This is a genomic window from Bacillus nitratireducens (assembly GCF_036320425.1).
GTDB classification, from domain to species: Bacteria; Bacillota; Bacilli; order Bacillales; family Bacillaceae_G; genus Bacillus_A; species Bacillus_A nitratireducens.
The window spans coordinates 937,598-1,052,940 of sequence record NZ_JAUMJO010000001.1; the positions used below are offsets into that span (position 1 = coordinate 937,598).

Consider the following 115,343-nt stretch of genomic DNA (forward strand, 5'->3'; position numbering starts at 1 on the left):
TCACACCTATTACAGCATTTGAAACATTCGAGGTATAGCCTTCAAATTCCGCACATTTAGGACGAACTCTTTCATCTTCTAATGTATTTACCGTAAATGACATTAGGATACCTGCTGAATTTCCTTTTAATGCTTTATCAAGTTTGTCCTTTGCCATTTTGTACTTATCGTATGCCATTACAAATCCCCCACTTCTTCAATTTTTTATGTTCTTAAACTATTATAAACTCAATTTTGGTGATACACAGTTTTTTTATGGAAATTATCACTAGTGAACATTTATGAGAGAGGCTGTTTTGTAACGCAATAACAAGGGGTAGCCCTCAATCAAAAGTCACCTATCAAAAGTAAAGATTGAAAACCAACCTTTACTAAGACTCATGTAATAGGCTGGTATATATACTACTATTCATCACCATTACACCGCTACATACACCAGTAGGATAGTGATAGTAGTAAGGTGCGATGCTGGGTGCATGGCACTGGACTGGCAATAGTAACCGCAACTACAATCGCAATGACAGTCGCGAGGATACGGACGGAATGAACAGATCAGAACAAGAATGACAAAAATGAAATCGAATGAAGTAGAAAAGAAAGAATGAAAAGAAGGAACTATGGCGAGGCGGTGGGAGACGCGACGATGATTGGCGACACTCATTATATTTTTTTATATAGATATACTAGTGGGGTATACCACGGGAAGGCACCCTTTCCTTATAGTGTATCTGGTACTTACCTTGTACACCTGATTTTTCAAGACCTTTTTGTAACATGAGTCACCGAGATTCGCATTCTGAGGCAATTAAGGTAGTGTTTAACGTACTAATTCTTTGCTGTACAGCGTTATATGTAAGAGGGGTGGTTATGTTTTTTTCTTTAGCGGTTCATGTTGAACCTTGTAAAAAAATTCACCAGTTTTTTCAAGAACTTTTCGGGGACTGATTATTCGTCTCTCTAAAAATAACGGATGGTAAAAATAGTATTTGTTTTTTAAAAGGTCTCTTTCACGATTAGAAAAAGACCTTAGAAGGTTTATGTTATCCAATTACTTTTAGTTCTTTTAATAAGGAACTAGCCGCTTCCCTATTATTCACAACTTTGTTTACTTGTTCTGCTTGTTGCAGAAACTCTTTGACTAAAACAAGTAGTTCCTCAGGTGTATCCTCATCTTCAAGTAATTCTAAAGAATAAGTAATTGCTGAATTGTACGTGTTCATTAACATTTGCTGAGGGGATTCTAATGTCATTTTTTCACCACCTTTCTAAAATATAGATTTCGATAATACAAGAAAAAATCCTTTTATTACATTGTTTTTTGATTTTCCACTGGGTATATTTCAAATGTTGCTAAGAAGTAACTTTTAACTAGAAAAGTAATTATATTACTCGATTCGCTGTACAGCTTTATAGAAAATGAATGTCTTTAAATTTTTTGCTATAATCAAATAACCCATTCTAAAAAAATAATTTTGCGACGGGTTCTAAAAAAATTTTAGGAGGCTAACTGCAATGACAGAAAATGAGAAGGAACTAGCTAAACAGATACTAGAAAAGCTAAAAGAAATGGATACTAAGTTAGCTAGTATAGAGGATAGTTTAGATAGGTCAGACAGTAAAATGGATAATTTAAATGGGGAAACCTCAAAATCAGTAGAAAGTAAATTGGACGATTTAAAGAGTGTAAATAAAGGGATACAAGCTACATTCGAACAAGGGTTTGCGGATATTCACAAGGGATTGGCTGAAATTAAAGAAGTAAAACAGATAAAGAAAAACGGAAAGCAAGTTCATTAGATTAGAACTCGGCTTTCCTCCATTTGTTTTAGATATTTTGATACAGTTGATTTTGAAATCCCTAATGTTGTGGCGATCTTTGGTTGACTCATGCCTTTTTCAGCCATGTCATACATTTTAATCTTGTCCATTTCTGTTAATGTTCTATTTTTCTTCCTTGTACCTTCACTCATTCGAACAGGGTCTAATCCACAAACATGCTTTTGATTCTCTTTTGTAAGTAACCACATAGGACGTACATACCATTCTTTATGACATTCACTACAATGATGAATAAGGGAAGCACGAGGGTTAATGAACTTCTCTTTTACTGTGACAGCACCGCCATACTTCTTATTTAATGCTTCCTGATATAGGGCTATCCTTTTTTTCTTTGTGTTCGGATTCTCCTGTCTTTGCTTGTTGCTTAGTTAATATTATTTGCAATAAGGTATCAATTGCTACAAAAGTAACGAATACTTCCTTGATAACATTTAACATTTCGGAGGGAATAAAATTCAGGTTGATTTTTGAAAAAGTAAGGAAGTTATATGAAATATAAATAATTATCATCATGATGTATGTGAATATTCTTGTGAAAGCTGTGTTTGTATATCTATTAAGATAATTCCTAAACAGTTTAGTTTTGAAAGTATCAATAATAAATCTCATCACTAAATTACTCTGATACGCAAAGAAGAGAACTGATAACAAACTTAAAATGTATATAATCCCTTGACTATATTGTTCAATAATAGCATGTGTTTCTCCTAGCTTCAGAATCCACATGGAGGGTAAAAAATAGATACCTAAAAAGATAATTACTGTTATTATAGGTGTAATTATATATTGAAAATAAATAAAACCAATGGCAGGTAAAACTAAAACCTTTTTATAAATAAATGAAAGTACTTTACTTTTTTCAAGTATTCCAAAGAACAACAAACCCACACCAATGTAGGCTATAAAGTACCCTAACCATCCTTGTAAAATAATATTGAAGATATTATCAACTGAAAATGATAACTCTTTTACAAGAAAGTATCCCATAGCTATAAAAATAATGCCGACAAATTTCCCTATAACCTTTTTAACCATCAAAAAATCACTTCCTAAAAGATAAAAAATTTCCTGATTAAGACTAGTTAATTTATTGTCAAAAAGCCTTTTAATTCTTCAATTGAGTAAGCAGGCTTTCTTTTGTGTAACATTGCATGGCAATTTGGGCATACCGGTCTTAAATCAACAATAGGATCAACTTCATATTCTTCACCGATAGTATGTAATTCTTTAAGGTGGTGAACATGTATAAAGTCCTTCCCTAACTCACCATATGTCTTTTCAAAAATAAAACCACAAATTACACAGCTACACCCATAGTGTTCTATACATTTCCTTCTAGCTACAGGATTACGTTCATATACATTTACAGAAATTTGCTTGGTAGCCCCTTCTTTTAATATTGTTGAATTTGTTATCTCTTGCGTTGTATACATATTGTCAAGAATGTTTATTATATCATCATATGTTGCTTTATTTAATGGAATGGTTGACCCTTCAAATCCACCAATTAAATATTTATCATATGTAACATTTAATTCGTTCAGTTTATCTAAAAGAATGGGTTCCTCATGAAGGTTATGTATATATTTTATTGGGACTCTATATCTAGTTTTCTGCCTATCACTTTCTTCATACCAATACCCTTTTTTATCAGCAGCCATTAGCTTTGGTTTACCTATCACTTCAACAATTGCATAAATACCAGAATCAAGTTTTTGTTTACCGTTAAGCTGTTTTATAGTCCTATTATCTTTCCCCACTCTAACTATACCTAAATCACCTATTGCAAAAGAATCTCTATCACTATCCCTAACAGAGAATGTATCGAAGGTTTCACCTGACATTAAGAAGTCATCAATAGCCCATCTCCTTGGATTACAAATAAATGTCCAAAAACCTGTAGGTTCAATTTTATTTTTATTTTTATTTTTGTTTTCTGTTTCAATATCCAACTCTTCTAATTTAGCTAATCTAACATTTTCATCAGTAGTAAAAACATAAGTATCTCCATTATATGACCAAGTTTCACCAAAGAATATTCCACTTTCTACTTGTTTATATGGTATGTATTTATAACCTGAATACTCTTTCAACCATTTTGAGGCTGTTTGAATCGAAGGGAACTCTTTTAATTCTGATCCGTTTTTAAATATAATTACTGGTTTTTCTATCCTATTAACCGCAATAGGTTGTCTTAGTACCATTATGTTTCCCCCTTAAGTCTTCTTACTTAAGCATTTATTTTTACTATCCTTAAAATACTATGTAAAACTATAGTACCATAAATTACTAAAATGCTTTTACAAGTTGAATTTCATATGTGATTTTTGTTTTAAGTCTCGCTGGTGTTTAGATATGAAGTAAAGTCGAATACGTTTAATTACGTAGTTATCGCTTAATAGTCTCACATAATAATTAAAACATATAAAAAAATATATATAACAAATGACATTGAAGGTTTAGCCACTTTACAACAGTAAATGACCCTTTTATAATGAAATTAGTAAATAATTCATGTGAAGTGGTTTTTCGTTAAAAACGTAATAAACATAATTGATATACATAAGACCCTAACTTCCAAACCTTGACAGGGTGGAGGTCGTGAGTTCGAGCCTCTCCGGGGTCATACAGTCAAAAACCGTATTAAATTAACGTTTGATGCGGTTTTTTATTTATTTAAACTTATCCTCAAAAACATCAGTGGTCACGTTCCCTACAAAATCTCTTCTATTTTGTTTACCGCATCTTCTTGCATCATTGGCAACACATGTGAGTAAATATCCAATGTGATTTTGATTTTACTATATCCTAATCGTTCAGAAATCACCTTCACATTTACGCCTTTCGCCAATGGCAAAGTTGCATGTGTGTGACGTAAATCATGAAACCGAATCTTTGGCACAACCGCTTTCTTAATCAAAGCGTTTAGACTTCGTCTCACATTAGCAGGATTAATTGGCGTTCCAGAAGGAGTACACATCACCAAGTCATTGTCTTGGTATTTCTCACCAATGAACACTACTTTATACTTTTCTACTTCCAACTGACTTTTTGCTTCACCAAGCGTTTCCACCATGTTTTTCAACTCATTAATAACATAAGACTCTTCCACTATATTCACTTGTTCTTGGATTTCTAATTGGAGTTGTTCTATGCTTTTTATCAATCCACGTTTATTCTCCAAATTAAACACCTTCACTTCTAACGTATCTACGGTTAGCTAACTACTTTACTTAAAATGATATACAATTTCAATAATCTTATGAACCTCAAGGTGTGATATTTAACTTATATAATTAAACTCAGATATACTATTTTAGTTCCTCTAATTAACACAAAATAAGACCCCGCATCCCAGCAAGGCCTTCCAAACAAAATATAACACTACTCATATCACTTGGTTTTCAAAATGGCATTTCAAACTTTTACTGTATTCCGGAACATCTAACGTAATATTTAAATCAGCTGTACTCAAGTATTTTAAAGCTAAATACATTGCATATAGTTTTGCATCTGATTTTGTTTCAGTAACGATAATATGTAAATCAAAAGTCCTATATGTCTTCTTCAATTCTACAACTTCATCTATAACATCTGCAGGGTCAGCACCGATCTCAGATACAAAAAGATATTCATCTTCATGTGTTATGACAAATAAACCTGGTAGATGAGAATTTTCATCTATAAAAGAAAAGATATCCCCATTTATAACAAATAACTCGAATTTTGAAGAAGATTGGACATGTTTGTGTAAAACTAATAAACTCGGTCTTAAATCAGCAGGATCAATTCGTACATATTCATCAACTAGGTCGCTTGCATATTCTAAGAAAGCTTCAACATCAAAGTTTTCCTCCTTAGAATTAGCTTCTCTAAGCTTCCAAGTAAATGTTTCTGAGGGAAACCTAATTCCACTGTGAAAAAGAACATCATCATACTTCGAAGTGGCGACATGAATAAGATTAGCAAAATACAAAACTTTAACTATGTAAAAATCACTAAGACCTAAAGAACGACATAACTTACGACAATATCCCGAGTACAAATCAGGATTACCCTTGAAATTATCATACCAATATTGACTCATTACTCTCCCTCCTTCACTTATTATATTTTAATATAAAGATTTTATGTTGTAAATGTATAATTACTATAGAGTTTAAGTTCAATCAAACCATTTTTCTCCTTTCATGATAAGTACTAAATGTTTTATATTTTCTCCAACAAGCCCTCTACTTGATTGACTCCTTTTATTAAAGTACTTGTTTTAACATCGGCCTTGCTACTCTATATTCTTCACTATTAGGTTCTTTTACGAGTATGGGACGCCTTTCATCCTCTTCTTCTAAAATCATTTCAAATACTTCTGTTTTTTCTTGTAATATGTTGGATTCGCTATTTTTAGTAGGTTGTTTGCTTGTTTCAATTTTCTTTGTCACTTCGCCAAGCTTTTGCCCGACTTCTTCTGCTTTGACAGGTTCATTCGTAACGTAGTATTCCTGGCCCTCTCATACTAACATAGGTGGCACTTGTTCTCGTTTGTTACATATTATGTAAGTAATACTAGCTATAAGTAGTAGACATACTGCTATAAAGAAGATAGCTTTTTTATTCATACACTATTCTCCTTACCTATCATTTTATTGGATTATATAATATACAGAATAGATAGTAAATGGATTTTATGGTAATTTTTAGTTTTATCCCCAAAAAGAAAAACCTTACAAAAGTAAGGTTCCATTTTTAAATTCTAAAGTGACTGATTTATTAAAACGATCATTACGATAATCGCTATAAACATAACAACTAGACAGCCGATCATTTTATAAAATCCTCTTTTCGTTAACGTCCCGCCTTGAACGTCTTTACGAATAAATAAGAATACGGCTAAAAATAATACCAGCCCAATGCCAAAAGCATACATCATTTGCATATGTTAATCTTCCTTTCTCTCTTCCATCTTAATATCTTTTCGATAAAACAACAAATGAGATAAAAACAGTACTCATCGTGAGTGCCATAAGTATATTCAATAATTCAACCGCAGATAGTGTAATTACTTTGAAGTTCAAACCAATAGAGAAAAGAAGATAATATGCTGTTAGCGCAAAAAAGCTGAAGAACATCCCTTTATAACGAATGAGTTTCATTCGCTCATCTTTTTCTTTAAATTGCGGGTGCAAGTAGCTTAAGCAGAAACACATAATCATCATTGCAAGCACGGTATAAGTTGGAATTGGCGGTGCTGAATGGGTCATTATACCTGCTAGTATCATAAATCCACTCATAATTAAAAAGATAATTCCCATAATAACAAAGTACTTTTGTGAATAATTCATCCTTTCTCCCCCTCTTCTTTTGCTTCATAAATAAATACATGTTCTATCGTTGTTTGAAATGTTTTCGCTATTTCAAATGCTAATGGAAGTGATGGATCATATTTCCCTTTTTCAATTGAAATGATGGTTTGTCTGGAAACCCCAAGTTTCTCAGCCAATTTTTCTTGAGATAGTCCAAATTTTTTTCGGTATTCGACCATTTTATTTTCCAAGGAAATTTCTCCCTCCTCCCTTATATCGAGTATATATGTAAAGGAAGCTTTACGTCAAGGTCCCTTTACATTCACTTAGATTATTTTGCATTCTATTTATATAGAAGAAACTTTTTCAATTGAATCATGTCTATTTTGAAATGAAACATGGAACAATGTATATATCCGTTACTATATCTCCTCCCCATTTTTGTGAAAATTTAATATCTCCATATTTGTTTTATCCTTTTAAACTATTTCATTCTTCTCCTTATTAGATGAAATGCGCTATTGTTTTTACGTTGTTTTTCGCCATATTTATAGAAACTAACGGTTTATGAAGCATTTTTTATGTTTAGCCACTTTTTTTGTAGAAATCCTTCATTTTCCTTTCGATATTTAACACTATCGAAATAAAGTTTACGCTAAATTCATAATTTTTTATTTTTTATACTATATTCCGTTATATTGTTGTATAATATCAATGAAAGCGCTTATTATTTCAATATACATAATTCAAACTAATCTTTATCGAAACATTCTAACAATTTTACTTATATTTAAATGCAACAATTATAGTCATTAATGTAGGTATACCAAATATATCCACCCCATTTTTCTGTAAAATTACTTTATAACATGAAAGATTAACTTGGGTGATAAGTTATTGTGAATGTTTTTTTACAAAACAGATAAGTAATAGTGTTTGGTATTATGTAAATTATTGTAATAACATAAGAGTAAAGATAACATTTACATTAATTATTAGTTCATCAATTATTGAAAAAGAGCAAAATGCACCTTTTGTATAGGAAAAGGATTATATGCATTGGGAGGTTTAAACAAATGACGAGGAAGAATACAACGACAAACCCTTGGGCCAAGTTCCATGGTCCGAACCTTGGTTATGTTATTGAACAGTATGATCTTTACGTAACTGGAGCAGGTTCTGTTGATCCGGAATTACAAGAGCTTTTTGAAATTTTTGGAGCTCCTTCGTTTCAAGATGATGTCGTAACAGGGGACAACACAGCAACACATTTTTCTCCTCAAAACACAGGGAACATTGAAAAAATTCTTAAAGTCGTTCAACTTGTTGAACAGATTCGTTCTTTCGGGCATACGTTAGCTCACATCAATCCGATGGAAGATGCTGCAAATGGACAATCTCTTCTTGAAAAAGCAATGAACGAACTGAGCGATGCTGATTTGAAAGCGATTCCAGCTAAAACAGTATGGCAAGATGCACCAGAGGGTATTCACACTGCATTTGATGTAATTCATAGATTAAAAGACGTTTATACAAAATCTTTAGCTTATGAATTCTCACATATACAAGATAGTGAAGAACGCGCGTGGTTGCATCAAATGGTGGAATCAAATTCATTGCGTCAACCATTATCAAATAAAAAACGAACTGCTCTTTTAAAACGTTTAACAGCTGTTGAAGGTTTCGAGCAATTCTTGCATAAAACATTCGTTGGTCAAAAACGTTTCTCTATCGAGGGCGTTGATATGCTTGTACCTGTACTAGATGAGATTGTTTCAGAAGGTGCTAAAGGCGGCGTTGAAGATGTCATGATTGGTATGGCTCACCGTGGTCGTCTAAGCGTACTCGCTCACGTACTAGAAAAACCATATGCTCACATGTTTGCTGAGTTCAAACATGCAAAAATAGAAGGCGCAGTTGCAAATGCTGGCTGGACTGGCGACGTGAAATACCATTTAGGTAGAGAGCAAGTCGTTGGTAATGAAGAAGTTAGCACTCGCGTTACATTAGCAAATAACCCGAGTCATCTTGAGTTCGTTAACCCTGTTGTTGAAGGTTTCGCACGTGCAGCTCAAGAGAATCGTAAAAAATCTGGTCTTCCAGAACAAGATACTTCAAAATCATTCGTAATTTTAGTTCATGGTGATGCTGCATTCCCTGGTCAAGGTGTTGTGTCTGAAACACTCAACTTAAGCAGATTAAATGCATACCAAACTGGCGGAACGATTCATGTTATCGCTAATAATGCAGTCGGCTTTACGACTGATAGCTATGATTCTCGTTCTACTAAATATTCAAGCGACCTTGCAAAAGGTTTCGATATTCCGATTGTTCACGTAAACGCTGATGATCCGGAAGCTTGTCTTGCTGCTGCTAACCTTGCGATCCAATATCGTACGTTGTTCAAAAAAGACTTCTTAATCGATTTAATCGGTTACCGCCGATATGGTCATAACGAAATGGATGATCCAGCAGTTACGCAACCACAAGTGTACAAAAAAATTAAAAATCACCCAACTGTAAGAGCAATTTATGCAGATCAATTACAATCTGCTGGCGTTCTGAATGCAGATGAGGTTGAAACAATTACTCAGTTTATACAAGAGGAATTAAAGGCTGAATACGCACAAGTGCCACCAGCTGATACGAGCGCTGCAACAATTCACGTTAAAGTTCCAGAGGTTGTTGCAAAAGGAATTCAACCGATTGACACTGGTATTTCAATTGACTCACTTCGTGCAATTAATGAAGGACTATTATCTTGGCCTGAAGGCTTTAACGTATATCCAAAAGTGAAGAAAATTCTTGAGCGCCGTAAAGATGCTCTTGAAGAGAACGGTAAAATTGAATGGGCACTTGCTGAATCGTTAGCATTCGCTTCTATTTTGCAAGAAGGTACGCCAATTCGTTTAACTGGTCAAGATTCACAGCGTGGTACATTCGCGCACCGTCATATCGTATTACACGATACTGATACAAACGAAACATATTCACCATTACACCGTTTACCGAACATTAACGCATCATTCTCTGTTCATAACAGTCCATTATCAGAGGCTGCTGTTGTTGGTTATGAATATGGTTATAACGTATTTGCTCCAGAAACTCTTGTTATGTGGGAAGCTCAATATGGTGACTTCTCAAATACTGCGCAGGCATTATTTGATCAATATGTTTCAGCAGGAAGAGCAAAATGGGGTCAAAAATCTGGTTTAGTTCTTCTATTACCACACGGTTATGAAGGTCAAGGGCCAGAACACTCTAGTGCACGTCCAGAGCGTTTCTTACAATTAGCTGCTGAGAACAACTGGACAGTTGCAAACTTAACGAGCGCGGCACAATACTTCCATATTTTACGTCGTCAAGCATCTATCTTAGGAACAGAAGCTGTTCGACCGTTAGTGCTTATGACGCCAAAGAGTTTATTACGTCATCCACTTACGCTTTCAACTGCTAGTCAGTTAAGCGAAGGACGTTTCCAACCTGCTTTAGAACAAGAAAACCTTGGTACAAAACCAAATAAAGTAAAACGTCTTGTTTTAAGTACAGGTAAAATGGCGATTGACTTAGCTGCAGAAATTGAGTCTGGAAAACATGAGTACAACTTAGATGAAGTTCATGTTGTTCGTATTGAACAGTTGTATCCATTCCCTGCTGAAAAAGTTCAATCTATTATTAAACGCTTTAAAAACTTAGAAGAAATTATTTGGGTTCAAGAAGAACCTCGTAATATGGGCGCATGGCATTACATGGCTCCAATTCTGTTCGAACTAGCTGGAGATAAAGTGAAAACAGGTTACATTGGACGCCCGGATCGTTCTAGCCCATCTGGTGGCGATCCATTCGCTCACAAAGCTGAGCAAGAACTAATTGTTGCACACGCTTTAGATGTGAAGTACAACTTCCGTCAAGATAAACAAGAAATTGAAGTTTTCAGCAACTGAAAATAACAATGAGTTTTTCCGGCTCGACTTGGGCAGAGTATCTGCCCAAGTCGAGCTAACAAATGGAGATTACCGAAGATTAAAGAAGACAAAACACACCGTTAGGCAAATAAGGGGAGGACATTTAAAATGATCGAAATTAAAGTACCTGAGCTTGCAGAATCTATTACCGAAGGAACTATCTCACAATGGCTTATCAACGTAGGCGACAAAGTTGAGAAAGGTGGCAGCGTTGTTGAGCTTGAGACTGACAAAGTCAATGTAGAAATCATTGCAGAAGATTCAGGTATTGTATCGAAGTTACTAGGCGAACCTGGGGATACAGTTGAAGTTGGCGCAACTATCGCAATTTTAGATGCAAACGGAGCACCAGTTGCAGTAAGTACACCTGCACCATTGGCTGAGCAACCAAAACAAGAAACTACTGAAGCACCGAAAGCAGAAGCTCCAAGTGCTGAACAAAATAAAGCGTTGCAAGGTTTACCAAATACAAATCGTCCTATCGCATCACCAGCTGCTCGCAAAATGGCTCGTGAATTAGGAATCGACTTAAACGATGTACGCAGCACAGATCCACTTGGACGTGTGAGACCACATGATGTACAAGCTCATGCTGCAGCACCAACAGAAGCACCAGCTGCTCCAAAAAGTCCAGCTCCTGCTCCAGTTGCAAAAACTGAATTCGAAAAACCAGTTGAGCGTGTGAAAATGTCCCGCCGCCGTCAAACAATTGCAAAACGTCTTGTAGAAGTTCAACAAACTTCTGCAATGTTAACAACATTTAACGAAGTTGATATGAGTGCGATCATGGAATTACGTAAAGAACGCAAAGATGCTTTCGAGAAAAAACATGATGTGCGTCTTGGCTTCATGTCATTCTTCACAAAAGCAGTTGTTGCAGCATTAAAACAATTCCCATTATTAAATGCTGAAATTCAAGGCGATGAGCTTATCATTAAAAAATTCTATGATATCGGTATTGCAGTAGCAGCTCCAGATGGATTAGTTGTTCCAGTTGTACGTGATGCTAACCAATTGAACTTCGCTGAAATTGAAAGCGAGATTCGTAATTTAGGTCTAAAAGCACGTGATAACAAACTTTCATTAAAAGAGCTACAAGGTGGTACATTTACAATTACAAACGGTGGTGTATTCGGTTCTCTAATGTCTACACCAATCCTAAATAGCCCACAAGTAGGTATTCTAGGAATGCATAAAATCCAAGTACGCCCAGTTGCGATTGATAACGAGCGTATGGAAAACCGTCCGATGATGTACCTTGCACTATCTTACGATCACCGTATTGTTGATGGTAAAGAAGCAGTTAGCTTCCTTGTTGCTGTTAAAGATATGCTTGAAGATCCAAAATCATTATTATTAGAAGGTTGATAGATTATTAATCTATTAAAGGCTGTAGAATGAATCATTCTACAGCCTTTTCTTATTGTGTTCATACGGGACAAATTACATGACATAAGCTAATAATGTATGCCTAAAGCGTAAGGGGGATAAACATGAATAACCTTCCAGTTCATGCAAAACTTAAAGCAAATAAGGATACTTTCTTCCTCCCCGATTCAAACGGGGGTGTTTACTTTCGAAATAACTCCAGTTCATTCCGTATGGATGGTGATGGAATTTATGACTGGATTGAGAAATTAATGCCTATGTTTAACGGTAATCATTCTTTGACAGAAATAACCGATGGTCTCCCTCTCCCCTATCAAAATCGTGTATTTGAAATTGGAGAGATTTTATATGAAAATGGTTTCGTCCGTGATGTAAGTCAAGATGCTCCTCATGAATTAAACAGTGCGTTACTCGACAGGTACGCTTCTCAAATTGAATTTTTAGAAGCCGATTCTCATTCAGGTGCTTTAAAATTCGAGACGTACCGTGCGGCAAATGTCCTTATAATTGGTTCTGGGGATATGCTTACTTCCTTAGTTTCTTCTTTACTAGAATCCGGATTACCTAAATTTCATTATCTTGTCACAGATTATGCGGAAACAAATTACGCTCGAATTCATGAGCTAGTAGAACGTGCACATGAACTTGATGACAATGTATTTATTCAAGAAATAGATACGACAACGGATCGTCCTTTACATGAAGTATTCGAGCCTTTCGACTGGATTTTATACGTTTCTCAAAATGGAGATATTGAAAGTTTAAGAGCAATACATGCTATTTGTAGAGATGAGGGAAAAAATTTCATACCAGCTGTTTGCTTATCAAGAGTCGGTTTAGCTGGTCCTGTCGTAATAGCAGATCGTGAAGAATGCTGGGAATCCGCATGGCATCGTCTACACGAAACTACTTTACAAAATGAAAATCCGCCAGAGCCTTTCTCACCAATCCCATCTGCAATGTTAGCAAATGTTATCGTTTTTGAATTGTTTAAACATGTCGCTGACGATTTACACCGGCAGCATAATCCTCAATTCTTTTTATTAAACTTTGAAACACTTGAAGGAAAGTGGCACCCTTTTATAAAGCATCTTCTCGCAACCGATGAAACCTTTACAATTGATACAGTGCAAAATCTTCAAGAAAACCTTGCCCATCGTTCTGGACAATATACTTCAACTGAACTTTTTCGTTTTTTTGATACATTAACTTCTAAAGAAGCTGGCATATTCCACATGTGGGATGAACAAGATTTGCACCAATTACCTTTATCACAATGCTATATTCAAGTTGCAAATCCATTATCAGACGGACCTACCTCTCCCCTTCCTACTATAACTTGTGGTGGTTTAACTCATAATGAAGCACGCCGCGAAGCTGGTTTAACAGGAGTTGAAACGTATGTAGCTGAAATGATTCATCGTCTTATCCCCGAACATACTGATATCGGTATTGGTGCTGGGGAAACGATGACAGAAGGTGTATACCGTGCACTGCAAAAACATTTAAATAATAAGTTGTGTGAACGCCAATCACATATGCTAGAAGAAGTTACAGAGCTTGATTTAACCGAAATTCATGATAAACATTGTAGGTTTTACTATGATGCTCTCTCTACAATTCATGAGATACCTAAAGTGGGAATGAGTGAGGAGTTACTCGGTTTTCCTGTCATTTGGATCGGCATAAATGATAGATGGTACGGTGCGGCAAATATTAATATAACATTGGCGTTAAGAAACGCTCTGCAACAAGCACTCCTTCATATTCAAAATGAAGAGATTCCTTATAAAGCTAATATTTTGCCGGAATCATCCGTTGTTTTATATAGTACGGATTCTGTTAGAGTAGCAATACAAGAAGAGGAAGAGATTCCAGGCGTACAGTCTTTACAAGTTGCCTTACAAAATTTAGCAGAAAATAATTTTTATCCATTCGTTTTTGATTTAGCTATTGAATCATTTTTAAGAGACAACTTAGACGGTGTATACGGGGTATTAATTGCAAAGGAGGACGGTCTATGATTCAAAATATATTACTTACAGGAGATGGCCTACTTGCAGACTATGTACATGATCAATTATGCAAACAATATTCCATCATTCGCCAACATACAATTACAGACGAAATGCCTGAAAATATTCACCTCGCTCTCGTATTACATGACGGCTCTCCTTCTACTATTCATCATGATGCTGAGCTGACATTTCGTTCGAACCATATTCCGTGGCTTCGTGCATTTACTTCATTTGGTGAAGGCGTTATCGGTCCTTACATTGACCCTCTTGCAACGGGATGTACCCATTGTGCCGATGGACGACGCTTTATCGCTGGATTTGATCAAAAAGAAATGTGGGAACTACAGCGGAAATATGCGTTAAAAGCGGATAACGAGACGAGGCGTGATGTACGCGCTACTCAAAATGGTATGTTACAAATGTGCCAGCTCATTCATGCTGAAACGGAGAAAATATTAGCTCACGGACATTCTTCTTTAGAAAATGAACTCATTTTACTAAACTTACAAACTCTGCAATGTATGCGGCATTCGTTCCTTCCAGATCCTCTCTGTCCGGTATGTAGTAATTTACCTGATGATACTGCGGATGCGGCAGAGATTTCTTTACAACCGAGCTTAAAAACAAGTAATGAAGCGTATCGCTGTCGTTCTATTCATGAGCTAAACACATTTTTAACGAGAGACTATTTAGATTACCGGACTGGTATTTTGAATGGAAAAATGCAGCATTCTTTATTGCCATTTGCTGACGTCATTATAAACATGCCGTTACTGTTCGGAAATGAAGGTGTTGCAGGCCGAACTCATTCATTTGCACTGAGTGAGGCAACTGCTATTTTAGAAGGTTTAGAACGATATTGCGGTATGTCACCTCGCGGGAAAAAGACAAATGTGCATGGTAATTTTCATGATTTAGAGGATCATGCACTGAATCCCCTCACACTCGGTGTACATACAAATGAACATTACAACCGTGATAGTTTTCCGTTTAAACCATTTGATCCTGATTATGAGCAAAACTGGGTATGGGGATATTCTTTATCACAAAACAGGCCCCTTTTAGTTCCAGAATCAATCGCTTATTATAGCCTCGGTCATCGAGATGCTTTCGTATATGAAACATCAAATGGATGTGCAATTGGTGGTAGTTTAGAAGAAGCAATTTTTCACGGCATTTTAGAAATTGTAGAGCGTGACGCCTTTTTACTCACTTGGTATACAGAATTACCTCTTCCCCGTCTTGATCTTAATTCAGCAAATGATACAGAATTACAATTAATGATTCAACGGTTACACACGATTACGGGGTATGAATTATACGCTTTTAACGCGACGATGGAGCATGGTATCCCGAGCTTATGGGTCATTGCAAAAAATACGCGTGACACTGGAATGAACGTTGTTTGTGCGGGAGGCGCTCATTTAGACCCCATCCGAGCTCTAAAAAGTGCGATTCACGAAATTGCTGGCATGTTACTTATAACAGATGAAGAGCTTGAACAAAAAAGAGAGAAATATGAAAACTGTTTACAAGATCCATATCTTGTTTCGCAAATGGAAGATCATAGTATGCTGTACGGATTGAAAGAAGCAGAAGAACGTCTTCACTTCCTTTTACGTGAAGATTCTCCGGTGCAAACGTTTCAAGAAATGAGGGCATTACAATCATTTGATATGGATTTAACATCTGATCTTCATCAACTTTTAAACAGGTTACATCAATCCGGACTTGAAGTAATCGTTGTAGATCAAACCGTTCCCCTTATAGAAAAGAACGGCTTACATTGTGTAAAAGTAATAATTCCAGGCATGTTACCGATGACGTTCGGTCACCATCTCACTCGGGTTACAGGATTAGATAGAGTGTATACCGTACCGATGACACTTGGATATTGTGCTGAGCCTTTAACGAATGAAAGTTTAAATCCACATCCGCATCCTTTTCCATAATTCATAGCGAGGGGGAAATTTGATGCAACCTGATACTTTTTTACATCATCTCCATTTTTCTATTAATGAAATTATGTCGTCCGATAAAGAGATTGACTGGGAAGACGCACCACTTCCTTATAAATTATATCGAAATTTACCAGTAATCCCTCTCTCTTTAGAAATCCCATTAACTTTGCGGAATTCTTCTACTAAACCTAACTTAGAGGAAATCGGTCATTATCTTTGGTACTCATTTGGTTTAACACAATTATGTCAGCCTACTACTAACCTAGAAAATAATAAAACAACGACTCTATTTCGAAGATTCATCCCTTCTGGGGGTGCTTTATATCCAAATGAATTATATATATATTTAAAAATTGATCATTATCCAGACGGCATTTATCATTATGACGCCGCGCATCACCGTCTTATCTTACTTCGTGAAGGAAATTTTGATTCTTATCTTACAGAAGCACTCGGCAATCGTTGTAACATACATTCTTGTTTTGGAGCAGTATTCGTATCCACTATGTTTTGGAAAAACTTCTTTAAATACAATAACTTTTCATACCGGCTTCAAGGGTTAGATAGTGGTGTTCTAATCGGGCAATTACTTGAATGCGCAAAACAATTCGGTTATACCAATGGTGTATATTTTCAATTTCTAGACCGGGCAATGAATCATTTACTTGGACTGTCAGAAGGTGAAGAAAGTGTGTATGCTGTTATTCCTTTAAGTACAGAACCGAATACAGATTGGTTTCACGATAATCATCACGAAAATAAAACTATTACTTCTCATGACTTGTTGCAGCAAATCCCGCCTTTAACACATGAGCATTTCGTTCGCTCAAAGCATGTAGATGAATATCCGATGATAACAAAAGTTAACGCAGCTTCTATGATTGAATCGACAGAACACTTCCAAACATTAACTCAAGAAAATCGACAGCAATACAGTGCACACGCTGTACAGCTACCTAAAGTGGAACGTTTATCCTATGATTTCTTACATCTTTGTAAAAAACGATATTCACCTGATTCTGACTTCATTTTAACGAAATGGGATGCAGCCGAGCTCGCTACTTTACTACAAGAAGCGAGCCTCTCCTTCCCTTATTACAACGACCTTGATGGCAAGTATGTAAATGAAAACGCACGAGTCTCACTATACGGATGTTTTTATAACGTAAAAGACATAGAAAACGGCGCTTACGCTTATAACAGCAGGTCACATTCCATACAGCCAATTCGGTACGGAGACCTTCGTCATCCGCTTCAATCTAGTATGACGATGGATAACGTAAATCTTTTTCAAGTACCACTTTGTCTACATGTAATCGGAAATAAAGATTACTATACACATACATTAGGTTATAGAGGATATCGCATTCATCAAATGGAAGCTGGTATACTCGTTCATAAACTCGTTTTTGCAGCGACTGCGATGGGAATGGGTGGGCATCCTTTACTGAGTTTTGATACAAATTCATGTGATCAGTTGTACGGGATAGATGCTGGAAATGAAACGTCTCTCATTCAAATTCCTGTTGGGGCATATCGAGCGCGGAATTGGCTAAAAGGGTATTTGTATAATTAGAAGCACGCCGGTTGATGGCGTGCTTTTTTTAGAGGAGTTACATTATTAAAAGCGAAATGAGTATATATTCTTACATAAAAAGGAGCGTTTAAATTGGGCATTTTACAACGTTTAATCAAACAAGCGAAAAATCCTCGTGGAACAATCGGTTCCTCAATGCTTTGTATTATGAACTCTGCACATACGAGACTAACAAATTGGGCTTTACAAAAAATACATATACGTGAAGATGCAGTTATTTTAGATATTGGTTGTGGGGGTGGTAAAACAATACATACGCTTTCGAAACTAACTCCGTTTGGGAAAATATATGGAATTGATTACTCCGATCAAGCTGTGAAAGATTCTATACATACGAATATGAAAGATGTACAAACACAAAAAGTAACTGTTCAAAAAGCAAGCGTCTCTTCTATTCCACATCATGCGAACTTCTTCGATCTCATTACCGCTTTTCAAACACACTACTTTTGGCCTGATGTGGAACAAGATATAAAAGAAGTATTTCGCGTCCTACAACCGAACGGATCCTTTTTATTAGTGGCTGAAACTTTCAAAATTCAATATCATATGGAGAAATGTAATACGACTGAAGAATTAATAAACCTATTTTATAATACAGGATTTACAAGCGTGAAATGTTATGAAGAAAGAGGTTGCCTTTGCATAATAGGAAATAAATAAAAAGCAGACCTCTCAAGGCCTGCTTTTTCACTAGATTAATTTAAAGATACTCTTAATTTGTCTTGCAAATAACCAGTTTTTCGTACCGTAGTTATCATTTAGACTGTCTAAATCGATAGATTTCCCATTAGCAAACTTTAGTTCTAACGTTGTATTTTTGTCATTTGTTTTTAGATTGCTATTTGTAATGTCATCATACTTTAGTTTCTCAATTTCAACATACTCTTCTTTTTCTTGTCCGATAACAACATGATCTTGGAAGAAGAACAATACTTCTACTTTCTTACCGAAACAAAATACGTTTTTCGTATAAATTAATGTCGCGTTATCAAGTCCGACACATACTTCTTTCATCTCTTCAACAACGTTTCCTAAGTCTTCTTCGTTTCTTGCATTTGACTCAGCAATCCATTCTTCGATTATATTCATGTTAATTGCCATACTGTGCCCCCTGGTTCGTTCATTGCTTTATTAAAAAATAAATACTATATGACAATATAAGCGATACGTACTATGTTTTCAAGGACGAACGGTATATTCAAAATAAAGTGAAACTTTAATCAGTGGGGGGATTCTTCATCCCCACTGATTATCAGCCCTCACCAATCGGGCTTTTACGGGCAGTTGATCCCCCACCTAACTTCTTCGCTTTCGCTGGATTTTGAGGTGGGGGTCTTACTGTCCACAAATAGCGGGATAAAGTTAAATTTCAAAGTAATATATCAGGGGCACCTATTTCATTATATTTTAAACGTCTGAACGAGGCATTCTTCATCATCAATTAGCTGTGTTTGCTCGTCAAATTCAATTTTCAGCTCTCTATATACTTTCTTCCAAAAAGAAACAGCTGGTACATTTTTTATAAGTTCAATAACGAAATATTGTCCTCGTTTCGCTTCTAGCAAATTTTCAATAACCTTCTTTCCGATTCCTTTTCCCTTATATTGATTCAATATGAAAATATCATTAATACTAAAGTCGTTTTCTTTCTCCAAAAATGGACGTTCCAATAGTAATAAAAATCCTACAATACTATGATCAACTTTTATAAAATACGGAGTGATTCCATCATTTTCCCAAAACATATGCAAATCTTCGTATTCAAAAAAACCATCCGCTCCAATCGTTATATTAGTAGTGAATTTAGAGAGGTCATGTAGATATAGTGAATATAAATTACGTAAAATCATTTTTTCTGATTCTTGAACTTTTTGAAGTGCCACAACCATTTTTAAAAATCCCCTTCCCTATATGTAACTATTTCCCAAACCTCTTTATTCGACAAAATTGATTACTCCCCTTTAACGAAAAAAATAGCACTTAAAAAGTGCTATTCCGCTCTCCTTGCCGCTTGTTGAATTGGATCCCAAACGCTGTTATATGGTGGTGCGTAACTTAAGTCGACATCTTCTAAATCGTGAATACTCATTTTATTGAAGAGTGCCATTGCGATAACATCAATACGTTTATCTACGCCCTCTTCTCCAATTACTTGACCGCCTAACAATTGTTTCGTGTCAGAACGATATAGTAATTTCAAGTAAAGTGGTTTGGCATTTGGATAATAGCCCGCCATATTTGTGGAGTCTACTTTGACTGTTTTATACGGGATATGTAGCCCTTTTGCTTCTTTTTCATTTAAGCCTGTTCTTGCGAGCGTCAAATCCATAAATTTAATAATGCCTGTACCTAACGTACCTTTAAATGCTCTTCGTTTATCAACCATATTGAGTCCGGCAAGTCGCCCTTGTTTATTGGCAGTCGTTCCGAGCGGGATATGATCATGAATTTCCTTTATAACATGATAATGTGTGGCGCAATCACCAGCTGCATATACGTCTTGCACATTCGTTTGCATATATGCATTTACCTCAATTGCCCCTTTATGATTTTTACGTATATTTGTCCCCTCAAGAAAATCAGTATTTGGCTGTACACCGACAGATACTAAAATAAGATCTGCTTTATAGGTCCCTTTATCCGTCTCCAGTTGTTCTACTCTTGCTTTTCCTTTAAACGCTTTTACATTCTCATTTGTTAAAATTTCAATATTATGTTTGTCTGCCTCTTTATGTATATATTCCGCCATATCGGCATCATAAATTGTGCCAATATGATCGTTTCGCTCAATCATTCTTACTTTCTTACCAAGTTCTACAAATGTTTCTGCCATCTCTAGACCAATTGCACCGCCGCCAATAATTGTCACATCTTCAACTTTATTCGTTTCAAGTGTACTTAATATGCGCTCAGCGTCCGGAATTGTTTTTAAAAGGTGAACACCTTGTAAATCTTTACCTTCCCAATCCGGCATAACAGGGCGTACACCAGTTGCAATTAATAAACGGTCATATGAAAATTCAAATACATCTTTCGTCTTCGTATGTACTGCATACACAATTTTCTTTTCCGTATCTACTTTCGTTACTTCATGACGCACTTTCGCATCAATTCCATATTTATCACGAAACGTCTTTACATCGCGTGCAATTAACTTTCCAGTAGAGGCGATAACACCACTAATCACATACGGTAATCCGCACTGAGCGTATGAATAGATTTCACCTTTTTCTAACGTTACAACATTTGCAGTTGCATCATTTCTAACAATTTGCATTGCTGCACTCATACCAGCTGCATCCCCACCAATAATGACATAGTTCACTTTACCACTCCTTCTTTTTACATACTCTTTACGATTTCCATATTTTACAGAAATAACACCTACTTAAATTGTAAAGAAAAAGAATTTAATCTACAAGTTTGGTGCATAAAACTATGCCTTAATAGGTATCCGTCGTGTCTTATAAACAAGATGTTTAATATGCTATAACAGTAACTATCGAAAGTAGGTGAAACATACATGTGCGCCGGCCTTCTCGCTCAAACTCCAGAGGAACCGCAAGAACCGAAACCCGCCGTGTCGCTTGACCAAGAATTTTCCATTAACGCAACATTATACAGCGCTCGTGCTTGGTTATCTAACGACGAGACTTTCGCACAAACTATTTGGAAAGGCTCTCGCTTCGCTTCAGCATCACACGCTGGCAAGTCCATCTTACCAATCGGTACTGTTAAAATTTTGAACTTATCTGATGATACAATAACAGTTACTGCATCATCAGAATCAGATGATGTCCTCAAAATAGTCGTACCGCCTCGTTCTGAAGGTGTTTTAACATCTAGTGCATTATCTGATGTGCAAGCTAGTACATCAGGAGGAGCAAGTAAAGTCACATTCCTCTTTCACATCTTTTTCTCCAGGGATCCTGGCCCAGCTAAACAACCATAGAAAAGGTACAGTAATATACACTGTACCTTTTTCATGCACTCTATTCTCTTGATTTAATCAGTTCAACATTATAAGATTCAATATTAGTTAACACTCCTGTAAAATACGGATTTTCTCTGTACCAAGACTGTTTTGAAAAATACTCTTGCATATCTTTCGTTTGAAACATATGTCCATGCCTTGCGTATATTTCATTTCTAGCAATTTTCAACTGTTCTTTCGATAAATATGCTAAGTCCGCACTCGTTAATTTTCGAATATCACTATCAGGGAAGATGAAACCATTATATACATAATGAGTAGTAGGCGGCGGAGTAACATTGTAAACAACTGTTTTTTCTATACTTTTCTTTTGAAATGGAAGATTATAAGCCGACAGTGCCGTTACCGTTTCTACCTTTGTCGTTTCCCTTCCGTTTTCTCCATTTCGTTCTAAATAAATCGCCGCACTTCCATCAGTCGCTATCGGTCCCCACGTAATTTCTTCTCCAGTCAACGCAGTAACTGGCTTTTGATTCACGTACAATGTTGCACCAGACGCATTCGTTTGAACTGTAATATATTGCCCTTGCAACGTTAAATCTACCGTTACATTATTTTGACTTTGTTTCATAAGTACAACCTTTTCCTCACGTGATAGTTTTACATAGTCATTTTTATATTCCGCTTGAAACACTTGAGCCCCTGGAAGAAACGGTCCATATTGCTTCTCAAACTTTTTGTCATTTGTCTTATCAATTTCTTTTCCGTTCAATTTTAAAGATGTACCTTTTTCATTTGTAAGCAGAGTCGTATAATACGTCTTCGCTTTCAATTTATACCGATCAAATAAAAAGAAATGTTTCCCATCTTTCGTTAAAGAAAAATCTGCTCTTTCTATTCCATCCCCTTGTTTTTCACCTTGCCTCAAATATTCTTTCAATTCATTCACGTAAGATGGATTTTCTTTTATATATGAAAATAGAGGCTTTAAACCCTCTCTCGTTACAATAACGGTTGGATCATCTGCCGTGATGATCTCAGCTAATTTCTCCCCGTCCCTCTCTTGTAAAATAGTAATCATTCGGTCTACTTGTGCTGTCTGCTTATAATACGATGATCCATACAAATACAATCCAACAATTACTATAACAAGTAATGTTAAGAGCGTAATGCCAACTTTTGTACCGCCGCTCATTTTCTTCTTTACTACAAGACTTTCCCTCTTCAGCCCGCAGTTTTGGCAAAATTGCACTCCATCTTCATACTGAACTCCGCACTTAGTACATACATTCATCCATTCAACCACCTTTTCATTAGAAGCCTGTGAATCCCCCAGTAAAGGTTTGAATTATCGTGTTAATGTAAGACCAAAATACAATCCATGTTGCGATTCCGATGAAAACATTTGCGATAAGAAGAGTGTAAACAAGATCTAATCCACCGTTATCTAATTTCACTATAGATACAATTACACTAATTCCCATATAAGTTACCGCCACCGATAGTAATATCGGTAAGAAAAAGATTAATAAAAAACTAAAAAGAAAAGAAAGCACTAATATAGCAATAGCCGGAGTCGCTATCGTCCCCCATATACCGAATGCTTCAAGAAATGAAAAAGATGATTGCATCATCTTACCACTTACAAAAATAAGAAATCCGACAAATAAAGTTAAAATTAATAAAAAGAAAAAGACCTTTACAGATTCTCCGAAGAAAGTAGGAGTAGGTATATCGGGCACTAATGTCCTCGTAACAGTCGCCGCTGCGCTCATCATTCTATAAAAAATACATGCTCCTAAAAAACAAATAAGTACAAGGCTTGCAATTCCATTTCGCACTTCAATATTTCCACTTTTCATAACGGCCGATGGTGATTTAAAAGCATTTTTAAAGAACTGAAAATAGCCACTTGCAAATTGTTTCGCTTGCTCTACTGTTTCATTTGGGCGAGTTTCCTTTTCTTGTGCTACACGTGCTAATTCTGGCCCTTCTTCTTGGCCACTACTTGCCACTACTTCTTCCGTTAACGAATGTCCACAATTCCCACAAAACTTTGCTTCCACTGCATTTTCTGTATGACACGCCGGACATTTCATTCTCTCATCCCTCCTTAAGCATATACCTTATAGGGTGTTACAAATTCAATATATGACTTTGGACATAAAACATGACTACAAGAAAAAGATTATGAAATCCTTCTTTTAAACGAAACTATGTGTGCTAGTAATATAGAAAAATAATGTTATTATGAAACAGAGCGAATAACATTTTTAAAAGATTGGATGAAGACAGTGGATTTTGTAAACTCGATTTTTCAAACACTCCTTACAAGCGTGATCCAATTATTTTCTTTAATTGGTGTCATCATTGTAATTGGATTTATATTAGGTTATTTAGAATCTCTCACACGAATGTATTGGTCGAGAGCTTTTGGTAGGAAAGGCTTCCTTTTAACTGCGTGGATTGGTGTCCCTATTCATGAACTTGGACATGCAATTATGTGTGTACTATTTCGTCATAAAATTGTAGCAACACAGTTTTTCCCAACAGATACAAGTCAAGGTGCTTTAGGCTACGTACAACATCAATACAATCAAAAAAGTGTATATCAACGCATTGGGAATTTCTTCATTGGAATTGGCCCTATTATTTCTGGTATTACTGCCTTAATACTTTTAATGCGCTATTTCGTACCAGAGTCATATTCTTTATTTAATACGACTCTCGAAACAACTGTTGCATCGACTCCTATTAACTTAGACATGATCCAAAACATGCTACTATCGACGTTTGTATTATTGAAAAGCTTATTTACATTTAACAATTTATTGAATCCTTCCTTTTGGTTATTTTTATTTATCGCCATTTGTATTTCCGCACATATCGCTTTAAGTAAACCAGACATTAAAGGATCAATAGACGGCGTCATCGTCATGTTTATCATATTATTTTTATTCAATATAGTAGCGGGACTGCTTCAGTACGACAGTAATCAGCTAATTGGACAGGTTATGAAATATAATATGTATCTCATTGCATTTTCTAGTGTAGCGCTTCTTTTCTCTTGTATTTCTACACTTGTTAGTTTTGGGTTTTATAAAATAAGAGGAGGGCGTTCTTTTTGAACGCCCTCTTCTCATTAATTATTTTTCTTATGATCACAATGCTCCACCGGAACACGAGCATGCCCCTCTTCATCGGTACACCATGATTGCGATTGAAAAGCAAGAAAGATACCTATCCACTCTTCCCTCTTCTCAAAATGAATGAGCAAACCACCGTCTTGCCATATCCCATCATCACCTTGCCATTTCTCTACATTCCCTTGATTCATATGAATATCGTGTATGCCGTTTCCTGGTTCGAAATGAAAGTAAGAATCGGGTGTATTTTCTTCTGGCCCCCATCTTTCACCAAACGCGTAAATAATTGCTTTTTCTTCTATCGCTTGCTTTATATAACGCTCTATTTTTTCATTTAAATCATTATCAACTCCTGCTTTTTCAGCAGGTAAAGGAATCATTTGATTCGAATCAAATAAATTACCTCTTACATAATCTAAAGCCACTTTCGACTCATTGTTTTTCACTTCCGTAAAACCGAACGGTAATGTCGGTAAAATATAAATCGCCTCTGACCGAATATTGTTGCTCGCAAAATATAAAACTTCTGACGGATAACTTTGCGACTTCACGTTAATTGCAATACGATAATCTACTTCTGCTTCGCCTTGTAAATGAACTTGATAATGAGGTGTTTTCCCTTTTCCAATCTTTGATTGTATAACTGTACCTTTTAATACACCGTAGTTTTTTAAGGGCATCTCTTTCATCTCCTATTCATTTAGTAGAAGCTTTTCATATTTAAAACATTATCCAGTCATAAAGAAAATCCTCCTATGTTAGGAGGATTTTTAATTTCTCAATATATACCAAAAAACAACTTCCACTACTACAAGCAACACCGCACCAAAAATCATTAGTGTCGTCTTCTTTAATAGTTCATTTTCACGATACGGGATATTACATAAATAAGCACCAAGCGTAATCCGTGATGGGCAAGCGATTGTCGCTACTGATGATGCGGTATTTTGAAGTGTTGTGACGTATTGCCACGGAAGTGCTACGTTTTGCGCTGTTTGCATTTGCAGTTTTATAAACATTGCATTTGACCCTGCGTTACTACCAGTTAAAAAGCCGCCGATTCCGCCAATGAACGGAGCAACGAAAATGAAAAACGTACCAAATGTTTCACCAGCTGTTTCTGCGAGTAATGAATGCATACCAGATGCCCCCATTAGTTCTGAAATTGCAATGAACATTGTCGTTGTAATAGCGAAAGGAATCCATTGTTTTATCGTTTGCGAGAGTGATTGTTTCATAATATTAGATGGAATGCGGAAGAAAATAATTGTAAACAAACAAGTCATGGCGAGCCAAAATCCTGGCGAATATAGTAGTTCTAGTCTGTAAGAGTATGATTTTAAATCGAGAACCGCATATGACCTGAGCAAATCATGTAATGCTGGAACGAGGCGAGATAGTAAAATACAAACTGTTAAAAATATATAAGGGCTAATAATTTTTATAATGGATACTTCCCTCTCCGTAGCCGCCGCATGTTCTGTTAAAAGGTTTTGTTCATTTTTCCCTTTTAATTTTATGATAAGAAAACCAAATGTAATGGTAACGATAGAACTTAATATCCCTGCTAGTTCAACACTTACGTATGCGTTAGAAAGATAGATTCCGAGAGAGAATAATAGAAAGAAACCGAATCCTTCCTTCCACTTTTCTATAACTGCCTGAAAGCCACCGACAACGTATAAAGAAAGGAAGATAAAGTATGCAAAAATCGGGATGCTTAATAATGCTGTATTTGTGCCAAGAGTTGTGAGCGGCATGTTAATAAGCTGCGAACCGATAATCGTACCTGTCGCCATCGCGCCCCATGAACTTGCAAGTAGACCGATAAACGAAAGTAGTACAGCTTGAAACGGTTTATAGCCTAACGAAAGAAAGATTGGCGCTGCAACCATAAAACCAATTCCGAACCCACTCACTGATTCAATAAGTGGACAAATACCAAAACACATTAGAAGCATTTGTAATAAGCGATCGTGTGTGACTTGTTCTAGAAATCGTGCTACTTGATCGATGTATCCCATTTTGTTCATGAGGTGAAATAAAAAAATACCGAAAAACAAAACGTATCCGACAATAAAACAAATCAACCAACCTTTAATCGTAGCGTGTACAGTTTCACTTATCCCTAATTGAAACGTTGGCGAGAGTAAAACGATTCCGACAGAAACGGCATAAGAGATTAATGAGGCTCTTAATGACGTTTGTTTAAACAAAAACAAACAAATGAAAATCATCATAATCGGGATAAGTGCCAACAATATGGCCATACTATCATCTCTTTTCATTAAAAATACAATTTTTAACTATTATATAACAGCTGTCATATTTTTCAATTGTTTTTACAACAGATTCAAAAAAAGAGCCGTTTGGCTCCTTTTTTGAATCACTCCCATTTTCTTTTATCCTGAAAAACCGTCTGTTGTCCGATTATTTTTTCTAGCACAACAAACACAATATAAGCACATATTACTTGCAATACAATATTTCCAAATTTCATTAATTCAAATGAATAAATCCCCCGAAATAACTCGTTTAATAACACAATCGAAACGATACTAAATAATTCTATACTAATCGAAAATATACATACTTCTAAAATAGATTGCTCTTGTATTCGATTTAATTGGGAAAAGATGAATACATATCCTAAAAACAGAGCCACCAACTCTATTTTCGTCATGCTAATGAGCCAAGCGTATAATGGTACAGTTAAAAGAAGATATAATAGTTTACGTCTTAGCATGCCTTCTCACCCTCTAAGTTATAAGTATTTTCTGTATATTTTAACATTTATTACGCAAAACAAAAAGAAGAGACTTATGCCTCTTCTTTTTGTTTTACTGCCTGTATTAACTCACGTATTTCCTCTAGCTTTTCATTTTCTAAAAGCTCAATAACTTTACTTCCAACGACAACACCGTCGCATATTGTAATCATTTCTTCTACATGTTCCTTCGTTGAAATACCGAACCCTGCCACTACCGGTAAATGCGTATGTGATTTTACTTTTTCTAAATAACTATGAATCTCATCTTTAAAGTTTTGACGTACTCCCGTTACACCTGCTACTGTAACAGCGTAGACAAATCCCTCTGATTCACTCGTAATTTTTTCAATTCGCTCAATTGGGCTCGTAACGGTAACGAGTGGAATTAAAGCTATATTCGCCTCACGAAGAAGTGGTATAATAATTTCTTGTTCTTCATACGGTAAGTCTGGAACGATTATGCCATCCACACCCGCTTCAAGGCAGTTCTCGATGAATCGTTCTTTCCCAAATGCAAGTACTGGATTTAAATATGTCATGAGTACAAATGGAATTTGAACTTCTTGCCTCACCTCTATTAATGCTTGAAAAATACCTTTTAATGTTACACCGCTATCTAATGCTCGTTTCCCTGCCCTTTGAATAGTTGGCCCGTCTGCGACTGGATCTGAAAATGGGATACCGATTTCAATGATGCTTGCTCCTGCTTCATCAAGAAAACGGATTCTTTCTTTTAACTTTTCAAGTCCACCATCTCCGCCCATTACGTACGGAATAAATGCTTTCTTACCATTTTTAAACGCTGCTTTAATTTTTTCTACTCCCATTTTTTACACCTCTTCCATATAACGTTTTATACTCTCTACATCTTTATCACCGCGGCCGGATAAACAAATGACAAGCCCCTCGTCTTGCTTCATTTGCGGCGCTAGTTTTAAAGCGTATGCAACAGCATGTGAACTTTCTAATGCTGGGATAATCCCTTCTTTTTTCGTTAATAATTGAAATGCTTCTAACGCTTCTTCGTCCGTAATTGAGTGGTAAGAAACACGGCCGATGTCTTTTAGCAAGCTATGTTCTGGCCCCACACCCGGGTAATCGAGTCCTGCTGAAATAGAATGAGCTTCTTGAATTTGTCCTTCTTCATTTTGCAGAAGGTACATCATCGATCCGTGTAAAACACCGACGCTTCCTTTCGTTAAAGTTGCTGCGTGCTTTTCTGTATGAACACCTTTCCCAGCTGCTTCTACGCCGTAAAGGGCAACTTCTTCATCGTGTACGAACGGATAAAACATTCCCATTGCATTACTACCACCACCAATACAAGCAACGACCGCTTCTGGTAATTTCCCTTCTAATGCTTCATATTGTTTTTTCGTTTCTTTCCCAATTACACTTTGGAAATCACGGACAATTTGCGGGAACGGATGCGGTCCAAGAACTGATCCCATAATGTAGTGCGTATCATGCACGTGTGAAACCCAGTAACGAAGCGCCTCGTTTACCGCATCTTTTAACGTGCCGCTACCTGCCGCTACGCTTTCTACCTTTGCTCCAAGTAATTCCATTCGGAACACGTTTAATTTTTGACGTCTCACATCTTCTTCTCCCATGAAGATCACGCATTCTAATCCGAGTAGGGCACATACAGTAGCTGTTGCAACTCCGTGTTGTCCTGCTCCTGTTTCAGCGACAACTTTTTTCTTACCCATTCGTACGGCAAGAAGTGCCTGACCGATTGTATTGTTAATTTTATGTGCGCCTGTATGATTCAAATCTTCACGTTTCAAATAAATTTTTGCACCGCCGCAATACTTCGTCATATTTTCAGCGAAATAAAGCGGTGTTTCTCTGCCAACATACGTTTGTAAATAATGATTTAATTCCTTTTGAAACTCTTCATCTTGCATCGCTTCTTTATATGCTTCTTCTAACTCTAATACGGATTGCATTAACGTTTCTGGAACGTATCGCCCCCCGTATATACCGTAGTGACCTTTTTCATCTGGATATGCGTAGTTCATTTGGAACACTCCTTCGCTTTTTTAATAAATTGTTTTATTTTCTTTAGATCTTTCTTTCCTTCTGTCTCTACTCCGCTACTCACATCGACCATATATGGCTGAACGGTTTGAATGGCTTCTTCTATATTAATGGTGTTTAATCCGCCAGCTAGTATCGTTTTCTCTCGCGACTCTTTTGGCATATGTGCAAGTAACTTCCATGAAAATTTCTTTCCATTTCCTCCATGAAACTTTTCTTTCGGACTATCAAACAATATATAATCCACTTCGTATGTTTGAGCGTTTTTCATATCGTCCTCCGAAGTCACTCCGAGCGCCTTTATAGACGGAATATTCAATCTTCTAATTTGATGATTGTCTTCATCCCCATGTAGTTGCACATGTGTTAACCCACACTCATCTGCAATTTTCTGGATCACTTCTACTGATTCATTTACGAAAACACCGACCTTTAACACGTTTGCTGGAAGCTCCTGAATGATTTCTTTCGCTAGCCCTGGGGTGATTTTCCGCTTACTTTCTGCAAAAACAAATCCAATTGCATCTGCTCCGTATTCGCAAGCATGTTTTGCTGTTTCAACATCAGTGATGCCGCAAATTTTCACTTTCATATGTTCACCTTACAGTCTTCGAAAAAGTTACTTATAGAAGATGATGTCATAAGTGCTTCTCCAACTAATACACCTTTTGCTCCAGCTCGTTTGACGCGAATAATATCTTCCTTTGAATGAATCCCGCTCTCACTAATCCAAAGTAATTTCTCCTCATTTAATCGTTTCCCAAGCTTTTCTGTTTGGCTTAAATCCACTTCAAACGTTTTTAAATTACGGTTGTTAATTCCAATAACGTGCGGATTTAATCGGATTGCAATTTCTAATTCCTGTTCATCATGAACTTCAACAATCGCTTCTAATCCTTTTTCTAGTACGTAGTTATAAAGCTCGTTTAATTTCTCTTTTGACAATGCTGCAACGATTAATAAAATAAGATCGGCTCCTGCTTCATACGCTCTATCAATTTGGATTTTATCGATTATAAAATCTTTACATAAAAGCGGAATGTTACTTTCTGCTCTTGCCGTTTGTAAGTCGTGAAACGATCCTTTAAAAAATTGACCGTCTGTTAAAACCGAAACTGCTCCAGCACCGCATTCTTCATATGTTTTCACTTGTTTTGGCACATCAACGTGTAAATTAATATAGCCTTTTGATGGAGACGCTCGCTTTACCTCTGCGATTACAGTAAACTGCTCTAAAGCTTTTACAAGTGAGTGTGTTTTTCTTTTTTCTTTCACTGGTGAATATGTTTCATATAACTCCGCAACTTCTACTTTCTTTTGCGCTACAATTTTGTCTAAAATCGTCCCCATTTTAATTCACCCTTTCTAATTTTTCATGGCTTGCTGCAATTAATAAGTTTAGTTTGGCTAATGCTTTTCCAGAGTCAATGCTATGTGCCGCTAGTGTAATTCCTTCTTCAATCGTTTCTGCTCTTCCATTTGCAAAAAGGGCTAGACCTGCATTTAATAAAACAGTATCGCGATAGACACTCTTTTCTCCGCTTAATACTCCGAGCGTAATCTTTGCATTTTCTTTCGAATTCCCACCTCTAATTTCTTCATTTTTCACTCTTGAAAAACCATATTTTTCAGGCTCAATACTCATTTCGATTATTTCATTGTCTTTTAAAATAGCGACGCAGTTTTCTCCTTGTAATGATGCTTCATCTAAAAAGCCACTTCCGTTTACGACAAGCGCTTGTTTTCTTCCTAGTTTCTGTAATACTTGCGCAACTGGTAGTAACATATCTCGTTTATAAATGCCGACAAATTGTGTTTCTAAGTTAACAGGATTCGTTAAAGGGCCAATTAAGTTAAAGATCGTCGGAACGTTTAATTCTTTTCTTATTTTCATAATGCGTCTTAATGCTGGATGCATCGCTGGTGCGAATAAGAAGGCAATCCCTACATTTTCTAATAAGTAGTCAATTTCACCTGGCGTACAACTAATGTTTACACCGAGTTCTTCTAATAAATCAGCACTTCCTGTTTTACTAGAAACAGCGCGGTTTCCATGTTTCGCAACCTTTACACCAGCTCCGGCAAGTACAAATGCCGATGTTGTACTAATATTGAATGTTTGCGCACCGTCACCACCCGTTCCGCAATTGTCCATCGCGCCTTTTATATGATTTGAAAACGGTAATGCCTTTTCGCGAAGAGCACGAACGAGACCGTATATTTCTTCTGCTGTTTCGCCTTTCGCTTTCAGCAATACTAAGAAAGCTGCAACTTCACTTTCCAATATGTTGTCACTTAATAAAAGAAGTCCTGCTTCATACATTTCTTCTTCTGTTAAATGTTGTCCCTCTACTAATTTTCGAAGATAACTGTTCATACTCTCTCCTCCTCTTTCACTTCTGCTAAAAAGGCACGTATTAATTTTCCGCCTTCTTCTGTTGCAATTGATTCTGGGTGAAACTGTAATCCGAAGAGCGGATAATAGTTGTGACGAACTGCCATGATTTCTCCGTCATCCATCGCTGTCGCAAGTATGTCAAAACAATGCGGCAAACCATTTTGCGCTGCGACAAGTGAATGGTAACGCATTGCCGTTAGCGGCTGCGTAACGTACGAAAATATTGACGTTCCGTTATGTTTCACACGTGATGTTTTTCCGTGTTTAATGCGCTCTGCTCTAACAATTTCTCCTCCAAATGCGGATATGATTGCTTGATGGCCAAGGCAAATTCCTAAGATAGGAACGTTCTTATAAAAGTGACGAATAACATCGATACAAATTCCAGCATCTTCTGGTTTCCCTGGTCCTGGTGAGAGCACAATTCCTTTCGGCTTCATCTCCTCTAATTGTTCAATTGTTATTTGATCATTTCTTACGACGACGATGTTTTCTTCGTACTCGCCTAATAGTTGATACAAGTTATATGTGAAGGAATCATAGTTATCAATCAGTACAATCATTTCATAACCTCCAAAAGCGCTCTCGCTTTATTTAACGTTTCTTCATATTCAGCAACCGGGTCTGAATCGTAGACGATACCCGCTCCTGCCTGAACGTACGCTTTCTCGTCTTTTACAACCATCGTTCGAATTGCTAGCGCCATATCAAGATTTCCTGAGAATGAAATATATCCAACAGCTCCGGCATATACATTTCTTTTCTCATGCTCTAACGTATTAATAATTTCCATCGCCCTTATTTTCGGAGCACCTGATACTGTACCAGCTGGTAAACAATACGCTAATGCATCAAATCCACTCATTTGTTTTCGCAATGTTCCGTAAATTTCAGATACAATGTGCATAACGTGAGAGTATTTTTCTACTTTCATATATTTGTCTATCGTCACAGAGCCAATTTCACTTACTCTGCCAATATCGTTTCGTCCAAGGTCCACAAGCATCATATGTTCTGCTCGCTCTTTCTCATTTCCTAACAGTTCTTTTTCGATTTCCTCATCTTCCTGCTTCGTTTTCCCTCTCGGCCTCGTACCCGCAATTGGGTTTGTCATCACCTTATCGTCTCTTACTGATAGTAAACTTTCTGGCGAAGAACCGAGAACGACGTAACCTTGAAAATCGATATAGAACATATATGGTGATGGATTTGCAATTCGAAGTTTCCGGTATAATGCAAATGGATCTCCAATACATTCACTTTGCAAACGCTGGGATAATACAACTTGGAAAATATCTCCGGCCCGAATGTATTCTTTCGCTGTTTCTACCTTTTCGCAAAACTCTTTTTCCGTTATGGAAGAAGTAAATGATAACGATGATATTACTTCACTCACCTTCTCTTCTTCACCGTTTAACACATCCTCTTTGTACCTTTGCAATCTTTCGTATACTTCTTCATAAGAAGCTGACTCTTCTTGCCCGCATACATATACAAACGACAACTTTTGGCGTAAATGATCGTAAACGATAAACTCACGATACAGTAGTACGTGTACTTCTGGAATATTTAATGGGTCATGTAAGTCTACTCCTATATTTTCATACTGCCGAATTACGTCATAGCCGATATATCCAATCGCTCCTCCGCAAAACGGAAATGGACTCTCTACTTGTTCTGGTGCGATTACCTCTTCTAATACTTGCAATACGTTACCTTGCAATTTTTCTGTTTGCCCATACATCGTTCTTTCTACTTCTATACCGACGCTTTTCACTTCTCCATAAGGATTACACCCTAAGTAAGAATAGCGCCCTTTATCTTGATGAAGCTGTGAACTTTCTAGTAAAAACTTTTTCTTACCCTTCATACGTCTATATAAAGAAATTGGCGTAATGCTATCTCCTTCTTCTTCAGCGATTACTAAAAATGTTTTTCCTTGTTCTTTTTGCTTCATAAATTCCTCTTTTGTCATCATGCCTTTCACCTCACTCTGAAAAATAAAAAAAGTCCCCTACATATCGAAATATGTAGAGGACGATAAATTTACCGTGGTACCACCTCATGTTGGACGCAAAAGCATCCCGCTTTATTCAGGTACAAAATATATACCTTATCCTTGTAACGGCGGAACCCGGGTTGCCTACTGAAAACAATTGTTCAGCATACCTCTCGTAAGCCCATTCCGTATATGGCACCGTACCGGGCTCCCACCTGCTCCCGGCTCTCTGTAACGTCTCCAATATACGTACTCTTCTTACTTAAACGATTTCATTTATTTAATTTTTTATACACAAAAAGGGAGTACTCATCCTATAGAAAGGACGGGTACTCCCGTGGTGCCACCTTAATTCGTTACGAATGTAACGCACTTTGCCGTATCAAAAAATAATACGTGTCTCTTATATCGATGAGATCATGTCGCCAAAGCCTACTTCTTTCGTTTCGGTTTGGAAGCTCCGAAGCCCATTCCACATCAATTCCATACTGATTCGCACCAACCATCAGCTCTCTGACATGTTCATCATGTGTACTCTTCTTCATCAACGCTTGCATTTTTTTAAGTTGCACTCATTATATTCCTCTCTTTTCTAATAAGTCAATACTTTTTCCAAAAAAAAATATTTTTTCTTCATTCAATATTATATTGACAAAACAACCTGTTTTTATGTAAATATAATAAATACTCTATTAAAATTACGGTTTTTTGTCAGAAAATCATATATTACAAAAGCGAAACATTGTCAAAAAACGCTTACATTTCAGAAAATTCGTATTTCTGAATGGATTTTTCTGAATAATCATGATAGATTATAAATATGCATAACGCATCAAAAGACAAGACAAAAGGAAGGGGAACTACATGAGTACGCAGATGTTAACTTTAACTTCTATCTCTATTTACATGCTCGGGATGTTAGTAATCGGCTATTTCGCCTACAAACGAACGTCCAACTTAACAGATTATATGCTTGGCGGGCGTACACTAGGCCCCGCAGTAACAGCATTAAGTGCTGGAGCATCAGATATGAGCGGTTGGCTTTTAATGGGCTTACCCGGTGCAATGTTTAGCGTTGGATTAAGTAGTAGTTGGATTGCATTCGGCCTAACATTAGGCGCATACGCAAACTGGCTATATGTCGCTCCTCGCTTACGTACCTACTCTGAAATTGCAAACAACTCTATTACTATTCCAGAATTTTTGGAACACCGTTTCCACGACAAATCTCACATGCTACGCTTAGTATCCGGACTTGTTATTATGATTTTCTTTACTTTTTATGTAGCTTCAGGATTAGTTTCAGGCGCTGTATTATTTGAAAATTCATTTGGTATGAACTATCATTTTGGATTATTCATTGTAGCAGGCGTTGTTGTAGCTTACACATTATTTGGTGGTTTCTTAGCAGTAAGTTGGACAGACTTCGTGCAGGGAATCATTATGGTTGTTGCTCTTATTCTTGTTCCTATCGTAACAATTATGAATTCACACGGACTTGGACCTGCATTTGATACAATTCGATCGGTAGATCCAACACGTTTAGATATTTTTAAAGGTGCCTCTACTTTAGGAATGATTTCTTTATTCGCATGGGGCCTTGGTTATGTTGGACAACCTCATATTATCGTACGCTTTATGGCAATTTCGTCTGTAAAAGAAATTAAAAGCGCACGAAGAATTGGTATGAGCTGGATGATTTTCTCTGTTGTCGGAGCTATGTTTACTGGTCTTATTGGTATTGCTTACTATTCACAACAAGAGTTGACATTATCTAACCCAGAAACAATTTTCCTTGAACTAGGAAAAATTTTATTCCACCCACTTATTACTGGATTTTTATTAGCAGCTATTTTAGCAGCGATTATGAGTACAATCTCATCTCAGCTTCTTGTTACCTCTAGTGCTATAACAGAAGATTTATATCGTACATTCTTTAAACGCTCTGCTTCTGATAAAGAGCTTGTATTTGTCGGTCGTATGGCTGTACTTGTTATCGCCTTAGTTGGGTGTGCATTAGCGTTTAAACAAAATGATACGATTTTAGCTCTTGTTGGATACGCTTGGGCTGGATTTGGTTCTTCATTCGGACCTGCTATTTTATTAAGCTTATATTGGAAACGCATGACAAAATGGGGCGCGCTTGCTGGTATGATTTCAGGTGCCGCTACAGTAATTATTTGGACTCAATTCAAATTCTTAAAAGATTTCTTATATGAAATGATTCCTGGTTTCGCTATTAGTTTAATAGTAATCATAATTGTTAGTTTACTAACTAAACCTTCAAAAGACGTTGAAGAGCAATTTGAGAATTTCGAAAAACAACATAGTCATAATCTATAAAAAGAAAGCTCTGCTGTTATCATAACAGCAGAGCTTTCCTTTTATTAAAGTTCGACAATCTTCTTCTCAAATTTAACAAATTCTTTATGTTTCGTTAAATTTAACATAACACTACTCATTTATAGTATTAGTATCAGCACTTATACAGAAAGGGGACTCCAACATGTTAGCAGCTTTCCAGCGACAACATATAAGAAAATTTTCACCTATCACAAATACTTCTACTTCTTGTTTAAACATACAACCTAATCCACCCAAAATTTCTATTGCTCCTTCTGTTATTTCAGTCATCGGTGTTCATATGGAAAAAAATAAGTTGAAAGTGAGAACTGGACAAAGCACTGAGTTATCAGCTTCCGTTTTGCCAGTGCAAGCAACGAATAAAGAACTTATTTGGACAAATATGAATGCTGATGTCATCACAATGTATCCAAAAGGTGATACGGTAACGATTACTGGAAAAAGTGCAGGAAGAGCAGTCGTAATTGTTACAACTGCTGAGGGAAAATTTCGTGACCTATGCGTCATTCATGTACAACCTTATATGACAAATCCAAAGTAAAAGAGTGGCTTCATAGCCGCTCTTTTACTTTATTTCAATATGCTTATTTTTACTTTTTACGAGTTGGATAAATTGTTCCTTATCTTTTGGAGAAATAATTTCTGTTTTATATAAATCATAAACGATTTCAATTCGATCAAATGATAATGCATGAGCTGCTATTGGGTTTTTCGTATTTGAAATTTGTTTTATATCTCGTATAAATATGCGCTTTTTAACGAGACCTGATCTAATAGTAATCTCTTCTTCCCCTACAATATATTTTGTTGAAAACCAACTCCAACTAAACAGTATCGCTAATGGAATTGTAAAAAATAAAAGAAAGTAGTCTCTCCCTGCAAATATTGGAGCAAAACAGGCGCCTAAAACAATGAAAAAGATTGGATATAACCATGCATCTTTTTTTGATGGAAATTCCATTGCGCTCTCTCCTCTCTTGATTTAAGTCAATGAATCATCCTCCTTCTCTTATTAAAATGAAAGTAATATTGAAATAGGAGGACGACATATGAATGAACGAAAGTTTGCCTTATTTGCAGGCACTTCTCTTCTTATCATGGCATTCACTGCATTTTTTTCTTACGGTTTTGTTCACGGAAATCTCGTTGTACCAAGTAATGCGAGCACAACACTCCATAATATTCAAACTTCAAGTTCACTTTTCAAAGCAGAAATTTTCGGATGGATTATCATTTTTATTACGGATATTATCGCCTCATGGGCTCTTTATTTCTTTCTAAAGCCTATCCATGCTAGCCTCTCATTACTAGCTACCTGTCTTCGTCTTATGTATACAGCTATACTTGGGATTTCTATATTCAATTTAACATTTGTATTACTTCTTTCAAAAAGTACAGTTGCTAATTCAGAAACATATACAATGTTATTTCTAGAAGCTTTTGAATACATTTGGTCTGTAGGGTTAATCATTTTCGGCTTACATCTTTTCGTTTTAGGATATGTAACTTTTCTATCTAAACAAATACCGAAATTTATTAGTGTATTACTATTCATCGCTGCTATCGGTTATATCGTAATTCACGTCATGAATACAATGTTTTCACAATATGATGCGATGATTTCCATTCTTAACGTTGTCTTTCAATTACCGATGATCGCAGGTGAACTAGGATTTAGTATATGGCTATTGATTAGAGGTGGAAGAAACTCTACTATTTGAGTCGTTTCTTAATTCTACTTAATGATTCTGGCGTAATACCTAGATAACTTGCCAATTGATATTGAGGAACACGATTGATTAAATGAGGTCGTTTTTGTAATAATGATTTGTAGCGCTCTTCTGGTGTCGATGCAATAAATAATGTAAGTTCTTCTTGTACCTCACCAAAATTGTATTCTATCATTTGACGCGTCATTTCTTCTAACTGTGAATATTTCTTATACATGTCCTTTTCACAATACAGGTCGCCAACTACAACTAGGCAGTCTTCTAGACACGTTAATGTATGTGGGGATGATTTATCTTGTTTATGATGGTTGAAATTCGCGATTGCTTGTTCTTCTGTATAAAAATTTGATGTAACCTCTTTCCCTGTTTCATCTATACAATGTTGCCTCACGCATCCTTTTAATACAAAGTAACATTTAGACGGAACATCTCCTTGTCTTAGGAGTACTGTTCCTTTTTTATATTCTGCAATTTGTAATTCTTCCACGATTATACGCTGCTGCTCTTCACTTAATGTTGTATGCTTTATCATGTATTTCATTAAAATATCTTTCATTTGGTCTCCCCTTCTATATTTGTATGAGAAGCGTATGATGTAACTCCGCTATATATTATCTTTTTCATGCTATATGACGGGAATTCCCCCTATTAATCTGTTTTATTTTCTGCATGGAACAAAAAAAGAGAAGTTACCAATAACTTCTCTTTTCGTATATTAGAATAGGCTCGTTATAATTCCTGTGTATAAGCCGGTTCGTTCACTACATTTTTTGCTGTTCGTTTTTGTTGCTGTAGTAAGAAAACAGATACACCAAACAATACGAGCATGCTGCCGATAATTTGCATTGCACTTAATTTTTCCCCAAGTAAGAAGAACGCTAGTATAGATGCCCCAACTGGTTCTCCTAAAATACTCATTGAAATTGTTGTTGCATTTACGTAGTTTAATAGCCAGTTATTAATGACATGTGACACTGTCGGCACAATCGCAAGTAAAAGAAAAATAGTCCAGTCCCACTTCGTATAACCTGTAAAAGGTACTTGCAGCACGATATTATAAATCCCCATAAAAATACCTGCGAATGCAAAAACTGTAAAGCTATAAATCCAGTGTGATACTTTCTTTACTGTCGTTTGTCCGATAAATAAATAACCGACAACCGCTATTACACTTAAAAAGGATAATATATCTCCATAAATTGCTTGTTTACTTAAACCTAAATCTCCCCAACCAATACACATTACACCTAATATAGCGATACCCATCGTCGCAATGGCTGAATAGGTTGTTCTTTCTTTAAATAAGAAAAAACCTCCAATTAAAGATACGATCGGTTGAAGTGCTAAAATAATCGTCGAACTAGCAACTGTTGTATGCTTTAAAGATTCAAACCATAAAAGAAAATGAAGCGCTAAAAAGAATCCAGATCCAATTAAAAATCCCCAATCTTTTATTTGAATCTTATGGAACTCTTCCCGCTTTTTCCAAACGATTGGCAACATAATAAGTACGATAATCCATAATCGGTACATACTTAAAATAGAAGATGGTGCTGAGGACATCTTTACAAAAACTGCTGCGAATGAAATTGCTATAATAGAAATTGCTAATGGTAGTGCGATTGATTTTTCTTGTTTCAAACCCTGTCTCCCCTCTCACCTGTAAAAAATCCCACTTCATTATATCCGTTTTCTTTCATAACTTAAATACTAATTTTTTAGATTCTTCGTACCATTATGGTAAAATAGAAATTGAGGCACCTATTAGTGAATATTTCTTTCTTTTTCACTACAAGCGTCGCTCTTACAATCACAGTAAATTTTTATTTAGGGGGATATACATGAATCAAACAATAGGGAGAATTGAAGAAATTTCATTTTTTAGTACATCACTTCAAGAGGAACTTACACTTCTTGTTTATTTACCAGTAAATTACACACCTCTCCATAAGCATACGGTTGTTATTGCACAAGATGGTAGAGATTATTTTCAGCTTGGTAAAGCGCACCGTGTAATTGAGCGTCTTCGTGAAACTGAAGAAATCGACCGCACAATTATTGTCGGTATTCCATATAAAAATGTACACGATCGTAAAGAAAAATATTTCCCGAATGATGTAAAGAATGCTGCTTATATTCGTTTCCTTGCTCACGAGCTTGCTCCATATATTGATGAAAATTATCCAACGTATCAAATGGGTAAAGGACGCGTTTTAATTGGAGATTCTCTTGGCGGTACAGTTTCTTTCATGACTGCACTTATGTATCCGCATACATTCGGTAAAGTCGTTATGCAATCACCATTTGTTGATGAAACAGTTATGAACTTAGCAAAAGACTTCAAAGACCCACAGGCGTTAGAACTTTATCACGTCATTGGGACAGAAGAAACAGCTGTAAAGCGCACAGACGGACAAGTATCTGATTTCGTAGAACCAAATCGCGAGTTAAATAAACTTCTTACAGATAGAAATTTCATCACGCATTATGAAGAGTTTGAAGGGAATCACACTTGGAAGTATTGGCAAGCTGATTTACCGAAAGCTTTCTCTCATATTCTATCAATGAAATAATAGAGAGCAGTATTCAGAATAATTTGATATAATAGATAAAGAGATTTATTTTTCTCAAAATCTAACTAGACTTACAAAGGGAGGAATTGGAACATGAAATTAGGCATTGTAATTTTTCCATCAAAAATGATTCAAGATAAAGCGAACGGATTGCGTAAACGTTATGATCCGCACTACGCATTAGTTCCGCCACATATTACATTGAAAACACCCTTTGAGACGCAAGATGATCAACTAGAATCGATTGTAAACGAGTTACATACAATCGCAAGTAAAACGAACCCTTTCACCCTTCATGTTGGAAAAGTCGGTTCATTCGCACCTGTTAATAATGTCCTTTATTTTAAAGTAGAAAAAACACCTGAACTAACTTTCTTAAATGAAGAAATGCATAATGGTTTCTTTACACAAGAGCGTGAATACTCTTTCGTACCTCATTTAACAATCGGTCAAGACTTATCAGATGCAGAGCATGCTGATGTATTAGGTCGATTACGTATGAAAGATTTCTATTATGAACAACCAATCGATCGTTTCCACCTTCTATACCAATTAGAAAATGGAACGTGGACTGTACATGAAACATTCCACCTTGGAAAGGAGAACAACTAATTTGCACGCACAAATCGTACAAACGGACGAACAACTAAGAGATGCATTCTCTGTACGTAAGCAAGTATTTGTGAATGAGCAACGTGTTTCTGCAGAAGAAGAGTATGATGAGTTTGAAGAAATTTCAACACACGTTGTTATATATGATAATGATGTTCCAGTTGGTGCTGGTCGCTTCCGCATCGTTGATGGAGTTGGAAAGATGGAACGCATTTGCGTACTAGCTTCCCATCGCAAAAAAGGCATTGGCAAAATCATTATGGATGCACTTGAAGCATATGCGAAGGAAGAATCGCTACCAAAATTGAAACTTCATGCTCAAACGCACGCTGAAGATTTCTATAAAAAACTTGGGTATGTTACAAGTTCTGATGTATTTATGGAAGCCGATATCCCGCACGTCGTAATGATAAAAGAATTATAAATTTGTAGCAGGAGGTAGCCCCTCCTGTTTTTTACATTGCTATTTTCTTTTTCTTCCGCTAAAGTTAAATGTTGATGCTATAGTTTTGAAGGTGAATATATGACACAAGAAAAATTTTCACAAAAATCGTTAACACACGCTGATATTCCGCGTGCGACATATCATATTCCGAAAACATCTACCCATTTAATTATGGAAGAAGATGCAGATGCGGCGTATTTCCGCGCTCTCGAACAGCAAAATGTTTTTCTAAACGAAAAACAATTAGAAGCTGTGCGAACGACAGAAGGTCCTGTTCTTACATTGGCTGGTGCCGGAAGCGGAAAAACATCTGTTTTAACAACCCGCGTTGGTTATTTAGTAAATGTAAAACAAGTTCATCCACGGAATATTTTATTGCTTACATTTACACAAAAAGCAGCTGAAGAAATTCGAAGCCGTGTAGCGAATTTACCTGGTATGAATCATGCCGCAAGTAGCTATGTCGTTGCTGGTACATTCCACTCTGTCTTTTTAAAATTGCTTCGTAGTCAAGGATATAATCAGCAAATTTTAGCAAATGAAAAACATAAACAAATTATGATAAAGAAAATTTTGAAAGAATTACGCTTAAAAGACGCTTATGATGCCGAAACGATACTCGCTATGATTTCACTTGAGAAAAACAAATTGAATCGTCCGAAAGATGTAAAAGCGAAAACACCGGTTGAACAAGAGTTCAAAGAAGTATACGAACGTTTCGAAGAGGTAAAACAACGATACAATTATATCGATTTTGACGACATCTTATTAGAAATGTATTATCTGTTAGAAAATAACGCTCCCTTGCTTACTCAATTACAAGAGCGTTTTCATTACATTGAAGTAGATGAGTTTCAAGATACGTCATATGCACAATATGAAATTGTAAAATTGTTAGCCACGCCAAGAAATAATTTATTTATCGCAGGTGATGATGATCAAGCTATCTATGGCTGGCGAGGAGCAAGTCACCAAATTATTTTATCTTTCCCAAAGGAATTTGATAATACAACGATTATCGCGCTTAATACGAATTATCGATCCAATCCATTTATCGTTGGACTTGGAAATGAAGTTATCAAACTAAATCAAGAGCGTTTTGATAAAGAGCTATATTCTGTTCGTGAAGAGGGTGTACAACCATTTTACGCACGACCAGCTACAACTCTTGATGAAGCAAATCAAATTTTACAGCTCATTCAAGAAAAGGTAGATAGTGGTGAACGAAACTATAAAGATTTTTGTTTACTGTATCGCACACATTCTGTAAGCCGTTCGTTACTTGATCAGCTTACAATTCATAAAATCCCGTTTATTAAACACGGTGCGAGTCAATCATTTTACGAGCACTCTTTAATTAGACCTGTATTAGATCATTTACGACTCGTGATTGAACCGTTTCGTCTAGAATCTCTTTCTAACATATTGCCAACTATGTATATCGGCCGAGATGAGTGCATTTCCTTTATCGAACGTGAACAATGGAAATATGGTGAGGGCCGTTTCCCTTCTCTTCTTCATTTCTTATTATTAAATCCGAGCTTGAAACCTTTTCAAGTAAAAAAGGTAAATGAGCGCATTGATTTTATTAAATTTATAAAAGAATTAGAACCGAAAAAAGCATTAAAAGAAATTATTCATGGTAAAGGAAAATATTTAGAGTACTTACAAAGTAACGATCGTTCTTCCTTTACGATGCATAAAGACATACAAGAAGAAATGTTAGAAGAATTAATGGAGTCTGCAACTCGTTTCACCGATATTCCAGCTTATTTACAATTTATTAATGAAGCAATTCAAGGTCAAAAAGAAATGGAAGCATTAAAAACAATGCCGCAAAAAGATGCCGTATCACTTATGTCAATTCATAACGCGAAAGGCCTTGAGTTTCCATGCGTCTTTTTACTCGGAGCAAGCGATGGTATACTGCCACATACTTCTTCTTTAAAAGATGCCAATGACCGTGTGACGGAGACTTCTGAAGCATTAGAAGAAGAACGACGATTACTCTATGTCGCAATTACGCGTGCCAAAGAAGAACTTTACATTTCCTCCCCGCAATTTTTCAGAGGAAAGAAACTAGATATATCTCGTTTTTTATATACTGCGCGAAAAGATTTACCTGAAAAGACACCCATTAAATAAGGGTGTCTTTTTGCATATCACGTTATGTACATCCCCTCTATATAAATTCCCTGTTTCTATCCTGAGAATTAACGTAATATCAATCATATCCCGTTCATATTGTAATAGTGTATGTCAGAACTCACGATAAGGAGTGAACATAATGAGCTGCAATTGTAATGAAGATCATCATCACCATGATTGTGATTTCAACTGTGTATCTAATGTCGTTCGTTTTATACATGAACTACAAGAATGTGCAACTACAACATGCGGATCTGGTTGCGAAGTCCCATTTTTAGGAGCACATAACACTGCATCAGTAGCGAATACACGTCCTTTTATTTTATACACAAAAGCAGGAACGCCTTTTGAAGCATTTGCACCATCTGCAAGCCTTACTAGCTGCCAATCTCCAATTTTCCGTGTAGAGAGTATAGATGATGATGACTGTGCTGTATTGCGGGTATTAACTGTAGTATTAGGTGATGGTTCTTCTGTACCACCTAGTGACGATCCAATCTGTACATTTTTAGCTGTACCAAATGCAAGATTAGTATCAACCTCCTCTTGTATTACTGTTGATTTAAGTTGCTTCTGCGCTATTCAATGCTTACGCGATGTTTCTATATAAAACTGAATATTAGTTTAAGCATGGATTGGGTGGCAGATGATTCTGCCACCCAATCCATGCTTAAAAGGTATTATTATGTATTTTTTATAAAATTGGGAACTTGTCTAGAACATAGAACCTGTCCTTTTCATTAACTGAAAGTAGAAACAGATAAAGGAGTGAAAAACATGTTCTCTTCTGATTGCGAATTTAATAACATTGATTGTGAGGCGCAACCAGCTAGTACACTACCAGCCTTCGGTTTTGCTTTCAACGCTTCTGCACCTCAGTTCGCTTCATTATTCACACCATTGCTTTTACCTAGCGTCAGTCCAAACCCAAATATTACTGTTCCTGTAATAAACAATACAGTAAGTGTCGGAGATGGCATTCGAATTCAAGTAGCTGGTATTTATCAAATCAGTTATACATTAACAATTAGTCTTGATAATGTACCAACAGCACCAGAAGCTGGTCGTTTCTTCTTATCATTAGGTACACCGGCTAACATTATTCCTGGATCAGGTACAGCGGTTCGTTCTAATGTTATTGGTACTGGTGAAGTAGACGTATCCAGTGGTGTTATTCTTATTAACTTAAACCCTGGTGACTTAATTCAAATTGTACCAGTTGAACTGCTTGGAACTGTAGACATCCGTGCTGCAGCATTAACAGTTGCACAAATTAGCTAGTAAAAAGCGGTATTTCTCCTTTGAAATACCGCTTTTTATATGTATAATAAAAAACACTCACAGTAACATGAGTGTTTCATTCTTCATATTGTTTTATTATGTTCTTCTTTTTCCCGCAATTACATCCCTTTTTCTTCACAAACCCCTGTTGTTGCAATTGTTCTTGATATGCCTGTTGTTGCAATTGGTGTTGTTGCTGTATATGATACCACTGCTGTAGGTCATATGAATTTTGCCTTGGATTATTGCTCACAGCAAACATCTCCTCTACTGTCAATTCTGTCTATTTACTATATGAACAACTCTTTATTTCCGTTCCCTCATTCTTTTAAACTCCGCTTTTTCTCGTATTATGAAAATATATTATTCTCCCATAAAATATCCTGTAATCGTTTCAATGATTGCTGCTGCACCTGCAATAGCTAATAATGCAAGTAACGGTTCTGCAACGATAGGAATCCACTTATATAAAACTAATAAAAAAGCACTAACCCATACACCTGTACACCAATAACAGCTTAATAATTCGCCAACCCACTTTCTTAATCCTTTACCTTTTACTTTTGTAAAAGTTGATACACTTCCATCTGGCTCCGTAATCTCTAACTCATCAATAAACGGTCTTCGCAAAAAGGCTGTAATTTTATCATAAACAATTAAACGAGTGAGCCTAAAAGCAGCTAACGCGAAAATAAAAAATAAAAGCCAGCTTGTAAACAGCATGATTCCACCTTCCCTTATCTTCTTTCGCCTATTTAAAAAAAAAGCTCTTGAGATTGTGACCAAATCTCCCCCACTCCAATATCTTATTAATGTAAATACAAACAAGAAGATAAGGAGTGACATTAATGAGTTGTAACGAAAATAAACACCATAGCTCTTCACATTGTGTAGTTGACGTTGTAAAATTCATCAATGAACTACAAGATTGTTCTACTACTACGTGTGGATCTGGTTGTGAAATCCCGTTTTTAGGAGCACACAATAGTGCTGCAGTAGCGAATACACGTCCTTTTATTTTATACACAAAAGCTGGAACGCCTTTTGAAGCTTTCGCACCATCTGCAAGCCTAGTTAGCTGCCAATCTCCAATTTTCCGTGTGGAAAGTGTAGATGATGATAGCTGCGCTGTACTAAGAGTACTAACTGTAGTATTAGGTGATGGTACTTCTGTACCGCCTGGAGATAATCCAATTTGTACGTTTTTAGCTGTACCCAATGCTAAATTAATAGCGACACCTACTTGCATCACTGTTGATTTAAGCTGTTTCTGTGCGATCCAGTGCTTACGCGACGTTTCTATCTAATAAATGAAGTGAACTAAAAAACTATTGGGGTGGTAGAAGCTTTCTACCACCTTTACATATTTAAAATCCGGCCATATCAATCGATTTGATGTCTTCTATAGATAACCTAATATCTCTCATACTATTTGGTGGCATAATAGCTACAATTCCATTACGATACGAGATGATCGATCCAATATAAGAAACGGTAGTCGTTTTTATTCTGCACCTTACTTTCGGAATGTAATGAGGGCGGTTTAATAAAAAATGAATTTTTTCATCATTATTCATATCTTTGAATGATTTATTGTACGGGACCGTTCTCACCTGCTCTTGCTCTTCTTGTTCTGCGTGTTCTTCTTTTTCCTCTTCTTCTACTTGCTGATCTTGTTGTTGTTCTATTACCTCTTCCACCGCACTACTTACAACATTTTCGTTTCTATTACTTTCCTCTTTCCGATCCTCATTTTCAAAGTTTGTTAAGATAATCCTTTTTATCTTCGGTGCAGCAAGCTCCAAATTTACTTGCGCAATATATAACAACGGTTTTCCAACTGTTGAACTTTTATTTTTATTCTTCACACTCGTCCCTCCCACTTCCATACGTAGCTGAATAAATCGTGTACTATTATAGTTATATTCATAATGTGGTAAGAACTTTCGTTAAAAATCGTTCTTTCTAAGAACAAATAAAAAGGACAATCTCAACATTTAGAGATTGTCCTTTAAAAATTAATATTATATTTATCCTAGGATATGATACCCTGAATCAACGTGAATGTTTTCTCCTGTTACGCCGCGTGCTAAATCACTGAATAAGAACACTGCTGTATCGCCAACTTCTTCTGGAGTTGTTGTACGACGAAGTGGTGCGCGCTCCTCAATTTCTCTTAAGATTGAATTAAAGTCACCTACACCTTTCGCAGATAACGTACGAATTGGTCCTGCAGAAATAGCGTTAACGCGAATGCCATGTTGGCCTAAATCGTTCGCTAAATATTTCACGCTCGCTTCTAATGAAGCTTTCGCAACACCCATAACGTTATAGTTTTTCACAACGCGCTCTCCGCCAAGGTATGTTAAAGTTAAAATATTCCCGCCCTCTGTCATTACTTTCTTCGCTTCTCTTGCTACGGCTGTTAAAGAGAATGCACTAATATTTTGTGCAAGTAAAAATCCATCGCGAGAAGTATCTACAAATTCGCCTTTTAAATCGTCACGATTTGCAAAAGCAATACAGTGTGCAACACCGTGAATTGTGCCAACTTCTTGCTTAATCGTTTCAAAGCAAGCTGTCAGTTCTTCATCATTCGTTACATCACAAGGTAATACAAGCGATTCTTGTCCTTCTAATGTGTCCGCTAATTCACGAACGTTTCTTTCTAAACGTTCTCCTGCATATGTGAAGATTAATTTTGCACCTGCATTATGCAAAGAGCGAGCAATTCCCCATGCAATACTTCTTTGGTTCGCAACGCCCATAACAACAAATGTTTTCCCTTGTAATAGTTCCATGATATATCCTCCCAGAAATACTTATACTTGTTATTAGTACCTGATACTATAATTATAGTAACATAAAACCGCTTAAAGGCAAACAAAAAAGTCATTAACATAAATTTGTTAATGACTTTTTGTTTCTATAAAAAAACGCTCTAATCCTTCTTCCCAAGAAGACATTTTTGCAAAACCATTTAACCTGAGCATACTATGTTGAAAGATAGAATATTTTGGCCTTGCAGCCGCCGATCCAAATTCTTTGGTTGAAACAGGTAATACATTTACTTTCATATTTGCATACAAAAATATTTTTTGAGCAAATTCAAACCAAGAACATGAGCCTCTATTTGATACATGATACGTACCGTATAAAGAAGTATGAATGAGCTTATTAATAATCACATTTAAATCTGCCACATACGTAGGAGAACCGATTTGATCCGCTACAACAGATAGTTCTTCTCTTTCCTTACCTAATCGCATCATCGTTTTCACAAAATTATTTCCATACTTACCATATAGCCACGACGTACGAACGATAAAATATTTATTATGTAACTCTTTGACGAACTGCTCCCCCGCATACTTAGAAGCACCGTATATATTTATCGGCGCTGGACTATAAAATTCATCGTATCCATCCGGTCTGTCGCCTTGAAATACATAATCAGTACTAATATAAACTAACTTTGCTCCTACTAATTGTGAAGCAACCGCTATATTTCGAGCTCCTATTGCATTGATTAAATAAGCAAGATCCTGTTCTTTCTCAGCATGATCAACTTTCGTATACGCTGCACAATGAATAATTATATGTGGATTTATTTCTTGTACCACTTGCTGAACTCGGGATATATTTGTTACATCTAGTAACTTTTTATCAAATGGATATATGTCATATTCTTCAGGATTTAACTCTTCTTGCAGTTGCTTTCCCAATTGACCATTTGCTCCTGTTATGATAACCCGCTCTTTCATTTACATGCCCCTTACTGTTACTGTTCTTTTAGTGGTTTCCACCATTCCTTATTCTTTTCATACCAATGCACCGTCTCTTGTAATCCTTGTTCGAACGTATACTTCGGTTCCCAATCAAATTCGTTCTTCATTTTCTCTGCATCAATCGCATAACGGCGATCGTGCCCTAAACGGTCCGCAACATATTCAATGTCTTTTTTTGTTTTTCCTAAGAGGGTAATAATTTGTTGCACAACTTCTACATTTGTTTTTTCGTTATTTCCACCTATGTTATATACCTCTCCTACACGTCCCTTATGCAAAACAATATCAATCGCACGACAATGATCTGTTACATGTAACCAGTCTCTTATATTTAAGCCATCACCATATAACGGTAGTTTTTTTCCTTCCAGTGCATTCGTAACCATTAATGGAATTAATTTTTCAGGATATTGGTACGGTCCATAATTATTGGAACAACGCGTTACTATAACTGGTAATTGATATGTTTTATAATAAGATAAGGCTATCACGTCGGCGCTCGCCTTACTTGAAGAATACGGACTATTTGGTGCTAACGGGGTTTCCTCGGTAAACTTTCCTGTTTTCCCTAAAGAACCGTATACTTCATCTGTTGATACTTGCACGAACTTAATATGCGGATACTTTTTCACTAATTCTAATAAAGTGACTGTCCCGATTACATTCGTATCGTAAAAGGGAATCGGATTTTCAATACTACGGTCCACATGTGATTCAGCTGCAAAATTAACAATTACTTGCACATCACGCTCTTTAATAACATGCTCCAGCAGCTCTCCATTTTGAATTTTTCCTTTTACAAAAGAGTAATTAGAATGCTCTTGAATAGACTTTACATTATTCAAATTCCCGCTATATGTTAATGCATCGAAATTAATGATTTTATATGTTTCATAGCTTTGCAGCATGTAATGAACAAAATTACTTCCAATAAATCCAGCTCCACCTGTTACTAATATATTCATAAACAACTCTCCTACTTAAAAACTATCTTCATATTCCTGAAGTGATGGTAATATTCGATCCTTATCAGATAAGATAGGATTTGTTACCGGCCATGGAATTGCTAATTCTTTATCCTCCCAAAGTAATCCCGAGTCATGCTGTGCACTATAATACTCATCTACTTTATACATAACAATAGTATGTGGAACAAGCGTACAAAACCCGTGCGCAAATCCTTTTGGCACCAATAATTGCCTGTGGTTATCCGCACTTAAAATATACCCTTTCCACTGTTTAAATGTTGGTGATTCTTTTCGTAAGTCCACGATAACATCATAAATTGCCCCTTGCATAACTTGAATGAGTTTCGTTTGTGCTTTCGGATTTTTTTGAAAGTGTAATCCTCGAATCGTTCCTGCCTGTGCTGAATAAGATACGTTATCTTGTACAAATGAATACGTAATCCCTAATGTTTCTAGCACCTTCTTATTATAACTCTCTGTAAAAAAGCCACGCTCATCTCCAAATAGCCTCGGTTCTAACAATTTTGCATCGGTAAAGTTTGTTTCTACAACTTTCATATTTTCACCTATTCTCCGTTAAACTGTTTCCCAAAGTTTATATCTCGGGCTAACGCATTCGCCCTTTGAAGAGAAGCATGAGTTCCCGCATCCGTCCACCAGCCGCTCATTTCGTTATAAGTAAGTACCCCTCGTTTTAAATACCAATTATTTATATCTGTAATTTCAAGTTCTCCCCTTGCGGAAGGTTTTAATTCTTTTATATAAGTAAAAACTTTCGAATCATATAAATAAATTCCCGTAACAGCATAGGAACTTTTCGGTTCCGTCGGCTTTTCTTCAATTTCAATTATTTTTTTGTTTTGAATATGTGCTACACCAAATCGTTCAGGATCTTCTACAGATTGAAGCAGTACTTTTGCACCTTCTTTTTGCTTTGTAAACACTTCAACATACGGACGAATATCATCTGAAAAAATATTATCTCCTAATATAACTACCATGCGATCGTCCCCAATAAAATCTTCACAAAGCCCTAACGCTTGTGCAATTCCGCCCGCCTTATCTTGCACACGATACGTAAAGGACACACCAAATTCGTGACCACTTCCTAAAAAGCTAACAACATCTCCCATATGCTCTTTACCTGTAATTATCATAATATCTGTAATCTCGCATTGTTTTAGCTTATATACCGCATGATAAATCATCGGATACCGTCCAACAGGAAGCAAATGTTTATTCGTTACTTTCGTTATTGGATATAGTCTCGATCCAGTACCACCTGCTAAAATAATTCCTTTCACCCTGCATCTCTCCCTTACGATGGAGATAATATATCTTTATAATGTTCTACAAACACTTTCCGGTACTTCTCGTATATATCCGCATCAAATTCATCTCCGTTGTAATGAATACACCATAGATTTGCTTGATTAGGAATCCCTACTAAATAACCAGCCCTTTGAAACTCTAAAGACTGTGACACATCATAAAAGTGGAATCCTTGAAACAAATCTTCGCGCCACGGAATATCAAACTGCGTTGCCATTAGTAAACCATCAATTGCCTGAACTGACATAAATGACTTATTTCCATAATACCCCTGGTCTAAATTTAATAATTGATAATTCTGTCTCCTGTACTCAATCACTTTCCCTACTAAATTTTTCCCTTCCCACCATATCCCATTACTCGGTAAAAATTGAGCACCAGCTACTCCAATTAAACCAAGCTTTTCATTATCTTTAAAAAGGGCAATGAGTGTATAAAACATCTCCCGATTAATAAGATAAGTATCTTGATGTATATATACTTTATACTTCGCCGGATATGAAAGTACTCGGTTGTACGCACTTGCCATACTTTTTGCATCTCGTATCGGAAAAATTTGCACAACATAACCAGGGGGAACAAAAAGGTTTCGTATTTGTCTCTCGCATTGTTCAAATAGCTCTTCATTATTTATACAAACAACGACTAATATTGTATGATCTTTCATTTTGTAGCCCCTCTATTCTTCCTTATTCACATCTGACATATAGTTCTCTACAAATACTTTTCTATATTTTTCATAGTTTGTCATATTCACATCGAAATGATAATGAATACACCAAGCATCGCGCTGTACAGGTACACCGACTGTATATCCTGCTTTTTTAAATTCAAATGATTGAGATACATCGTAAAAGTCAAATCCGTCAAATATGTCTTCTCGCCACGGGATATCATATTGTGTCGCCATTAACAAACCGTCAATACATTCAACAGGAATAAACGTCTTTGATTCATGAAATGGTTGCTCTAAACTTGCCATATAAAACAAATCGTTCATATAACCAATGACTTTCCCGACAATCCCACGCCCTTCGTTCCATATACCAGTTGGAGGAACATATTGCGATCCAACCATCCCAATCATTCCAAGATGTTCATGTTCCTCAAATAATTGAATTAATCCGTATAGAAAGGCTGCATTTATAATAAATACATCTTGGTGTAAATACACTTTATACTTCGCTGGATGTGAAATGGCTTGATTGTATCCGCTCGTCATACTTTTTGCATTTCGAATCGGCATAAATTGTATAGCATACCCAGGAGGTACTGCCAATTTCAATATATGTCGCGCACATTGTGCATACAATTTCCGATCATTTATACACGTAACAAATAATATTGTTTTTTCGGCAGTACTCATACTTGTGATTTTTCTGCTTCAATAATATATTGAAACACAACTGTCTCAGCCATGAAGCCACTTCCAAGACGATATTTTTTACAAACTTCATATAACTCTTCAATAAGTGGCTCATACATTTTATGGTCAATATATACACGATCTACTTTACTAATAGAATATCCTGCTTTTAAAAACATTCTTAGCATTTCATTAAAAGTAAAGAAACGAACGTGTGTTTTATCTAGTAAGCCATATTCTGTATACGTCCAATTTCCTGCGAGTAAGGGAGCTAATACTGAAATGTGAGCAACATTTGGTATACTAGCTAAAATTACACCGTTTTGTTTTATATATGGTTTTACTTTTTCTATTACAGCCCACGGATCGAATAAATGCTCTAATACATCACCAAATATGACGCAATCAAATTGGCCCTCCTCATACGGCATATCCATTGTCTCTATATCGCCTAAAACAACATGATCTAGCTTTTCTTTTGCTTTTTCCGCTGCTTCTGAAAATGCCTCAACTCCTGATACACGTGTACCATTTTCTTTTATAGCCGCTCCTAATGCACCGCTCGAGCAACCAATATCAAGAACTTCTTTCCATTCCTTTTTTATATGCTTCAATAAATTTGGATTCGCTGCATTATAATAAAAATCAGATTTTTCTTCATATAAAGAACTTTTTTCCCGATTCATTTCACACGCTCCTTATATAAATTGAATTTGAAATATACATCTCATATGAACAAAATACATTTTTCAACCAATATCATCCCTGCCGATACTCTAATATATAGCCAATCTATCATTATTAGAATAGTGACAAGTTATTTCCTAAAAATAGCATGCATTACACCTTATATTGTTTATCAAAAACACCCCGAAAATATTTACGGTTATATTCGATTGCAGCATTATTCGGAACATAAGAAGCTGCTAATTCATTGTAATAATAAGCTTTGTCTTGCTCTCCTAACTTGCTATAGCAAATACACATTTGCAAATATGGAAGCCATGTGTAGCTAGCTGGACTGTGAAATGGACTATCCGCTGCTAGTGGTACTTCCGTTGCTAGTTTAAACCAAAAGATCGCCTCATTATATTTTTGTTGTTCCATATATATATATCCTATTCTTGTACAATTCTCTCCTCTAGGGATATCGTACCGAAACGACTTTACACAAGATTCAATTGCCTTCTCCCACATTCCGAGCTTTGCATAACAATCCCCTAACTTACCGCATGCGTAAATTTTCTCTTCATGCCATCCTTCGTCTTGATTTAGAAATGTTTCATAGAGAAGAACCGCATCGTTGAATTTTTCGTTATCCATAGACTCATTCGCGTAATAAAACAAATCTCTTGGACTCAATTCCTCTCCCGCCATTACAGTATTTTGAAAAATCTTCAAATTACGATCCGTCACTTCTTTTTCCTTTTTATGTGTAATAGCAACGTTACTATTATAGATTTCACCGGAAACAGCTAAATACTCATGTACCTTACCAAACCATTGAAACTGTTTTTCACGTTTTACAAGTCGATATCTTCTTGTGCAATATAAAGGCTTCCCATTAGAATCCATTACAAGGTGATACGGCATCGAAACAGCATCCACATTAAAATCTAATTCTCCTTTTAATTGTTTCAATGCTTCTTGAGCATCTTCTAATAATACGTCATCTGCATCTAGCCATAATATATATTCTTGCGTCGCTTTTGAAAAAGAAAAATTTCTCGCAGCCGCAAAATCATCAATCCACTGAAAATCATATATGTTAGAAGTATATCGCTCTACAATTTCTTTCGTTCGATCAACGGAACCTGTATCAACTATTACGATTTCATCAACGATTTCTTCTACCGCTTCCAAACATCGGGCTATTGTCTTTTCCTCATCTCGAACTATCATACATAAACTAATTGTAATGCTTTGCTTGTTCAATATAATCACCTTCTTCCAACTCAATCATATGTTATACAAATACAAAACTTTCCACTTTTTTATATTGTTCAAGTTATTTTAGATTTCTTTTCAATAATTCAAATGTCCGTGTCATTTTCTTACGAGTTTGCATCTACTATATAATGAAAGCTTTATGGAGGTGAATTTATGTCAAATAATAATTATTCAGATGGCTTAAATCCCGATGAATCATTATCCGCTAGTGCATTTGATCCTAATCTTGTAGGTCCAACTTTACCACCAATACCACCGTTTACACTTCCAACCGGACCTACTGGACCTACTGGGCCGACTGGACCTACTGGGCCGACCATACCTACTACTGGGCCAACCGGGCCGACTGGACCGACTGGGCCGACTGGACCGACTGGACTGACTGGACTTATTGGACCTACTGGGCCGACTGGACCGACTGGACTGACTGGACTTATTGGACCGACTGGACCTACTGGGCCGACTGGACCGACTGGAGACACTGGTGCAACTGGTGCAACTGGACCGACTGGAGACACTGGTGCAACTGGACCTACTGGACCATCTGGATTAGGACTTCCAGCAGGATTGTATGCATTTAACTCCGCTGCAATTAGCATATCTCTTGGAGTTAATGACCCCGTCCCATTTAATACTGTTGGATCTCAGTTTGGTACAGCAATTTCTCAATTAGATGCTGATACTTTCCTCATAAGTGAAACTGGATTCTATAAGATTACTGTTATCGCATATACTGCATTAGTAAGTGTATTAGGTGGTCTTGCAATTCAAGTGAATGGTGTTGATATCCCTGGCACTGGAACAAGTTTAATCTCACTTGGAGCACCTATCGTTATCCAAGCAATTACACAAATTACAGTAACTCCATCAATGGTTGAAGCGATTGTTACAGGGCTTGGATTATCGTTAGCTCTTGGTACAAGTGCATCCATTATTATTGAAAAAATTGCTTAATTTTTACTTAGCAGTAAAACTGATATCAGTTTTACTGCTTTTCAATTATGAATTCAATCATGAAACATTCACTACTCACATAATCATATTGTTGTATGACATTTTGCGGGAGGCACCAATATGGAAAATAAATCCGCTATTCAGCTTTATCTTGAGTTATTAAAGAAAACAATTTTGTTTGAAATATGGTTAGAATATGAGGAGTACTTACCTGCATCTCTACATATATCAAAAGAACTTCAATTCGAGCCAGTTACCGTACCACTCCCTTTATTCATTAAGCAATATGCCGAAAATCATAACTTAAAAATTGTAAAGCCAGATGTTTCAAAAAGTGAACGTCATGATGGACTGGATTGGCCAAGAGCAGCACATAGTATGATTGGCCGAGAACGTATGAATCAGTTACATGATGCAATGGAAACCATTGTTCGTGAAAATATAGAAGGGGATTTTATCGAAACAGGTGTATGGCGCGGAGGTTCTTGCATTTTTATGAATGGCTTTTTACAAGCCAATAACATTACGGATCGCAATATTTGGGTTGCAGATTCATTTGAAGGTTTGCCAGCACCGGATTTAGAACAATATCCGAAAGACTACGGTGATTATTTACACACATTCGATTATTTACGTGTTTCTTTAGAACAAGTACAAGAAAACTTTAGAAAATATGATTTATTAAATGATCAAGTAAAATTTTTAAAAGGCTGGTTTAAAGATACTTTACCAACAGCACCAATAGAAAAGATTGCAATTGCAAGACTTGATGGGGATATGTATGAATCTACGATGGATGGTCTCGTGAACTTATACGATAAAGTTTCAACAGGTGGGTATATTATTATTGATGACTATGGACTACCAGCTTGTGCAGAAGCTGTGACGGACTTTAGAAATCAAAGAAACTTAAAAGCTCCTATTACTAAAATTGATATCTTTGGTGTATATTGGCGAAAAGAATAAGAAAAATTTTGATTATAAGGAGGTTCCATTCCTATTAATTAGTAACGCTCACTAATACTTGAATACATGAACCGTTTTAGGAATCTCCTTATATGTAATAAGCGGTCACATCTTATCCTCTTTCACTATCAAATAAAACTTTAATTTCCCCATACTCTTCGTTTTGAGGTGCGATTCGTCTGTAAATATCGAGATAATATGGATACTGTATTGATTTTCCTTTTTACTACAAGGAAGGAGTGTATTTATGAGCGAACTTGAAAAAGAAATAAAATTACTCCCCCCTCCTGAACTCGCCCAATATGTAGGTGGCGATTTTGAAAAGGTCGGTAAAGAATTCCTAAATCATTTCATTCAAATTGGGGCTTTAAAGTCAAACGAAAAAGTATTAGATGTAGGCTGCGGCGTCGGCCGAATGGCTGTTCCATTAATGAATTACTTAACTGATGATGGAGCGTATTATGGATTTGATTTATTTAAAGAAGGTATCACTTGGTGTAAAAATAATATTACAACTACCCGTAATAATTTTCATTTTGAACACGTTGACATATACAATCAATTTTACAATCCAGAAGGAAAAGAAGATGCCTCTCACTATAAGTTTCCACATGAAGACGAGACATTCGATTTCATCTTTTTAACTTCTGTATTTACGCACCTTCTCCCAATAGAATTAGAACATTACGTATCTGAGATTGCACGTGTATTAAAAAAAGACGGGAGATGTTTTATTACGTTCTTTTTAATAAACCCTGAGTCATCCTATTATTTAAATGCAGGACTAAGTACGTTAGGATTTTATCATCAAATTGAAAATTGTTATGTCGTAAATAAAGATATTCCTAATTTCGCAGTTGCTTATCCTGAAACAGATATTTGCGCTTTATTGAATAAATATGGCTTAGAGGTAATGAATAAACCACATTATGGTTTATGGTGCGGCCGACATGAATATACGAGTTATCAAGATATTGTTCTTACAAAAAAAAGCTTCTGAAAGGAAGTTACGTATGACAAATGAAAAAAATCTACCTCTTGTTTCCATCCTTATTCCCACCTATAATAGACCACATTATTTCAAAATCGCTCTAGAAAGTGCTTTGGCACAAACTTATCCAAACATTGAAGTTATTGTAGGAGACGATAGTACGAATGATGAAACTGAAAAATTAATGCATGAAAAATACTTACCAAACCATTCCCATATAACATATATCCGGAATAGTACTACTTTAGGACAATTCCATAATGACCTCATGCTCTTAGAACAGTCTAGTGGCGAATACATAAATTTCTTAATGGACGATGACTTATTCCATAGTAATAAAATCGAGAAAATGATGTTCTATTTCCAACAAGACTTAAATCAAAAACTCGCACTTATTACATCATATCGCACTTGGATTGATGAAAATGGAGATATAATTGAAAACCATCCCGCTGTAAATAGATTGTATAGCGAAGATACTCTGCTAAGTGGGATAGATTTTGGAAACCATATGCTTTTATCTGGACATAATATTATTGGTGAGCCTACGACTGTACTCTTTCGAAGGCGACTATTAACAGAACCTTTTGGTACTTTAAATGAAAGGAACTATTGTTGTAGTGTTGATATGGCCTCTTGGATGAGTTTACTTTCAAAAGGTGATGCATTTTATATCACTGAACCTTTAAGTTCCTTTCGCTTTCATGATGGACAGCAAGTACACCATAAATTACTTGAAGGATCTGAAGATTTTTCACATCTCGTTTTAACCTCAAAAAAGTATGGTTTCTTACAAGATTTCAATGATTATAGAACTAGTCTGCTCAAAGCCTATGAGTGGTGTATAGGCGCATTCGAGTTTTATAAACAATACCCCAATCTCATTCCAGATGCACATATACGTCTTTCTCATTGTTTAAATATCATTATAAAAGAGCTAAATCCACGATAGCTTTGCATAAGGGAGGAGCTATTCCTCCCTATTATGTATGACTTTACATAAATAGTGGAATAAATGTATGGACAATCTGCTTATATTACTTTTAGAATGACGTCATCAACATATTTACTAGGCAATAGAAAGGAATTCATACATTGAAAGATCCAAATTCTCAATATCAAATAGACTACGTATTGCTATTCATCTTATTTGCCATTGGGACTGTTAGTTGCTTTGCTATTGCAAGTGCGCAAGCCTCTTTACCACCATTTTTGCAAAACGTAAATTTTGTACTAAAGCAAATTCAATGGTATTTCATTGGATTTATTGCTATTGGCGTTATTATGATTATCGATTTCGATCGTTATCAAAAAATTGCTTGGTATTTATATAGCTTTGCATTGGTACTACTTATTGGACTAGAACTTCAAGTACCAGGTGCCGTTACAATAAAAGGTGCTACCGCTTGGTACAGGCTTCCAGGCATCGGAAATTTCCAGCCTTCTGAAATTATGAAATTATTTTTAATTATCGTCATTGGACGAATTATAGCAAATCACAATGAAAAATATTTTTCCAGAACAATACAGGGCGATTTTTTATTACTCGGAAAGATATTCGCAGCAAGTTTGCCACCACTACTCCTTATTGCAAAGGAACCGGATTTAGGGAATACGATGGTAATTTTAGCTATGCTCGCAGCAATGATACTAGTTTCCGGTATACGATGGCGTTTTATTTTCGGATTAGCCTCCGGCATTGTCACAGCGGGTTCTACATTAATATATATATTTTTTTCTCATACAGAGTTCTTTAAAACACACATTTTAAAAGAATATCAACTAAATCGCTTCTACGGCTGGTTAGCACCATACAAATATGATGCGCAAGGCTATCAACTAAGACAAGCATTCTTAGCTACTGGATCAGGGGAAATGCAAGGAAAGGGTTGGGAAAATGGACAAGTATATTTTCCAGAACCACATACAGATTTTATTTTCACTAATGTCGCTGAACAATTTGGTTTTCTAGGTGCAAGTGTCATTATTTCACTTTTTTTCTTACTCATTTTCCGGATGATTCATATCGCTTTAGAAAGTAATGATCCTTTCGGTAGTTATATTTGCGCTGGTACAATCGGAATGTTTACTTTTCAAGTATTCCAAAATATTGGGATGACAATCGGATTACTTCCTATTACAGGGATAACATTACCCCTTATGAGCTATGGAGGAAGTTCGCTGCTTACATACATGATTGCGATTGGATTTATTTTAAATGTTCACTCAAGAACAAAAATCTTTATGTTTAAATAAGCCACACAAAAAGCGGTACATTTTTATCTCTATCCTTTTTTAGATATACTAATTAAAAATATGATGGAGGTTTAAATATGAAATATGACATTATAGGGGATATTCATGGGTGCTTCCAAGAGTTTCAAAATTTAACGACGAAACTAGGATACAACTGGAATAGTGGCCTACCGATTCACCCTGACAAACGTCAGCTTGCATTCGTTGGTGATATTACAGATCGCGGTCCTCACTCATTACGTATGATTGAAATTGTATGGGAACTTGTCATAAATAAAAAAGAAGCTTATTACGCTCCTGGAAATCACTGCAATAAACTATATCGATTTTTCCTTGGGCGTAATGTAACAATCGCTCACGGACTCGAAACAACTGTCGCTGAATATGAAGCACTATCTTCTCATAAGCAAAACATTATAAAAGAAAAGTTCATCACCCTTTATGAGCAATCCCCTTTATATCACATACTAGATGAAAAAAGAGTCATCGTATGTCACGCTGGGATTCGGCAAGATTACATAGGAAGACAAGATAAAAAAGTACAAACCTTTGTATTATATGGCGATATTACAGGAGAAAAGCATGCTGACGGCTCACCTGTCCGTCGCGACTGGGCGCAAGAATATAACGGGAAAACTTGGATTATATATGGACATACTCCAGTAAAAGAACCTCGATTTGTAAATCACACAGTCAATATCGATACTGGTGCTGTATTTGGTGGAAAGCTAACCGGACTACGTTTTCCTGAAATGGAGACCGTTTCCGTCCCTTCCTCCCTGCCTTTTGTCGCTGAGAAATTCCGCCCAATTTCATAACTCCCCTTACTTAGTGCAATTCATGAATTGCGAGGGATTACCGTATTATTTAGGCATATCTCATATAAAAACTAGGTAATGTACTTAAAAAAAGATGCAATAAAGTGCATCTTTTTTTAAGTACACGGCATATACTGTCGCAGGAGGTGACAGAATGAAGAAAAAATCTTCTAAACAAAAAAGAAATTGCCCGCCTTTCTATCTGCCCATGTACGGAATTAACAATTGGTGTAGCATTCGAGCTGCAGCTCTAGAAGAACTGGACGAACAAGAATCATCAAAAAAAAGTAAAGCAAGAACAAAATATGTCTCTTTAGAAAATGCTGTAATGAGCCGCATAATCGATAATAGAAAAACAAAGATGCAGCAAAAACATAAACCTCTCTCTAATCATAATGAACAGGTAGTACAATCTGAGCAAACAGAGCAAAATACGGAAGAAAATATACCTGTAGCAATAAATAAAAAAGCGGAACCAGAAATTCCAGCTACTATTATAAATCAAGTAAAGAAAATAAAAGAAGCATTAGCTCCATCAAATGATATACAAACGGAAAAAGCTATTATAATTCAAACCCCTTCATCCGAAAATACAAAAGTTAAAAAAGGGAACCGGTATGCACATGCAGAGGGGCTTCACTCTAATGCAGAAGGTACAGCTTCACATGCAGAAGGGCTTCTTACACACGCAAAAGGTTCTTTCTCTCATGCAGAAGGATCAAAAACAAAAGCAACTGGACATAGTTCGCATAGTGAAGGAAGTGAAACGACAGCAGGCGGCTCTTATTCTCATGCGGAAGGAAAACATACAATTGCTTTAGGCGAAGCAGCACATGCAGAAGGAACCGCAACTATCGCTAACGGATTCTATTCTCATGCGGAAGGTATGCATACATCAACAGCTCATTTTGCAGGCAGCCATATTATGGGGCGCTTCGGCACGGCAGAAGAATCTTATTCTTGGTTTATTGCAAATGGTACAAATGACACCGACCATAATATCGGTGCAAAATGGCTTGCTCACAACGGAGAAATGTATATCGATGGTGCTTCTTACAATGCAAGTGGAACGGATTTTGCACAAATGTTTGAGACAGCAGATCATAGTTCTATTGATGTCGGTTATTTCGTTACATTTAGTAGCGAAGAAAAAATTCGAAAAGCTACTTCAAATGATTTATTCATATTAGGAATATCTAGTGCTACTCCTGCTCTCATTGGAAATAGCGGTGCTTTAAGTTGGCAAAAACGCTATAAAACAGATAGCTTTGGAAAACGTCAATATGTACGTACGGACACGCAAGACACACGACCTCTTTTAAATACAGAATGGGATCCAGCTTGTAAATATATATCAAGAAGAGACCGTACTGAGTGGCTTCCTGTCGGATTAATTGGACAAATGTTAGTACGTGATGACGGTACTTGTGAAACACACGGATACTGTCTTCCAAATGATGACGGTATTGCTACAAAAGCTGAAAATGGCTTTTTCATTATTAAACGTACTGGTGATAATCAAATTTTAATATTATTCCGCTAAAAAAAGGGAACAAAATTCTTCGTTCAGTAAGAATTTTGTTCCCTTTTAATTGTTATGTAAAGCGGATTGCATGTCATCTGGGATACCTACGGTAAAAGTCATTTCCTTTTCTAAAATAGGATGATAAAACGTCAAAGACGTACTATGAAGCGCTTGGCGTTTCATCACATCTCTTCGACCGCCGTATAAATCATCCCCGAGTAGCGGATGTCCTATATGCGCCATATGTACACGAATTTGATGCGTTCTTCCTGTTTCAAGCTCAAGTGCTACATGCGTCTTATTAGAAGAACTTTCCATCACTTTAAAATGAGTAACAGCCCTTTGACCATCTTCACAGACAGTTCGCTCAATAATACTATCCGCTTTTCGTCCGATTGGTGCGTCAATCGTCCCTATCTCTTCTAGGATCATTCCATGAACGAGCGCCTCATACGTTCGTTTCACTCCTTTTTGTTGATGCTGCTTTGATAAAAGGTTGTGAACGAATCGATTTTTTGCAATTAACATAAGTCCTGAAGTATCACGATCGAGTCTCGTTACAATGTGCACTGTACTTGCAAGGTTCTGTTTATCATAATGATATAACAGGGCATTTGCAACACTTCCTGACGGATGCTCCCTAGACGGAATTGTCGACATATATGCTTCTTTATTTACAACAAGCACTGCGTCATCTTCATATACAATATTTAAAGGAATATCTTCTACTTCCATCCCTTCACTTCTTTCCTCGAACGGAAAGAAAACTTGTAACTCTTCACCGGCTTGTAACTTGTGGCGAACACTCGCATGTTGACCGTTTACTTCAATAGCTCCGCCGTGAAACTTTATATCTGTTAAAGCAGCTTTCGAAATTCCTTTCGTTTTCAAAAACTCTCTAACTAAAGTCCCCTCATCTGCAAGCTGTATATCCCATTTCAATGTAAATCTGTTCAAATATATAAACCCTCTCTATTTATCTGCAACAAACGAGTCACGGACACGTTTCCAGAACGGGAACGGACGGAAACGAACAAATCGTACTTTCTCGTTTGCAACGCGATACTGAATTGATTTCACATCTTGATGAACCATCGTCAAATGATCCACCGTAATTTGCAAGTTCATTCCTGCAGCCGGCTTCAAAACGCATGTATGATGTTTCGGCAGTACGAGCGGCGAACCTACCGTACGAAATACACGATTGTTAATTGATGCCATTTCTGCAATTTGAATCGCTTCAATAGAAGGGTGAATAATCGCTCCGCCAAGTGCCTTATTATACGCAGTACTTCCTGAAGGAGTAGAAATACAAAGACCATCTCCGCGGAACGTTTCAAAATACTCTCCGCGTATTTCCACTTCTGTTACTAATGTTCCTTCTGCACTTTTTACAGTCGCTTCATTCATCGCCAAATACTGCGACTCTTTACTACCATTCACATAGCGAATAATCACCTCTAAAAGTGGGTATTCAACTACTTGGAACGGTGTTTTAGCAATCGCAATCACTAACTTCTCTACTTCCGTCGGTAACCAATCTGCATAGAAACCTAAATGCCCTGTATGTACACCAACAAATGCGGTTTCATCTAATCGATTATAGTAACGATGAAACGCATATAAAAGCGTTCCATCTCCCCCAACAGAAATTACAATATCAGGTTCCTTTTCATCCATAGTAAAACCAAAATCTAACAAGTATTCTTTCATCGTACTTGCTAATGTATCTGATGATTGATCGCCCTTTGACATAATTGTAAATTTCATCGCCCAACACCCTTTAGTTTATGATTCAGAATCTTTCGTTTCCTGCTTTCGTGAAAAGACCTTTTGCGCTTCTTGAATTTCAAGACGAATGGAAGACATTTCTTCATCTAATAAAAATGCCGCTTCCGCTGCACGTTGTAAGCGTATTTTAATATCTTCAGGAAAACGTCCACTATATTTGTAATTTAAAGAATGCTCAATCGTTGCCCAAAAATTCATCGCTAACGTGCGAATTTGAATTTCCACTAACACTTTTTTTTCTCCCTGTATCGTTTGAACAGGATAACTAATGACAACGTGGTAAGAGCGATAGCCGCTATCTTTCTTTTGCGTTACATAATCACGTTCTTCCACAATTTCAAAATCATTTCGTTTTCGAAGATATTCTACAACAGGCTTAATCTCATCAACAAATTGACACATCATTCGAAGGCCCGCGATGTCCTGCATATCTTCTCTGAGCCGGTCTAGCGGTACATTTCTCTTCTCCGCTTTATCAATAATACTTGCAACCGACTTTACCCTTCCTGTTACAAACTCAATTGGAGAATGCTCCGTTAACATTGCAAATTGAGTACGCATTCCTTTTAGTTTCACTTTCAGCTCCGCCACCGCTTGGTGATAAGGTGCTAAAAATTCTTCCCAATTACGATTCATTTCAACCACCACCAAAATCAATCCATTTGCTTATAGAAACACTTTTTCTACAGCAGTTACTAGTTCTTCTCCGTAATTTGCATTACCTTCAATATTTTCAACTAAATATTCTACTTCTTCTTTTAATCCTTCTAATTCTATTTCAACATCATTCACGTGAATAAACATCGCTGTATCTTTATTCATCGCTTCATGTATTGCTTCCCAGCATGTATGCGGAATACTTACATAAATGAAAGATGATTCGTTTTCTAAGATATATAAAAATGATAAATTGTCTGAGTCTACAAGTACGTGATTACGTGCACTTAGCTCCTTTACCTCTATTTCAGTATTTTCCGCACAAAAAATAAGCGCATTCTCTCTTGTTTCTACGCTCTTAACTTGAATTTTATTTTGCATGCTCGAACTCCTCCATCTCAACTTTCCTGTCTTACTTAACAGTATTATTGTATCATAACATGGACGCAAACAAATAAAACATTGAACCAAATTTGCGAAAAAGCGATAATGTGTAAAGAATTATTTTTCAAAAGGAGCGCATACAATGACACAAGAAATTGAAATTGAATTTAAAAACATGGTTACAGAGGAAGAATTCCAAAGCTTATGCACATCATTTTCTATTGAAGAATTCACAAAACAAGTAAATCATTACTTTGAAACACCTCAATTTTCTTTGAAAAATACGGGCTCTGCACTTCGTATTCGTCATAAAGATGGAACTTATACATTCACATTAAAACAACCTGCTGAAATTGGTTTATTAGAAACTCATCAATCTATAACTGAAAAAGAAGCAAAACTTATGATGGAAACAAACGTAATCATTCAAGGCATTGTAATGGATCAACTTCAGAAACTACAAATTCCAGTTTCCTCTTTAACTTATATGGGAAGTTTAACAACAGAAAGAGCTGAAACATTATTTGAAGGCGGAACACTTGTCTTTGATCATAGTTTCTATTACAATCACGATGATTATGAAATCGAATATGAAGTACAAGATGAGGAAGCTGGTAAAGCCGCATTTATGAGTTTACTAAAACAACATAACGTACCAGTTCGTCATACAAATAACAAAGTAAAACGCTTTTTCCTTGCCAAACAAAACAAAGAGCGCTAAAGTGAAATTTCCATCAGTGGAGAAGTGATTTACTGGTGGTCATGTTTCACCTTTTTGGAAAGTAAAGATTTATTAGCAACACATAAAATAAGCAAAGAATGTTATGAAGGCTGTTTAGTTGCTCTTCATAACATTCCATTGCTACAATAGATATACATTTCATGGAAAAAGGAGTTTATAAAGGATGAGCAAGCAACCGATGACACCATTTGAAGCAATTGGCGGTGAACAATGCATTGCAACATTAGTGGATACATTTTATTCCTATGTCAGTGAACACCCTGACTTATCTCCGATCTTCCCGGATGATTTAACAGAAACCGCTAGGAAGCAGAAACAATTTTTAACACAATATTTAGGTGGTCCTAATTTATACACTGAAGAACATGGGCATCCTATGCTAAGAGCACGCCATCTTCCGTTTGAGATTACTCCAAAACGCGCAGAAGCTTGGCTATCATGTATGGAGCAAGCAATGGATGATACAGGAGTGCACGGTCATATAAGAGAGTTTGTTTTTGAACGTTTAGCATTAACTGCTCAACATATGGTCAATACTCCAAATGAAACAGGTGAAGTGTAATGGATAAGCAGGAAGCAAAGCATATGAATATGCCTTCTCCTTCCACATGCGAGCATAAGTCTGTAGAAGCATATTTATTTATTGATCCACTTTGTAAAGATTGCTGGGATATCGAGCCATTTATTATTAAACTATGGCTCGAATATGGGAAATACTTCTCTATTCGTCATATAGTAACTGGAAAAGTGGACGGGACAAACGCTTCCTCACACAAATGGAATAAACCTGCTAATATTCGATTTGTGTGGGAAAAGACAACAAGTTTACAAGGTTTTTCATGTGATGGAAAAGTACATATGCAAGAGGCATCGTCAACGCCGTATCTAGTTTCGATGGCAATTAAAGCGGCGGAGTTGCAAGGCCGAAAAGCAGGTTCGAAGTTTTTGCGAAAACTCCAGGAATACATTCTTCTTAAAAATGTATCAAACCCAGATGGTGAACTATTGCTTACATGTGCAAAAGATAGCGGCATTGATGTAGAGGAATTTAAAAAAGACCTACACTCAGTTAGCGCAAAAAAAGCTTTCCAATGCGACCTGAAATTCACAAATGAGATGCATATTACAGAAATACCTTCCCTCCTATTTTTCCATGCAAATTCAGATGAGGAAGGTATTAAAATCGCAGGAATTTATTCCTATGATGTATACGTACAATTATTAAAAGAACTTGTAAAATGCGAGATTGAGCCAGATCCATTACCTCCTTTAGAGGTATTACTAGAAGCAACACAATTTATTTCTTCAAAGGAAATCTCATTTATATATGACTGCCCGCAGCAAGAAATAGAGCGCGAACTAAAAAAATTACAACTAAAACGAAAAGTACAAATGATTGAAGTGAAGTGCGAGCGTTATTGGAAATGGATAGCAAAAGAAAAAGACCTGGTGTAAACACCAGATCTTTTTCTTTACGGCTTATAAAAATATTAAAGGGGATGGGAGAAATTTTCACGTTCAAACAAAGGGGTATATGTTTGTATGTGAATTCGTTCACGCTTATTATATTACAAGATTCGACGTCAGATGACAACCCCTTTTGTCGAATTTCACACTTTTGTCACATTCTAAACGTTTTCATTCTTGAATAAGCTATAAAAAAAGCAATTTAGGAGGTTTCCTTATGAAAAAGTCTCATATTTTTCTTATCTTTCTATGTGTTATTGTTTCTTTTTTCTTATATATCCTCTCTCTATTACAAGCTTTTCCTAAAATTATTGCCTTCCCTCTTTTATTCGGAGTTATCGTCATCGCTGTCTCTTATTTCAACTATAGAAAACGATTTAAAGGATTTTAATTACAAAAATAAGTCGTAAAAATTCCTTCAAATATAAAAAAAGCACCGAAAATCACCTTAATCATTCGACAAATATCGACATGGTTTACTTTTGAGCAAATGTTCCAAACAAAAAAGACGAGGATAAAATCCCTCGTCTTTTCTCATTACTTCTCTTCAAACAATAGCGCTTCTAATTCATTTAATTTCTCTTCAAACACTTGTAATGCTTCTTTTACAGGTTCTGGTGATGCCATATCTACCCCTGCTTTTTTCAGCACTTCAATTGGATAATCTGAGCTTCCTGCTTTTAAGAACTCATTAATGTAACGTTCTACTGCTGGTTGCCCCTCTTCTAAAATTTGTTTAGATAAAGCCGTTGCTGCACTAAATCCTGTTGCGTATTGGTATACGTAATAGTTGTAGTAGAAGTGCGGAATACGAGACCACTCTAAGCCGATTTCTTCATCGATCACTAACGCGTCACCGAAATATTTCTTATTTAAATCATAGTAGATTTCCGTTAACATGTCCGGCGTAACAGCATGCCCTTCTTGTACTTTCTTATGAATAATATGCTCGAACTCTGCAAACATCGTTTGACGGAATACAGTACCACGGAATCCTTCTAAATAGTGATTTAATAAGTATAGACGCTCTTTCTTATCTTCTGTCGTCTTCAATAAATAATCATTTAGAAGTGCTTCATTACAAGTTGATGCTACTTCTGCAACGAAGATTGAATAATCACCATATACGTGCGGTTGTGTCTTCCTTGTATAGTAACTATGCACGGAATGACCAAACTCATGAGCAAGTGTAAATAAATTATTTACATTATCATGCCAGTTCATTAAAATATACGGATTTGTTCCGTATGCACCAGATGAATATGCTCCGCTTCGTTTTCCTTTATTCTCATATACATCTACCCAGCGATTCTCATATGCTTCTTTTAAAATTTCAACATATTCATCACCAAGTACATTTAAAGATTTCAATAACATTTCTTGTGCTTCTTCATACTTCACATTCATTTTCACTTCTGGTACAAGCGGTGTATATAAATCATACATATGAAGCTCATCAAGACCTAAGGCACGCTTACGAATATCAATGTAGCGATGTAGTAAGTGTAAATTATCATTTACCGATTCAACCAGTTGATCATACACTGCTTCAGGAATATTATTATTACTTAATGCAGCTTGACGTGCAGAATCGTATTTACGAACGCGTGCATTGAAATTATTACGTTTCACAGCCCCACTTAACGTACTTGCAAATGTGTTCTTATATTTTCCGTACGTTTCATATACAGCTTTGAATGCATCTTCCCGCACACGACGATCATCACTTTCTAAAAATTGAATATAACGACCATGTGTTATTTCTACTTCTTCTCCATCTTCACCTTTAATAGATGGGAATTTTAAATCTGCATTATTCAACATACCAAATGTATTACTTGATGCACTCATCACTTCAGATGCTTCTGCTAATAACGCTTCTTCAGCTTCCGATAATACATGCGGGCGTTGACGTGTAATTTCTTCTAATGCATGCTCATATACACTTAGTTCTCGATTTTGTTGTAAGAATGTTTGCAATGTATCTTCTGAAATAGCTAAAATTTCAGGCACGATATAAGCTGTGCTACTAGATACTTGTGAGTATAAATTTGTTGCGCGATCATTTAATGCTTGATACACAGAGTTTGTTGTATCTTGATCGTAACGCATATGTGCATATGTATATAGCTTACCTAATCGCATTGAAATTTCATCTTCATATTGCAATGCCTCAAGCAAATTGTCTGCAGAGTCACCAAGCTTCCCTTTAAATTCAGTTAACTTTGGCAATAGCTCTTTAATAGCTTGGAATTCTTTTTCCCATTCTGCATCAGTTTGGAAAATATCTTCTAATCGCCATGTGTTTGCTTCTTCAATCTCATTGCGATTTGGTAATGATTTTACTGTGTTTTGTTCAGCCATTCTTTAAGCCCTCCTTTAAATATCTCTACTTAAGTACAATTCGATTTTTCTTATGTAATTCCTTCACGATCAGTCTTTATTATATCCCCTTTTCCCTCTCTCATGTTGTACTTTGTCTCAAATAGAGATAGTGCATGCGCTAAGCAAATGTCATCATATTTCATAATTTCCTCCTCTGTTTTTACCAAAACAACATCTCTTATTTTTCGATACTTATTCGTACCTACTTTATTTAACACACCTATATAACATAAAAATGTCATATACTCTGCAACTGCTATCTTCCATATATGTTGTGCAAAATACGGAAGTAGACGCCTCTTTGTATATTTTGCTACATAATTACATGCGTACTGAAGGGAAATATACTCCCCTACTTTAAGCATACCTATACACTTCATATAAAGGAAAGCTTGCCATATAAATGGATTTGTTTGAAAAGCAAATGAGGACGGAAGCGGGACACCGATTTCAGAAGGAAAACTCGCTGGGGTACATTTATATTGATATAAGAGGCGTAGTAGTGACTTATGATTATAATTCCAGATAGGTAAAGCGTTTTGCCGAAAATAGTTCTTTTTTCTCTTCCATTCTTGTCCTAATACCTCTTTCCGGAAAGGAACGGGGGAAAAGAGCATTTCAACAGTAGTCGTATCGGTTGGTAAATAAATAATATGTGAGAAAGAGACATTTGTAGAAAACGGAGTGATAAACGCACATTTCATAAACGATTTTTGTTTCGGGCAAAAGAAAATAAGAAATGGCTGAGGATAAGGTTGTAAGGCGAAAGCCATAAAAGAGGAAAATGTCATCCAATGGGCGGATTGCTTTTTCAACTGATTTCCACCGATTATCCAGATGACTTGTATACTAGCTTGCCAATACGAATATGTTCGCTTATAAAGCTGCTCTATGGAGAGATTTGCACATTGATATTCAATCGCAATTTTTCTATCCGCTCTCTCTACGTAAATATCTGGTCGTTGCTGGATTACCGGCAGATAATGCTCTATATCTACATGGAAATCTTGACGTTTTAACCATCTATATAACAATTCTTTACCTTGCATATGATACACAGATTCTGCCTCATAAAACGCAAGACATGAATCTACTTTCTTATGAGCAAAATGCCAACTCTTTTGTGTCCCTAACTTCATTTGCACTTCCTTTCCGCAAGCTGTGCAAAAGAATTTTTCTCGTTTACGCATGTCGCGTAAAAGCTCTTCATCCCGGTTATATAATAGATGAATTTTCTCTCCGTTTTCTCTCCTTGCAATAAACATCACAATCACACCCTTTCAACTCCTTGTATTCTACAATTTACTACAAATTCCTCTCAAAAAAAGAGATGCCCTAAATTAGGACATCTCTTTTTATAATAAAGGTGATAATAACCGATACGTCGATTCAACAATCCGCCTATGAAGACGTCTCTTATGAAATCGATCAACATGAATTTCACTGGATTCTTCTAAATCGTCTTTAAAATCTTGCACGAGCTTTCGAATGCTATCTGTATCATACAAAAAGGCATTTACTTCAAAGTTTAAATGAAAACTTCTCATATCCATATTAGCTGTCCCAATTGAAGCGAGATCCGAATCAACGATAACAACTTTACTATGAAGAAAACCTTTTTCATATTCATATATTTTTACTCCTGCATCTAATAACTCCGGAAAGTACGATCTTGATGCATAAAAGACAGTGCGCTTATCTGGCTTACTTGGCATTAACAAACGAACATCGATACCAGCAAGTGCAGCTACTTTTAATGCAGATAAAATATCATCGTCTGGAATAAAGTATGGTGTTGCAATCCAAATCGATTTCCTTGCTGAAGCAATCATTGCAAAATATAAATGTTTAATTGTTTCCCATTTATTATCTGGTCCACCTCCAACAAGTTGGACTCCGCCCCAATGATCACCCTCAACTGCTTTCGCTTGTAAATATTCAGGTGCTAATACTGCCTCACCAGTCATATAAAACCAATCTTGAAGGAAAATTAGCTGTAAACTTTGAACTGCTTCACCGCGCAAATATAAATGCGTATCTCGCCAAAAACCGAAGTATTTATCTTTCCCTAAATATTCATCTCCAATATTTAATCCGCCTACAAACCCTTCATTTCCATCTATAATAACGATTTTGCGGTGGTTTCGATAATTAATTTTATCGTTTAAAATCGGAAAGCGCACAGGGAAAAATGGAATCATTTCTACTCCTGCATCATTCAATTCTTCAATATATGAATTTGATAATTTAAAACTTCCAACCGCATCATATAAAAAACGGACGACAACGCCTTCTTTTGCTTTTTTCATTAAAATATCTTTAATTTCTGTACCGAGCTTGTCATCACGCACAATGTAATACTCCATATGAATGTGGTGTTTCGCTCGATTTAATCCATCTAAAATTGCCTGAAACGTTTCATCTCCATTTGTTAATGTCCTCGTTTCAGTTTGAAATGAAATATTTAAAGCACCCAATCGATCAGCTAAACGAAATAACAATTCTTGATGCTTATGGTCTCGTAAAATTCGTTCTTCGTAATCTTCGTGCCCCTTATATTGTAAAAACGCCTGTTCATCGAGTAACGCCTTCTTTTGGAACATTCTTTTTCTGCGAAAGTTTTGTCCAAATAATAAATAAGCAAAGAAACCGAACACTGGAAAAATTCCTAGTACGATTAACCATGTAAGCGTTTTCGAAGGATGTCTGTTTTCTAAGAAAATAACACATCCAATTAAAAATGCGGAAACCGTAAATAAAATACTAATAATACCTAAAATCGAAACGTCTTTTATACCAATGACATCCGAATAAAATGCTACATCAATAAACATGCGTAATGAAACAAATAATGCGAACAATAGTAGAAAAAAGAAAAGTAATTTTAACGTGTTTTTCATCTCTTACCTCCTTACTAAGAAAACTTTCCTATTCTTCATAAAAAAAGCCGATTTCATACTATAGAAATCGGCCTACGTTTTAGAAGGAAAATGGTTACGAATTGTCTCAAGCGCATGCTCTTTCACAACTTGTTTTCCATACTCACTTACACGATGAATCGTTAAAGTAGATTCTTCCCCATATTCTAAAACAATACTTAAAATACGATCAATCTCTTCCTCATCATGTAGCACTTCATCGAATTCCACATATACATAATAGCGGTCCTCAAATGAATACAGTTCATCTTTTATATCTTCAAAAATTAGACGATGACTTAATGAAATTACATCTTCAAAATCATTAAACTTAATTAAAAAGCCAAACGTACCATCTTCATTAAAGTTTGTACCTGTCGGTTCTATTTCCTCTTCCTCTAATTCTTGCTGGAATAATGATTCGATTCCTTCATCTAAAGGAATATCTATAATTTTGTCTACACCTATTGGTAGTTCTAATTTTTGTCCATCCTTTGAAAGTTCTGCTTTCGTTACAAGTACTTCAATCCCTTTGTCGACTGCTTGCACTTGAATCCATAACGGTCCATCAATAAAGAAGTCATCATGATCGCGAGCTTCATCCATCATTTCCCAAAAGAGTTCTTCACTCCGTTCGCGGTCATACCAAATCTCTTCACGGTTAAACCCTCTGTCCTCTATATCAACGTACGTAATAAAAAATTTCATCGTATGATCGTTAATTCTTTCAATTTCCAAAATACAACTCTCCCTTCCTGTTTAGAATTGTTATGAAGGGATTCCCCACTCATATGACAAGTCAATAGATTCTCGTACTCTCATTTTATGATAAGATTCTCCAGAATGGAAATAAAATCGATTTATTTTACAAAAATAGTTATATACCTATCTGCATTCGGCTACTTACATAAACTGAAACTTTAATTAATGGGGTCTTTGCTCATCCACGTTGATTATTAGCCACACTAATCGGGCATTTACGGACAGGAAAGTTCAAAACTAACTACTTTGCTTTATAGCCGGATTTTGTGACGGAGTCTTACTACCCGCAGATAGTCGGCTAAATATCATTATTCCAATTCTCTGTTCACAAAAAATTTGGACATACATTTGCGTATTTCCCCGTACACTGTAATAAAGTGAAACTTCTATAAGAGAAGATTATTTAATCCCAAAGGCGCGGGATAAAAGCTAAACAAACTTTCTTCATCACATACATATCGCTTATTAAAACATCATAAACGGAGGCAGACGAATGGACTTAGAGTTTTTAACATCTGTACTAATGATCGTCGGTATCGATGTTGTACTAGGTGGTGATAACGCAATTGTTATCGCATTAGCTAGCCGAAATTTACCTGAATCAAAACGAAATAAAGCAATTTTGATTGGTACTATTTTAGCAATTGTGCTGCGAATTCTCCTCACAATACTAGCTGTCTATTTACTCGACATCCCATTTTTACAACTCATCGGCGGAGTTTTACTCACATTAATTGCAGTAAATTTACTAACTGATACTAACAACGATCTTTCTTCGATTCAAGGAAAAACGACTTTATTCCAAGCGGTGCGTACGATTGTATTCGCAGATCTCGTTATGGGGTTTGATAATGTTATTGCCATTGCGGGTGCAGCTCACGGAAGATTATTACTCGTAATAATCGGTCTACTCATTTCTATCCCGATTATCATTTGGGGCAGCAAACTTATTTTAATACTCATGGAACGTTTTCCGTTCCTCATTTTTTGCGGGGCAGCAGTTCTCGCCTATACAGCAGGAAAAATGATTACACATGAAGACAGACTTGCAACTTTTTTTCATAACAACCCAAGTTTCACGACAAGTATTCCTTACTTATTCATTTTCACCGTTTTATGCATCGGTATTATCGTCCAACGAGTTCGATTACGAAATGTGAAACATTAAAAGAAAACCTTCTACTATATAATAGGTAGAAGGTTTTCATATTATTATAATTAATTTACAAGACGCTGTGCTTCACGTAATTGGAACGTTCTTACTGTACGTGGTAAGAAACGGCGGATTTCGTCTTCGTTGTAACCTACTTGAAGGCGCTTCTCGTCAATCATAATTGGACGACGTAAAATCCCTGGATAGTCACGAATCATCTTATATAAATCTTGAAGTGGTAAAGACTCTAAGTTTACATTTAATTCTTGGAAAACTTTTGAACGAGTAGAAATAATCTCATCCGTTCCGCTTTCTGTCATACGTAAAATCTCTTTAATTTCCTCAATCGTTAATGGATCTGAGAAAATATTACGTTCTGTATAAGGAATATGATTTTCCTCTAGCCATAATTTCGCCTTTCTACAAGACGTACAGCTTGGAGAACTATATAATGTTACCATACAAAGCTCACTCTCCTTAAAGAGTACAAATTCTGTACTAATTACAGTTTAAATTTCTAACTTCCGCAATTTTTCGCGATAACTTGTCTTATAGTAAAGTAAAAAATCGCAATTCATGTAAGCAACAATAATTACTTTTAATAAGTAACTTCTATAATCATTATACAATAGTTTTTCCAAGAAATATACAGTAAATTTACTGCTAGTTGAGAAAACTTCTCCGTGTATTCCACTGCTATGTAACATGATTACACTCACTTTAACTGTCATCTAACAACAATCTTCAATCCTTTTGACACCTACTTTTTACAATATACTTCATGTTATATACGATTGTTTTTTCATAACATGAATCGCCTAAAGGAGAACGTTTTCTTACCTTTTCCCAATAATTCAATTGAGAAATGTAAGACCAAAAGCTAAAACAAAACAAGAACACTTGTTCTTATATTAACAAATCTCATCCCTCATGTCTATAAGATTTCTAAAATTAATCAAAATTTTTCTGACATTTCTTTCTTTTTCACCTTTTATCTCATACAATAAAAATACAGACAGGCAAAGGGGGAATTTGCATATGATTGCTTTTTTTACTGATTTTATCATTGTTGCTACCCTCATCATCGGAATAACAGCATTGATTGGTGTCATTACAAATAGTATCGGTGAAAAACTCTTTGGTGGAAAAGAAAAAATGAAGTTTGTTAACAAAAGTTTAGATGTACAATCTGGCTGGAATCAAGTTGGCGGAAAAGGCATTTATAAAAAGCGTACGTACTAAAAAAAGCAGGTAATCACCTGCTTTTTTTGTTATTTCTCTACTGATGCCCATTTGAAGCTTACTTCCCCGCCATATTTATGGTTGTACATATCTTTAATTGTTTCTCTTTGTAAATATGCTCTACCACGTTGATATACTGGAACAATCGCAGCATCATCAAGTAACATTTTTTCTGCTTCTAATAAGTTTTTCCAGCGAGCGTTTACGTCGCTTCCATCTTTCTTCGCTTTCATAATAATCTCATCGTACTTCGGATTAGAATACTTCATTTTATTTTGTGCCCCGTCAGTTACAAACATATCAAGATATGTAACTGGATCTGGGAAGTCTGCACTCCATCCAGAGAATGACATTACAAAGTCGCCCGCATCTTCTAATTTTAGTTTTTGCGCGAATGGCTGTTGTTTAATTTTCACTGTTAAGCCTGGTAAATTCTTTTCTAATTCACCTTTTAAATATTCACCAGTTTTCTTCGATAATTCAACATCTTCATTTAATAGCTCTAATTCAATTTCGTTTTTACCAAGCTCTTTTTTACCAGCTTCCCAATACTTTTTTGCTTCTTTTACATTTGGTTTTATAATATCTCCATTTTCAGCACGGAAATCTTTTTTATCCGGTCCTTTAATGAAATTGTCAGGAATTAATCCCGTCGCTGGCTTAGAACCGTTATTTAATAATGTATCAACGAATGGTTTACGGTCAAAACCAAGAGAAATTGCTTTACGAATATTTTTATTTGCTAAAGCTGGATCTTTTTGATTTAAGCGAAGGAAGAATACAGAAGTATCTTCTACCGTTTTGAAATCTGGTTTTCCTTTATATTTATCGATGAACTCTGCTAATAACGTCGCTCGATCGACTGCGTTTGTTTCATATAAATTAATTGGCGTAGACGTATCTTTTACAATATTAAAGTTTACTTCCTCAAGCTTCACTTCTTTATTGTCCCAATATGATGGGCTCTTTGTCATTTTGAAGCTACGTTCATGTTGCCAATCACTTAATGTAAATGGTCCGTTATAAAGTGTTGTATTTGCTTCTAAACCAAACTGTGCACCTTGCTCTTTCACATACTTTTCATTCACAGGATAGAAGATCGGGTAGACCATTAAATCAACAAGGTATGGAATAGAATTATCCAATTCTACTTCTAATGTATGATCATCAATCGCTTTCACGCCCAATTGATCTGGACTCATCTCTTTTTTATTAATTTTCTCAGCATTTTTTATATCGTACATAATATACGCTGATTTCGCAGCTGTATCTGGATTAATCGCTCTTTGCCATGCATACACGAAATCTTTCGCAGTTACAGGGTCACCATTTGACCATTTTGCATCTTCACGTAATTTGAATGTATATTTTTTACCGTCTTCTGACTTCTGGAATTCCTTCGCTACACCTGGCACTAATTTATCATCTTTACCAAGGCGGTATAGACCTTCCATCGTATTATTCATTACTTTTGAAGAAACTGCATCAGCTGATAACGCTGGGTCCATCGTTGGAATTTCTTGTGTTTCAATTAAATTAATAACTTGCTTCGCACCGCTTTTCCCGCTATCCCCTTTTGCGTTCGCTTGCGGTTCATCTTTTTGATAGCCACATGCCCCTAAAATCATGCTCATCGCTACTGTTGATGCTACAAAAACTGGTATCTTTTTTTTCATACTTCCACCCCTCCAAAAAATGTTAGCCCTTTCATTTTCAAACAGAAAGAAATATATATATGTTCTAATAATTCATATTATACACACAAATATAATCTTTGTATATTTATATTTCTATTTTATTAAAATTTTCTGTTAAAAAATAATCCCTTGAAAACGTTTCACATTGCTATTTTCCCTGACCAAAACGCCAAAAAACATTATTTTTATATTTTTCTAAATTATCAGAGAAAAATAAATTTTATATTCTATAATATTTTACGTATAATTATCCTTCTCTTATTAACATAAAATGGAGGTCTCTTCATATTAAAAGTATGTAGGTTAAAATGAGTGCAATGGCTATGAAAGTATGTTACGATACACTTTGCTAAAAATAGATATCGGTAAAGAGGGGACAGATATGACAGCAATTCACTCAAAAAGTGGGCCAACTGAGAAACTAAGTTTATTCCTATTAACATGGCCTATTTTTCTAGAAGTTTTTCTTTTTATGTTGATGGGGATCGCTGATACTTTTATGTTAAGTGCATTATCAGACGATGCTGTATCTGGGGTTGGTGCAGCGAATCAATATCTCCATATCGCTATTTTGGTACTAGAAGTAATCGGGAACGGCGCTGCAATCGTCGTATCTCAATACCTCGGTTCCAAACGTTTTATGGAAGCATCTAAAATATCAGCATTAGCCGTCACATTAAACTTAGTGGTCGGACTCGTTATAAGCGCTGCTTTTCTTTTATTTTCAAAACATATGATGATGGCAATGAATTTACAAGGCGATGTACTAATGTATGCACAAAGTTATTTATCCATCGTCGGAGGAGCTATTTTCCTTCAAGCTATTATTAACTCATTAGCCGCAATTATCCGTGTTCACGGCTTTACAAAGCAGGCAATGTTCGTTTCGCTTGGAATGAATATTATTCATATCGCCGGAAACTACGTACTTATTTTCGGGAAATTCGGTTTCCCTGAACTTGGTGTACAAGGGGCCGCGATTTCTTCCGCTGTCAGTCGACTACTGGCACTTATTGTGTTCTTCTGGTTACTATACCGCGTTATGGAATACCGTGTGAAATTACAATATTACTTCACTTTATCAAAAGAATACGTTGGCAAAATATTAAAGATCGGCATTCCATCTGCATTCGAACAAGTCATGTATCAAGCTTGTCAAATTGTCTTCTTATATTACGCAACATACTTAGGTACAGAATCATTAGCAGCAAGGCAATACGCTACTAACATTTCTATGTTCACTTATTTATTCGCTATTGCAATCGGTATGGGAACAGCAATTATTATCGGGCGCCTCGTTGGCGGTGGTGAAAAAGACGAAGCGTATGAACGCGTATGGAAAAGTGTAAAGTGGGCGATTGGTGTCACTTTATGTATGGTCGCTCTCGTTATTACATTCCGCACACAATTAATGGGACTATTTACAGATAATCCGCACATTATTACATTAGGTGCGTCAGTTCTTTTACTAAGTGTACTACTTGAAACAGGACGTACGATGAACATCGTCATTATCAATTCACTTCGTGCAGCTGGTGATGCAAAATACCCAGTTTTAATCGGTGCATTCTCTATGGTGTTAATGAGTTTACCACTCGGTTACTTTTTCGCCTTCCATTTAGATATGGGGCTCGTTGGTATTTGGCTAGCGATTGCTATTGATGAATGGACGCGTGCCATTATTATGTTCTTCCGCTGGAGAAGTAGAGCGTGGGAACGTTATGCACTTGTTAAACCAAATGAGCAAGATGAGAACGTTTCTGTTCAGGCGCAGTAACACTCCTTTAATCGAGATGAAGTCATTTTTAAATGAAATTTGCATTGGAGAGTCTTTAAATAGTAGAAAAAGCTGTTCCAACAAATTGTTGGAACAGCTTTTTTTAATTATACTTTTCAATTTCTATCTTCAATTCGTCAATGTTCTTATTAGAAATCGTATCCGATATTGTATGATCCAATTGATTTTTTAAAATATATGTTTGGTTATCTTGTTTCTTTTTAACACTTAATCTCTCTTCGTCTACATGTAATAAGTTTGACTGTAAATACGCTATATCATTTTCATCAAACATTATGGAAAATGGTTCAATTGCGCCAAAGTAATGATTCATATTTTCATCTTTTTTCAAAAATAACATGTATTTCTTCCCAATCTCCGGCTTTATATAAAGAGGGTCTTCATTTACAACCTTACTATTCGAATCATCGATTTCAATTTGTTCTGCGTATCGATAATTAATTTTCACTCTATCTTGTAAGGAGTCTCCTTTTAAAACTTCTTTTACGTTAAAATTGTATAAATGGCCCTCTACATAATTCTCCTGATCTTCTTGACTAATGTCTTGTGGATTACGCGCCATATTCCAAGTTGAATGAAAGCCATCATAATTGCCTATTGCAACTACATCGGCTTCCTTAACCATGTCTTCTAATCTACTTGTGGATGGAAAATCTTTAGTTATTACAATTGTTTTATCTTCGACTTCTCCAAAATAAATACTATATCCCCCTATACTTAAGCAAATTGCGAAAGGAACTGCCAACAAAATAAATTTCAATTTTTTATTCATTATATATCCCTCCTTACTTTCACTTATAAATTGCATTTACACCATTCACATCATCTTTTTGAGGAACATGCATTTTGGTACGATCTCTATCACTATTCATAATAGATGTCCCTGTATTATGATCGAGTCCTAATGCATGTCCTAATTCATGAACAGCCGTACTTTTAGCGACATTTGATTTCGTGATATTTGTATTACCTGCATTAATGTCTCCAGAAAACTTCGTAACAATTTTATTATTTAGTTGAACAATCATTCTTCCATAATATGTGGACGAGGATTCATACCACGAATTTAATGCGTGCACCGAAGATCCGTGATAAAAGAATTTGGCATTAGCTGCACTATTTTGCCAAGATGAAATAGCATCCTGCCAACCACTCTTTATTACACTGCTTCCCGATAAACGGTCACCCCATTTAAAACTTTGGGTTTTTGTCGATAATTTGTATCCTGTCTTTTCATACGCATTTGACACATTCAAACTACTACCTACTATGAATACTATTCCAATAGCGACGAACATCGAAATAATTTTTTTCAACAAATTACTTCCTCCCCATTATTTTTAATAGATACTCGTTCTCTTTCATGATTCTATAAATCTTTTCGTTTACTATATATACACAAACGCTTCTATTTCAAAAACACATCATGATGTATATCTACATATTAGTACTATCTCTTTCACCAATCAAAATAATAAAATCAGCTTTTCCTACTAAAAAAACACTTATTTTCTAGTCTCAAAATAGAAATAAACTTATAAAAAATTCTTTTTTATAAGTTTAGATTAAGTAACAACTATTGAGATAAACTAATTTTAAAGCAACTCTATCCTGTCATCCCTTCCATCAATAAAAAAGCCACTCTTCCGTAGCGGAAGAATGGCTTTTTTATTATTGATAAATCTCTTTATATTTCTTATACTCCGCTTCAGAACATAATACGAAATGTCCTGGGCGAATTTCACGCATTGTTGGTACTTCGCTACCATAATCATGCTGCGTTGGATCGTATACGATACGTTTACGATTGCGCTCATAATCTGGGTCTGGAAGTGGAATTGCTGATAGTAGTGATTTTGTATATGGATGCATTGGATTCTCATATAACTCTTCACTTGTTGTCAGCTCAACGATTTGACCACGGTACATTACACCAATGCGGTCACTAATGTATTTTACCATCGATAAATCATGGGCGATGAATAAGTATGTTAAACCTTTTTCTCTTTGTAACTGTTTTAGTAAGTTTACAACTTGCGCCTGAATCGATACGTCAAGTGCTGAGATTGGTTCATCCGCAATGATAAATTCAGGTTCTACAGCTAGCGCACGAGCGATACCGATACGTTGACGTTGTCCGCCTGAGAATTCATGCGGGAAACGGTTCGCGTGTTCTTTATTTAAACCAACTGTATTTAACAGCTCGTGAACACGGTCCATACGCTCTTTTTTGCCTTTTGCCAGTCCGTGAATATCAATACCTTCTGCAATAATATCCCCTACTGTCATACGAGGATTTAATGATGCATATGGATCTTGGAAAATCATTTGCATTTTACGGTTGAACTTCTTAAGTTCTGCGCGTGATTTTTTACCATGTACATTTTCACCATCGAACAACACTTCACCGGCAGTTGCATCGTATAAACGAATAATCGTTCTTCCAGTTGTTGACTTACCACAACCAGATTCTCCTACAAGTCCAAATGTTTCACCGCGGTAAATATCAAATGAAATATCATTAACTGCTTTAACAACACCACCACTCACATCAAAGTGTTGTTTCACATTTTTTACTTCAATTAATTTCTCACGTTGTTTAGTCATGTTGTTCACCTGCTTTCATTTGAAGAATACGTTTTTCAACAACTGCTGGTGGTTTTACTTCTGGTGCTTGCTCGTGAAGTAACCAAGTTGCCGCATAATGTGTATCACTTACTTTAAATAAAGGTGGTTCCATTTCAAAATCAATTTTCAGCGCCTGCGGGTTACGTGGTGCAAAAGCATCACCCTTTGGCGGTTTCAATAAATCAGGAGGCGTTCCTGGAATCGCATATAGTTCGTCCTCTGAACCATCTAAGCTTGGCATAGATGCGATTAAGCCCCATGTGTATGGATGTTTTGGATTGTAGAAAATTTCATCAACAGTTCCAATTTCAACAACTTTACCAGCATACATAACCGCAACTCGGTCTGCAACGTTTGCCACTACACCTAAATCATGCGTAATGAAAATGATTGCTGCTTCTGTTTTTTGCTGAATGTCCTTCATAAGTTCTAAAATTTGCGCCTGAATTGTAACGTCTAGCGCTGTTGTCGGCTCATCGGCAATTAATAATTTCGGATTACAAGCTAACGCCATCGCAATAACTACACGTTGTCTCATACCACCTGAGAATTGATGAGGATATTGTTTTAAGCGCGCTTCTGGATTTGGAATACCTACAAGGTCGATTAATTCTAAAGCAACTTTACGTGCATCTGCTTTACTCATCCCTTGGTGTTTAATAAGACCTTCCATAATCTGATTACCAATTGTCATCGTTGGATTTAATGATGTCATTGGATCTTGGAAAATCATCGCAATATCTTTACCGCGTACTTGCTGCATTTCTTTTTCTGTTAGTTTCGTTAAGTCACGACCTTCAAATACGATTTCACCGTTTTTAATACGTCCTGGAGGATTCGGAATTAATCCCATTAACGCTTTAGAAGTAACTGATTTACCAGAACCAGATTCTCCTACAATCGCTAATGTTTCTCCTTTTTTTAAATCAAAAGTAACGCCGCGTACAGCTTGTACTTCACCTGCATGTGTATCAAAGGAGACTTGCAAATCTTTTACCTCTAGCAATGTTTTCATTTTTACTTCTCCCCTCTTTTACTTACGCATTTTTGGATCTAACGCGTCGCGTAATCCGTCTGCCATTAAGTTGAATGCTAAGATTAACATACTGATGACAACCGCTGGGATGAACATCATATGTGGATACGTTTGAATTGATTTATAACCATCGTTTACAAGAGAACCAAGTGATGCGAATGGTGGCTGAATGCCTAGCCCGATGAAGCTTAAGAATGCTTCACCAAATACCGCTGTTGGAATTGTAAACATTGTCATTACGATAATTGGTCCCATTACGTTCGGAATTAAGTGCTTCACAATTAACTGTGTATTTGTTGCCCCTAATGTACGAGATGCTAATACATATTCTTGGTTTTTTAATTTTAGGATTTGTCCACGAACGATACGCGACATCCCTATCCAGCCTGTAATTGCCATCGCGAGTGTAATCGACCATATACCTGATCCCATAATGATTACCATTAAAATAACGATGATTAAGTATGGAATACCGTTAATAATCTCCATAATACGTTGCATAATATTATCTACTCTGCCGCCATAGAACGCTGAAATACCTCCGTATGCAACCCCGATTACTAGATCAATCGCTGCTGCTAAAAGAGCGATATATAATGATACACGTGTACCTTCCCATGTTCTCGTCCATAAATCACGACCAAGATCATCTGTACCAAACCAGAAGTACTCTTTAATATCACGTTTTTCATATTGGTCAACACCATATTGATCTGTACCGTCAAATGGTAGCCAATGAATATTTTCAATCACTGGAATTTTCGGTGGCATTTTCGCACGACCTAAATCCTGCTCTTTATAAGAATGCTTACTTACCATCGGTCCTATAATTGCTAGTAGTACAATAAGCATTAATAATACGAAACCAAACATTGCACCTTTATGTTGGAACAAACGTCTTCTTACATCTTGCCAAAACGTTAAGCTTGGACGGGCAATGACTTCATTATCAACATTACTTTGATTGGCTGGTTGAAATAAATCTGGAGATAATTTTTGTACATCTTTCATCATTTTTTCCCTCCCGCTAAACGAATACGAGGATCAATAATTCCGTATAAAATATCGACAATGAAAATAACTAAGATGAAGATCGCACTATAGAAAATTGTAGTTCCCATAATAACTGTATAGTCATTTACTGTAATCGATTTAACGAATTGTTCCCCAAGTCCAGGTACAGCGTAAATTTGCTCAATAACTAGTGTCCCTGTAATTAATCCTGCAACCATTGGTCCTAAAATTGTTACAACTGGAATTAATGCGTTACGAAGTGCGTGCTTGATAATGATAACGCCTTGGCTAATTCCTTTCGCTTTCGCTGTTAAAATGTAGTCAGCTTGCATAACCTCAATTAACTCTGCACGAGCGAAACGTGCGATTGTTGCGATAACTGCCATCGATAAGGCAATTGTAGGCATTACTGTAAACTCAGGTCCTTTCCAGAATGCTACCGGGAACCAACCAAGTTTTACCCCTACGAAATATTGTAGTAATGCGGCGAATACGAATGATGGTACCGACATCCCGAGTACGGAAATTATTGTCGCCCCGTAATCGACCCACGTATTGTTACGAAGTGCCGCAACGATTCCTAAAATTAATCCGATAAATGTTCCTAATATAATCGCTTGTAAACCAAGTTGTGCTGATGGTCCAATACGATCCACAATCATATCTGTTACTGGGCGGTTATCATATTGGAATGATACCCCTAAATCACCTTTTGCTAAGTTACCTAAGTAACGTGCATATTGAACTGGTACCGGATCATTTAAACCATATTTTTCAAGAATGATTTCTTTTTGTGCCGGTGATAGTTTCTCCTGGTTTTTAAGCGGAGAACCCGGAAGTAATTTCATCAAAAAGAAAGTCAGTGTAGTAATTAAAAATAATGTCAAAGCCATGTACACGAAACGTTTTAATACATAACGTCCCATAGTCAAGCACCTCCCCGTTTTTCTCAAAAGCAATAAGATAGTTTGAAATATTCTTACTTTTATTTTTTTAAAATAAGAGCACATGCCCATCATAGGCATATACCCTAGTAAACGATGGAAAAAAGATTATTTTTGTTCAACAGATGCCCATTTGTAAGTTAATTTACCACCATAGTTAATTGGGATAATATCTTTTACGGCACCTTTTACTACATACGCTGAACCTTTTTGGAAGATTGGAGTGATAACTGCATCCTCTTTAATTAACATCTTCTCTACTTCTAATAGGTTGTTCCAGCGTGCTTGTAAATCTTTTGTATCTGTTTTAGCTTTTAGAATTAACTCATCATATTTCTGATTAGAATATCCTGTTTTATTTTGAGAACCATTCGTAACAAACATATCTAAATATGAGATTGGATCTGGGAAATCTGGTCCCCAAATACCAAACGCAATATCATATTGCTGAGAATCTTCTAATTTATTTTTTTGTGCGAATGGCTGCTGTTTAATTTTAATCGATAAACCTGGTAAGTTCTTTTCCATCTCACCTTTTAAGAATTCACCAACTTTTTTCGCATCTTCATTATCAAAGTTTAAGAATTCTAGTTCGATTTTATCAGTGCCAAGCTCTTTCTTCGCTGTTTCCCACAGCTTTTTCGCTTCTTTTGGATTTATTTCAACTAAATTCCCATTTTCAGCTCGGAAATCTTTTTTATTCGGACCTTCAGCGAAATCTTTTCCAACAAATCCATAAGCTCCAATTGCACCGTTATTTAAAATAACCTTCGCAATATTATCACGGTCAAAGGACATTGAAATTGCTTTTCTTAAGTTTTTATTGCTTAAGTATTGATTACTTTGATTAAATCTTAGGTAAGCAACCCCTGCTTCTTTTCTTGTGTGGAATTCTGGACTTTGTCTAAACTTATCAACAAATTCTGAAGATAGAGCCGCACGATCAATCGAGTTTGTCTCATATAAATTTACATCAGTCGATGTATTTTTCACAATATTGAAATTTATTTCTTCGATTTTAACCGTCTTGTTATCCCAATATGATGGGTTCTTCTTAAATTGGAAGCTTTGTTCATGTTTCCAATCACTCATAACGAATGGCCCGTTATATAATGTTGTATTTGCCTCTAAACCAAACTTATCACCTTGTGATTTCACAAAGTTCTCATTTAGTGGGTAGAACACCGGATAAACCGTTAAATCAATAAAGTAAGGAACGGGATTGTCTAATTCCACTTCTAATGTATAATCATCAATCGCCTTTACACCTAATTGGTCAGCAGGTAATTCTTTTTTATGAATTTTTTCTGCATTTTTAATATCGAACATAATGTATGAATACGTCGCTTTTGTATCTGGATTTACTGCTCTTTTCCATGAATACACAAAGTCTTTCGCTGTTACAGGTTCCCCATTCGACCATTTCGCATCTTTTCTTAACTTAAATATGTATTTCTTCCCATCATCTAGCTTTTGGACATCTTCAGCAATCCCAGGCATTCTCTTTTGATCTTTGCCAGTACGATATAAACCTTCCATCGTATTATTTAATGCTGTTGAAGATGCAGAATCTGATGCTAACGATGCATCCATTGATGGAATTTCAGATAACTCTGTTAAATTAAGAATCTGTTTTCCGTTACTACTACTCGTAGCGTTTTCTTTTCCTTTTGCTTTAGCGTCCTCTTTCTGGTAGCTACACGCGCCAAGCAACATACTTGCAGTTAAAGTCGATGCAAGTAATAACGGTATCTTTTTCTTCATGTTGTGTTGCCTCCCCTAATTGCACTTCCTGTACCCTCACTTGTAGAAAAACAGAATTGAAAGAATAATCTCCAAGTTTCTACAATTTTCATTATACATATAATATGACGATTGTGAATATAGTTTTTTGTTTTTTTGTTAAAATTTTTAATAAATTATTTATTTTTTTATTTTTTTGTAAAGAAATACGTTAACATTGCTACCATCATCTTGAAATTAGGGCTTCAATTGCGTATAATTTTCAAAAAATTATTTATATTACTTATTATAACTTTTATAGTATAATAATTCTAGTAATATTTTGACGGAGGGGAATATTTTGAATAAAGTTTTTTTTCATACTTGTATACTATTTTTTGTAGCGATAATCGCTTCTAGTGTTGGCGCATTCCTCGTTTCATCTCAGTTTTTGTTGAATTTTGTCAACATCTCATTCTATATCTCATTGTTTTTTATTCTTATAGGTGGTTTTTTATACATATTTCAAAATGGATTTTTTAACGTAACAATTTACGCATTCCAAAGAGTATTTGGTACGAACAAAAAAATTGACTCTTTAATTGAAGAAGCAGAGGAACCTACCGATAAGAAAGAGCGTATTTATAAAACATATTCATTCAAATGGACGTATCCGATTTGTATTACTGGTATCGTACTTGGTATGTTCTCGACTCTCATTAGCTTTACTATTTTGATGTAGTTTGCAAACGCTATTCCATATGATATAATAATCAGCAAAACATTTTGTTATAAAACTTTAGTTCTTTCATATTAAAAGGGCTCAGTTAACAATAAATAATTTTATATGTATGCGATGATAAAGAAGAGTACATATTGAGGCAATTTCAGAGAGCTTGTGGCTGGTGTGAACAAGTAATTGTGCAATATGGAATGGGCTTTTGAGCACCAAACCGAACCGTAAGTAGTAGGCTTTGGCGTTATATCCAGACGTTATTATGGATCTGAGAGATTTCACAACAGTGAAATAATTAGGGTGGTACCGCGGTCCATTCGTCCCTATGTAATTTGGGATGAATGGGCTTTTTTGTATGCCTTCTCTTCCCTATCACACATTCAAATTTAGGAGGAATTACTTATGTCAGTTATCTTTTCTGGTATTCAGCCAAGTGGAACAATTACACTTGGAAACTATTTAGGAGCTATGAAGCAATTTACAGAGCTTCAAAACGAACACGACTGTTATTTCTGCATTGTAAACCAACATGCAATTACAGTACCTCAAGATCCAGTACAACTTCGTAAAAACATCCGCAGTCTTGCTGCACTATATGTTGCATGCGGCATCGATCCTGAAAAAGCTACTTTATTTGTACAGTCAGAAGTACCAGCACACGCTCAACTAGGGTGGATTATGCAATCAGTTGCTTACGTTGGAGAATTGGAGCGCATGACACAATATAAAGATAAAGCTTCTGGTAGAGATTCAGTTCCGGCTGGATTACTTACGTATCCACCATTAATGGCTGCTGATATTTTACTTTACAACACTGAAATCGTGCCGGTTGGTGATGACCAAAAGCAACATATGGAATTAACACGTGATCTAGCAGAGCGTTTCAACAAACGCTTCCGTGAAGTGTTCACAGTTCCTGAAATTCGCATTCCAAAAGTAGGCGCTCGTGTTATGTCATTAACAGAACCTACGAAAAAAATGAGTAAATCTGATCCAAATCCAAAATCAATGATTAGTATGCTTGATGAGCCAAAAACAATTGAAAAGAAAATTAAAAGTGCTGTAACTGACTCTGAAGGTATCGTGAAATTCGATAAAGAAAATAAACCTGGTATCTCTAACTTATTAACAATCTATTCTTCATTCTCTGGAAAAACAGTTGAAGAAATAGAAGCAATGTACGAAGGAAAAGGATACGGCGACTTCAAAGGCGACCTAGCACAAGTAGTCGTAGAAGCAATTCGCCCAATCCAAGACAAATATAACGAACTAATCAGCTCCCCAGAACTAGACGAAATTCTAGACAAAGGTGCAGAAAAAGCAAACCGCGTTGCATTCAAACAACTACGCAAAGTAGAAAACGCAATGGGATTAAGTAGAAAACGTAGGTAACTTATAAAGCGGAGGCGACTGCTTAGCCCTGACGGCTAAGGTTCTTTCCCACAGAAGGTGCTTTTTACCTTCTCGTGGGGAAGGTTCTTAGACGCGAAGGGCTAGGAGCCGGAGCTGGATTTCTATATAAAGCGGAGGCAGCTCGTTCAGCTCTGACTGGCTAAGGTTCTTTCCCACAGAAGGTGCTTTTTACCTTCTCGTGGGGAAGGTTCTTAGACGCGAAGGGCTAGGAGCCGGAGCTGGATTTCTACATAAAGCGGAGGCAGCTCGTTCAGCTCTGACTGGCTAAGGTTCTTTCGCATAGAAGACGCTTTTTGTCTTCTTATGCGGAAGGTTCTTAGACACGAAGAGCTTGCTGCCTGAGCTGGATTTCTACATAAAGCGGAAGCGGCTCGCTTAGAATGTGAGGCGGATTTTGCCTCGTAGGAAGGCGCGAAGCCACCGAGCATTCTTGCCAACTCCATAAAAAAACCGCCAATTGGCGGTTTTTTTAATTTACCTTCTGCTCATTTTCCATTTCCCATAGCTTTTCAAAAAACGGCTGTCCTTTTACAAGGCGCTCGCATAATTGTTCGTGCTTCTCAGACCATCCAGTTTTCGCTTCATCATAAAGTTTAGCCCAAATATCTTCAAATTCCATATGTTGAACCATTCCGTATGCTGATGGATCCCACTCTGTGAACCAATAGCGAATTTCAGCTGGATTTTTCGTTGTATGTAATTGATCTAACGCCATAAATAATAATTGTTTTAGCTGTCTTTCTTTACGAGTCAAGCCATTCATAATGAAAGGCGATGGTGATAAAATATGATGTTCTTTTTCAATTTCTTCTACCTGGAACTCATACTTTTCCGCTTGCACGTTTTCTACCATCTCATATACCATCTGCTCTTGACGAGGTATAAGCCTACTTTTTCTAATTGGCACATTATAGCCGATTGAATCAATCGCGATGATTCCTTTTCCATCTGTAACTACAAAACAATATTCTTGTTGCAAACGTTCGTGATTTTTACGAATATAAGCCTTATGATGTACGTCTTCCAATAACTTTTGCGGAAGCTCTAACAATTCGTTCTCGATGTAATGATATAATGTGGAATCTACTTTTAATAATGGCACTTGATCTAATAGCTCAATCGTATCATCTTTCCGCCATTCGTAAAAATGACAAACGTTATACCCATTCTCTTCACCTTCAAACCAATTTACCCATACATCATGTAGATATAACATTCACTACCCCTCACTTCACTACTGTTTGTATCAATCATTATGTTCATTTTTGCTTAACTTTATTCCACCTAAGGAAATATATTCTAATTATTATTTTTTCTTCTATAATATAAAAAAACAAGAGATAGCTCTCCTGTTTTTTTATGAAACATGAAATGTATTTGCTTTATTCAATATTTCTTTCGCATCTATAGATAATAAAGAAAGTGTATCTTCTCCTTCAAAAGCTACACAATCTTTTACAATATGGAATCCAAGTGCATAGCCAAGCATTTTCGGATACGGGTGCAGTCCATTTAATACAACATCGTGCTCCCTCGTACCTCTCTTTACATCTATTCGTTTTTGTATTGAATTTTTCCAATAATAAATAGCATCTTCTTTTGAAATGTAAGTAGTCCACGGTGCGCATCTTTTTTCTGTATACCTTTCATATACAGCTTGCTCAGCTAACCCTTCCATAATCATCGTATCAAGTAGTGTATACTCTGTTTCTTTCGTCTCAATTTGATGCAATCTACATATATGGTGATATTCATGCGTTAATAGAGCTTTTAATTCCTCTACTGAATTACGCCCACATACGAATAAGAAAATAACGTGACGCATAGATAAACCAGCCTTCCCGTTATACTCTTCTTGTACAGTTCGATTATATGAATCTGATAATAAAATAAAGATAGGAACATCCGGACCTTTTAGCCAACTTTTTAATTTTTCATACTCCATGCTAAGTTCTTTCCAAATTTCTTTTTTCTCTAATTCTTTAATTTCCTGCTCCCCCCGCATTACCGGGCGATACATACCTCTAGAGATTAAAAATCGATACAACCTCTCTTTTGGCAATGGTATATACTTTGTAAATTTCTCACAAAGTTTTTCTGGGCGTCCATAATACAGGTGTAGCCATTTTGCCGTATCAACAACCCCCATCTTCATCCCTCCTTTTTTTATGTATATGCGAAAAAAGGAAAGAGCGTAAAAATAAATAAGGTGTTTTTTCGTAACAAGTTACGAAAAAACACCTTATTTCATCTATTATTTATACGATTTAAATACTAATACTGCGTTATGACCACCGAATCCTAATGAATTACTCAATACCGCGTTTACTTCTTGATGTCTCGCTTCATTTGGTACGTAATCTAAATCACAATCTGGATCTGGCGTTTCATAGTTAATTGTCGGAGGAATCACTCCGTCTGTAATTGTTTTAATAGAGAAGATCGCCTCAACAGCACCCGCTGCTCCTAATAAGTGACCTGTCATTGATTTCGTTGAGCTAATCGCTACTTTATATGCATGCTCGCCGAAAGTTTCTTTAATTGCCATCGTTTCATACTTTTCATTCGCATCTGTACTTGTACCATGCGCATTAATGTAATCAATATCTTCTGGCTTTAGACCTGCATCAGCTAAAGCTTGACGCATTGCACGCACTCCGCCTTCACCGCCAGGAGCAGGCATTGTAATATGGAACGCATCACCCGTTGCACCATAACCAGCAATTTCCGCATAAATATGGGCGCCACGTGCTAATGCGTGCTCTAATTCTTCAAGAATAAGAATTCCTGATCCTTCACCCATTACGAAACCGCTACGGTTTTTATCGAACGGACGGCAAGCCGTCGCTGGATCTTCATTAAATGTTAATGCTTTCGCTGAACTAAATCCAGCAAATGCCATACTTGTTAACGGTGCTTCTGCTCCGCCCGTTATCATCGCATCAGCATCACCACGCTGAATTGCTTTAAATGCATCACCAATTGAGTTTGCACCAGATGCACAAGCCGTTACAGAACAAGTGTTAATTCCTTTTGCTCCTGTAGCGATTGATACTTGACCTGCTGCCATATCTGGAATCATCATTGGTACGAAGAATGGACTCACGCGGCGCGGACCTTTTTCGGTAAAAATCTTAAATTGTTCTTCGTATGTTTCCATACCGCCAATACCAGAACCAATCCATACACCAATTCGAGGTCCGTTTTCTTCTGTAATTTCAAGCTTCGCATCCGCAACTGCCATTTTCGCTGCTGCTACTGCATATTGTGTAAAGCGATCCATACGGCGCGCTTCTTTTTTATCAATATATTTCTCGACTTCAAAGTCGTTAATTTCTGCTGCTACTTTTGCTGGAAACAGTTCTGGATCAATTCTTGTAAGTCGTCCGATTCCAGATACGCCCTTTTTAATGTTTTCCCACGCTGTTTCAACATCTGTTCCGATCGGTGTAACAGCTCCTAATCCTGTAATTACGACCCTCTTTTTTTCCATACAAAATACACTCCTTTTTTTCTCTCAGTCCTTATTTACCCCAACGAAGAGCGACTGCTCCCCATGTTAATCCGCCGCCAAAACCAACTAGTATAATTAAATCACCGTCTTGAATACGTCCATTTTGCAATTCCTCTACCATCGCAATTGGAATTGAAGAGGCCGATGTATTACCGAACTTTTCAATTGTCATACTCATTTTTTCTTTCGGTAAATTTAATCTCTCTCTTGCAGATTCCATAATACGAATATTCGCTTGATGTGGTACTAAGAAGTCCACATCCTCCTTCGTAAGTCCTGCTTTTTCTAACACACGAAGGCAAGAATCACCAAGTTGACGAACGGCAAATTTAAAGACTTCTCTGCCATTCATCATAACATACTCATCTTGATAAAGATGCTTACCGCCACTTCCATCCGCTCCTAATTCGAATGAAAGTACACCTTTTCCTTCCGAAACAGCTCCCATTACGATAGCACCTGCTCCGTCCCCAAATAGTACTGCTGTATTTCGGTCGTTCCAATCTACAATTTTAGATAGTTTGTCACTACCAACTACTAATACATTTTTATAAGTTCCCGTTTGAATAAATTGCTGCGCTGTAATCATTCCGTACATAAAGCCAGCACACGCTGCACTTAAATCCATTGCAGCTGCATGTTTTGCGCCAATTGCTTCTTGGATTACACAAGCTACTGCCGGGAATGCGCGATCCGGCGTTACTGTTGCGACTAAAATAAGATCGATATCCTCTCCGCTAATCCCTGCATCTTCAAGTGCTTTTTTAGAAGCCTCTACCGCCATATATGAAGTATCTATTGTATCATCGGCAATGCGTCTTTCTGCAATTCCCGTTCTCGTACGAATCCATTCATCAGATGTATCTACGATTTTCTCTAAATCGTGATTTGTGACTACTTTTTCTGGCACATATCTTCCGATCCCTAAAATGCCCACGTTCACATCGCAGCCCTCCGTTTTATATCAATTATTATGACTTGGTACTAATTTTAAAACATAAATGTACTTTTGTCTAGAATATATTTCAGCTAAAAAATAAAGACAGCGTATTACCAACTTTATTTTTCATTAAAAGAAACAGAAAAATCCCTGCTATTTCGAAATACAAATTATTCCATCACCATATCCTTACTTCACTCAAAACAAAAAAGCCCTTACCGCTTCTACTCACAGCTTGGGCCCCCTCCCCTTCAAAAGACGGGTTAATTCTTTATCAGCTTCCCTTCAAAACTAAGACCTTCTTCTCATCACCGCTCTGGCCTTACCTCGCTCGAAACAAAAAAGGCCCTTACCGCTTCTACATACGGCTCGAGCCTCTCTCCTTCTCAAAAAAGAAGGTTTCTTTATTCTTTATCAGCTTTCCCAAGCTCATATGCTTCGCCCATTACTTTCATCAATAGCTCTAGCACCGGCTGTGCTTTCTCCATATCAAGTGCAATTCCATTATCATCTAAAATTGCCTTAGCTTCTGGTAAATGCTTCATTGCGATTTGTAAAAATTGCATGCTTTTTTCGTTCATATATGCTCTTCCTCTCCAATAAAACTTTCAATTTATAGTCCATACAATAGTGTAACACGTACACTACCCTTCGTATAACTCTTTATACTTTTTCATATGTGCCAATTGTTTATTTAAACCAAATTCTAACGGCGTATTTCTTTTAAGAGAAACAACCTCTACCGCTTCATTTCTTATATCCTCATCTTTTTTGTTTACCTTACCATCTGCATGTAAAAGGCTCATACCTTTTTCCCATAATGCTTCTTTTCCACTAAGTAAATTATATATACCGAGGTGCTTTACATTCATTCCATTTTCCCATAAGTATTCACATACATCTTCAACGTAAAGTAAATCACTTCCTTTTTCTCCACTTATACAACGGCACTCTTTTTCATCAAGTTCTGATAAAATGAGCTGATGATACATCATAAACGACGGTTGCCATGGCCCATATAATGTAGGAACTCGATATGCACTATACTGCAATTCTCCTTTTTTCAACCCTTCTTCCACTTTCGAAAACAGACGTTTGTTTTCGGATTCTTCAGTGCTTCCTATTTCAATAGAAGAAATTAGATTTAACTTTACTTTATTTTTTTCACACATTCTTACGATTCGTTTTAAATATTGTAATATGACTCTTTCATTCCGAAAGCCACTTTGCTGATTTGGCTCATACAAACAAAAATAAGCTGTATCGAAACTCTCTTCCTCTACCGATCGCCATCCGTCTTCATCCCTTATAGAATAGTACGTAAATAATGCATTTCGCCCAATCAACAATAATTTCTCTTCATTAATTTTTGTCATACTATCAAATTCATCAAAATCAAGACCATATACTTCTACTTCTTCTGCAATCATTTTATTCACAAGGTGATAACCTACAAACGTAAGTGCACCTATAATCAGCACGCGTTTCATACCACCAACCCTTTCCTTTTGAAACAAATAGCTCCTCATTTATGTATATGGGAGCTTCACAATTCTTCTTCATATTTTTTAAAGAAATCAGTCGTTTGTCTAACCATTTTATATTTCACATCTTGGAGATGGAATAAGACAGAAGTATCACATTGATTGAATTGCCTCATTTTCTCGTATTTGCGTAACAATTGTTTTCTTCCTCTTTTTTCTTGTGTTGATACGAAAATTTTAACCGGTACACACGACGGAAGAAGCGCAAATGATTTCTTATTTATTTTTGATTCTAATTCTTCTTCTTTGGAATCATACGCCAAACTTAATTCTTTCACTAATCTTTTGTAAAAAAACTTATGCTCTTTCTCAAACTCCACATATTCTGGTAAATCTAAACACGGATTTAACATAACGACAGAACGTATACATTCAGGGTATTTATTCATCATCTCAAGTGCTACAAGCGCTCCCATACCATCTGCCATAATGTGCATTTTCGCATTTAATGTCTCTTTTCTTAGTACGACATCATACAAACGTTTCGCTAAACGTACAGCTCGATCGTTTCCCCAATGTCTTCCGTATAAGTTAGATGAAAAGACTGTATAGCCTTTTTCAACAAGACCCTGTAAAAAATAAGCTCTCCCTGCATGCTGTGTCCATAAACTTGTACCATTCTCAATAAAGTAGTTGTAATCACCAAGAAGCATTACAGAAAATCCATTTGGCTTCTCCGGTAAATAAATTACACATGGTTCTTTTTCTAAGTAAAAAAAACGTTCCGTAATACTCATTTTTCCCCCGCCTTATTTTCTAAACGTATAAAAGTACTCTTTTATAATGTATGAACAGAATGCAAATTTGCGTTGAAAAATCTACAAATATTTTTCTATATTCTTTTTTCAATTGTGTTACAATAAGGACAGATTGAACGAATAGAGGTGTAAAATATGCGTTTCATTTGGGCATTAATTTGGTCGTTCGCGCTTGTACATATGATGAGCTACGTAATCGGCTCTATGACTGGCGGTACATACGACTTTAACCAAGCGTCTATTTTCTCAGTTGTTCTTGCGGTTTTAGTATTAGCGATTTCAGCTGCGATTCCAAACGAGCCAGTAGAACAACACTAAAAAAAGAGTCCGGATTTTATCCGAACTCTTTTTTTATTTCACATGAACGACTAATTCGTTATTTTCTACATCAACTACTACATGACTATTGTCAGTAATCGTTCCTGCAATTAATTCTCTCGCTAATTTCGTCTCAACTTGACGCTGTACATATCGTTTTAACGGACGAGCTCCGTACATTGGATCAAATCCAGCTTCTACAACGAATTCTTTCGCTGCATCTGTTAATTCTACTGTAATGTGACGGTCAGCTAAACGGCCTTGTAGTTCTTTCACAATCTTATCAACAATACCTTTAATTTCATTCGTTGTAAGAGGTTTAAATAAAATAATTTCATCGACACGATTTAAAAATTCTGGTCGGAAATGTCCTCTTAATTGTCCCATTACACATTCTCTTGACTCTTCTTTAATAGATCCATCTTCTTCTAGCCCTTCTAATAAGTGAGCAGATCCAATATTTGAAGTCATAATAATAACCGTATTTTTAAAGTCTACTGTACGACCTTGTGAATCTGTAATGCGTCCGTCATCTAACATTTGTAATAAAATGTTAAATACTTCTGGATGTGCTTTTTCGATTTCGTCTAACAAAATAACAGAATATGGTTTACGTCTTACTGCTTCTGTTAATTGTCCGCCTTCTTCATATCCAACATATCCAGGAGGCGCACCAATTAAGCGTGACACCGCGTGTTTCTCCATGTACTCAGACATATCGATACGAATCATTTGCTCTTCACTGTCAAATAACGTTTGTGCTAATGTTTTTGCAAGCTCAGTTTTACCAACACCTGTAGGTCCTAAGAAAATAAATGAACCAATTGGACGATTCGGATCTTTAATACCGGCGCGCGCACGAAGAACTGCATCTGATACAAGGCTTACCGCTTCTTCTTGACCGATAACACGCTCTGATAAAATTTGTTCTAGACGCAATAATTTCTCACGTTCACCTTCAACGAGTTTTGCGACAGGAATACCAGTCCAGCGTGAAACAATATCTGCAATTTCTTCTTCACTTACTTCCTCACGTAATAATCGATTCTCTTGTTTATTATGTGCACCCATTTCTTCCGCTTCTTTTAACTCTTTTTCGATAGCTGGAATTTTCCCGTGACGAAGCTCAGCTGCTTTATTTAAATCGTAATTTCCTTCTGCTTCTTCTAACTCACGGCGCAAGCGTTCTAAATGTTCACGTAAGTCACGAACTTTGTGAATATCTTCTTTTTCTTTCTCCCATTTCGCTCTCATACCACTTGCAACTTCTTTTAAATCTGATAATTCACGTTGCAGTACTTTTAGACGTTCTTGACTACCTAAGTCCTTTTCTTTCCCAAGAGCAGCTTCTTCAATTTCTAATTGCATAATACGACGCGTTACTTCATCTAATTCTGTTGGCATGGAATCAATTTCTGTTCGAATTGTTGCGCAAGCTTCATCGACAAGGTCAATTGCTTTATCTGGTAAAAAACGATCAGAAATATATCGATCTGATAAAACGGATGCTGCTACAATTGCACGGTCATGAATATTTACACCGTGATAAATTTCAAAACGCTCTTTTAAACCACGTAAAATTGAAATTGTATCTTCAACAGTTGGCTCTTCTGCTAATACTTGTTGGAAACGTCTTTCTAACGCTGGATCTTTCTCGATATATTTACGATATTCATCTAACGTTGTCGCCCCGATACAATGTAGTTCACCACGAGCTAGCATCGGTTTTAACATATTCCCTGCATCCATCGCTCCTTCTGTTTTACCAGCGCCGACGATTGTATGAAGTTCATCAATGAATAATAAAATACGCCCTTCACTCTTTTTAATTTCATTTAATACAGCTTGCAGACGCTCTTCAAACTCACCGCGGAATTTTGCTCCGGCCACAAGTGCACTCATATCTAAAGCGAAGATTGTTCTATCTTTTAATCCTTCTGGGACATCTTTTTTCACAATACGCTGTGCTAATCCTTCAACGATTGCTGTTTTACCAACACCTGGTTCTCCGATTAAAACCGGGTTATTTTTCGTTTTACGTGAAAGAATGCGGATTACGCGGCGAATTTCACTATCTCGGCCAATAACAGGATCAATTTTCCCTGCTCTCACTTCAGCCACTAAATCACGGCCATATTTTTCTAACGCTTCATAAGTTGCTTCTGGATTTTGACTAGTCACTCTTTGATTCCCCCGAACTGTCATTAAAGACTGTAATAAGTTATCTTTCGTAATATGAAATCTCGTAAATAATTGATTTATATCGCCTTTTTCTTCAGAAAAAGCAAGCAATACATGTTCGATTGAAATGTAGTCATCCTGCAATTTCTCTGCTTCTTTCCCTGCTCTTACAAGCAGTTGTTGCAAAGCACCTGTTACATATAATTTTCCCGCCTCTGCCCCGCTTCCAGTTACAGAAGGCTTTTTCTTAATTAAACTTTCTACACCTTGCTTTAACGCTTCTATATCGACATTCATTTTTTGAAAAATACGTACTGCTAATCCGTCTTGCTGCTCTAATAACGTCAGCAATAGATGAACAGTATCTACTTCTTGATGGTGATGAGATACCGCTAAAGACTGAGCACTCATAATCGCTTCCTGTGTTTTCGTTGTCATTTGATTTAAGTCCATCTTTACCGTCCTCCAAATGTTTGACTTTCTTTGACCTTTGATTTGATTATACGCCAACTGACTTTTTTATACAATAATTTTGCTTATGTATTTCAAACTTATTATTGGAAAATGCAAAAAGTAACATTCATTTTCCTAATCAAAAAAGCCGCAATAACGATTGCGGCTTCTGTTACGGTTTTCTTTTATATGTCCACTGACGGTTATGATTCGTGTTATCTGGAAACTTTTCACCGGCAGTTAATTGTACCATTTGCGGATTTTTCACCATACTTCCCGTTTCACCAATTTCTACGTAAATGCCATCATTTGGCGCTTTTTGTCCTGAACGAAACCTGCGATTTTGTCCCATTTCCATTCTCCTTCCATGACGTCTTGCCTCATTAGTATATCCATTTTAAAAGAAAGCTTTTCTGTCATGTTTAGGAAACAAGTACTACGGTTTACCCATGCACATATATATAATTACACAAGCTTAAGCAGGAATTATTGGCATATTTGTTGAAAAAAAAGAAACCAACCTACTTTAGGCCAGTTTCAAAGGAGAGTCAAACATATACGAGAAGATTACATGTTCATTATAAGTCGCATTGTTCAAACAATGTAACCCTTTTCACAAATTATACATAATGAAAGAAACATTGTTTGAACTTTCTAAAAAGATGTTGACTTTTCCTAATTTCCAACGAGAAATAGTAGACACCACAGCGCTTCGCGACGTAAGATGGATATATAGTGAAACTTTCATCTACAGTAGTTTCACCCAGTCTAACCTCTTATTTCTGCATATTAAAAACGGAAATACAGATAGAAACAAAAAAATTATTATAAGAGGTGAAATTATGAACAAACAACATTTAATCGCATTAGACTTAGACGGAACATTATTAACAGACAACAAAATAATTTCTCCAAGAACTAAAAACACAATTGCAAAAGCAAAAGAACAAGGACATATTGTCGTTATTTCAACAGGGCGTCCATTCCGCGCTAGTTACGATTATTATAAAGAACTTAGCCTTAACACACCAATCGTAAATTTTAATGGCGCTTACGTGCATCACCCACTTGATTCAAGTTGGGGAACACATCACTCTCCTCTTGAACTTTCAACAGCGCAAGAAATCGTCCGAGCTTGCTTTGATTTCGGCGTGAAAAATGTCTATGCTGAAGTCATGGATGATGTGTATGTCCGTGAAATTGATGAAGATAAAAAACATATTTTTGAATTCGGTTCTCCAAAGATTTTCACAGGAGATTTATTAAATATTTTAAACGACCACCCAACTTGCTTATTAATCGATGCACATGACGAGCATTCTGCTGCAATTCGTCAGCATTTAACAGATATGCATGCTGAAGTCATCGACCATAGAAAATGGGGTGCCCCTTGGCCCATTATTGAAATTGTAAAAAGCGGATTAAATAAAGCTGTCGGATTACAAAAAATTTCAGGCCATTACAATATTCCTAAAGAGCGAATTATCGCTTTTGGTGATGAAGATAACGACTTTGAAATGATCGAATTTGCTGGTCATGGAATCGCAATGGGTAATGCAATTCCTGAATTAAAATCACTCGCAAATCATACGACATTAACGAATGAAGAAGATGGGATCGCTCTATATTTAGAAGAGGTTCTTGGGTTGTAATCTAAAAATTCCCTGCTTATAGTTTCTCGCCAAACGCTCATACTATTATTAGACGCACAGAAGCGCGTCAATTGTTTTCAGCTAAATAAGGGGGGTTTTTCGAATGGGTAAAAAGAACAAATCAAAACGTTTTATCCAGCAAGGAGCCGATTCTATTATGAAGCATGATGCAAGATTCCCGTACAGAGGTACATTAGCTGAGGCAGAAAAAGCAAGAAGTAACTCTTCATTTGGAGGGGTTTAAATGGGGAACTTACTATTCCAACAAGCTAGAGACGCTGTTGCAAGTGCCGTTTCTTGTTCAAGTGGCGCTGAACAACAGGAACTCGTTTATAGAGCAAAAAACTCTTTGCACTCTGCTTATGCAAACTCTTCAACCGCTGAAAAAGTTCAGCTACGTGAAATGCAGGAGCAATTGCAAAACATTACGAATTCGCATTAAAAAAGAGGACCAGCTTTGGTCCTCTTTAATCTTTTCTAAACAACCCAAACACCCCGACCGTTTGCAGTATATTTGTAAATGCACCTGGGTCCACCTGTTTAATAACCCTCTCTAATTCGTACAACTCGTAACGAGTAATAACAATCATTAACATTTCTTTATTTTCATTTGTATAAGCACCTGTTGCCGGTATAGTTGTAATCCCCCTCACTAAACGAGAGTGAATCGCTTTTCTCACATCTCCCCCGTTCTTTGTAACAATTAATGCCGTAATTTTCACGTGACGGGTATGAATTGCATCAATAATTCTCGTTGATACATACAAAGTGACTAAAGTATATAATGCCTTTTCCCATCCATATACGTAGCCAGCAGCGATAATGATAAGTGCATTAAAGAAGAAAAAATACGTACCGACAGGCTTATCTTTTATTTTAGATAAAATCATGGCGATAATATCTAGGCCCCCTGTAGAAGCACCCCACTTTAAAGCAATCCCTACCCCAATCGCTGAAATAATACCACCAAAAATCGCATTCAATATGATATCGTTCGAAACCGCTCTAACTGGGATAATTTCTAAAAACAAAGTCATAAATACAACACAAAGAAAACTAAAAAATGTAAAAGCCTTCCCAACCTTTTTCCACGCTAAAATAACGACAGGAATATTAAATAAACTAAACAATACACCCGTAGATATGTGAATAGATAAAAAGTCACCTAATATTTGTGATAATAATTGAGATAGTCCAGCAAAGCCACTCGCATATACTTTCGCTGGCGTTAAAAATAAATTCATCCCAATCGCATTTAATAAACCTGCAACAATTACAACGACTAACTTCTTAATAAGTTCGGTATAATTCAGCTTCAAATCCATTTTCTAATCCACCTTTATTATTCATGAATGCACCGCTATACATAGTCTTTACGAAAAAGGAAATGATAAACGTACAACGTTTAGAAATGGAGTTGATACATATGCCACATACGAGCGATAACGACAAAAAAGCACGCGATAATAATGCAAAGCGCACTCAAAAAAATGAACAAGAGCAAAAAAATATTCAACAAGGAAAACGTGCATATTCTAAGAAAACCGATCACCTTTGATTACATCGTACATCAACATTAATGTTGATGTACTTTTTTTACATTTTACAGGAAAAAAACATTAAAAATTCACTTCATGTTCACTTCTATATTCTACAATAGCGATAACATATTCGGATGAGGTGTTAGCATGAAAGGAAAAAGTATATTCATTATCACTGCACTAATAAGTATAATAATGCTATCTGCTTGCGGACAAAAAAATGACTCGGCCACAATCGCCACAACAACCAACTCAACCATTACGAAGAGCGATTTCGAAAAGCAATTAAAAGATCGCTATGGAAAAGACATGCTATATGAAATGGTAGCACAAGATGTTATCACTAAAAAATATAAAGTATCTGATGATGCGGTAGATAAAGAAGTAGAAAAAGCAAAAAATCAATATGGAGACCAATTCAAAGCAGCACTAGAAAATAATCGTTTAAAAGATGAAAAAGATTTCCAAGATCAAATTAGATTCAAACTCGCATTGAATGAAGCGATTAAACAAAGCGTTACAGAAAAAGATATAAAAGACCACTATAAACCAGAAATTAAAGCTAGTCACATTTTAGTAAGTGACGAAAACGAAGCAAAAGAAATAAAGAAAAAATTAGATACCGGCGCTTCATTTGAAGAGTTAGCAAAACAAGAATCTCAAGATTCATTATCAAAAGATAATGGCGGAGACCTCGGATACTTCAGAGCAGGAAAAATGACACCTGAATTCGAAAAAGCTGCCTATAAGTTAAAACCCGGCCAAATTAGCAATCCCGTTAAATCACCAAACGGCTATCACATTATTAAACTAACTGATAAAAAAGATTTAGAGCCTTACGATGAAGTGAAAGGCTCTATACGTAAAGACTTAGAGGAAGAGCGTATTGCCGACCCTTCCTTCGGTCAAAAATTATTACAAGATGAGTTAAAAAAGGCGGATATTAAAATAAACGACAGTGACTTAAAAGATACATTTTCTCATCTTTTTGGGAAAGAGAACTAAAAAACAAGAGTGCAAACTTTTTAAACAGTATACATGATGGTAAATGAGATTATATAAGCATTGTTTAAAATATATCGATTTGCCGACCAAAATCGACAACATAAAGAAGTAGGCTGCTTGAGCAGCCTACTTCTTTTATTCTTTCATTAATACTTTCAGCTTTTTCTTCAGACTTTTATAATGCCAATTGATGTGATCTAGTTCTATCTCTACTTCAATTAATATATCTATTAAGTCATCTTTATTTTGCTGAAAGTTCACCATACTCTCAAGCAACTTTTCAAACCTTTGACTACTCTCATATATATCACTTAAATCAACTGCCGCTATTTCACGTTCTTTTTCGGGGGATAATACGGAAAGGCTCTTTATTAATTGTTCCAGTACATTATCTTGCACTTTCATACCTCCCTTAATTCGATGCTTATACCTCTTTCTTTAACATTTCAAAATTAACCACGGATACCACAATACCTCTTCTGCCTCAATTTCCCCATCATCAATTAAATGGATAATCTGCTTTGCATCTTCATACTTATCAACAAGTGATAATTCATTTAATTTCTTACCAAAATCCTCTTGTAAATTGTTATGAATAAAAGAATAAAAATTATTGTTACTAAAACCACATATATCAAATCCTACTATTTCATCGTTCTCAACATCAGCAGGTAATGCACTTTCGATAAAATCATATATAGAAACTTCAAAATCATTTTCTTCTCGCTCATTTATTAAAAAATCCGTCCGATACTCTTCTGAAAGATGCAAACTAATAATCTCTAAATTTTCTATCCCTTTTAAATAATTTCGCTTAAAGAATCTCGCATCTTCTAAATTTTTAAAAACATTCGGCCACAAGAACTTTTCTTCTTCCATTAGTGTATCTAAAAAAGATTGTCCACTTTCACGTTCCTCTTTACTAATCTTCAACCTTCCATTTATCATCTGAGCAATAGGATCATTTTTATTTGAATTACACCAAGGGAAAAACCAATAATCCGGAAATGTAGGCCGAATCCCATTACATATCGTTAAAATCGTTTGTGATAGTCCCTCAATAATACAATCTTCATAGATAAGTTCCCTATCATAGGAAATTATGAGGTATCCAGCGTTATAATATTTCATTTACACACCTCTTTTCTTTTCCATTAAAAATAAATTCAAATTCTCTTTCATATAGATATAACTATCTATCCTTTCTATATTCTTTAAAATATTCCTCTTCCAACGATTCTCTTACTCCCCCTCTCAATTTTTGCTAAACGCAAAAAGAACTATCTCTTCCCTAATAATTTTAGAGAAAAGATAGTTCTTTTTAGTCCACTTTATTTCTTAAAGTAAGTCCAACCTTCTTCTTGGTAAACCTTCTCTTCTTTCATCAACTTACCAAGTGCACGCTTAAATGCAGCCTTACTCATATTGAAACGTTCTTTAATGTCTTCTGGGTGGCTCTTATCCCAAAACGGCATTGCTCCGCCTCGTTCTTCCATATATGCATAAACTACTGCAGCATCATCTTCCATTCCTTCTTCTTTACGAGGAAGCAGTGAAATGTTGATTGTACCGTCATCTTTCACGTCAATAATGCGGCCTGTTACACGCTCACCGATGCGGACTTGTTCTTTTCTTTCTGTATGGTGTAAGAAAGCACGGAAATGCTCGTCAGTTAGTATGAATGAACCAACTTGAAGTGAGCGATACACACGTCCATTTACGTTTTTATTACGCATAGATGGCGTTGCATCTACGATAATTTCTTGCATATCACTGTCTCTTGCCGGAAGAGCAATTAAACGATCACGATTCGTTAATTTTAACGTACAATATAACTCGTCGCCTTCTTGAGGCCATACTGGCATATAAATCGGAAACTCATCAAGTGGAATTAGTATATCTTTTGATACACCAATATCAACAAACACACCTAAACTAGGAATAACTTCTACAACCTTTACCCAATTCCAATCATGTGTTGTAATAATTGGTTCCTTCATTGTTGCTGAAATACGATTTTGGTGATCAAGGTATAAGAATACATCAATTGTATCGCCTTCTGCTATTTCTCCAGCTAATTCGTTTTTATGTAGGAAGATTTCTTCCTCTTCGTTTCCAACCATATATCCGATTTCCGTTTCGCGTAAAACAGTTACCTGTTCAATCGATCCTAATTGCAAATACATATTTTTTAATTCCCTTCTATATATATAAAGTTATCTTTTTTATCATTCCAAACAAAAGTTAATTATAACACGATTTTTCCTTTATTTGTCCAACTGCCCAAAATTCACTATAATTAAATAAAGACTTTATCTATAGGACTATATTACCCTACGGATGATCCGTCAAAACACTTAATTTGCAACACTCTATCTAATCGATGTATTTTCCGCTATACTTTAATATGTATATTACATAGCCTATTTAGGTACATGAAAAGATAGAAATTTATTTGGAGGTGCTAACTATGGCAAAAGAGAGTTCTTTTGACATCGTTTCGAAAGTAGAATTACCTGAAGTAACAAACGCAATTAACATCGCATTAAAGGAAATCCAAAACCGATATGACTTTAAAGGTAGTAAAAGTGATATTAAATTAGAAAAAGAAGTACTTGTTTTAACTTCTGATGACGAGTTCAAATTAGACCAAGTAAAAGACGTTCTAATTGCTAAACTTGTAAAACGTAACGTTCCAATCAAAAACTTGGACTACGGAAAAGTTGAAGCTGCATCTGGTAACACTGTTCGCCAACGTGCAACTCTGCAACAAGGTATCGATAAAGATAACGCGAAAAAAATCAACAACATCATTAAAGAAATGAAATTAAAAGTGAAAACACAAGTGCAAGATGACCAAGTACGCGTAACAGCGAAAAGCCGTGATGACTTACAAGCAGTAATCGCAGCCGTTCGCAGCGTTGACTTACCAATCGACGTACAGTTCATTAACTACCGCTAGAAAGAAACCTCCTCTATTCAGAGGAGGTTTTATACTTATTACGAGCAACAAAATATTGCTTTATCCAATGATTTTTCTGGAATGTACACTTTATCATTTTCAATTTTGTATTTAATATTATTTCTCTTAAGAACCGCTGTATCGGCAGAATGAACACTATCGCCCCACTGAACAAATTCCCCATCGTCACCGTTGTCCCAAAAATACAGACTTACGAATACGATAAGAAGGCTCAAACATAAAGCGAACAACTTCTTTCTCCTCAAACATTTCACCTCATCTTGAACTGTAAACGGACTACCAAAAAGAAGCGTTATTCATTTCCGTTTCTTTTTAACCGCAATTAAAAAAGCAATAAATAATACGTTCACACCAACTATTAAGGAGATAAATAACCAATTCACACCTGTTTCTTCACTAACTTTATACACATTCGATTCCTCACGCTTTAAAACGAGATAAAAATTCCCGTTTTCTTCTCTTATAATTTCGTCTTCTAACAAGCCTCTTAATTCTTGTTTTTCACCAATTGCACTTACAGGCAAGGAAACTTTTTGTGTTTCTTTCGTATTATTAATCGCTACTAGTGTTACTTCACCTTTATACTTTCGTTTTAATATACTCATTCCATCTTTATCATATAGAAGTTCAAACGTACCGCGTCGTAAAGATGGTCTCGTTTGTCTAAGTTCACCTAGCTTCGTTATGTGCTGCATAAACTTTTTATCCGATTTGAAATCCATTAATCGTCTATTATCTGGAGCATCCCCTCCATCTAATGCAATTTCAGTTCCGTAATAAAAATTCGGTATCCCCGGGGATGTATATAAGTAAGTGAGCGCTAGTTTTAAACGAGACGGCGGGTAATACATATTTTCTTTTGCAATACGCGCAAATCGCTTTGTTTCTTGATTATCTAAAAACGTAGCGAATTCCTCTTCTTTTCCGCTCACATCATATAAAGGTTTCACAGACATATCTGGTTTTGAAAATGAATCTACTATTTTTTTATAGTACTCATTATCTTCCTTTGTCATAATGTGAAAATCTTTCTTTACCTTCTGCAAATCCTTTTGCACTTCATCCCAAAAAGCACGTGGCTTTTTTTCACTATATATCACATAACTTCCGTCTAAATCAACTTCTTTTATCCACCATTTCATCGAGTCTATTAATTGTTGTTCATTTTCTTCATACGGAAATTGAAAGACAACTTTCATTCCTTTTTGGTGAGCCACTTTTACAAGTTCTTTCACATCATTTTCTGTTCCGAAATGTTCATTTACTTTTTGAAAGTTTCGAACGCCTAATCCATCATACTTTTCACTTTCAAAAAGCGGCGAAAGCATAATAGTAGTAAATCCCATTTCTTTTATGTAGTCCAATCTTTTTATAATCCCTCGTATATCTCCGCCCTGATAGCCTTCTAAATTACCAACGTCTAACTGTTTGTCATTTTTCGGTTCCCCGTTATTGAAGCGATCAATCATAACGGAATATATAACTTCATCTCGCCATTCCCTTTTTTCTTCCGCAAAAGTATGTACTGGTACAAACAAAATAACAGCTAAACAAAAACAAATGAATAGTTCCTTAGTCCATATTTTTTTCACACGCATCCCCCAAACTTCTAATTGTAAGAATATTATACCAATTATTAGAACAAATCGCATACGTTGATTTTATCCCTCCAAAATACTTAATGTAAGGTTTTCTAACATCACATAAAAAGTTTTCTGAATTTTTAGTTGATTTTTCTTTTTATTTCGAATATGATATGAAACATAACAAGACGATGTTATTTTTTCTAACATCATAGGAGGAGAGAGAATGAATACGGGAGATACAGTTTTTATGTTTGTAACGACAGTAATGGTCATGTTGATGACACCAGGATTGGCACTTTTTTACGGGGGCATGGTTCGCAGTAAAAACGTACTCAGCACGACAATGCACAGTTATAGCGCAATGGCTATCGTTTCAATTCAATGGATTGTTATCGGTTATTCTTTATCATTCGGACCAGATTGGCACGGACTTATTGGCAATCTCGATTGGTTCGGTCTAAACGGAGTTACCTACGCACCAAATCCAGACTACTCATCTACTATTCCTCACAATTTATTTATGATGTTCCAACTCATGTTCGCCATTTTAACTCCCGCTTTAATTTCAGGTGCATTCGCCGAAAGAATGCGATTTTCTGCCTTTCTTATTTTTATCCTTCTTTGGACAACAATCGTTTACAATCCTGTCGCTCATTGGGTGTGGGGCGTTGGCGGGTGGCTAAGAGAACTTGGTGCGTTAGACTTCGCTGGCGGTAATGTCGTTCATATCACATCTGGAGTTGCTGGTCTTGTATTAGCTATTTTCCTTGGAAAACGAAAAAACATAAGCGGCACCTCTCCTCATCATTTACCATTTACAATGTTAGGCGCAGGCTTACTCTGGTTCGGCTGGTTCGGTTTCAACGTCGGTAGTGCATTATCTTTAAATGACGTAGCTTTAACTGCATTTATTAATACAAATATAGCCGCTGCTGCTTCAGCTCTAACTTGGATGCTTTCTGAATGGTTCTTCCAATCAAAGCCGACTGCGATGGGAGCTGCTTGCGGAGTTGTTTCTGGTTTAGTCGCAATTACGCCAGCTTGCGGATTCGTTACACCTTTCTCCGCTCTTCTTATCGGAGCAATTGGCGGTATATTATGTTTCGGTGCTGTCTTCTTCTTAAAAAACAAATTCGGGTACGACGATACACTTGATGCATTTGGATGCCACGGCATCGGAGGAACTTGGGGTGGTATTGCAACTGGACTTTTCGCAACAACTTCTATAAATAGCGATGGCGCTAACGGATTATTTTACGGAAACGCAGCTCTCCTTTTCAAACAACTTGTAGCAATCGGAGCAACATATGCATTCACAATCATAATGACGTACGCCATTATTAAAGCGATCAACTTCTTCCTCCCTGTTCGCGTCGATGAGCACGAAGAACAAATGGGGCTTGATATTTCGATGCATGGGGAGAAAGCTTATGAGTATACTGAGCGAGTAAACTAAAAAAGAGATGCAATCTATTCGTAGTAGATTGCATCTCTTTTATCGCACTGATTAGCATACCCCGTCCTGTATTCCCATAAATATATCGATCGTTTCTTTCAATATATCGATTTACCGATGAATTCAGATATATCTAAAATGAAAAATACCCCTGCATGATTTCACACAAAAAAGACGACCGTTTAACAGTCGTCTTTTCCTATTTACTTCGGAGCATTCCCCACATATTGCGTAATATCAACATTTAAAGACTGCGCTAAACGCATTCCGTACTCTTGATCTGCACGGAAGAAGTTACAAACAGCTAATAATTTCGTGCGCTCATTTACGTCCTTCAAGTCATTTGTTAAGTTTGCAATTAAGTTGTCTTGCTCTTCTTTAGAGAATGAACGGTAACACTCACCCGCTTGCTTGAAGTCATTTGGTTTTTCAATTTTTTCACGAGATACGTAGCCTTCTACTTTCATAGTTGAATCGCGGTAATTTGGGTCTTCAACTGGATTTTCAGCATGACGGCTCGGTTCGTAGTTGATTGTAGATGGGTTTTGATTCATTTGCATCGCACCATCACGTTGTTGGTTATGAACAGCTGCATATGGGCAGTTTACAGGAATTTGTAAGTAATTTGCACCAAGACGATAACGCTGTGTATCTGGGTAAGAGAATAAACGACCTTGTAATAATTTATCTTCAGATGGTTCAATACCATTTACAGTTGCACTTGGAGAGAACGCCACTTGTTCTACTTCCGCAAAGAAGTTTTTTGGGTTACGATTTAACGTCATCGCCCCTACTTCCATTAGCGGGAAACGATCTTCTGGCCATACTTTCGTTGGGTCTAGTGGATCAAAGTCTAAAGAATCCGTCTCATCTAATTGCATCACTTGTACGTGTAAATCCCATTTCGGGTGATTTCCTTTTTCAATTGCATCGAATAAATCACGAGTTGCATGGTTGAAGTCTTTCCCTTGCACTTCTTGCACTTCTTTTGCACTTAAGTTACGTACACTTTGTTGTGGTTTCCAGTGATATTTAATGTAGACAATTTTACCTTCTGCATTAATCCATTTAAATGAATGGACACCGAAACCTTCCATTTCGCGATAGCTTGCTGGTGTACCGTAATCAGAGAACACCCATGTCATCATATGTGTAGATTCTGGACTTAACGTCATGAAATCCCAATAACGGTCTGGCGTTTGAATATTTGTATCAGGTGCTGGTTTTAAAGAATGCACCATATCAGGGAATTTAATTGCATCACGAATGAAGAAGACCGGTAAATGGTTACCTACAATATCGTAATTTCCTTCTTCTGTATAAAATTTAACAGCGAACCCGCGTGGGTCACGAGCTGTTTCTGGAGAACCTTGACCATGAATAACCGTTGAGAAACGAACAAATACAGGCGTTTCAGTTCCTTCATTTTGTAAAAATGCTGCCTTTGTATATTGCTTCATGCTGTTTTTCGTTACGAATACACCGTGAGCACCTGCACCACGTGCATGTACAACGCGTTCTGGAATACGTTCACGATCAAAGTGAGCCAGTTTTTCTACTAAATGATAGTCTTCTAATAATACCGGTCCACGGCGACCAGCTGTACGAGAATTTTGGTTATCTCCAACCGGAGCACCTTGGTTTGTTGTTAAGCGATTATTTGGATTCTTCATGGGGGATCCTCCTCTTTCTCTCTTAATAATTATTATTTATTTAAAATTATTATAAACTAATTATTATTCAAAACTAAATCCTTGTCAACTATTTCCTTCATTTTTTTGGAAACAATTTCAGCTAAGCAATCAATAAATACAGATTGTGAATTAGGCATATTCGGTCTAAAATATGCGGCATTTAATTCATCAGTTACAACTTTACATTCATAGTCGTTGTCATATAAAACTTCTAAATGCTCTGCCACAAAGCCAACTGGACAATATACGAAAGACTCATAACCATACTCTTCATATAAATCTCTCGTTAAATCTTGCACATCTGGCCCAATCCATGGATCTGGTGTATTTCCAGCGCTTTGCCAACCCGTTGTATAATGCTTTATACCGGCTTCTGCCGCAATTAAATCCGCTGTCTGCTGTAATTGCTCTACGTAAGGGTCTCCATCAGCAATAATTTTCTCCGGTAAACTATGTGCAGAGAAAATAACAATTACCTTCTCTTTATCTACAATGTTAGCAAACGTTTCTTCAATTTGATTTGCCCAATAAGAAATAAACTTCGGTTCATCGTACCATTGCTCAATCGGTTCAATAACTGGCCCACCTATTTCTTTTGATAGGCGAATTGCACGTTCATTATACGCTTGAATGCTAAATGTAGAATAGTGCGGTGCTAATACGATACTAATCGCCCGCTCAATTCCATCTTTCTTCATCTCTTCTACTGCATCTTCAATAAACGGAGTAATATGTTTTAAACCTAAGTAACAAACAAATTCATACTCTGTATACATTTTATTCAATGAATCTGTTAATTTATGTGCCTGCTCTTTCGTTATTTTTGCAAGTGGTGAAATTCCGCCAATCGCTTTATAGCGCCCGATTAAATCTTGAAGCGCTTCTTCAGACGGCTTACGCCCGTGACGGATATGTGTATAATACGCTTCTACATCATCTAATGACTCTGGCGTTCCATACGCCATTACAAGCAAACCTATTTTCTTCTTCGTCATCTATATAACACCTCAATTTTGTCCCGCGTTAACGGGCAGTAAGACTCCCACCTCAAAATTCGGCGAGTGCAAAAAATTTAGCTGGGAGATCAACTGCCCGTAAACGCCCGATTAGTTCAACTAATAATCAGCGGGGAATGTCCCCTCACTAATTAAAGTTTCACCTTATAAATGAGAATCTTTTTCAAGAACATTTGTTTCCAATTATAACAAGCAATAATAAATACGTCAAAATAATTATTCTAAATAAGTATTATTTCTAATATGATTTTGAATTTTATATGACAATTTCTTTAATAAAATAGCGGCTCACATAAATGTAAGCCGCTTTTCTTCTATTCCTTAATATTTACCCCATATTCTTTAAACCAAACATGAATTTGGGCTAAATGGGCTAAAAGCTGAGGTCCAGTCATTAATTGACCAAACCAAGGTTTTTGAAATGCACTGCCACCAGACTCAATTAATCCACTCAGCTGCTCTTTATCGAATAGTTCGTGTAAAATTGATCCTTTATCCGTTAATAAATCTTGTAGCCATACTGTTACTGCTTTCGTATAGTATGGATTATGCGTTTTCGGATACGGACTTTTCTTTCTATACAATATATCATTTGGAAGCAATCCTTCTAACGCCTTACGCAATAGACCTTTTTCGCGGTTTTTATACATTTTCATTTCCCAAGGAATATTCCACGCATATTCGACAAGTCGGTGGTCTGCAAATGGAACGCGTACTTCTAAGCTTGCCCCCATACTCATACGGTCTTTTCTGTCTAATAATGTTGTCATAAACCAAACCATGTTCAAATAAAATAATTGTCGTCTCTTTGCTTCTAGCGGGCTTTCTCCCTCTAAAATCGGAACTTCTTGAATGGATTCTTCATAGCGTTGTTGCACATATTGTTGTAAATTTAATTTATTTCTCCATTCTTTCTTTAGAAGTTGTTCGCGCGCCTCTGTAGAGCGCATCCACGGAAATGCACTTGATTGTAAATCATCTTCTCTATAAAACCACGGATAGCCACCAAATATTTCATCTGCACATTCTCCAGATAAACCGACGACAAAATCTTGTTTTATTTCACGGCAAAACCATAATAATGAAGAATCAATATCTGCCATACCTGGCAAATCACGAACGAGCACTGCTTCTGTTAAATACTGTGCTAGTTGTTCATTTGAAATGACACAACGGTGGTGGATTGTTTGAAATGTCTCAGTCATTAAGTTAATAAATGGAGCATCTGAATTAGGCTGAAATGCATTCGCTTTAAAGTATTTTTCGTTATCTTCATAGTCAATAGAATACGTGTGCAATTGACCCTTCCCTGATCTTTCATATTCTTTTGCGGCAATTGCTGTTATTGCACTTGAATCTACACCGCCCGATAAAAATGTGCATAACGGTACGTCAGAAACGAGTTGCCTTGTAATTGCATCTTGTAATAAAAAGCGTGTTTTCTCTACTGTTTCTTCAAAGGAATCTTCATGTTTTTTACTTTCTACATTCCAATATCTCCATATACATAAACCGTTCTTTGAAAATGTCATCGCATGGCCTGGGCGCAATTCTTTAATACCAGCATAAATACCATGACCAGGCGTTCTAGATGGTCCAAGACCGAATATTTCTGATAATCCTTCTAACGTTACTTCCGCCTTCACCTCTGGATGCGCCAGTATCGCTTTTAACTCTGAACCAAATAATAATCGTCCACTATCATATTTATAAAAAAGCGGTTTTACACCTAATCGATCTCTTGCAATAAACACTTGTTCTTTCTGTTCATCCCATACTGCAAACGCATATATACCGTTTAAATGATCGACACATTCTTCTTTCCATTCGATATAAGAAGCTAATAATACTTCCGTATCAGAATGACCTTTGAATGTGTACCCTCTTCTTAACAACTCCTTCCGAATGTCTTCTGTGTTATACAGTTCACCGTTATAGCAAATGGCATAATTCGTTTCATCCTTTAAACAGGTCATAGGCTGTTTACCACCTTCAGGATCTACAACGATTAACCGTTTATGCCCAAATGCGACGTTTCCTTTTATCCAAACTTTGTTATCATCTGGACCACGTTTCGCTAGCGTTTCCGCCATTTTCATCACGACGTCCCTTTCCCCTTCTAATGAGCGCTTATAATCCACCCATCCTGTAATCCCGCACATAAGAATCATCCTTCCTAATCTAATATCTGTTTCTGAACGTGCAGTAATCCCCACCCTATGAGTGCGGATACATAAAAACAACAAACTTGACGATAACTAACTATTCATATACGGAATAGCAGTTTCACAGTGTAAAGCGTGTTTTATTGTATGCCCACCTCTCTTTAGGTGTGTCTAGTTATAAAGAACGTACGAACTGTCCATAACAAGAATAACTATTTCTATAAAAGGAGAAATGAACTATGGTACAACGCAAACATATTTTGTATAATCAGCCACGCGCTCATACAGTCGGTAATGTAGAATATATAAACAATGAATGGGTATTCTTTGATGATGAAAATGATGAAGCATTTTTATTAGAAGATATTATCCAAGATGGCTTTGAACTTTTGTATAACAACAATTGGCTACCAGCCCGTTTCTATGAACAAGATGTATTACAAATCGCCAACGAACAGCATCATTTGCAAAATGGAGAAATGATACGAATTAGAAAAAAATTACTTCTTAGCTATAATGAATGGCTTGAGGAGTTACCTGACTCTGTCTTTACATTATTAACTGAGGCATTACAATCGCTTCATTACTCTTTATATGATTGCATGTATTGTCATAATTATTTATCCTTCTTGCCGAAAGAGGAAGCATGCGAGGGAGTAAATATTCTTTTATTTGATAATGAGGAGATGATTTGTACACTGCAGCACCATTTCGTTCGTCACGCTACGTCAAATAAAAACATGTTCCGTTTTACGAAAGTAAACGGAGAAGAGTTACATATCGATGCGACATAAAGTAAAAAACCACCTTATAATCTCCCAAACATGTGAGATTATAAGGTGGTTTTATTTTTTATTAAAATACTTGCCAACCAATCGGTAATTTCAGTCCAAGGTAAAATACCGCTACTAGTGCAACAATAAATAGTCCCCAGAATGCCCCTGTTGCTTTGTTCTTGCTCATTTTCACAAGAACCATTTCCATTCCAGCGATTACTAATATACCAGCTAGCATTTTCATGCCGTACCACATGTGCATGCTACCTGTCGCCGTCTTCACAATACTCATGTACAACATGAAACCTGTCACAATAATGATAATGTACATTAGGCGAAGCCCCATATGTACACCTTTACCTTTTCTTCCTGCTGAATAAAGTGAATACGCAACGAAGAATAAAATTAATCCTAACGCCCATGCTGTAATATGCATATGTACCATCGTATCCCTGCCTCCTCTTTTTCACACTTTTTCACTCTATATGATAACATGTTCATTTATTTTCAGGAAATGTTTCGCTTTTTTACATTTAAATGCTATAATATTTAGAGTATTTACAAACTTCTTGTAATAACAAAAGGGGGAACAATCATGATTCAAACTAAGGATATTATCGAACTTACAGACACATACGGAGCAAATAACTACCATCCACTTCCAATCGTTATTTCTAAAGCAGAAGGCGTTTGGGTAGAAGATCCTGAAGGAAACCGCTATATGGACTTATTAAGTGCATATTCTGCAGTAAACCAAGGTCATCGTCATCCAAAAATCATTAACGCTTTAATTGACCAAGCTAATCGAGTTACGTTAACTTCTCGTGCTTTCCATAGCGATCA

Annotated in this window: 122 protein-coding genes, 1 pseudogene and 3 other annotated features (2 of these 126 running past the window's edge); of the genes and pseudogenes, 45 read left to right on the forward strand and 78 right to left on the reverse strand. The window is 36.3% G+C overall.

The genetic code is table 11. From position 1 onward, the window contains the following. Together Q3V31_RS04965 and Q3V31_RS04970 are read right to left on the reverse strand one after the other, a co-directional pair. Window positions 1-178: the 5' portion of a phage minor head protein gene (locus Q3V31_RS04965; RefSeq protein ID WP_283790186.1), read on the reverse strand. The gene continues 71 nt to the left of window position 1, outside the view; 178 of the gene's 249 nt are visible here — the first part of the coding sequence; the start codon lies at window positions 176-178; its stop codon lies beyond the left edge, outside the window. 862 nt (window positions 179-1,040) lie between these two features. Beyond that, window positions 1,041-1,250 (reverse strand): hypothetical protein, encoded by a 210-nt coding sequence (locus tag Q3V31_RS04970; protein ID WP_088107572.1) that lies wholly within the window; start codon window positions 1,248-1,250, stop codon window positions 1,041-1,043. A gap of 262 nt (window positions 1,251-1,512) precedes the next feature. Between Q3V31_RS04970 and Q3V31_RS04975 the strand changes: the two genes are divergently transcribed. Continuing rightward, window positions 1,513-1,797 carry a chromosome segregation protein SMC gene (locus Q3V31_RS04975; RefSeq protein WP_088107571.1) on the forward strand — a complete coding sequence of 95 codons (285 nt, stop codon included), beginning with the start codon at window positions 1,513-1,515 and terminating at the stop codon, window positions 1,795-1,797. On the opposite strand, the gene Q3V31_RS04980 is transcribed toward Q3V31_RS04975, so the two are convergent. From Q3V31_RS04980 to Q3V31_RS05020, 9 genes and pseudogenes are all read right to left on the reverse strand, one after another. Then, on the reverse strand, window positions 1,794-2,027 hold the full coding sequence (locus Q3V31_RS04980; protein WP_329762597.1) for a helix-turn-helix domain-containing protein: 234 nt from the start codon (window positions 2,025-2,027) through the stop codon (window positions 1,794-1,796). The genes Q3V31_RS04975 and Q3V31_RS04980 overlap by 4 nt on opposite strands. Before the next feature lie 103 nt (window positions 2,028-2,130). Beyond that, entirely contained in the window at window positions 2,131-2,877 is a 747-nt protein-coding gene (locus Q3V31_RS04985; protein ID WP_329762598.1) for a hypothetical protein, read from the reverse strand. A 44-nt stretch (window positions 2,878-2,921) separates the two neighbouring features. Next, a complete protein-coding gene (locus Q3V31_RS04990) occupies window positions 2,922-4,043 on the reverse strand; it encodes an HNH endonuclease (protein WP_329762599.1) in 1,122 nt (373 codons plus the stop codon). 509 nt (window positions 4,044-4,552) lie between these two features. Next, window positions 4,553-5,038, reverse strand: coding sequence for a tyrosine-type recombinase/integrase (locus Q3V31_RS04995; protein ID WP_097871593.1), 486 nt, complete (start codon window positions 5,036-5,038; stop codon window positions 4,553-4,555). A 189-nt stretch (window positions 5,039-5,227) separates the two neighbouring features. Continuing rightward, window positions 5,228-5,926: a hypothetical protein gene (locus Q3V31_RS05000; protein ID WP_000085179.1), complete on the reverse strand. Its 699-nt coding sequence runs from the start codon at window positions 5,924-5,926 to the stop codon at window positions 5,228-5,230. Window positions 5,927-6,092: 166 nt separating this feature from the next. After that, window positions 6,093-6,455 (reverse strand): annotated as a pseudogene (locus Q3V31_RS05005) (hypothetical protein). A gap of 134 nt (window positions 6,456-6,589) precedes the next feature. Further along, the gene (locus Q3V31_RS05010; RefSeq protein ID WP_001178300.1) at window positions 6,590-6,772 is read right to left on the reverse strand and encodes a DUF3976 domain-containing protein; all 183 of its coding nucleotides are present in this window, start codon (window positions 6,770-6,772) and stop codon (window positions 6,590-6,592) included. 28 nt (window positions 6,773-6,800) lie between these two features. After that, the gene (locus tag Q3V31_RS05015) at window positions 6,801-7,178 is read right to left on the reverse strand and encodes a hypothetical protein (protein ID WP_001109919.1); all 378 of its coding nucleotides are present in this window, start codon (window positions 7,176-7,178) and stop codon (window positions 6,801-6,803) included. Then, window positions 7,175-7,390 carry a helix-turn-helix transcriptional regulator gene (locus Q3V31_RS05020; protein ID WP_000428504.1) on the reverse strand — a complete coding sequence of 72 codons (216 nt, stop codon included), beginning with the start codon at window positions 7,388-7,390 and terminating at the stop codon, window positions 7,175-7,177. The genes Q3V31_RS05015 and Q3V31_RS05020 overlap by 4 nt, the downstream gene beginning before the upstream one ends. An 825-nt stretch (window positions 7,391-8,215) precedes the next feature. Between Q3V31_RS05020 and odhA the strand changes: the two genes are divergently transcribed. From odhA to Q3V31_RS05050, 6 genes are all read left to right on the forward strand, one after another. Beyond that, entirely contained in the window at window positions 8,216-11,083 is a 2,868-nt protein-coding gene (gene odhA / locus Q3V31_RS05025) for a 2-oxoglutarate dehydrogenase E1 component (protein WP_098425777.1), read from the forward strand. A gap of 129 nt (window positions 11,084-11,212) precedes the next feature. Then, the gene (odhB, locus tag Q3V31_RS05030; protein WP_000569917.1) at window positions 11,213-12,472 is read left to right on the forward strand and encodes a 2-oxoglutarate dehydrogenase complex dihydrolipoyllysine-residue succinyltransferase; all 1,260 of its coding nucleotides are present in this window, start codon (window positions 11,213-11,215) and stop codon (window positions 12,470-12,472) included. 125 nt (window positions 12,473-12,597) lie between these two features. Then, on the forward strand, window positions 12,598-14,517 hold the full coding sequence (locus Q3V31_RS05035) for a putative thiazole-containing bacteriocin maturation protein (protein ID WP_071735069.1): 1,920 nt from the start codon (window positions 12,598-12,600) through the stop codon (window positions 14,515-14,517). Further along, window positions 14,514-16,463 carry a TOMM precursor leader peptide-binding protein gene (locus Q3V31_RS05040; protein WP_329762602.1) on the forward strand — a complete coding sequence of 650 codons (1,950 nt, stop codon included), beginning with the start codon at window positions 14,514-14,516 and terminating at the stop codon, window positions 16,461-16,463. The genes Q3V31_RS05035 and Q3V31_RS05040 overlap by 4 nt, the downstream gene beginning before the upstream one ends. 22 nt (window positions 16,464-16,485) lie before the next feature. After that, the gene (locus Q3V31_RS05045; RefSeq protein WP_001182184.1) at window positions 16,486-18,048 is read left to right on the forward strand and encodes a SagB family peptide dehydrogenase; all 1,563 of its coding nucleotides are present in this window, start codon (window positions 16,486-16,488) and stop codon (window positions 18,046-18,048) included. 93 nt (window positions 18,049-18,141) lie between these two features. Then, complete coding sequence (locus tag Q3V31_RS05050) at window positions 18,142-18,732, forward strand: class I SAM-dependent methyltransferase (protein WP_000512102.1); 591 nt, start codon at window positions 18,142-18,144, stop codon at window positions 18,730-18,732. 30 nt (window positions 18,733-18,762) lie between these two features. Here Q3V31_RS05050 and Q3V31_RS05055 read toward each other — a convergent pair whose 3' ends face one another. From Q3V31_RS05055 to Q3V31_RS05065, 3 genes are all read right to left on the reverse strand, one after another. Then, a complete protein-coding gene (locus Q3V31_RS05055) occupies window positions 18,763-19,173 on the reverse strand; it encodes a DUF3908 family protein (protein ID WP_000996809.1) in 411 nt (136 codons plus the stop codon). 299 nt (window positions 19,174-19,472) lie between these two features. Further along, window positions 19,473-19,961, reverse strand: a complete 489-nt coding sequence (locus tag Q3V31_RS05060) for a GNAT family N-acetyltransferase (protein WP_000259504.1) — start codon at window positions 19,959-19,961, stop codon at window positions 19,473-19,475. A 101-nt stretch (window positions 19,962-20,062) separates the two neighbouring features. Further along, window positions 20,063-21,397 carry an FAD-dependent oxidoreductase gene (locus Q3V31_RS05065; RefSeq protein ID WP_097871584.1) on the reverse strand — a complete coding sequence of 445 codons (1,335 nt, stop codon included), beginning with the start codon at window positions 21,395-21,397 and terminating at the stop codon, window positions 20,063-20,065. Between the two features lie 198 nt (window positions 21,398-21,595). On the opposite strand from Q3V31_RS05065, the gene Q3V31_RS05070 reads away from it, so the two are divergent. After that, window positions 21,596-22,024, forward strand: coding sequence for a hypothetical protein (locus Q3V31_RS05070; protein ID WP_000332419.1), 429 nt, complete (start codon window positions 21,596-21,598; stop codon window positions 22,022-22,024). Between the two features lie 40 nt (window positions 22,025-22,064). On the opposite strand, the gene Q3V31_RS05075 is transcribed toward Q3V31_RS05070, so the two are convergent. Further along, window positions 22,065-23,300, reverse strand: coding sequence for a TcaA 3rd/4th domain-containing protein (locus tag Q3V31_RS05075; protein WP_097871582.1), 1,236 nt, complete (start codon window positions 23,298-23,300; stop codon window positions 22,065-22,067). Window positions 23,301-23,319: 19 nt separating this feature from the next. Further along, entirely contained in the window at window positions 23,320-24,105 is a 786-nt protein-coding gene (locus tag Q3V31_RS05080) for a zinc ribbon domain-containing protein (RefSeq protein WP_000650069.1), read from the reverse strand. Between the two features lie 195 nt (window positions 24,106-24,300). Here Q3V31_RS05080 and Q3V31_RS05085 point away from each other — a divergent pair, with 195 nt between their 5' ends. Then, window positions 24,301-25,134, forward strand: a complete 834-nt coding sequence (locus Q3V31_RS05085) for a hypothetical protein (RefSeq protein WP_329762604.1) — start codon at window positions 24,301-24,303, stop codon at window positions 25,132-25,134. Between the two features lie 14 nt (window positions 25,135-25,148). On the opposite strand, the gene Q3V31_RS05090 is transcribed toward Q3V31_RS05085, so the two are convergent. The 10 genes from Q3V31_RS05090 to trpE all read right to left on the reverse strand — a co-directional run bounded on the left by Q3V31_RS05090 (window position 25,149) and on the right by trpE (window position 34,341). After that, window positions 25,149-25,832, reverse strand: coding sequence for a DUF2278 family protein (locus Q3V31_RS05090; RefSeq protein WP_001128594.1), 684 nt, complete (start codon window positions 25,830-25,832; stop codon window positions 25,149-25,151). A gap of 90 nt (window positions 25,833-25,922) precedes the next feature. After that, a complete protein-coding gene (locus tag Q3V31_RS05095) occupies window positions 25,923-27,422 on the reverse strand; it encodes an L-lactate permease (RefSeq protein ID WP_016128953.1) in 1,500 nt (499 codons plus the stop codon). A gap of 116 nt (window positions 27,423-27,538) precedes the next feature. Beyond that, window positions 27,539-27,898, reverse strand: a complete 360-nt coding sequence (locus Q3V31_RS05100) for a DUF4029 domain-containing protein (RefSeq protein ID WP_000946162.1) — start codon at window positions 27,896-27,898, stop codon at window positions 27,539-27,541. Between the two features lie 74 nt (window positions 27,899-27,972). Then, on the reverse strand, window positions 27,973-28,749 hold the full coding sequence (gene trpA, locus Q3V31_RS05105; RefSeq protein ID WP_000537843.1) for a tryptophan synthase subunit alpha: 777 nt from the start codon (window positions 28,747-28,749) through the stop codon (window positions 27,973-27,975). A 3-nt stretch (window positions 28,750-28,752) separates the two neighbouring features. Then, window positions 28,753-29,946 (reverse strand): tryptophan synthase subunit beta, encoded by a 1,194-nt coding sequence (gene trpB / locus Q3V31_RS05110; protein WP_001105046.1) that lies wholly within the window; start codon window positions 29,944-29,946, stop codon window positions 28,753-28,755. Beyond that, the gene (locus Q3V31_RS05115; protein ID WP_000865130.1) at window positions 29,943-30,557 is read right to left on the reverse strand and encodes a phosphoribosylanthranilate isomerase; all 615 of its coding nucleotides are present in this window, start codon (window positions 30,555-30,557) and stop codon (window positions 29,943-29,945) included. The genes trpB and Q3V31_RS05115 overlap by 4 nt, the downstream gene beginning before the upstream one ends. Beyond that, window positions 30,554-31,315, reverse strand: coding sequence for an indole-3-glycerol phosphate synthase TrpC (gene trpC, locus Q3V31_RS05120; protein WP_016128952.1), 762 nt, complete (start codon window positions 31,313-31,315; stop codon window positions 30,554-30,556). The genes Q3V31_RS05115 and trpC overlap by 4 nt, the downstream gene beginning before the upstream one ends. A gap of 1 nt (window position 31,316) precedes the next feature. Next, complete coding sequence (gene trpD, locus Q3V31_RS05125; protein WP_001089855.1) at window positions 31,317-32,342, reverse strand: anthranilate phosphoribosyltransferase; 1,026 nt, start codon at window positions 32,340-32,342, stop codon at window positions 31,317-31,319. Then, window positions 32,339-32,926: an anthranilate synthase component II gene (locus tag Q3V31_RS05130; RefSeq protein WP_000636357.1), complete on the reverse strand. Its 588-nt coding sequence runs from the start codon at window positions 32,924-32,926 to the stop codon at window positions 32,339-32,341. Before Q3V31_RS05130 ends, trpD begins: the two co-directional genes overlap by 4 nt. Then, entirely contained in the window at window positions 32,923-34,341 is a 1,419-nt protein-coding gene (trpE, locus tag Q3V31_RS05135) for an anthranilate synthase component I (protein WP_329762605.1), read from the reverse strand. The genes Q3V31_RS05130 and trpE overlap by 4 nt, the downstream gene beginning before the upstream one ends. Before the next feature lie 52 nt (window positions 34,342-34,393). Then, window positions 34,394-34,638, reverse strand: a binding site (T-box leader). Window positions 34,639-34,680: 42 nt separating this feature from the next. Beyond that, window positions 34,681-34,919 (reverse strand) — a binding site (T-box leader). A gap of 307 nt (window positions 34,920-35,226) precedes the next feature. Here trpE and putP point away from each other — a divergent pair. Continuing rightward, window positions 35,227-36,705 carry a sodium/proline symporter PutP gene (gene putP, locus Q3V31_RS05140; protein WP_000107196.1) on the forward strand — a complete coding sequence of 493 codons (1,479 nt, stop codon included), beginning with the start codon at window positions 35,227-35,229 and terminating at the stop codon, window positions 36,703-36,705. Window positions 36,706-36,868: 163 nt separating this feature from the next. Further along, a complete protein-coding gene (locus Q3V31_RS05145; protein ID WP_000878741.1) occupies window positions 36,869-37,267 on the forward strand; it encodes an Ig-like domain-containing protein in 399 nt (132 codons plus the stop codon). 24 nt (window positions 37,268-37,291) lie between these two features. Here the strand turns inward: Q3V31_RS05145 and Q3V31_RS05150 are convergent, their stop codons facing one another. After that, window positions 37,292-37,687: a PH domain-containing protein gene (locus Q3V31_RS05150; protein ID WP_000395631.1), complete on the reverse strand. Its 396-nt coding sequence runs from the start codon at window positions 37,685-37,687 to the stop codon at window positions 37,292-37,294. An 88-nt stretch (window positions 37,688-37,775) separates the two neighbouring features. Here Q3V31_RS05150 and Q3V31_RS05155 point away from each other — a divergent pair, with 88 nt between their 5' ends. After that, window positions 37,776-38,447: a DUF4386 domain-containing protein gene (locus Q3V31_RS05155; RefSeq protein WP_071735075.1), complete on the forward strand. Its 672-nt coding sequence runs from the start codon at window positions 37,776-37,778 to the stop codon at window positions 38,445-38,447. Here Q3V31_RS05155 and Q3V31_RS05160 read toward each other — a convergent pair. Together Q3V31_RS05160 and Q3V31_RS05165 are read right to left on the reverse strand one after the other, a co-directional pair. Then, window positions 38,440-39,012, reverse strand: coding sequence for a Crp/Fnr family transcriptional regulator (locus Q3V31_RS05160; protein ID WP_097871576.1), 573 nt, complete (start codon window positions 39,010-39,012; stop codon window positions 38,440-38,442). The genes Q3V31_RS05155 and Q3V31_RS05160 overlap by 8 nt on opposite strands. Before the next feature lie 173 nt (window positions 39,013-39,185). Then, window positions 39,186-40,097 (reverse strand): DMT family transporter, encoded by a 912-nt coding sequence (locus tag Q3V31_RS05165; RefSeq protein WP_000806932.1) that lies wholly within the window; start codon window positions 40,095-40,097, stop codon window positions 39,186-39,188. A 200-nt stretch (window positions 40,098-40,297) separates the two neighbouring features. On the opposite strand from Q3V31_RS05165, the gene Q3V31_RS05170 reads away from it, so the two are divergent. The 6 genes from Q3V31_RS05170 to exsF all read left to right on the forward strand — a co-directional run bounded on the left by Q3V31_RS05170 (window position 40,298) and on the right by exsF (window position 45,515). Beyond that, window positions 40,298-41,029 (forward strand): alpha/beta hydrolase, encoded by a 732-nt coding sequence (locus tag Q3V31_RS05170; RefSeq protein WP_001076836.1) that lies wholly within the window; start codon window positions 40,298-40,300, stop codon window positions 41,027-41,029. Window positions 41,030-41,122: 93 nt separating this feature from the next. Next, complete coding sequence (locus tag Q3V31_RS05175; protein ID WP_000765866.1) at window positions 41,123-41,641, forward strand: YjcG family protein; 519 nt, start codon at window positions 41,123-41,125, stop codon at window positions 41,639-41,641. 1 nt (window position 41,642) lies between these two features. After that, complete coding sequence (locus Q3V31_RS05180; protein WP_000543289.1) at window positions 41,643-42,065, forward strand: GNAT family N-acetyltransferase; 423 nt, start codon at window positions 41,643-41,645, stop codon at window positions 42,063-42,065. Window positions 42,066-42,164: 99 nt separating this feature from the next. Further along, on the forward strand, window positions 42,165-44,231 hold the full coding sequence (locus Q3V31_RS05185; protein WP_000191184.1) for an ATP-dependent helicase: 2,067 nt from the start codon (window positions 42,165-42,167) through the stop codon (window positions 44,229-44,231). A gap of 142 nt (window positions 44,232-44,373) precedes the next feature. Further along, window positions 44,374-44,844 carry a spore coat protein CotY gene (gene cotY / locus Q3V31_RS05190; protein WP_097871574.1) on the forward strand — a complete coding sequence of 157 codons (471 nt, stop codon included), beginning with the start codon at window positions 44,374-44,376 and terminating at the stop codon, window positions 44,842-44,844. A 167-nt stretch (window positions 44,845-45,011) separates the two neighbouring features. After that, window positions 45,012-45,515 carry an exosporium protein ExsF gene (gene exsF, locus Q3V31_RS05195; protein WP_097871572.1) on the forward strand — a complete coding sequence of 168 codons (504 nt, stop codon included), beginning with the start codon at window positions 45,012-45,014 and terminating at the stop codon, window positions 45,513-45,515. Between the two features lie 76 nt (window positions 45,516-45,591). Here exsF and Q3V31_RS05200 read toward each other — a convergent pair whose 3' ends face one another. Next, entirely contained in the window at window positions 45,592-45,777 is a 186-nt protein-coding gene (locus tag Q3V31_RS05200) for a hypothetical protein (protein WP_033656535.1), read from the reverse strand. Window positions 45,778-45,878: 101 nt separating this feature from the next. Next, the gene (locus tag Q3V31_RS05205; RefSeq protein ID WP_097810098.1) at window positions 45,879-46,238 is read right to left on the reverse strand and encodes a DUF1360 domain-containing protein; all 360 of its coding nucleotides are present in this window, start codon (window positions 46,236-46,238) and stop codon (window positions 45,879-45,881) included. Between the two features lie 125 nt (window positions 46,239-46,363). On the opposite strand from Q3V31_RS05205, the gene Q3V31_RS05210 reads away from it, so the two are divergent. Next, on the forward strand, window positions 46,364-46,822 hold the full coding sequence (locus Q3V31_RS05210) for a CotY/CotZ family spore coat protein (RefSeq protein ID WP_097871570.1): 459 nt from the start codon (window positions 46,364-46,366) through the stop codon (window positions 46,820-46,822). A 60-nt stretch (window positions 46,823-46,882) separates the two neighbouring features. On the opposite strand, the gene Q3V31_RS05215 is transcribed toward Q3V31_RS05210, so the two are convergent. The 10 genes from Q3V31_RS05215 to Q3V31_RS05260 form a co-directional block, all read right to left on the reverse strand. Further along, on the reverse strand, window positions 46,883-47,404 hold the full coding sequence (locus tag Q3V31_RS05215; protein ID WP_097871568.1) for a spore coat CotO family protein: 522 nt from the start codon (window positions 47,402-47,404) through the stop codon (window positions 46,883-46,885). 141 nt (window positions 47,405-47,545) lie between these two features. Then, a complete protein-coding gene (gene fabI / locus Q3V31_RS05220) occupies window positions 47,546-48,316 on the reverse strand; it encodes an enoyl-ACP reductase FabI (protein ID WP_000421885.1) in 771 nt (256 codons plus the stop codon). Window positions 48,317-48,424: 108 nt separating this feature from the next. Further along, window positions 48,425-49,279, reverse strand: a complete 855-nt coding sequence (gene rfbD / locus Q3V31_RS05225) for a dTDP-4-dehydrorhamnose reductase (RefSeq protein ID WP_097871566.1) — start codon at window positions 49,277-49,279, stop codon at window positions 48,425-48,427. A 17-nt stretch (window positions 49,280-49,296) separates the two neighbouring features. Continuing rightward, complete coding sequence (gene rfbB / locus Q3V31_RS05230; protein WP_001024152.1) at window positions 49,297-50,268, reverse strand: dTDP-glucose 4,6-dehydratase; 972 nt, start codon at window positions 50,266-50,268, stop codon at window positions 49,297-49,299. A gap of 15 nt (window positions 50,269-50,283) precedes the next feature. Then, window positions 50,284-50,829 (reverse strand): dTDP-4-dehydrorhamnose 3,5-epimerase, encoded by a 546-nt coding sequence (gene rfbC, locus Q3V31_RS05235; RefSeq protein WP_000869428.1) that lies wholly within the window; start codon window positions 50,827-50,829, stop codon window positions 50,284-50,286. 8 nt (window positions 50,830-50,837) lie between these two features. After that, window positions 50,838-51,575, reverse strand: coding sequence for a sugar phosphate nucleotidyltransferase (locus tag Q3V31_RS05240; protein ID WP_000676170.1), 738 nt, complete (start codon window positions 51,573-51,575; stop codon window positions 50,838-50,840). A gap of 14 nt (window positions 51,576-51,589) precedes the next feature. Then, on the reverse strand, window positions 51,590-52,270 hold the full coding sequence (locus Q3V31_RS05245; protein ID WP_000651516.1) for a glycosyltransferase family protein: 681 nt from the start codon (window positions 52,268-52,270) through the stop codon (window positions 51,590-51,592). A gap of 12 nt (window positions 52,271-52,282) precedes the next feature. Further along, the gene (locus tag Q3V31_RS05250) at window positions 52,283-52,969 is read right to left on the reverse strand and encodes a glycosyltransferase family protein (RefSeq protein ID WP_000100687.1); all 687 of its coding nucleotides are present in this window, start codon (window positions 52,967-52,969) and stop codon (window positions 52,283-52,285) included. Continuing rightward, window positions 52,966-53,655: a class I SAM-dependent methyltransferase gene (locus tag Q3V31_RS05255; protein WP_001078422.1), complete on the reverse strand. Its 690-nt coding sequence runs from the start codon at window positions 53,653-53,655 to the stop codon at window positions 52,966-52,968. Before Q3V31_RS05255 ends, Q3V31_RS05250 begins: the two co-directional genes overlap by 4 nt. 154 nt (window positions 53,656-53,809) lie before the next feature. Beyond that, a complete protein-coding gene (locus tag Q3V31_RS05260) occupies window positions 53,810-54,907 on the reverse strand; it encodes a glycosyltransferase (RefSeq protein ID WP_097810152.1) in 1,098 nt (365 codons plus the stop codon). A 165-nt stretch (window positions 54,908-55,072) separates the two neighbouring features. Between Q3V31_RS05260 and Q3V31_RS05265 the strand changes: the two genes are divergently transcribed. From Q3V31_RS05265 to Q3V31_RS05295, 7 genes are all read left to right on the forward strand, one after another. Beyond that, window positions 55,073-55,873, forward strand: coding sequence for a BclA C-terminal domain-containing protein (locus tag Q3V31_RS05265; RefSeq protein WP_329762639.1), 801 nt, complete (start codon window positions 55,073-55,075; stop codon window positions 55,871-55,873). A gap of 120 nt (window positions 55,874-55,993) precedes the next feature. Further along, window positions 55,994-56,839: a TylF/MycF family methyltransferase gene (locus Q3V31_RS05270; RefSeq protein ID WP_000428762.1), complete on the forward strand. Its 846-nt coding sequence runs from the start codon at window positions 55,994-55,996 to the stop codon at window positions 56,837-56,839. A 247-nt stretch (window positions 56,840-57,086) separates the two neighbouring features. Then, window positions 57,087-57,839 (forward strand): class I SAM-dependent methyltransferase, encoded by a 753-nt coding sequence (locus Q3V31_RS05275; protein ID WP_001292081.1) that lies wholly within the window; start codon window positions 57,087-57,089, stop codon window positions 57,837-57,839. Window positions 57,840-57,852: 13 nt separating this feature from the next. Continuing rightward, a complete protein-coding gene (locus tag Q3V31_RS05280) occupies window positions 57,853-58,782 on the forward strand; it encodes a glycosyltransferase family 2 protein (RefSeq protein WP_016128944.1) in 930 nt (309 codons plus the stop codon). A 143-nt stretch (window positions 58,783-58,925) separates the two neighbouring features. Beyond that, the gene (locus Q3V31_RS05285; protein ID WP_016128943.1) at window positions 58,926-60,086 is read left to right on the forward strand and encodes an FtsW/RodA/SpoVE family cell cycle protein; all 1,161 of its coding nucleotides are present in this window, start codon (window positions 58,926-58,928) and stop codon (window positions 60,084-60,086) included. 77 nt (window positions 60,087-60,163) lie between these two features. Next, complete coding sequence (gene prpE / locus Q3V31_RS05290; RefSeq protein ID WP_000872709.1) at window positions 60,164-60,904, forward strand: bis(5'-nucleosyl)-tetraphosphatase PrpE; 741 nt, start codon at window positions 60,164-60,166, stop codon at window positions 60,902-60,904. Window positions 60,905-61,058: 154 nt separating this feature from the next. Then, the gene (locus Q3V31_RS05295; RefSeq protein WP_071735084.1) at window positions 61,059-62,447 is read left to right on the forward strand and encodes a peptidase G2 autoproteolytic cleavage domain-containing protein; all 1,389 of its coding nucleotides are present in this window, start codon (window positions 61,059-61,061) and stop codon (window positions 62,445-62,447) included. Between the two features lie 45 nt (window positions 62,448-62,492). Here Q3V31_RS05295 and Q3V31_RS05300 read toward each other — a convergent pair whose 3' ends face one another. Genes Q3V31_RS05300 through Q3V31_RS05315 form a run of 4 tightly spaced genes read right to left on the reverse strand, consistent with a single transcriptional unit; the run spans window position 62,493 to window position 65,258 of the window. After that, window positions 62,493-63,386, reverse strand: a complete 894-nt coding sequence (locus Q3V31_RS05300) for an RluA family pseudouridine synthase (protein ID WP_001079144.1) — start codon at window positions 63,384-63,386, stop codon at window positions 62,493-62,495. Between the two features lie 15 nt (window positions 63,387-63,401). Continuing rightward, on the reverse strand, window positions 63,402-64,199 hold the full coding sequence (locus Q3V31_RS05305) for an NAD kinase (RefSeq protein WP_000673196.1): 798 nt from the start codon (window positions 64,197-64,199) through the stop codon (window positions 63,402-63,404). A gap of 18 nt (window positions 64,200-64,217) precedes the next feature. Continuing rightward, window positions 64,218-64,856: a GTP diphosphokinase gene (yjbM, locus tag Q3V31_RS05310; protein ID WP_001081481.1), complete on the reverse strand. Its 639-nt coding sequence runs from the start codon at window positions 64,854-64,856 to the stop codon at window positions 64,218-64,220. 30 nt (window positions 64,857-64,886) lie between these two features. Next, entirely contained in the window at window positions 64,887-65,258 is a 372-nt protein-coding gene (locus Q3V31_RS05315) for a UPF0738 family protein (protein ID WP_001180016.1), read from the reverse strand. A gap of 145 nt (window positions 65,259-65,403) precedes the next feature. Here Q3V31_RS05315 and Q3V31_RS05320 point away from each other — a divergent pair, with 145 nt between their 5' ends. The 4 genes from Q3V31_RS05320 to Q3V31_RS05335 all read left to right on the forward strand — a co-directional run bounded on the left by Q3V31_RS05320 (window position 65,404) and on the right by Q3V31_RS05335 (window position 67,861). Then, a complete protein-coding gene (locus tag Q3V31_RS05320) occupies window positions 65,404-65,982 on the forward strand; it encodes a CYTH domain-containing protein (RefSeq protein ID WP_000191130.1) in 579 nt (192 codons plus the stop codon). A gap of 184 nt (window positions 65,983-66,166) precedes the next feature. Next, complete coding sequence (locus Q3V31_RS05325) at window positions 66,167-66,565, forward strand: globin domain-containing protein (RefSeq protein WP_000043388.1); 399 nt, start codon at window positions 66,167-66,169, stop codon at window positions 66,563-66,565. Beyond that, window positions 66,565-67,458 (forward strand): ClpXP adapter SpxH family protein, encoded by an 894-nt coding sequence (locus Q3V31_RS05330; RefSeq protein WP_000360668.1) that lies wholly within the window; start codon window positions 66,565-66,567, stop codon window positions 67,456-67,458. Before Q3V31_RS05325 ends, Q3V31_RS05330 begins: the two co-directional genes overlap by 1 nt. 229 nt (window positions 67,459-67,687) lie before the next feature. Continuing rightward, a complete protein-coding gene (locus tag Q3V31_RS05335) occupies window positions 67,688-67,861 on the forward strand; it encodes a hypothetical protein (RefSeq protein WP_000748141.1) in 174 nt (57 codons plus the stop codon). 146 nt (window positions 67,862-68,007) lie between these two features. Here the strand turns inward: Q3V31_RS05335 and pepF are convergent, their stop codons facing one another. The 4 genes from pepF to mecA all read right to left on the reverse strand — a co-directional run bounded on the left by pepF (window position 68,008) and on the right by mecA (window position 73,511). Next, window positions 68,008-69,834, reverse strand: a complete 1,827-nt coding sequence (gene pepF / locus Q3V31_RS05340) for an oligoendopeptidase F (protein WP_016128941.1) — start codon at window positions 69,832-69,834, stop codon at window positions 68,008-68,010. A gap of 50 nt (window positions 69,835-69,884) precedes the next feature. Beyond that, window positions 69,885-71,120 (reverse strand): competence protein CoiA, encoded by a 1,236-nt coding sequence (locus Q3V31_RS05345; protein ID WP_002074938.1) that lies wholly within the window; start codon window positions 71,118-71,120, stop codon window positions 69,885-69,887. Between the two features lie 90 nt (window positions 71,121-71,210). Continuing rightward, window positions 71,211-72,755, reverse strand: coding sequence for a cardiolipin synthase (locus Q3V31_RS05350; protein WP_000799215.1), 1,545 nt, complete (start codon window positions 72,753-72,755; stop codon window positions 71,211-71,213). Window positions 72,756-72,827: 72 nt separating this feature from the next. Beyond that, a complete protein-coding gene (gene mecA, locus Q3V31_RS05355; protein ID WP_000402127.1) occupies window positions 72,828-73,511 on the reverse strand; it encodes an adaptor protein MecA in 684 nt (227 codons plus the stop codon). A 517-nt stretch (window positions 73,512-74,028) separates the two neighbouring features. On the opposite strand from mecA, the gene Q3V31_RS05360 reads away from it, so the two are divergent. After that, window positions 74,029-74,703: a TerC family protein gene (locus Q3V31_RS05360; protein ID WP_000362599.1), complete on the forward strand. Its 675-nt coding sequence runs from the start codon at window positions 74,029-74,031 to the stop codon at window positions 74,701-74,703. Between the two features lie 50 nt (window positions 74,704-74,753). On the opposite strand, the gene spx is transcribed toward Q3V31_RS05360, so the two are convergent. Next, window positions 74,754-75,149, reverse strand: coding sequence for a transcriptional regulator Spx (spx, locus tag Q3V31_RS05365; protein ID WP_000258267.1), 396 nt, complete (start codon window positions 75,147-75,149; stop codon window positions 74,754-74,756). Between the two features lie 450 nt (window positions 75,150-75,599). Beyond that, the gene (locus tag Q3V31_RS30950; RefSeq protein WP_406910695.1) at window positions 75,600-75,800 is read right to left on the reverse strand and encodes a dithiol-disulfide isomerase; all 201 of its coding nucleotides are present in this window, start codon (window positions 75,798-75,800) and stop codon (window positions 75,600-75,602) included. On the opposite strand from Q3V31_RS30950, the gene Q3V31_RS05370 reads away from it, so the two are divergent. Further along, a complete protein-coding gene (locus Q3V31_RS05370) occupies window positions 75,727-75,930 on the forward strand; it encodes a hypothetical protein (RefSeq protein WP_000559981.1) in 204 nt (67 codons plus the stop codon). The genes Q3V31_RS30950 and Q3V31_RS05370 overlap by 74 nt on opposite strands. Before the next feature lie 29 nt (window positions 75,931-75,959). On the opposite strand, the gene Q3V31_RS05375 is transcribed toward Q3V31_RS05370, so the two are convergent. Further along, the gene (locus Q3V31_RS05375) at window positions 75,960-77,606 is read right to left on the reverse strand and encodes a peptide ABC transporter substrate-binding protein (RefSeq protein WP_000727241.1); all 1,647 of its coding nucleotides are present in this window, start codon (window positions 77,604-77,606) and stop codon (window positions 75,960-75,962) included. 352 nt (window positions 77,607-77,958) lie between these two features. Here Q3V31_RS05375 and Q3V31_RS05380 point away from each other — a divergent pair, with 352 nt between their 5' ends. After that, complete coding sequence (locus Q3V31_RS05380; protein ID WP_002074941.1) at window positions 77,959-79,404, forward strand: MATE family efflux transporter; 1,446 nt, start codon at window positions 77,959-77,961, stop codon at window positions 79,402-79,404. A 103-nt stretch (window positions 79,405-79,507) separates the two neighbouring features. On the opposite strand, the gene Q3V31_RS05385 is transcribed toward Q3V31_RS05380, so the two are convergent. The 7 genes from Q3V31_RS05385 to Q3V31_RS05415 all read right to left on the reverse strand — a co-directional run bounded on the left by Q3V31_RS05385 (window position 79,508) and on the right by Q3V31_RS05415 (window position 86,811). Then, window positions 79,508-80,197: a hypothetical protein gene (locus Q3V31_RS05385; RefSeq protein WP_001035554.1), complete on the reverse strand. Its 690-nt coding sequence runs from the start codon at window positions 80,195-80,197 to the stop codon at window positions 79,508-79,510. Window positions 80,198-80,216: 19 nt separating this feature from the next. Then, window positions 80,217-80,723: a matrixin family metalloprotease gene (locus Q3V31_RS05390; RefSeq protein ID WP_329763061.1), complete on the reverse strand. Its 507-nt coding sequence runs from the start codon at window positions 80,721-80,723 to the stop codon at window positions 80,217-80,219. 373 nt (window positions 80,724-81,096) lie between these two features. After that, entirely contained in the window at window positions 81,097-82,032 is a 936-nt protein-coding gene (locus Q3V31_RS05395; RefSeq protein ID WP_000166341.1) for an ABC transporter ATP-binding protein, read from the reverse strand. Continuing rightward, the gene (locus Q3V31_RS05400) at window positions 82,025-83,068 is read right to left on the reverse strand and encodes an ABC transporter ATP-binding protein (RefSeq protein WP_000854345.1); all 1,044 of its coding nucleotides are present in this window, start codon (window positions 83,066-83,068) and stop codon (window positions 82,025-82,027) included. The genes Q3V31_RS05395 and Q3V31_RS05400 overlap by 8 nt, the downstream gene beginning before the upstream one ends. An 18-nt stretch (window positions 83,069-83,086) precedes the next feature. Then, window positions 83,087-84,103 (reverse strand): oligopeptide ABC transporter permease, encoded by a 1,017-nt coding sequence (gene opp3C, locus Q3V31_RS05405; RefSeq protein ID WP_000974094.1) that lies wholly within the window; start codon window positions 84,101-84,103, stop codon window positions 83,087-83,089. Then, window positions 84,100-85,029: an oligopeptide ABC transporter permease gene (opp3b, locus tag Q3V31_RS05410; RefSeq protein ID WP_000534165.1), complete on the reverse strand. Its 930-nt coding sequence runs from the start codon at window positions 85,027-85,029 to the stop codon at window positions 84,100-84,102. Before opp3b ends, opp3C begins: the two co-directional genes overlap by 4 nt. Window positions 85,030-85,155: 126 nt before the next feature. After that, complete coding sequence (locus Q3V31_RS05415) at window positions 85,156-86,811, reverse strand: peptide ABC transporter substrate-binding protein (protein WP_329762689.1); 1,656 nt, start codon at window positions 86,809-86,811, stop codon at window positions 85,156-85,158. Window positions 86,812-87,130: 319 nt separating this feature from the next. Between Q3V31_RS05415 and Q3V31_RS05420 the strand changes: the two genes are divergently transcribed. Next, window positions 87,131-87,511 (forward strand): DUF3899 domain-containing protein, encoded by a 381-nt coding sequence (locus Q3V31_RS05420; RefSeq protein WP_001044983.1) that lies wholly within the window; start codon window positions 87,131-87,133, stop codon window positions 87,509-87,511. Between the two features lie 105 nt (window positions 87,512-87,616). Then, window positions 87,617-87,833: a binding site (T-box leader), on the forward strand. A gap of 74 nt (window positions 87,834-87,907) precedes the next feature. Beyond that, window positions 87,908-88,897, forward strand: a complete 990-nt coding sequence (gene trpS, locus Q3V31_RS05425) for a tryptophan--tRNA ligase (RefSeq protein ID WP_000110997.1) — start codon at window positions 87,908-87,910, stop codon at window positions 88,895-88,897. Between the two features lie 490 nt (window positions 88,898-89,387). On the opposite strand, the gene Q3V31_RS05430 is transcribed toward trpS, so the two are convergent. The 7 genes from Q3V31_RS05430 to Q3V31_RS05460 all read right to left on the reverse strand — a co-directional run bounded on the left by Q3V31_RS05430 (window position 89,388) and on the right by Q3V31_RS05460 (window position 95,653). Beyond that, window positions 89,388-90,134: a YjbA family protein gene (locus Q3V31_RS05430; RefSeq protein ID WP_000966130.1), complete on the reverse strand. Its 747-nt coding sequence runs from the start codon at window positions 90,132-90,134 to the stop codon at window positions 89,388-89,390. 141 nt (window positions 90,135-90,275) lie between these two features. After that, the gene (locus Q3V31_RS05435; RefSeq protein WP_000539312.1) at window positions 90,276-91,067 is read right to left on the reverse strand and encodes a DUF2268 domain-containing putative Zn-dependent protease; all 792 of its coding nucleotides are present in this window, start codon (window positions 91,065-91,067) and stop codon (window positions 90,276-90,278) included. A 105-nt stretch (window positions 91,068-91,172) separates the two neighbouring features. Further along, complete coding sequence (gene fabF, locus Q3V31_RS05440) at window positions 91,173-92,411, reverse strand: beta-ketoacyl-ACP synthase II (protein ID WP_000412642.1); 1,239 nt, start codon at window positions 92,409-92,411, stop codon at window positions 91,173-91,175. A gap of 31 nt (window positions 92,412-92,442) precedes the next feature. Next, window positions 92,443-93,375 carry a beta-ketoacyl-ACP synthase III gene (fabH, locus tag Q3V31_RS05445; protein ID WP_001100550.1) on the reverse strand — a complete coding sequence of 311 codons (933 nt, stop codon included), beginning with the start codon at window positions 93,373-93,375 and terminating at the stop codon, window positions 92,443-92,445. 401 nt (window positions 93,376-93,776) lie between these two features. Next, window positions 93,777-93,953, reverse strand: a complete 177-nt coding sequence (locus Q3V31_RS05450) for a ComZ family protein (RefSeq protein ID WP_001003333.1) — start codon at window positions 93,951-93,953, stop codon at window positions 93,777-93,779. Window positions 93,954-94,016: 63 nt separating this feature from the next. Continuing rightward, window positions 94,017-94,889, reverse strand: a complete 873-nt coding sequence (locus Q3V31_RS05455; protein WP_329762690.1) for an NAD(P)-dependent oxidoreductase — start codon at window positions 94,887-94,889, stop codon at window positions 94,017-94,019. Between the two features lie 29 nt (window positions 94,890-94,918). Beyond that, window positions 94,919-95,653: a lipase family protein gene (locus tag Q3V31_RS05460; RefSeq protein ID WP_000028695.1), complete on the reverse strand. Its 735-nt coding sequence runs from the start codon at window positions 95,651-95,653 to the stop codon at window positions 94,919-94,921. A 156-nt stretch (window positions 95,654-95,809) separates the two neighbouring features. On the opposite strand from Q3V31_RS05460, the gene Q3V31_RS05465 reads away from it, so the two are divergent. Next, window positions 95,810-95,992, forward strand: coding sequence for a YjzD family protein (locus Q3V31_RS05465; RefSeq protein ID WP_001211112.1), 183 nt, complete (start codon window positions 95,810-95,812; stop codon window positions 95,990-95,992). Between the two features lie 33 nt (window positions 95,993-96,025). Here Q3V31_RS05465 and clpB read toward each other — a convergent pair whose 3' ends face one another. Both clpB and Q3V31_RS05475 read right to left on the reverse strand, forming a co-directional pair. Further along, a complete protein-coding gene (gene clpB / locus Q3V31_RS05470; RefSeq protein ID WP_329762691.1) occupies window positions 96,026-98,626 on the reverse strand; it encodes an ATP-dependent chaperone ClpB in 2,601 nt (866 codons plus the stop codon). A gap of 172 nt (window positions 98,627-98,798) precedes the next feature. Continuing rightward, window positions 98,799-98,978 carry a YjzC family protein gene (locus Q3V31_RS05475; RefSeq protein WP_000531422.1) on the reverse strand — a complete coding sequence of 60 codons (180 nt, stop codon included), beginning with the start codon at window positions 98,976-98,978 and terminating at the stop codon, window positions 98,799-98,801. Window positions 98,979-99,468: 490 nt separating this feature from the next. Between Q3V31_RS05475 and Q3V31_RS05480 the strand changes: the two genes are divergently transcribed. The 3 genes from Q3V31_RS05480 (at window position 99,469) to Q3V31_RS05490 (ending at window position 100,720) form a co-directional block, all read left to right on the forward strand. Further along, complete coding sequence (locus Q3V31_RS05480) at window positions 99,469-100,278, forward strand: Cof-type HAD-IIB family hydrolase (RefSeq protein ID WP_001041222.1); 810 nt, start codon at window positions 99,469-99,471, stop codon at window positions 100,276-100,278. A 103-nt stretch (window positions 100,279-100,381) separates the two neighbouring features. Beyond that, window positions 100,382-100,522 carry a hypothetical protein gene (locus Q3V31_RS05485; protein ID WP_000516818.1) on the forward strand — a complete coding sequence of 47 codons (141 nt, stop codon included), beginning with the start codon at window positions 100,382-100,384 and terminating at the stop codon, window positions 100,520-100,522. Continuing rightward, the gene (locus Q3V31_RS05490; RefSeq protein ID WP_000527405.1) at window positions 100,523-100,720 is read left to right on the forward strand and encodes a DUF3813 domain-containing protein; all 198 of its coding nucleotides are present in this window, start codon (window positions 100,523-100,525) and stop codon (window positions 100,718-100,720) included. It begins immediately after the preceding gene. A gap of 25 nt (window positions 100,721-100,745) precedes the next feature. Here the strand turns inward: Q3V31_RS05490 and Q3V31_RS05495 are convergent, their stop codons facing one another. Further along, entirely contained in the window at window positions 100,746-101,603 is an 858-nt protein-coding gene (locus Q3V31_RS05495) for a YitT family protein (RefSeq protein WP_000364458.1), read from the reverse strand. A 101-nt stretch (window positions 101,604-101,704) separates the two neighbouring features. On the opposite strand from Q3V31_RS05495, the gene Q3V31_RS05500 reads away from it, so the two are divergent. Together Q3V31_RS05500 and prsA are read left to right on the forward strand one after the other, a co-directional pair. Next, window positions 101,705-101,836, forward strand: coding sequence for a DUF3941 domain-containing protein (locus tag Q3V31_RS05500; RefSeq protein ID WP_001120851.1), 132 nt, complete (start codon window positions 101,705-101,707; stop codon window positions 101,834-101,836). Between the two features lie 130 nt (window positions 101,837-101,966). Further along, on the forward strand, window positions 101,967-102,824 hold the full coding sequence (gene prsA, locus Q3V31_RS05505) for a peptidylprolyl isomerase PrsA (RefSeq protein ID WP_000676945.1): 858 nt from the start codon (window positions 101,967-101,969) through the stop codon (window positions 102,822-102,824). Window positions 102,825-102,959: 135 nt separating this feature from the next. Here the strand turns inward: prsA and Q3V31_RS05510 are convergent, their stop codons facing one another. The 3 genes from Q3V31_RS05510 to Q3V31_RS05520 form a co-directional block, all read right to left on the reverse strand. Further along, the gene (locus Q3V31_RS05510; protein ID WP_001153800.1) at window positions 102,960-103,223 is read right to left on the reverse strand and encodes a hypothetical protein; all 264 of its coding nucleotides are present in this window, start codon (window positions 103,221-103,223) and stop codon (window positions 102,960-102,962) included. A gap of 39 nt (window positions 103,224-103,262) precedes the next feature. Further along, window positions 103,263-103,955 (reverse strand): hypothetical protein, encoded by a 693-nt coding sequence (locus tag Q3V31_RS05515; RefSeq protein ID WP_000878666.1) that lies wholly within the window; start codon window positions 103,953-103,955, stop codon window positions 103,263-103,265. A gap of 200 nt (window positions 103,956-104,155) precedes the next feature. Continuing rightward, window positions 104,156-105,010, reverse strand: a complete 855-nt coding sequence (locus Q3V31_RS05520) for a CvfB family protein (protein ID WP_000281277.1) — start codon at window positions 105,008-105,010, stop codon at window positions 104,156-104,158. Between the two features lie 284 nt (window positions 105,011-105,294). Between Q3V31_RS05520 and Q3V31_RS05525 the strand changes: the two genes are divergently transcribed. Continuing rightward, a complete protein-coding gene (locus Q3V31_RS05525) occupies window positions 105,295-105,786 on the forward strand; it encodes a YajQ family cyclic di-GMP-binding protein (RefSeq protein WP_001051113.1) in 492 nt (163 codons plus the stop codon). 38 nt (window positions 105,787-105,824) lie between these two features. On the opposite strand, the gene Q3V31_RS05530 is transcribed toward Q3V31_RS05525, so the two are convergent. Together Q3V31_RS05530 and Q3V31_RS05535 are read right to left on the reverse strand one after the other, a co-directional pair. After that, window positions 105,825-106,052, reverse strand: coding sequence for a hypothetical protein (locus Q3V31_RS05530; protein ID WP_071735091.1), 228 nt, complete (start codon window positions 106,050-106,052; stop codon window positions 105,825-105,827). 51 nt (window positions 106,053-106,103) lie between these two features. Further along, entirely contained in the window at window positions 106,104-107,459 is a 1,356-nt protein-coding gene (locus Q3V31_RS05535) for an alpha-amylase family glycosyl hydrolase (RefSeq protein ID WP_329762692.1), read from the reverse strand. 157 nt (window positions 107,460-107,616) lie between these two features. Between Q3V31_RS05535 and Q3V31_RS05540 the strand changes: the two genes are divergently transcribed. Next, on the forward strand, window positions 107,617-108,849 hold the full coding sequence (locus tag Q3V31_RS05540) for an ammonium transporter (RefSeq protein WP_001091656.1): 1,233 nt from the start codon (window positions 107,617-107,619) through the stop codon (window positions 108,847-108,849). A gap of 203 nt (window positions 108,850-109,052) precedes the next feature. Here the strand turns inward: Q3V31_RS05540 and katB are convergent, their stop codons facing one another. From katB to asnB, 3 genes are all read right to left on the reverse strand, one after another. Then, window positions 109,053-110,522: a catalase KatB gene (gene katB / locus Q3V31_RS05545; RefSeq protein WP_329762693.1), complete on the reverse strand. Its 1,470-nt coding sequence runs from the start codon at window positions 110,520-110,522 to the stop codon at window positions 109,053-109,055. A 56-nt stretch (window positions 110,523-110,578) separates the two neighbouring features. After that, window positions 110,579-111,538, reverse strand: a complete 960-nt coding sequence (gene hemH / locus Q3V31_RS05550) for a ferrochelatase (RefSeq protein ID WP_329762694.1) — start codon at window positions 111,536-111,538, stop codon at window positions 110,579-110,581. Window positions 111,539-111,873: 335 nt separating this feature from the next. Next, window positions 111,874-113,721 carry an asparagine synthase (glutamine-hydrolyzing) gene (gene asnB / locus Q3V31_RS05555; RefSeq protein ID WP_000333965.1) on the reverse strand — a complete coding sequence of 616 codons (1,848 nt, stop codon included), beginning with the start codon at window positions 113,719-113,721 and terminating at the stop codon, window positions 111,874-111,876. Window positions 113,722-113,963: 242 nt separating this feature from the next. On the opposite strand from asnB, the gene Q3V31_RS05560 reads away from it, so the two are divergent. Further along, window positions 113,964-114,518, forward strand: coding sequence for a DUF2777 domain-containing protein (locus Q3V31_RS05560; protein WP_000250680.1), 555 nt, complete (start codon window positions 113,964-113,966; stop codon window positions 114,516-114,518). A 61-nt stretch (window positions 114,519-114,579) separates the two neighbouring features. On the opposite strand, the gene Q3V31_RS05565 is transcribed toward Q3V31_RS05560, so the two are convergent. Then, window positions 114,580-114,945 carry a YisL family protein gene (locus Q3V31_RS05565; RefSeq protein ID WP_000233497.1) on the reverse strand — a complete coding sequence of 122 codons (366 nt, stop codon included), beginning with the start codon at window positions 114,943-114,945 and terminating at the stop codon, window positions 114,580-114,582. A 150-nt stretch (window positions 114,946-115,095) separates the two neighbouring features. Here Q3V31_RS05565 and rocD point away from each other — a divergent pair, with 150 nt between their 5' ends. Then, window positions 115,096-115,343, forward strand: the start of a protein-coding gene (rocD, locus tag Q3V31_RS05570; protein WP_000616664.1) for an ornithine aminotransferase. It continues 943 nt past the right edge of the window; only the first 248 of its 1,191 coding nucleotides appear in the window; it begins with the start codon at window positions 115,096-115,098; its stop codon lies off the right edge, out of view.

Coding starts and splice junctions, on each gene's coding strand:
- Q3V31_RS05390 (WP_329763061.1), bottom strand. CDS start 80,723: ATGTTCGTCGCTATTGGAATAGTATTCATAGTAGGTAGTAGTTTGAAT.
- Q3V31_RS05000 (WP_000085179.1), bottom strand. CDS start 5,926: ATGAGTCAATATTGGTATGATAATTTCAAGGGTAATCCTGATTTGTAC.
- Q3V31_RS05565 (WP_000233497.1), bottom strand. CDS start 114,945: ATGGTACATATGCATATTACAGCATGGGCGTTAGGATTAATTTTATTC.
- rfbD (WP_097871566.1), bottom strand. CDS start 49,279: ATGAAAGAGCGGGTTATCATAACAGGAGCAAATGGTCAATTGGGAAAG.
- Q3V31_RS05185 (WP_000191184.1), top strand. CDS start 42,165: ATGACACAAGAAAAATTTTCACAAAAATCGTTAACACACGCTGATATT.
- Q3V31_RS05460 (WP_000028695.1), bottom strand. CDS start 95,653: ATGAGTATTACGGAACGTTTTTTTTACTTAGAAAAAGAACCATGTGTA.
- Q3V31_RS05480 (WP_001041222.1), top strand. CDS start 99,469: ATGAACAAACAACATTTAATCGCATTAGACTTAGACGGAACATTATTA.
- prsA (WP_000676945.1), top strand. CDS start 101,967: ATGAAAGGAAAAAGTATATTCATTATCACTGCACTAATAAGTATAATA.
- trpS (WP_000110997.1), top strand. CDS start 87,908: ATGTCAGTTATCTTTTCTGGTATTCAGCCAAGTGGAACAATTACACTT.
- trpB (WP_001105046.1), bottom strand. CDS start 29,946: ATGAACTACGCATATCCAGATGAAAAAGGTCACTACGGTATATACGGG.
- fabI (WP_000421885.1), bottom strand. CDS start 48,316: ATGGAACTATTACAAGGGAAAACATTTGTTGTTATGGGCGTTGCGAAC.
- Q3V31_RS05475 (WP_000531422.1), bottom strand. CDS start 98,978: ATGGGACAAAATCGCAGGTTTCGTTCAGGACAAAAAGCGCCAAATGAT.
- Q3V31_RS05200 (WP_033656535.1), bottom strand. CDS start 45,777: ATGTTTGCTGTGAGCAATAATCCAAGGCAAAATTCATATGACCTACAG.
- Q3V31_RS05345 (WP_002074938.1), bottom strand. CDS start 71,120: ATGTTTATTGCAAGGAGAGAAAACGGAGAGAAAATTCATCTATTATAT.
- Q3V31_RS05525 (WP_001051113.1), top strand. CDS start 105,295: ATGGCAAAAGAGAGTTCTTTTGACATCGTTTCGAAAGTAGAATTACCT.
- Q3V31_RS05255 (WP_001078422.1), bottom strand. CDS start 53,655: ATGAATCGGGAAAAAAGTTCTTTATATGAAGAAAAATCTGATTTTTAT.
- Q3V31_RS05150 (WP_000395631.1), bottom strand. CDS start 37,687: ATGGAATTTCCATCAAAAAAAGATGCATGGTTATATCCAATCTTTTTC.
- Q3V31_RS05015 (WP_001109919.1), bottom strand. CDS start 7,178: ATGAATTATTCACAAAAGTACTTTGTTATTATGGGAATTATCTTTTTA.
- Q3V31_RS05400 (WP_000854345.1), bottom strand. CDS start 83,068: ATGAAAACATTGCTAGAGGTAAAAGATTTGCAAGTCTCCTTTGATACA.
- Q3V31_RS05370 (WP_000559981.1), top strand. CDS start 75,727: ATGATTGCTTTTTTTACTGATTTTATCATTGTTGCTACCCTCATCATC.
- Q3V31_RS05040 (WP_329762602.1), top strand. CDS start 14,514: ATGATTCAAAATATATTACTTACAGGAGATGGCCTACTTGCAGACTAT.
- Q3V31_RS05115 (WP_000865130.1), bottom strand. CDS start 30,557: ATGAAAGTGAAAATTTGCGGCATCACTGATGTTGAAACAGCAAAACAT.
- Q3V31_RS05360 (WP_000362599.1), top strand. CDS start 74,029: ATGGACTTAGAGTTTTTAACATCTGTACTAATGATCGTCGGTATCGAT.
- Q3V31_RS05335 (WP_000748141.1), top strand. CDS start 67,688: ATGAAAAAGTCTCATATTTTTCTTATCTTTCTATGTGTTATTGTTTCT.
- Q3V31_RS05060 (WP_000259504.1), bottom strand. CDS start 19,961: ATGGTTGTGGCACTTCAAAAAGTTCAAGAATCAGAAAAAATGATTTTA.
- Q3V31_RS05465 (WP_001211112.1), top strand. CDS start 95,810: ATGCGTTTCATTTGGGCATTAATTTGGTCGTTCGCGCTTGTACATATG.
- yjbM (WP_001081481.1), bottom strand. CDS start 64,856: ATGAATCGTAATTGGGAAGAATTTTTAGCACCTTATCACCAAGCGGTG.
- Q3V31_RS05270 (WP_000428762.1), top strand. CDS start 55,994: ATGGAAAATAAATCCGCTATTCAGCTTTATCTTGAGTTATTAAAGAAA.
- Q3V31_RS05275 (WP_001292081.1), top strand. CDS start 57,087: ATGAGCGAACTTGAAAAAGAAATAAAATTACTCCCCCCTCCTGAACTC.
- opp3b (WP_000534165.1), bottom strand. CDS start 85,029: ATGGGACGTTATGTATTAAAACGTTTCGTGTACATGGCTTTGACATTA.
- Q3V31_RS05430 (WP_000966130.1), bottom strand. CDS start 90,134: ATGTTATATCTACATGATGTATGGGTAAATTGGTTTGAAGGTGAAGAG.
- trpC (WP_016128952.1), bottom strand. CDS start 31,315: ATGGGGACGATTTTAGACAAAATTGTAGCGCAAAAGAAAGTAGAAGTT.
- Q3V31_RS05415 (WP_329762689.1), bottom strand. CDS start 86,811: ATGAAGAAAAAGATACCGTTATTACTTGCATCGACTTTAACTGCAAGT.
- Q3V31_RS05485 (WP_000516818.1), top strand. CDS start 100,382: ATGGGTAAAAAGAACAAATCAAAACGTTTTATCCAGCAAGGAGCCGAT.
- Q3V31_RS05160 (WP_097871576.1), bottom strand. CDS start 39,012: ATGAAAGATATTTTAATGAAATACATGATAAAGCATACAACATTAAGT.
- Q3V31_RS05100 (WP_000946162.1), bottom strand. CDS start 27,898: ATGCTAAGACGTAAACTATTATATCTTCTTTTAACTGTACCATTATAC.
- Q3V31_RS05520 (WP_000281277.1), bottom strand. CDS start 105,010: ATGTATTTGCAATTAGGATCGATTGAACAGGTAACTGTTTTACGCGAA.
- cotY (WP_097871574.1), top strand. CDS start 44,374: ATGAGCTGCAATTGTAATGAAGATCATCATCACCATGATTGTGATTTC.
- katB (WP_329762693.1), bottom strand. CDS start 110,522: ATGAAGAATCCAAATAATCGCTTAACAACAAACCAAGGTGCTCCGGTT.
- Q3V31_RS05075 (WP_097871582.1), bottom strand. CDS start 23,300: ATGAATGTATGTACTAAGTGCGGAGTTCAGTATGAAGATGGAGTGCAA.
- Q3V31_RS05095 (WP_016128953.1), bottom strand. CDS start 27,422: ATGGCCATATTGTTGGCACTTATCCCGATTATGATGATTTTCATTTGT.
- Q3V31_RS05500 (WP_001120851.1), top strand. CDS start 101,705: ATGCCACATACGAGCGATAACGACAAAAAAGCACGCGATAATAATGCA.
- Q3V31_RS05035 (WP_071735069.1), top strand. CDS start 12,598: ATGAATAACCTTCCAGTTCATGCAAAACTTAAAGCAAATAAGGATACT.
- Q3V31_RS05130 (WP_000636357.1), bottom strand. CDS start 32,926: ATGATTGTACTGATTGATAACTATGATTCCTTCACATATAACTTGTAT.
- putP (WP_000107196.1), top strand. CDS start 35,227: ATGAGTACGCAGATGTTAACTTTAACTTCTATCTCTATTTACATGCTC.
- Q3V31_RS30950 (WP_406910695.1), bottom strand. CDS start 75,800: ATGACACCAATCAATGCTGTTATTCCGATGATGAGGGTAGCAACAATG.
- Q3V31_RS05495 (WP_000364458.1), bottom strand. CDS start 101,603: ATGGATTTGAAGCTGAATTATACCGAACTTATTAAGAAGTTAGTCGTT.
- Q3V31_RS05515 (WP_000878666.1), bottom strand. CDS start 103,955: ATGAAATATTATAACGCTGGATACCTCATAATTTCCTATGATAGGGAA.
- exsF (WP_097871572.1), top strand. CDS start 45,012: ATGTTCTCTTCTGATTGCGAATTTAATAACATTGATTGTGAGGCGCAA.
- trpA (WP_000537843.1), bottom strand. CDS start 28,749: ATGGGAGTAGAAAAAATTAAAGCAGCGTTTAAAAATGGTAAGAAAGCA.
- Q3V31_RS05205 (WP_097810098.1), bottom strand. CDS start 46,238: ATGCTGTTTACAAGCTGGCTTTTATTTTTTATTTTCGCGTTAGCTGCT.
- Q3V31_RS05350 (WP_000799215.1), bottom strand. CDS start 72,755: ATGAAAAACACGTTAAAATTACTTTTCTTTTTTCTACTATTGTTCGCA.
- Q3V31_RS05380 (WP_002074941.1), top strand. CDS start 77,959: ATGTTACGATACACTTTGCTAAAAATAGATATCGGTAAAGAGGGGACA.
- opp3C (WP_000974094.1), bottom strand. CDS start 84,103: ATGATGAAAGATGTACAAAAATTATCTCCAGATTTATTTCAACCAGCC.
- odhB (WP_000569917.1), top strand. CDS start 11,213: ATGATCGAAATTAAAGTACCTGAGCTTGCAGAATCTATTACCGAAGGA.
- Q3V31_RS05375 (WP_000727241.1), bottom strand. CDS start 77,606: ATGAAAAAAAAGATACCAGTTTTTGTAGCATCAACAGTAGCGATGAGC.
- clpB (WP_329762691.1), bottom strand. CDS start 98,626: ATGGACTTAAATCAAATGACAACGAAAACACAGGAAGCGATTATGAGT.
- Q3V31_RS05210 (WP_097871570.1), top strand. CDS start 46,364: ATGAGTTGTAACGAAAATAAACACCATAGCTCTTCACATTGTGTAGTT.
- Q3V31_RS05315 (WP_001180016.1), bottom strand. CDS start 65,258: ATGCAAAATAAAATTCAAGTTAAGAGCGTAGAAACAAGAGAGAATGCG.
- prpE (WP_000872709.1), top strand. CDS start 60,164: ATGAAATATGACATTATAGGGGATATTCATGGGTGCTTCCAAGAGTTT.
- Q3V31_RS05010 (WP_001178300.1), bottom strand. CDS start 6,772: ATGCAAATGATGTATGCTTTTGGCATTGGGCTGGTATTATTTTTAGCC.
- Q3V31_RS05080 (WP_000650069.1), bottom strand. CDS start 24,105: ATGAAATGTCCGGCGTGTCATACAGAAAATGCAGTGGAAGCAAAGTTT.
- asnB (WP_000333965.1), bottom strand. CDS start 113,721: ATGTGCGGGATTACAGGATGGGTGGATTATAAGCGCTCATTAGAAGGG.
- rfbB (WP_001024152.1), bottom strand. CDS start 50,268: ATGAATATATTAGTAACAGGTGGAGCTGGATTTATTGGAAGTAATTTT.
- Q3V31_RS05055 (WP_000996809.1), bottom strand. CDS start 19,173: ATGGCAATTAACATGAATATAATCGAAGAATGGATTGCTGAGTCAAAT.
- rfbC (WP_000869428.1), bottom strand. CDS start 50,829: ATGAAAGTTGTAGAAACAAACTTTACCGATGCAAAATTGTTAGAACCG.
- Q3V31_RS05540 (WP_001091656.1), top strand. CDS start 107,617: ATGAATACGGGAGATACAGTTTTTATGTTTGTAACGACAGTAATGGTC.
- spx (WP_000258267.1), bottom strand. CDS start 75,149: ATGGTAACATTATATAGTTCTCCAAGCTGTACGTCTTGTAGAAAGGCG.
- Q3V31_RS05435 (WP_000539312.1), bottom strand. CDS start 91,067: ATGGGGGTTGTTGATACGGCAAAATGGCTACACCTGTATTATGGACGC.
- trpD (WP_001089855.1), bottom strand. CDS start 32,342: ATGAACAGTTATCTTCGAAAATTAGTAGAGGGACAACATTTAACAGAA.
- Q3V31_RS05320 (WP_000191130.1), top strand. CDS start 65,404: ATGACACAAGAAATTGAAATTGAATTTAAAAACATGGTTACAGAGGAA.
- Q3V31_RS05175 (WP_000765866.1), top strand. CDS start 41,123: ATGAAATTAGGCATTGTAATTTTTCCATCAAAAATGATTCAAGATAAA.
- Q3V31_RS05395 (WP_000166341.1), bottom strand. CDS start 82,032: ATGACTAAACAACGTGAGAAATTAATTGAAGTAAAAAATGTGAAACAA.
- Q3V31_RS04980 (WP_329762597.1), bottom strand. CDS start 2,027: ATGTGGTTACTTACAAAAGAGAATCAAAAGCATGTTTGTGGATTAGAC.
- Q3V31_RS05265 (WP_329762639.1), top strand. CDS start 55,073: ATGTCAAATAATAATTATTCAGATGGCTTAAATCCCGATGAATCATTA.
- Q3V31_RS05490 (WP_000527405.1), top strand. CDS start 100,523: ATGGGGAACTTACTATTCCAACAAGCTAGAGACGCTGTTGCAAGTGCC.
- Q3V31_RS05560 (WP_000250680.1), top strand. CDS start 113,964: ATGGTACAACGCAAACATATTTTGTATAATCAGCCACGCGCTCATACA.
- odhA (WP_098425777.1), top strand. CDS start 8,216: ATGACGAGGAAGAATACAACGACAAACCCTTGGGCCAAGTTCCATGGT.
- Q3V31_RS05245 (WP_000651516.1), bottom strand. CDS start 52,270: ATGAAAGATCATACAATATTAGTCGTTGTTTGTATAAATAATGAAGAG.
- hemH (WP_329762694.1), bottom strand. CDS start 111,538: ATGACGAAGAAGAAAATAGGTTTGCTTGTAATGGCGTATGGAACGCCA.
- Q3V31_RS05145 (WP_000878741.1), top strand. CDS start 36,869: ATGTTAGCAGCTTTCCAGCGACAACATATAAGAAAATTTTCACCTATC.
- Q3V31_RS05305 (WP_000673196.1), bottom strand. CDS start 64,199: ATGAAATTTACAATTATGTCAAAGGGCGATCAATCATCAGATACATTA.
- fabF (WP_000412642.1), bottom strand. CDS start 92,411: ATGGAAAAAAAGAGGGTCGTAATTACAGGATTAGGAGCTGTTACACCG.
- Q3V31_RS05215 (WP_097871568.1), bottom strand. CDS start 47,404: ATGGAAGTGGGAGGGACGAGTGTGAAGAATAAAAATAAAAGTTCAACA.
- Q3V31_RS04970 (WP_088107572.1), bottom strand. CDS start 1,250: ATGACATTAGAATCCCCTCAGCAAATGTTAATGAACACGTACAATTCA.
- pepF (WP_016128941.1), bottom strand. CDS start 69,834: ATGGCTGAACAAAACACAGTAAAATCATTACCAAATCGCAATGAGATT.
- Q3V31_RS05280 (WP_016128944.1), top strand. CDS start 57,853: ATGACAAATGAAAAAAATCTACCTCTTGTTTCCATCCTTATTCCCACC.
- Q3V31_RS05250 (WP_000100687.1), bottom strand. CDS start 52,969: ATGAGTACTGCCGAAAAAACAATATTATTTGTTACGTGTATAAATGAT.
- Q3V31_RS05535 (WP_329762692.1), bottom strand. CDS start 107,459: ATGCGATTTGTTCTAATAATTGGTATAATATTCTTACAATTAGAAGTT.
- Q3V31_RS05295 (WP_071735084.1), top strand. CDS start 61,059: ATGAAGAAAAAATCTTCTAAACAAAAAAGAAATTGCCCGCCTTTCTAT.
- Q3V31_RS05450 (WP_001003333.1), bottom strand. CDS start 93,953: ATGAACGAAAAAAGCATGCAATTTTTACAAATCGCAATGAAGCATTTA.
- Q3V31_RS05385 (WP_001035554.1), bottom strand. CDS start 80,197: ATGAATAAAAAATTGAAATTTATTTTGTTGGCAGTTCCTTTCGCAATT.
- Q3V31_RS05090 (WP_001128594.1), bottom strand. CDS start 25,832: ATGCCCTTAAAAAACTACGGTGTATTAAAAGGTACAGTTATACAATCA.
- Q3V31_RS05045 (WP_001182184.1), top strand. CDS start 16,486: ATGCAACCTGATACTTTTTTACATCATCTCCATTTTTCTATTAATGAA.
- Q3V31_RS05330 (WP_000360668.1), top strand. CDS start 66,565: ATGGATAAGCAGGAAGCAAAGCATATGAATATGCCTTCTCCTTCCACA.
- Q3V31_RS05070 (WP_000332419.1), top strand. CDS start 21,596: ATGTGCGCCGGCCTTCTCGCTCAAACTCCAGAGGAACCGCAAGAACCG.
- Q3V31_RS05170 (WP_001076836.1), top strand. CDS start 40,298: ATGAATCAAACAATAGGGAGAATTGAAGAAATTTCATTTTTTAGTACA.
- Q3V31_RS04990 (WP_329762599.1), bottom strand. CDS start 4,043: ATGGTACTAAGACAACCTATTGCGGTTAATAGGATAGAAAAACCAGTA.
- trpE (WP_329762605.1), bottom strand. CDS start 34,341: ATGATGACAAAAGAGGAATTTATGAAGCAAAAAGAACAAGGAAAAACA.
- Q3V31_RS05325 (WP_000043388.1), top strand. CDS start 66,167: ATGAGCAAGCAACCGATGACACCATTTGAAGCAATTGGCGGTGAACAA.
- Q3V31_RS04975 (WP_088107571.1), top strand. CDS start 1,513: ATGACAGAAAATGAGAAGGAACTAGCTAAACAGATACTAGAAAAGCTA.
- Q3V31_RS05155 (WP_071735075.1), top strand. CDS start 37,776: ATGAATGAACGAAAGTTTGCCTTATTTGCAGGCACTTCTCTTCTTATC.